At 41.1% G+C, this 115,343-nt stretch carries 96 protein-coding genes, 2 pseudogenes and 1 riboswitch (1 of these 99 cut by a window edge); of the genes and pseudogenes, 80 read left to right on the top strand and 18 right to left on the bottom strand.

The annotated features are described in order from the left end of the window. From A5886_RS10295 to A5886_RS10240, 12 genes are all read left to right on the top strand, one after another. Window positions 1-1,934, top strand: partial view of a bifunctional glycosyltransferase/CDP-glycerol:glycerophosphate glycerophosphotransferase gene (locus A5886_RS10295; protein ID WP_218776640.1) — the 3' portion only. Its footprint begins 1,552 nt before the window's first position; 1,934 of the gene's 3,486 nt are visible here — the last part of the coding sequence; its start codon lies off the left edge, out of view; the stop codon is at window positions 1,932-1,934. 86 nt (window positions 1,935-2,020) lie between these two features. Beyond that, window positions 2,021-5,053 carry a CDP-glycerol glycerophosphotransferase family protein gene (locus A5886_RS10290; RefSeq protein WP_086275054.1) on the top strand — a complete coding sequence of 1,011 codons (3,033 nt, stop codon included), beginning with the start codon at window positions 2,021-2,023 and terminating at the stop codon, window positions 5,051-5,053. A gap of 145 nt (window positions 5,054-5,198) precedes the next feature. Continuing rightward, window positions 5,199-6,035 carry a DUF6270 domain-containing protein gene (locus A5886_RS10285; RefSeq protein WP_218776639.1) on the top strand — a complete coding sequence of 279 codons (837 nt, stop codon included), beginning with the start codon at window positions 5,199-5,201 and terminating at the stop codon, window positions 6,033-6,035. Window positions 6,036-6,057: 22 nt separating this feature from the next. Next, window positions 6,058-8,742 carry a GW dipeptide domain-containing protein gene (locus tag A5886_RS10280; RefSeq protein WP_086275053.1) on the top strand — a complete coding sequence of 895 codons (2,685 nt, stop codon included), beginning with the start codon at window positions 6,058-6,060 and terminating at the stop codon, window positions 8,740-8,742. 252 nt (window positions 8,743-8,994) lie between these two features. Further along, complete coding sequence (mltG, locus tag A5886_RS10275; RefSeq protein WP_373404603.1) at window positions 8,995-10,203, top strand: endolytic transglycosylase MltG; 1,209 nt, start codon at window positions 8,995-8,997, stop codon at window positions 10,201-10,203. Between the two features lie 114 nt (window positions 10,204-10,317). Next, window positions 10,318-10,797 (top strand): transcription elongation factor GreA, encoded by a 480-nt coding sequence (gene greA / locus A5886_RS10270; RefSeq protein ID WP_086275051.1) that lies wholly within the window; start codon window positions 10,318-10,320, stop codon window positions 10,795-10,797. Window positions 10,798-10,956: 159 nt separating this feature from the next. After that, complete coding sequence (gene liaF, locus A5886_RS10265) at window positions 10,957-11,688, top strand: cell wall-active antibiotics response protein LiaF (protein ID WP_086275050.1); 732 nt, start codon at window positions 10,957-10,959, stop codon at window positions 11,686-11,688. Next, the gene (locus tag A5886_RS10260; RefSeq protein ID WP_086275049.1) at window positions 11,685-12,752 is read left to right on the top strand and encodes a sensor histidine kinase; all 1,068 of its coding nucleotides are present in this window, start codon (window positions 11,685-11,687) and stop codon (window positions 12,750-12,752) included. Before liaF ends, A5886_RS10260 begins: the two co-directional genes overlap by 4 nt. Before the next feature lie 3 nt (window positions 12,753-12,755). Next, window positions 12,756-13,385 carry a response regulator transcription factor gene (locus A5886_RS10255; protein ID WP_086275048.1) on the top strand — a complete coding sequence of 210 codons (630 nt, stop codon included), beginning with the start codon at window positions 12,756-12,758 and terminating at the stop codon, window positions 13,383-13,385. An 86-nt stretch (window positions 13,386-13,471) separates the two neighbouring features. After that, entirely contained in the window at window positions 13,472-14,137 is a 666-nt protein-coding gene (locus tag A5886_RS10250) for a potassium channel family protein (protein ID WP_086276036.1), read from the top strand. A 12-nt stretch (window positions 14,138-14,149) separates the two neighbouring features. Next, window positions 14,150-14,449: a HesB/YadR/YfhF family protein gene (locus A5886_RS10245; protein ID WP_086275047.1), complete on the top strand. Its 300-nt coding sequence runs from the start codon at window positions 14,150-14,152 to the stop codon at window positions 14,447-14,449. Between the two features lie 54 nt (window positions 14,450-14,503). Next, window positions 14,504-15,448, top strand: a complete 945-nt coding sequence (locus A5886_RS10240) for a glycosyltransferase family 2 protein (RefSeq protein WP_086275046.1) — start codon at window positions 14,504-14,506, stop codon at window positions 15,446-15,448. 44 nt (window positions 15,449-15,492) lie between these two features. Here the strand turns inward: A5886_RS10240 and A5886_RS10235 are convergent, their stop codons facing one another. Both A5886_RS10235 and A5886_RS10230 read right to left on the bottom strand, forming a co-directional pair. Then, a complete protein-coding gene (locus A5886_RS10235) occupies window positions 15,493-16,446 on the bottom strand; it encodes an NAD(P)-dependent oxidoreductase (protein WP_086275045.1) in 954 nt (317 codons plus the stop codon). A 75-nt stretch (window positions 16,447-16,521) separates the two neighbouring features. Continuing rightward, window positions 16,522-17,331 carry a DUF1189 family protein gene (locus A5886_RS10230; protein ID WP_086275044.1) on the bottom strand — a complete coding sequence of 270 codons (810 nt, stop codon included), beginning with the start codon at window positions 17,329-17,331 and terminating at the stop codon, window positions 16,522-16,524. 119 nt (window positions 17,332-17,450) lie between these two features. Here A5886_RS10230 and A5886_RS10225 point away from each other — a divergent pair, with 119 nt between their 5' ends. The 13 genes from A5886_RS10225 to A5886_RS10165 all read left to right on the top strand — a co-directional run bounded on the left by A5886_RS10225 (window position 17,451) and on the right by A5886_RS10165 (window position 31,301). Beyond that, complete coding sequence (locus tag A5886_RS10225; protein ID WP_086275043.1) at window positions 17,451-17,894, top strand: GtrA family protein; 444 nt, start codon at window positions 17,451-17,453, stop codon at window positions 17,892-17,894. Window positions 17,895-17,971: 77 nt separating this feature from the next. Further along, window positions 17,972-18,577 carry a superoxide dismutase gene (locus A5886_RS10220; protein WP_086275042.1) on the top strand — a complete coding sequence of 202 codons (606 nt, stop codon included), beginning with the start codon at window positions 17,972-17,974 and terminating at the stop codon, window positions 18,575-18,577. 118 nt (window positions 18,578-18,695) lie between these two features. Then, the gene (locus A5886_RS10215) at window positions 18,696-18,896 is read left to right on the top strand and encodes a cold-shock protein (protein WP_086275041.1); all 201 of its coding nucleotides are present in this window, start codon (window positions 18,696-18,698) and stop codon (window positions 18,894-18,896) included. A gap of 108 nt (window positions 18,897-19,004) precedes the next feature. After that, on the top strand, window positions 19,005-19,406 hold the full coding sequence (gene tagD, locus A5886_RS10210; RefSeq protein WP_054116554.1) for a glycerol-3-phosphate cytidylyltransferase: 402 nt from the start codon (window positions 19,005-19,007) through the stop codon (window positions 19,404-19,406). Between the two features lie 176 nt (window positions 19,407-19,582). Continuing rightward, the gene (locus tag A5886_RS10205; RefSeq protein WP_086275040.1) at window positions 19,583-20,638 is read left to right on the top strand and encodes an ABC transporter ATP-binding protein; all 1,056 of its coding nucleotides are present in this window, start codon (window positions 19,583-19,585) and stop codon (window positions 20,636-20,638) included. A gap of 44 nt (window positions 20,639-20,682) precedes the next feature. Next, window positions 20,683-21,492: an ABC transporter permease gene (locus A5886_RS10200; protein ID WP_086275039.1), complete on the top strand. Its 810-nt coding sequence runs from the start codon at window positions 20,683-20,685 to the stop codon at window positions 21,490-21,492. A gap of 161 nt (window positions 21,493-21,653) precedes the next feature. Further along, window positions 21,654-22,706, top strand: a complete 1,053-nt coding sequence (locus tag A5886_RS10195; protein WP_086275038.1) for an LCP family glycopolymer transferase — start codon at window positions 21,654-21,656, stop codon at window positions 22,704-22,706. A 363-nt stretch (window positions 22,707-23,069) separates the two neighbouring features. Then, a complete protein-coding gene (locus A5886_RS10190) occupies window positions 23,070-25,190 on the top strand; it encodes a peptidoglycan D,D-transpeptidase FtsI family protein (protein WP_086275037.1) in 2,121 nt (706 codons plus the stop codon). Between the two features lie 197 nt (window positions 25,191-25,387). Beyond that, window positions 25,388-25,669, top strand: coding sequence for a hypothetical protein (locus A5886_RS10185; RefSeq protein ID WP_086275036.1), 282 nt, complete (start codon window positions 25,388-25,390; stop codon window positions 25,667-25,669). 3 nt (window positions 25,670-25,672) lie between these two features. Next, window positions 25,673-27,709, top strand: coding sequence for a cation:proton antiporter (locus A5886_RS10180; RefSeq protein ID WP_086275035.1), 2,037 nt, complete (start codon window positions 25,673-25,675; stop codon window positions 27,707-27,709). A 174-nt stretch (window positions 27,710-27,883) separates the two neighbouring features. Next, window positions 27,884-29,785, top strand: coding sequence for an ABC-F family ATP-binding cassette domain-containing protein (locus A5886_RS10175; RefSeq protein ID WP_086275034.1), 1,902 nt, complete (start codon window positions 27,884-27,886; stop codon window positions 29,783-29,785). 15 nt (window positions 29,786-29,800) lie between these two features. Further along, a complete protein-coding gene (locus A5886_RS10170) occupies window positions 29,801-30,748 on the top strand; it encodes a thymidylate synthase (RefSeq protein WP_086275033.1) in 948 nt (315 codons plus the stop codon). A gap of 64 nt (window positions 30,749-30,812) precedes the next feature. Further along, on the top strand, window positions 30,813-31,301 hold the full coding sequence (locus A5886_RS10165; RefSeq protein ID WP_086275032.1) for a dihydrofolate reductase: 489 nt from the start codon (window positions 30,813-30,815) through the stop codon (window positions 31,299-31,301). Between the two features lie 60 nt (window positions 31,302-31,361). Here the strand turns inward: A5886_RS10165 and trhA are convergent, their stop codons facing one another. Then, window positions 31,362-32,015 (bottom strand): PAQR family membrane homeostasis protein TrhA, encoded by a 654-nt coding sequence (gene trhA / locus A5886_RS10160; protein ID WP_086275031.1) that lies wholly within the window; start codon window positions 32,013-32,015, stop codon window positions 31,362-31,364. Window positions 32,016-32,141: 126 nt separating this feature from the next. Between trhA and fakB the strand changes: the two genes are divergently transcribed. From fakB to lepB, 7 genes are all read left to right on the top strand, one after another. Further along, window positions 32,142-32,984, top strand: a complete 843-nt coding sequence (gene fakB / locus A5886_RS10155; protein ID WP_179190022.1) for a DegV family protein — start codon at window positions 32,142-32,144, stop codon at window positions 32,982-32,984. A 148-nt stretch (window positions 32,985-33,132) separates the two neighbouring features. After that, on the top strand, window positions 33,133-34,113 hold the full coding sequence (locus A5886_RS10150) for an SGNH/GDSL hydrolase family protein (RefSeq protein WP_179190085.1): 981 nt from the start codon (window positions 33,133-33,135) through the stop codon (window positions 34,111-34,113). Continuing rightward, a complete protein-coding gene (locus tag A5886_RS10145; protein ID WP_086275028.1) occupies window positions 34,110-34,757 on the top strand; it encodes a YpmS family protein in 648 nt (215 codons plus the stop codon). Before A5886_RS10150 ends, A5886_RS10145 begins: the two co-directional genes overlap by 4 nt. After that, entirely contained in the window at window positions 34,757-35,278 is a 522-nt protein-coding gene (gene msrA, locus A5886_RS10140) for a peptide-methionine (S)-S-oxide reductase MsrA (RefSeq protein ID WP_086275027.1), read from the top strand. Before A5886_RS10145 ends, msrA begins: the two co-directional genes overlap by 1 nt. Next, window positions 35,271-35,492: a YozE family protein gene (locus A5886_RS10135; protein ID WP_086275025.1), complete on the top strand. Its 222-nt coding sequence runs from the start codon at window positions 35,271-35,273 to the stop codon at window positions 35,490-35,492. The genes msrA and A5886_RS10135 overlap by 8 nt, the downstream gene beginning before the upstream one ends. Before the next feature lie 17 nt (window positions 35,493-35,509). Then, window positions 35,510-36,937, top strand: a complete 1,428-nt coding sequence (locus A5886_RS10130) for a S41 family peptidase (RefSeq protein ID WP_086275022.1) — start codon at window positions 35,510-35,512, stop codon at window positions 36,935-36,937. Window positions 36,938-36,960: 23 nt separating this feature from the next. Then, complete coding sequence (gene lepB, locus A5886_RS10125) at window positions 36,961-37,509, top strand: signal peptidase I (RefSeq protein WP_086275021.1); 549 nt, start codon at window positions 36,961-36,963, stop codon at window positions 37,507-37,509. An 83-nt stretch (window positions 37,510-37,592) separates the two neighbouring features. Here lepB and A5886_RS10120 read toward each other — a convergent pair whose 3' ends face one another. Further along, window positions 37,593-38,519: a LysR family transcriptional regulator gene (locus A5886_RS10120; RefSeq protein WP_086275020.1), complete on the bottom strand. Its 927-nt coding sequence runs from the start codon at window positions 38,517-38,519 to the stop codon at window positions 37,593-37,595. 136 nt (window positions 38,520-38,655) lie between these two features. Here A5886_RS10120 and metE point away from each other — a divergent pair, with 136 nt between their 5' ends. The 14 genes from metE to A5886_RS10050 all read left to right on the top strand — a co-directional run bounded on the left by metE (window position 38,656) and on the right by A5886_RS10050 (window position 54,997). Beyond that, window positions 38,656-40,908, top strand: a complete 2,253-nt coding sequence (metE, locus tag A5886_RS10115) for a 5-methyltetrahydropteroyltriglutamate--homocysteine S-methyltransferase (RefSeq protein ID WP_086275019.1) — start codon at window positions 38,656-38,658, stop codon at window positions 40,906-40,908. Beyond that, the gene (gene metF, locus A5886_RS10110) at window positions 40,898-41,758 is read left to right on the top strand and encodes a methylenetetrahydrofolate reductase [NAD(P)H] (protein WP_086275018.1); all 861 of its coding nucleotides are present in this window, start codon (window positions 40,898-40,900) and stop codon (window positions 41,756-41,758) included. The genes metE and metF overlap by 11 nt, the downstream gene beginning before the upstream one ends. Before the next feature lie 245 nt (window positions 41,759-42,003). Beyond that, complete coding sequence (ylqF, locus tag A5886_RS10105; protein WP_086275016.1) at window positions 42,004-42,870, top strand: ribosome biogenesis GTPase YlqF; 867 nt, start codon at window positions 42,004-42,006, stop codon at window positions 42,868-42,870. Continuing rightward, a complete protein-coding gene (rnhB, locus tag A5886_RS10100; protein ID WP_086275014.1) occupies window positions 42,854-43,618 on the top strand; it encodes a ribonuclease HII in 765 nt (254 codons plus the stop codon). Before ylqF ends, rnhB begins: the two co-directional genes overlap by 17 nt. A 67-nt stretch (window positions 43,619-43,685) precedes the next feature. Further along, a complete protein-coding gene (dprA, locus tag A5886_RS10095; protein WP_086275013.1) occupies window positions 43,686-44,564 on the top strand; it encodes a DNA-processing protein DprA in 879 nt (292 codons plus the stop codon). Between the two features lie 143 nt (window positions 44,565-44,707). Beyond that, window positions 44,708-46,786, top strand: coding sequence for a type I DNA topoisomerase (gene topA / locus A5886_RS10090; protein WP_086275011.1), 2,079 nt, complete (start codon window positions 44,708-44,710; stop codon window positions 46,784-46,786). 142 nt (window positions 46,787-46,928) lie between these two features. After that, window positions 46,929-48,233, top strand: a complete 1,305-nt coding sequence (trmFO, locus tag A5886_RS10085) for an FADH(2)-oxidizing methylenetetrahydrofolate--tRNA-(uracil(54)-C(5))-methyltransferase TrmFO (protein WP_086275009.1) — start codon at window positions 46,929-46,931, stop codon at window positions 48,231-48,233. A 114-nt stretch (window positions 48,234-48,347) separates the two neighbouring features. Next, entirely contained in the window at window positions 48,348-48,770 is a 423-nt protein-coding gene (locus A5886_RS10080) for a hypothetical protein (RefSeq protein ID WP_086275008.1), read from the top strand. Window positions 48,771-48,783: 13 nt separating this feature from the next. Next, complete coding sequence (locus tag A5886_RS10075) at window positions 48,784-50,217, top strand: flotillin family protein (protein WP_086275007.1); 1,434 nt, start codon at window positions 48,784-48,786, stop codon at window positions 50,215-50,217. A 214-nt stretch (window positions 50,218-50,431) separates the two neighbouring features. Next, window positions 50,432-51,331 (top strand): tyrosine recombinase XerC, encoded by a 900-nt coding sequence (xerC, locus tag A5886_RS10070; protein ID WP_086275006.1) that lies wholly within the window; start codon window positions 50,432-50,434, stop codon window positions 51,329-51,331. Between the two features lie 21 nt (window positions 51,332-51,352). Beyond that, a complete protein-coding gene (hslV, locus tag A5886_RS10065; RefSeq protein ID WP_086275005.1) occupies window positions 51,353-51,895 on the top strand; it encodes an ATP-dependent protease subunit HslV in 543 nt (180 codons plus the stop codon). Between the two features lie 12 nt (window positions 51,896-51,907). Next, complete coding sequence (gene hslU, locus A5886_RS10060; protein ID WP_086275004.1) at window positions 51,908-53,305, top strand: ATP-dependent protease ATPase subunit HslU; 1,398 nt, start codon at window positions 51,908-51,910, stop codon at window positions 53,303-53,305. 13 nt (window positions 53,306-53,318) lie between these two features. Beyond that, window positions 53,319-54,110: a GTP-sensing pleiotropic transcriptional regulator CodY gene (gene codY / locus A5886_RS10055; protein ID WP_086275003.1), complete on the top strand. Its 792-nt coding sequence runs from the start codon at window positions 53,319-53,321 to the stop codon at window positions 54,108-54,110. Between the two features lie 11 nt (window positions 54,111-54,121). Continuing rightward, window positions 54,122-54,997, top strand: a complete 876-nt coding sequence (locus A5886_RS10050) for an aldose 1-epimerase family protein (protein WP_086275002.1) — start codon at window positions 54,122-54,124, stop codon at window positions 54,995-54,997. Window positions 54,998-55,044: 47 nt separating this feature from the next. Here A5886_RS10050 and plsY read toward each other — a convergent pair whose 3' ends face one another. Next, window positions 55,045-55,671: a glycerol-3-phosphate 1-O-acyltransferase PlsY gene (plsY, locus tag A5886_RS10045; protein ID WP_086275001.1), complete on the bottom strand. Its 627-nt coding sequence runs from the start codon at window positions 55,669-55,671 to the stop codon at window positions 55,045-55,047. Window positions 55,672-55,921: 250 nt separating this feature from the next. Between plsY and parE the strand changes: the two genes are divergently transcribed. The 17 genes from parE (at window position 55,922) to efp (ending at window position 78,506) form a co-directional block, all read left to right on the top strand. Further along, on the top strand, window positions 55,922-57,946 hold the full coding sequence (gene parE, locus A5886_RS10040; protein ID WP_086274999.1) for a DNA topoisomerase IV subunit B: 2,025 nt from the start codon (window positions 55,922-55,924) through the stop codon (window positions 57,944-57,946). 11 nt (window positions 57,947-57,957) lie between these two features. Then, window positions 57,958-60,420 (top strand): DNA topoisomerase IV subunit A, encoded by a 2,463-nt coding sequence (gene parC / locus A5886_RS10035; protein ID WP_086274998.1) that lies wholly within the window; start codon window positions 57,958-57,960, stop codon window positions 60,418-60,420. A gap of 268 nt (window positions 60,421-60,688) precedes the next feature. Then, window positions 60,689-62,917: a formate C-acetyltransferase gene (gene pflB / locus A5886_RS10030; protein ID WP_086274997.1), complete on the top strand. Its 2,229-nt coding sequence runs from the start codon at window positions 60,689-60,691 to the stop codon at window positions 62,915-62,917. 87 nt (window positions 62,918-63,004) lie between these two features. Beyond that, window positions 63,005-63,763: a pyruvate formate-lyase-activating protein gene (gene pflA, locus A5886_RS10025; RefSeq protein ID WP_086274996.1), complete on the top strand. Its 759-nt coding sequence runs from the start codon at window positions 63,005-63,007 to the stop codon at window positions 63,761-63,763. Between the two features lie 146 nt (window positions 63,764-63,909). Next, window positions 63,910-64,839 (top strand): manganese-dependent inorganic pyrophosphatase, encoded by a 930-nt coding sequence (locus A5886_RS10020; protein ID WP_086274995.1) that lies wholly within the window; start codon window positions 63,910-63,912, stop codon window positions 64,837-64,839. A gap of 87 nt (window positions 64,840-64,926) precedes the next feature. Next, complete coding sequence (locus tag A5886_RS10015) at window positions 64,927-65,733, top strand: DUF1803 domain-containing protein (protein ID WP_086274993.1); 807 nt, start codon at window positions 64,927-64,929, stop codon at window positions 65,731-65,733. 207 nt (window positions 65,734-65,940) lie between these two features. Then, window positions 65,941-66,384 (top strand): hypothetical protein, encoded by a 444-nt coding sequence (locus A5886_RS10010; protein ID WP_086274992.1) that lies wholly within the window; start codon window positions 65,941-65,943, stop codon window positions 66,382-66,384. A gap of 72 nt (window positions 66,385-66,456) precedes the next feature. Beyond that, entirely contained in the window at window positions 66,457-66,864 is a 408-nt protein-coding gene (locus tag A5886_RS10005; RefSeq protein WP_086274991.1) for a hypothetical protein, read from the top strand. Window positions 66,865-67,056: 192 nt separating this feature from the next. Next, window positions 67,057-68,973 (top strand): 1,4-alpha-glucan branching protein GlgB, encoded by a 1,917-nt coding sequence (gene glgB / locus A5886_RS10000; RefSeq protein WP_086274989.1) that lies wholly within the window; start codon window positions 67,057-67,059, stop codon window positions 68,971-68,973. Between the two features lie 30 nt (window positions 68,974-69,003). Further along, the gene (locus tag A5886_RS09995) at window positions 69,004-70,146 is read left to right on the top strand and encodes a glucose-1-phosphate adenylyltransferase (RefSeq protein ID WP_086274988.1); all 1,143 of its coding nucleotides are present in this window, start codon (window positions 69,004-69,006) and stop codon (window positions 70,144-70,146) included. After that, window positions 70,136-71,287 carry a glucose-1-phosphate adenylyltransferase subunit GlgD gene (gene glgD, locus A5886_RS09990; protein WP_086274987.1) on the top strand — a complete coding sequence of 384 codons (1,152 nt, stop codon included), beginning with the start codon at window positions 70,136-70,138 and terminating at the stop codon, window positions 71,285-71,287. Before A5886_RS09995 ends, glgD begins: the two co-directional genes overlap by 11 nt. After that, window positions 71,284-72,717: a glycogen synthase GlgA gene (gene glgA, locus A5886_RS09985; RefSeq protein ID WP_086274986.1), complete on the top strand. Its 1,434-nt coding sequence runs from the start codon at window positions 71,284-71,286 to the stop codon at window positions 72,715-72,717. The genes glgD and glgA overlap by 4 nt, the downstream gene beginning before the upstream one ends. Window positions 72,718-72,832: 115 nt before the next feature. Continuing rightward, entirely contained in the window at window positions 72,833-75,268 is a 2,436-nt protein-coding gene (locus A5886_RS09980; protein WP_086274984.1) for a glycogen/starch/alpha-glucan phosphorylase, read from the top strand. A 78-nt stretch (window positions 75,269-75,346) separates the two neighbouring features. Beyond that, window positions 75,347-76,099, top strand: a complete 753-nt coding sequence (locus A5886_RS09975; RefSeq protein WP_086274982.1) for a hypothetical protein — start codon at window positions 75,347-75,349, stop codon at window positions 76,097-76,099. Window positions 76,100-76,266: 167 nt separating this feature from the next. Beyond that, on the top strand, window positions 76,267-76,836 hold the full coding sequence (locus A5886_RS09970) for a DUF2179 domain-containing protein (protein ID WP_086274980.1): 570 nt from the start codon (window positions 76,267-76,269) through the stop codon (window positions 76,834-76,836). 76 nt (window positions 76,837-76,912) lie between these two features. After that, complete coding sequence (locus tag A5886_RS09965; RefSeq protein WP_086274978.1) at window positions 76,913-77,872, top strand: cation diffusion facilitator family transporter; 960 nt, start codon at window positions 76,913-76,915, stop codon at window positions 77,870-77,872. A gap of 73 nt (window positions 77,873-77,945) precedes the next feature. Then, entirely contained in the window at window positions 77,946-78,506 is a 561-nt protein-coding gene (gene efp, locus A5886_RS09960; protein ID WP_086274976.1) for an elongation factor P, read from the top strand. A 60-nt stretch (window positions 78,507-78,566) separates the two neighbouring features. Here the strand turns inward: efp and A5886_RS09955 are convergent, their stop codons facing one another. Then, window positions 78,567-79,793, bottom strand: coding sequence for a chloride channel protein (locus A5886_RS09955; RefSeq protein WP_086274975.1), 1,227 nt, complete (start codon window positions 79,791-79,793; stop codon window positions 78,567-78,569). Between the two features lie 83 nt (window positions 79,794-79,876). Then, window positions 79,877-79,949: riboswitch (Fluoride riboswitch) on the bottom strand. A gap of 133 nt (window positions 79,950-80,082) precedes the next feature. On the opposite strand from A5886_RS09955, the gene A5886_RS09950 reads away from it, so the two are divergent. After that, window positions 80,083-80,775, top strand: coding sequence for a hypothetical protein (locus A5886_RS09950; protein WP_086274974.1), 693 nt, complete (start codon window positions 80,083-80,085; stop codon window positions 80,773-80,775). A 49-nt stretch (window positions 80,776-80,824) separates the two neighbouring features. Here A5886_RS09950 and A5886_RS09945 read toward each other — a convergent pair whose 3' ends face one another. Genes A5886_RS09945 through A5886_RS09935 form a run of 3 tightly spaced genes read right to left on the bottom strand, consistent with a single transcriptional unit; the run spans window position 80,825 to window position 84,047 of the window. Further along, on the bottom strand, window positions 80,825-83,005 hold the full coding sequence (locus A5886_RS09945) for a serine hydrolase (RefSeq protein ID WP_086274972.1): 2,181 nt from the start codon (window positions 83,003-83,005) through the stop codon (window positions 80,825-80,827). An 18-nt stretch (window positions 83,006-83,023) separates the two neighbouring features. Beyond that, window positions 83,024-83,323 carry a GIY-YIG nuclease family protein gene (locus A5886_RS09940; RefSeq protein ID WP_086274969.1) on the bottom strand — a complete coding sequence of 100 codons (300 nt, stop codon included), beginning with the start codon at window positions 83,321-83,323 and terminating at the stop codon, window positions 83,024-83,026. Further along, on the bottom strand, window positions 83,313-84,047 hold the full coding sequence (locus A5886_RS09935; RefSeq protein ID WP_086274967.1) for a tRNA1(Val) (adenine(37)-N6)-methyltransferase: 735 nt from the start codon (window positions 84,045-84,047) through the stop codon (window positions 83,313-83,315). The genes A5886_RS09940 and A5886_RS09935 overlap by 11 nt, the downstream gene beginning before the upstream one ends. Before the next feature lie 284 nt (window positions 84,048-84,331). On the opposite strand from A5886_RS09935, the gene A5886_RS09930 reads away from it, so the two are divergent. Next, window positions 84,332-84,967 (top strand): lysophospholipid acyltransferase family protein, encoded by a 636-nt coding sequence (locus A5886_RS09930; protein ID WP_086276035.1) that lies wholly within the window; start codon window positions 84,332-84,334, stop codon window positions 84,965-84,967. Between the two features lie 80 nt (window positions 84,968-85,047). Here the strand turns inward: A5886_RS09930 and A5886_RS09925 are convergent, their stop codons facing one another. Beyond that, window positions 85,048-86,343, bottom strand: coding sequence for a PTS sugar transporter subunit IIC (locus A5886_RS09925; RefSeq protein WP_086274966.1), 1,296 nt, complete (start codon window positions 86,341-86,343; stop codon window positions 85,048-85,050). A 12-nt stretch (window positions 86,344-86,355) separates the two neighbouring features. After that, window positions 86,356-87,525 (bottom strand): anhydro-N-acetylmuramic acid kinase AnmK, encoded by a 1,170-nt coding sequence (anmK, locus tag A5886_RS09920; protein ID WP_086274964.1) that lies wholly within the window; start codon window positions 87,523-87,525, stop codon window positions 86,356-86,358. Between the two features lie 260 nt (window positions 87,526-87,785). Between anmK and A5886_RS09915 the strand changes: the two genes are divergently transcribed. The 4 genes and pseudogenes from A5886_RS09915 to A5886_RS09905 all read left to right on the top strand — a co-directional run bounded on the left by A5886_RS09915 (window position 87,786) and on the right by A5886_RS09905 (window position 95,215). Beyond that, complete coding sequence (locus tag A5886_RS09915; protein WP_086274962.1) at window positions 87,786-88,910, top strand: exonuclease SbcCD subunit D; 1,125 nt, start codon at window positions 87,786-87,788, stop codon at window positions 88,908-88,910. After that, window positions 88,907-89,494, top strand: a pseudogene (locus A5886_RS16220) (AAA family ATPase); the annotation flags it as partial. The gene A5886_RS09915 and the pseudogene A5886_RS16220, both read left to right, overlap by 4 nt. Window positions 89,495-90,394: 900 nt before the next feature. Continuing rightward, a pseudogene (locus A5886_RS16215) lies at window positions 90,395-92,029 on the top strand (SbcC/MukB-like Walker B domain-containing protein); the annotation flags it as partial. 15 nt (window positions 92,030-92,044) lie between these two features. Continuing rightward, the gene (locus tag A5886_RS09905) at window positions 92,045-95,215 is read left to right on the top strand and encodes a DEAD/DEAH box helicase (protein ID WP_086274960.1); all 3,171 of its coding nucleotides are present in this window, start codon (window positions 92,045-92,047) and stop codon (window positions 95,213-95,215) included. 38 nt (window positions 95,216-95,253) lie between these two features. Here A5886_RS09905 and A5886_RS09900 read toward each other — a convergent pair whose 3' ends face one another. After that, window positions 95,254-95,988 carry an HAD family hydrolase gene (locus tag A5886_RS09900; RefSeq protein ID WP_086276034.1) on the bottom strand — a complete coding sequence of 245 codons (735 nt, stop codon included), beginning with the start codon at window positions 95,986-95,988 and terminating at the stop codon, window positions 95,254-95,256. 244 nt (window positions 95,989-96,232) lie between these two features. Here A5886_RS09900 and A5886_RS09890 point away from each other — a divergent pair, with 244 nt between their 5' ends. The 5 genes from A5886_RS09890 (at window position 96,233) to pepF (ending at window position 102,796) form a co-directional block, all read left to right on the top strand. Continuing rightward, entirely contained in the window at window positions 96,233-97,951 is a 1,719-nt protein-coding gene (locus A5886_RS09890) for an ABC transporter ATP-binding protein (protein ID WP_086274959.1), read from the top strand. A gap of 691 nt (window positions 97,952-98,642) precedes the next feature. Then, entirely contained in the window at window positions 98,643-99,041 is a 399-nt protein-coding gene (gene spxA / locus A5886_RS09885; RefSeq protein ID WP_086274958.1) for a transcriptional regulator SpxA, read from the top strand. A gap of 147 nt (window positions 99,042-99,188) precedes the next feature. Further along, window positions 99,189-99,839: an adaptor protein MecA gene (locus A5886_RS09880; RefSeq protein ID WP_086274957.1), complete on the top strand. Its 651-nt coding sequence runs from the start codon at window positions 99,189-99,191 to the stop codon at window positions 99,837-99,839. A gap of 80 nt (window positions 99,840-99,919) precedes the next feature. After that, entirely contained in the window at window positions 99,920-100,918 is a 999-nt protein-coding gene (locus A5886_RS09875) for a competence protein CoiA (protein WP_086274956.1), read from the top strand. Window positions 100,919-100,978: 60 nt separating this feature from the next. Beyond that, complete coding sequence (gene pepF / locus A5886_RS09870; RefSeq protein ID WP_086274955.1) at window positions 100,979-102,796, top strand: oligoendopeptidase F; 1,818 nt, start codon at window positions 100,979-100,981, stop codon at window positions 102,794-102,796. 111 nt (window positions 102,797-102,907) lie between these two features. On the opposite strand, the gene A5886_RS09865 is transcribed toward pepF, so the two are convergent. Continuing rightward, window positions 102,908-103,564, bottom strand: coding sequence for a DsbA family protein (locus tag A5886_RS09865; protein ID WP_086274954.1), 657 nt, complete (start codon window positions 103,562-103,564; stop codon window positions 102,908-102,910). 104 nt (window positions 103,565-103,668) lie between these two features. Then, window positions 103,669-104,241: a CYTH domain-containing protein gene (locus A5886_RS09860; RefSeq protein WP_086276033.1), complete on the bottom strand. Its 573-nt coding sequence runs from the start codon at window positions 104,239-104,241 to the stop codon at window positions 103,669-103,671. A 200-nt stretch (window positions 104,242-104,441) separates the two neighbouring features. Here A5886_RS09860 and yjbM point away from each other — a divergent pair, with 200 nt between their 5' ends. Genes yjbM through mgtE form a run of 4 tightly spaced genes read left to right on the top strand, consistent with a single transcriptional unit; the run spans window position 104,442 to window position 108,199 of the window. Then, a complete protein-coding gene (gene yjbM, locus A5886_RS09855) occupies window positions 104,442-105,110 on the top strand; it encodes a GTP diphosphokinase (RefSeq protein WP_086274953.1) in 669 nt (222 codons plus the stop codon). Beyond that, window positions 105,107-105,913 (top strand): NAD kinase, encoded by an 807-nt coding sequence (locus A5886_RS09850; RefSeq protein ID WP_086274952.1) that lies wholly within the window; start codon window positions 105,107-105,109, stop codon window positions 105,911-105,913. The genes yjbM and A5886_RS09850 overlap by 4 nt, the downstream gene beginning before the upstream one ends. 5 nt (window positions 105,914-105,918) lie before the next feature. After that, window positions 105,919-106,812, top strand: coding sequence for an RluA family pseudouridine synthase (locus A5886_RS09845; RefSeq protein WP_086274951.1), 894 nt, complete (start codon window positions 105,919-105,921; stop codon window positions 106,810-106,812). 22 nt (window positions 106,813-106,834) lie between these two features. Next, window positions 106,835-108,199, top strand: coding sequence for a magnesium transporter (gene mgtE, locus A5886_RS09840; protein WP_086274950.1), 1,365 nt, complete (start codon window positions 106,835-106,837; stop codon window positions 108,197-108,199). Window positions 108,200-108,248: 49 nt separating this feature from the next. On the opposite strand, the gene A5886_RS09835 is transcribed toward mgtE, so the two are convergent. Next, window positions 108,249-109,085, bottom strand: a complete 837-nt coding sequence (locus tag A5886_RS09835) for an AraC family transcriptional regulator (protein WP_086274949.1) — start codon at window positions 109,083-109,085, stop codon at window positions 108,249-108,251. Between the two features lie 144 nt (window positions 109,086-109,229). Here A5886_RS09835 and A5886_RS09830 point away from each other — a divergent pair, with 144 nt between their 5' ends. Continuing rightward, a complete protein-coding gene (locus tag A5886_RS09830) occupies window positions 109,230-110,987 on the top strand; it encodes an ABC transporter ATP-binding protein (RefSeq protein WP_086274948.1) in 1,758 nt (585 codons plus the stop codon). After that, window positions 110,968-112,749 (top strand): ABC transporter ATP-binding protein, encoded by a 1,782-nt coding sequence (locus A5886_RS09825; RefSeq protein WP_086274947.1) that lies wholly within the window; start codon window positions 110,968-110,970, stop codon window positions 112,747-112,749. The genes A5886_RS09830 and A5886_RS09825 overlap by 20 nt, the downstream gene beginning before the upstream one ends. Window positions 112,750-112,905: 156 nt before the next feature. Here A5886_RS09825 and A5886_RS09820 read toward each other — a convergent pair whose 3' ends face one another. From A5886_RS09820 to A5886_RS09810, 3 genes are all read right to left on the bottom strand, one after another. Further along, on the bottom strand, window positions 112,906-113,139 hold the full coding sequence (locus A5886_RS09820; RefSeq protein WP_143353785.1) for a hypothetical protein: 234 nt from the start codon (window positions 113,137-113,139) through the stop codon (window positions 112,906-112,908). Window positions 113,140-113,288: 149 nt separating this feature from the next. After that, window positions 113,289-114,011, bottom strand: coding sequence for a LytR/AlgR family response regulator transcription factor (locus tag A5886_RS09815; RefSeq protein WP_086274945.1), 723 nt, complete (start codon window positions 114,009-114,011; stop codon window positions 113,289-113,291). Between the two features lie 3 nt (window positions 114,012-114,014). Next, entirely contained in the window at window positions 114,015-115,313 is a 1,299-nt protein-coding gene (locus A5886_RS09810) for a GHKL domain-containing protein (protein ID WP_086274944.1), read from the bottom strand. Between the last annotated feature and the right edge of the window lie 30 nt (window positions 115,314-115,343).

Here is a 115,343-nt window from a genome sequence, read left to right as displayed (position 1 = left end):
CAATCCAATATAATGCCAAATGGCAATTACAATTAGTCAAGAATAATATTTATGGTTATATTTCAGATTTGGCTGTGGATACAGACACTATACGTTTGACCTTTTCAAATTTATCCCCTCAAATTTCAAATGTTGTCTTAACTAATTCTAAGACACAGCAAGAGTTGCGTGCGTCGATCCAAACGAATCAAGTTGAATTTTCAATTGATGATTTAATCGAAAGAACTGGAGAAAATTCACTTTTTATAGATGGCTTGAGTGATCAAGAAGAGAAGGTAGACCTTCATTTTGAAGAAGATACTTTTGAATCAACTATCTTATATTATGGTGACAATAGTTTGATTCTAGAAAAAACGAGAAGTGGAAAACTTAAGTTTTCATCTTATAACTATCATAAAGCCCAAGTTGAAGACTTACAGTTAGAATCGAATCATGGTTTATCCATAAAGGTAATGATTCGAACAAGCACATCTGTGAAAAACCCTCAGCTGGTTTTTGGAAATGATAGCAAAGGTGAAAAACGTAAGTTTGATCCTTCGGATAAGACAGATGACGGTCATACACTGCTTTACACCTACCAATTTAAGTTACTTGAAACGGATTTACATTTATTCGGAAATTCTAGCTGGTTCTTTAGATTAGAAGATATAAAAGAGCATCATGAATCAGCAATACTCGCGTTAAAACTACCGAATGGGAATAAATTTCACTTGGTAAAAAATACAGAATTTGCATTCAAGCGTAGTCGTTATCAAAATTTAATGTTAACGACGAGACTTAGAAAAAGTTATTTTGATAAAGGGCCGCGAAGAAAAATGTTGTTGCAAAAAAACTTGTATGCAGCATTTCGAAAATTGTCTCAAAAGAAAAAATATGTCATGTTCGAAGCTTACTGGGGAAAAAATTATTCATGTAACCCGAAAGCTATTTATGAATATATCCAAGAAAAGCATCCTGACATGGTTTGTATTTGGAGTTTGAATAATGAAAATGAGCAGATTCCCGGAAACGCGATCAAGGTAAGACGTTTCAGCTGGAAATATTATTATTATTTAGCACGTGCTACGTACTTTTACAACAACGTGAACTGGCCAGATCAATATGTAAAAAGAGCAGATAGTGTTGAAGTTCAAACTTTACATGGCACATTCTTAAAAACAATGGGTTTAGATGTATCTGATGAAGTAAATACTGTTAAAAAAATGGAGGGATTTCATAAAAGACATGGGAGATGGGATTATTTGATTTCCCCTAGTCCATTTATGACTGAAATTGCAAAACGTGTCTTCGAATTTGATGGTCAGATGCTTGAAAACGGATTTCCTCGGAATGATGTTCTTTTGAAGCATAAAGATAAGTCATCCAGTACAGAAACTGATGAATTAAAAAAATCAATCGGTATTCCGTTAGATAAAAAAGTCATTATGTATGCACCAACATATAGAACAAAAACAAATTTTGACTTGAAACTTGATTTGGCATTATTGCAAGAGAAGCTAGGGGATCAATATATCGTTTTGCTTCGGTTGCATTACTTCGTTGCACAATCCCTGGATATAAGTGAATTTGAAGGGTTTGCCTACAACTTAGCTTGGTATTCAGATATACAAGATCTATATCTTATTACAGATATTTTGATCACTGATTATTCGTCGGTGATGTTTGATTTTAATATTTTAGCGCGTCCTATGATTTTCTTTACCTACGATTTAGAATTTTATCGCGATACCTTGCGGGGGATGTATATTGATTTTGAGCAAGAAGCACCTGGACCATTAGTGAAATCAACTGAGGATATTGCTGATTATATACTGAATATTGATGAACAATATGAGGGTTATAAACAACGGCAACAAAACTTTGGTCAAAAATTCAACACTTTTGAGTGTGGACAAGCAAGTGAACGAGCAGTCGAATCTGTTATAAAAAAATAATATCTTTGGAGGTTGTGAGTGCATCGCTCACACCCTTTATTTTAATTATTAGAAACGATTTGATGAAATAGAGATGAGGAAATTCAATGGAAATCACTAGATTTTTGTCACGCGTCATGCGCAAAAGCGGTTCGTATTTGTTTTCTAAACAACAAAGAATGATGCAGTACTATGTACAAAACTATGAAAAAATTCAATTACAAGAAAATACTATTTTGTATGAAGTTCGAGATGGTCAAACCATAGTAGATTCTCCATTTTCTTTTTATAAGAAGATGATTTCAGATGAACGGTTCTTGAATTATACCCATATTTGGGTGATTGATCGGTTAGAGAATCCAGCGTTGCAAAATATCGATCGAGATAATGCCCGTGTGAAGGTTGTGGTGAGACAATCAAAACAATATTTTTATTGGTTACTCGCCGCAAAATTCTTGGTAAACAGCTCTACCTTCCCTAATTTTTTCATAAAAAAAGAAAAGCAAATTTATATCAACACTTGGCATGGGACACCTTTAAAAACAATGGGGTACAACATTCCAGGCGATCCGTCACAATCTCAAAATGTTGTTCGCAATTTTTTGATGGCCGATTATCTGCTTTCTGCTAACCCATTAATGACTAAAATGTATCAAAATGATTATAAATTAAATGGGATTTTTGCGGGAGAGATTGTTGAGGGGGGCTACCCACGAATCGATTGGACTGTTAAATATGGTAAAAATAATATTTTTAAAGATTTTGTTGAATTAAAACTTAAATTTGATCCATCCCTGCAATCCCTCCTCTACTGTCCTACATGGAAAGGGAAACAAATCACAAAAACAAATGACGATATTGAACAAATTGTTCAGGAGGCTCTTTATTTAAAAGAAACATTTTCTGGGAAATATAACTTCTTTATCAAGGTACACCCTTTTATATTTCAACAAGTAGCTAAAGATCACCGAGTGAAAGAATTCCTGATTCCTGATGCATTCGATGCCAATAAATGCCTAGCAGGAATCGATATATTGATTACAGATTATTCAAGTATTTTTTTCGATTTTCTTGTAACGAAAAAGCCCATTCTTTTTTATGTATGGGATAGTGATATATACGCCCATGAAAGAGGCTCATCCATAGAAGAAAATGAGTTGCCTGGACCAGTCGCCTACACAGTACAAGATATAATAGATTTTGTTGAAAACATCTCCAGTATAAAGGAAAAATATCAGACCCAATACGATGCACTACGGCAGACAATAACTAGTAAAGATAATGGTTACGCAACGGAGAGATATCTGGAATATATTTTTCTGGGCAAGAGTAGCCAAGAATTGGAGATCATCTATCCGAATCGAGAGAAGGAAAATATTTTATTCTTCCCAGGACGAATGAAAAACAATGGGATCACAAGTAGTTTTCTTAATCTTGTAAGCAACTTGGACTATTCAGCGTTCGATGTGTCAGTTCTAATTGCAAATCCTTTAACAAAAGAAGAATTAAAGAATGTTAAACTAATCCCTACGGAATGCCGACTGCTCTTCCGACCGGGGAAACATGCGTACACATTCTTAGAGACAATAACTGATTACTATTTTGAGTCCTTTGGCGTACATGCTTTTTCAAGTAAATTTTACCCCCAAAATGCGTATGCACGTGAGATGAAACGATTATTAGGAAACTCTTCCGTCTTTAAAGTAGCGATTGATTTCAGCGGGTACAGTTTTTTCTGGGGAAAATTTATAGCAGCTGTAAATAGTAATAAAAAAGTTGTTTTTCAGCACAACGACCTTTTAAGTGATTCGCGACGGACAGTGAACGGCAAACAACCGCATAAAACGAACTTAAAAAGTTTGTTTTCAATCTATCAACTTTTTGACCGTATTTTAAGTGTTTCTCAAGAAACAATGGAAATCAACAAAAAAAATCTAGCACAATATATTCGACCAGAACAAGTAGGTGTTGTTCGAAACAGTTTGAATATCAATAAAATTGTGAATAGCGAGGTGGATGAGACTTGCGAGGAAGATGTGATAAATATTCAAAGGGAAACTGTCCACTTGACCATTCGGAAAGACAGTGTTTTTGACTTATATCCTCAAATCAGCAGTCTCTTAAACAAAGACTATCGTGCGACCCCTATCACGCACAATGATACACTAAGGAGTGTTGCACGTTATACACACAAAGGGAAAGCATATTATAAATTAATTATCAATGATATGTATCAAGGGTGGATCGATAGCGAGAATGTAAATTTTTTAGTGAAATCAAAGGTTGACATAAGTAATGTTCAATTGATTGGGACAATCAATGTATCGAGTGATCCTGTTTTTTATGCCGATTTAAATCAAATACAAAATGGATTCGCTTTACCTATTAATAAGACTTATGTATTTTTGTCTAAAAAAACAGTGGGGCTCAATGATGACTATTTTCTGGCTGAGAATGAAAACGGGACTTTAGGATGGATAAAGTCGTCTTCTATATCGAATATTCATCATTTAGGTAAGTTTTCTGTATTGAAATGGGTATTTATATTCAGAAACCCAAAATATTCGTTAGTAAATCCAGCAGAAACACCGAATGTAATTAGAAAAGAAAAAAGTGTTCCGCTCATTTCACCTGAAAATTTCAATTTTGTAACGATGGGCAGACTTTCTCCCGAAAAAAATCAAATCAATTTAGTTCGGGCTTTTTCGACTGTTGTAACATCTTTCCCAAATGCAAGATTATTTATTTTAGGAAATGGGGAACTGAGAAAAGAATTAATCTCATTGATACAAGCATTAGATTTACAGGATCATGTATGGCTTTTAGGTCATATTGACAATCCTGGCTATGTTTTAAAACAATGTGATCTGTTTGTACTGCCATCCTACTATGAGGGACAACCTATGGTTCTTCTTGAAGGATTAACATTAGGAATGAAGATTTTAGCTTCCAATATACCTGCCAATCGTTCTGTAATAGGAAGCGACTACGGATTTTATATCAATGGCACCGATGCAGAGACAATCGCAGAATCACTAGTAGAACAAATTCAAAAAGGTTTTCCAAACGCACCAAGGAAATTTGATCCATACGCATATAATCAATCCGTTTTAGGTGAATTTTATGAAGAAATCAAGTAAGTTTACAAAAATATCCTCATTTTCAGACAAAAGTCTTCGATTTTATAGCGAAAAAATGTATACTTAAGTTAATAGATATTCGAGTACAAGCGTCTATGTTAAACTATTTTAATATAGGGCAATGTGAGGAGACAATAAATCAATAATGGGATCTAAACTAAAAAGTTGGTTTCAAAAAAAGTATAGAAACAACTTTCGAAAAACAATGCCATATAAAGTGGCTCTATTGGGTAGTTGTACGACTAGAGATATTTTTAATTCTAAGTTCAATCCAGATTACAAAAGATATTTTACGATCGTTGCTGATCAACAGCACATGAGTATAGTTTCAGTCATGTCTTCTCCTTTGAATTTGAAGGAAAGTAAAATTAATGGAGATGTTACTAACTTCTATAAAAATGTTTACCGACAAGACTTGCAAAAGGATTTTTTATCTCGATTAAAGCAAAGTCAGCCGGATATTTTAATTATAGATTTTTATACGGATGTTTTTTATGGTACTTTGGCAGTCAATGACGGTACCTATATAACCAATAAAAAATGGCAATATAAGAAGCTAGATCATTTTAAGCAAATTAACATCGAGAATGAATACTCTATATATAACAATACAGACGCGTTCCTAAAATTATGGAAAAAAAATTTTGATGATTTGATTCAGTATGTGCGATTGAATTTGCCACACTGCGAGATCATTTTGAACAAAACAAAATTTGTTAATACTGGTCTGAAAAACGGGCAACAAGTCGTTTTGAGTGAAGAATTAAATGACAAATGGGAAAACTTCCATATTGATAGATTCAATATTTTATGGGATTTATTTGATACTTATGCTGAATATAAGTTCAATTTAAGGCATCTTGATTTTGACATAAAACAGTATTACTGTCCTTCTGATCATCCGTGGGGGTGGTTTTATGTGCATTATAATCAAGAGTTCTATTCGAAAACTTTAGGAAAGTTGCGCGTGATGCTTGACTAGATTGAAAAGGGGAGTCGGAAAAATGAAAATCAAAAAGTTTGCAGTAATAGGTTTGTTGGCAACGATGGTATTAGGTGTCACAGCAGAAACAGCTACAGTTGTTTCTGCTGTGACAACAGATAGTGTCTATAACGAGAAGGAAGTAGAAAAATATCAAGTTTTAAGTAAAGTGGAACAGCCGGTTTTCTTTGAAAACTTAGCTGATTTTACACCAATCACAATGGCTATTCCAGCTGGTTCAGAAGCTGGCGTGTACCAAGAACAGAAAGTAGCGGACATTGACTATTTATACGTGAATATAGATGACCAATGGGGCTGGGTGGAAGCATCTGATTTTACTACGATCCTAGATAAGGTACCTATAGACGAAAAAATTTCGATCATTAATGAAGACGCTGCCATCTATAAGGAGCCTGAATCAAGTTCACAAGAACTGCAGCAAAATTTTAAGGTAAGTAATGGTACGTACGATGTTTTGATCAAAGGGGTCACTTCATTTGGCGAATTTTATCAAATTTATGATGAAGCGCAAGTAGAAGGTTGGATAAATTCGAGTGATGTAGAAATGGTTTCGACAGATGAGACAGATGTTCAAGATGAAAATGAAGCGGATTTGTCTGTAGTTGATGAAACGAATGAAGCTGCAGAAACGCAAGAAAATGAAAATTTCAAAAAATCGAGTACAATTACTCAGAGTAAAATTTTGTTTGAGTACGGAATCGTATCAAAAAATCAATGGGATATTTGGGAACAACCTTACGAAGCTGGTGTTCAGTCGATTGGCAAATCAAATGTTTATTTCGCCAGCGGTGAAATCATAAAAATTTCAAGCCGCGTCCAAACATCAATTGGAACATACGTGTTGATCCAAACAGATGAAGGAAAAGGTTTTGAGGATTTAGGGTGGATCAATGAGAAGGGTATTCAGTCTGCCGTCTACAATGACACTAAAGAAGTGTATCAACAATTTAGCAAAACAAATTGGGATATTTGGAATACGCCATATTCTACTCGTTCGAAATCAGTTGGTAAAACAACGAATTTAATGAACGAAAAACTGTTGATTAAAAAAGTCTCTATAACGAAGTATGGACAATATAACAACATTTGGGTGTTCAATAAGAATACTAAAACCTATGAAGATTATGGCTGGGTCAATAAAAATGGATTAAAGGACCTGTTTGAAGTTGTTATTGACAATCAATATGTTACTTTGAAAGTTGATAATTGGGATATTTGGGACAGCCCATATACGAATCAATCTCGTTCAGTTGCGAAAACCAATGCCTATAAAACGGGTGAAATATTATTAATCACTAGGTCAGCGACAACAAATGCCGGGTCTTATTATAGAATTTGGTCAGATGATGGGTCGGGATATAAAGCCATAGGCTGGGTGAGATCCACAGCTGTTCAAGCAGCCGAATATAAAGTCATTCCTAATGAATATAAAAGAATAAGCAAAGCCAATTGGACGATATGGGATACACCATATTCAAGAAAATCTTCAGCTGTTGGGAATACCAATACATTTCGAGCGCAAACTATTTTATTGACTAGACGCGCAACCACAATATATGGCACTTATGTAAAAGTTTGGGCTAGAGATGCTTCTGGGTCGTTCAAAGAATTAGGCTGGCTCAATGAAGATGGTCTTACGAGTTATGACGAAAAAGTTGTACCAAATGCTTACACAACAATTACTAAAACAAATTGGGATGTTTGGGAACAACCCTTCACTACTGGTGTGAAGAGTGTTGGGAAATCACAAAATTACAGTAATCAGACATTGTTAGTGACTAGAGAAGCAAGAGTTGGAAATACACTCTATTTGCGGATATGGTCTAGAGGCAGTGATGGAAAGTTTGTAATAAGAGGCTGGATCAATGCCAATGGCACTTCTTATAACGACCAAGTTTTTATTGAAAGAACTTTAAATGAAAATATGCAAGTCGTTTCTAAGCGTAATTGGACAATATGGGACAAACCTTATGTAACTGGGGCAAAGCAAAAGCTGAATTCGACGAGCTACCTGAATAAAAATGTAGTTTTGAAGAAGGAAGCAGTGACAAATTATGGTACTTATATCTTAATTTCGTATCAAGGCAAAGACTTAGGCTGGATAAATAAAGATGGTTTGAGTAGTACCAATAAATATATACTCGATAGCGCATATTATAGTCAGACAACTATCGGTGCTTGGTCAGGTTGTGCGGCGGTTTCATTATTTACAGCGTTGAGGATGAAAGGATATGCGACAAATGTAAATCTTACACAGATGATCAATAATTTACCGTTACATGCATCAAATACTGATTTGGGTCAAATTGGTACGCCATGGGGAGGATCAGCTACATTTAGAGCGGTAATCTCGCCTGTTGGATTAACCAATTATGCAAAAAATTACACTTCCACAGCTGCAAATATCTCTAATGCTTCGATTGATGCGGTTCAAAAAGAAATCATGTTAGGAAATCCCGTTTTATTCTGGGGAAAATGGAATATGGGGTACTCTGGCGTGAATATGACACCGACACATGTATTGATTATTCGTGGATATGAAAAAACTTCTGTCGGTGAGGTTTTCTTGGTTCAAGATGTTGGTTTTGACTCAGCAAATGCCAATGGTGCGGTTCGATGGGTATCAAAAACACATTTAAACAATTATCTTAATACTAAACAACGCAAGATGATGGTTATTCGTTAAAAGTAATCCCTATTCCTAAAAAACATTTAGGTTTGTAAAAATCGTTTTACTCCCCTAAACTTTCGTGTATAATGGTACAAGCCAGTATTACGAAAGTTAGGAGGAGTTGTTTTGAGTAAACAACATCCAGAAGAGCAATCTTTTAAAGACGAAGTACTAGGTGCTTTGAACAATTCTCGATCAAACGAAGAAACAAATGACGGTGGATTGGAGAATCAACCGATTCAAACGCAACAGGAGATTGAATCAGCGATGAATAAAGACAATACAAGTAATCAATCAAGAGGAAATAAAACGCAATCGACTGCCAGAAGGCGATCGACAGTGTCAGAAAAAGCCACTCCAACAGAAGGATCAGCCAATCGCCGAAAAATGCAACGAAAAAAAGAAGATCGAATCGTGAATCGAATCGTTCTGATTGTCGTGCTTGCCTTGTTGGTGATCGGTGGTGTATTAGGCTTTTCGGTTTACCGCTATGTGACATCTAGTTTGCAACCATTAGATGCCAGCAACAAAGATACCGTGTCTGTGGAAATTCCTAGCGGTTCTTCTAATAAAGCCATTGGTGAAATTTTGGAAGAAGATGATGTCATCAAGAGTGGCATGATTTTTAACTATTATACAAAATTTAATAATTTGACTGGTTTTCAAGCGGGTAACTATCAATTCTCGCCAAGTATGACCTTAGACGAAATCAGTGCTATGTTGCAAAATGGGGAAGGTTCAGTTACATCTGATGCCAAAGTAACGATTCCAGAAGGCTATGATGTCGATCAAATCGGGGATGCCTTAGCAGAGGCAACGAATATTTCTAAAGATGATTTCTTGGCCTTGATGGAAAGCGATGACTTCTTTGAAAAAATGGAAACAGCTTATCCAGATCTGCTTAAAAGTGCCGGGGATGCAGAAGGTGTACGTTATCGATTAGAAGGCTATCTGTTCCCAGCAACATACGATTATTATACCGGTAATACATTAGAAGACGTAGTGACACAAATGGTTGATAAATCAAATGCTGTGCTGTCGAAGTATTACGATCAAATCAAGCAAAAAGAAATGACTGTGCAACAAGTCTTGACGTTGGCTTCATTGGTTGAAAAAGAAGGTAGCAAAGAGGATGACCGCAAAAATATCGCTCAAGTATTTTTCAATCGTTTGGCAATCGATATGCCGCTACAGTCAGATATTTCGATCTTGTATGCACTAGGGGAGCACAAAGAACTGGTGACCTATGAGGACACTGCTGTAGATTCACCGTATAATCTATATTCGAATACAGGGTATGGTCCTGGTCCTTTCAACAATCCAAGTGAACAAGCGATACAAGCGGTGTTGGAACCTACGGCAAATGATTACTACTATTTCGTAGCAGACATCCAAACGCAAGAAGTGTATTTTGCTCAAACCTATGATCAACATATGCAATTGGTGGAAGAGCATGTCAATAACACATCAAATTGATTTTTCATCAGTTAATGGTTTACATTTAAAAAAAAGCATGGTAATCTTTTGTGGACTATTCGCAAAAGATTACCTTTTGCGGTTTATTAGAAGTTACTAGAAGGAGAAATAATTATGGTAGAAAAAGTATATCCAATGACCCTTGAAGGAAAAGAAAAATTAGAACAAGAATTAGAAGAATTGAAAACGGTAAAACGCGGCGAGATTATCGAACGCATCAAAATTGCCCGCAGCTTTGGCGATCTATCTGAAAACTCAGAGTATGAGTCAGCAAAAGATGAACAAGCCTTTGTTGAAGGCCGTATCACAACATTAGAAACAATGATTCGTTTTGCGGAAATCATCGACAATGAAGGGGCCGATGCTGATGAAGTTGCGATCGGTAAAACCGTGATTTTTGTTGAATTGCCTGATGGCGATGAAGAAGAATACATGATCGTTGGTAGTGCAGAAGCTGATCCGTTCTCTGGTAAAATTTCCAATGATTCCCCAATCGCTCGTGCATTGATTGGCAAGAAAGTCAATGATGAAGTGACGATCGCAACACCTGGTGGCGATATGCAAGTGAAAATCACTGAAGTCAAAAACAGCTGATGATTGATAACATAATAAATTGAAAAATTTGTGGACCCTGCTGTTCTTTCTCATGTCGGAGAAATAGAGCTGACAGGGTCTTTTTTCGGACTATAGACTGATGGATAAATGTTGTTTATCCTTTATGATAAGAGAGAACCATTAGGAGGAGGAACTTACATGAATAGTCCTTGGCGTTTTTTCTTCGTCGTCGAAGCGTTGCTTTTGTTATTTGCGATGTGGCAGATATTATCAAATCCACCACTACTCTTTTTACTGATCATGGGTATCATCTGTTTGGTACTTGTGCAGCGACGTGAACGAAAAAGTAATTTTACCAATTTTTTGATGGTTTCTGGATTGATCGCCATCTTTGTTAGTTTAGTCAACAGTCCTGCGTTATGGTTGATGCTGATTTTTGCCGTTTTGTTTATTGGCTTAAAAGGGGTTGAGTTGACAGGCGTTGATTTTACCAAACATTCATTTTGGCGCAAAAAACAGATGATCATCGTTGAGACACAAGAGCCCAAAACAAATCAGCCCAAAAGAAGAAAACAGCAATGGATCGGCAATGAACGGATAGGCAGCCAAGTGTATGAATGGGATGATATCAACTTGGATATCCTGACTGGAGATACGATCATTGACTTAGGCAATACATTATTACCTAAGAAAGAAAATGCGGTGATCGTTCGTAAAGGCTTTGGCCGAACGAGAATACTGGTCCCAGCTGGTGTAGCCATTCAATTGGAACATAGCACGTTTATCGGTAATGTGATATTTGAAGGAGAACAGACTGGTTTAAGAAATGAAAGAGTCACGATCTACAGCACTGATTATAGCGAAAACAATCGTCGCTTAAAGATTTTGACGAATACGATCGTCGGTGATTTAGAGGTGATACGTGTATGATCACTAAATTTTCTCGAGGGATGATCGCCTTTTATACTGGCTTGGCTAGCTTCTTTATGTTGAACTTCATGCTCTTTTCTTATTTATATGCCAGCGGCAAGGAAAATTGGCTCGTTGAGGTATTTCAAATCAAATTGTTCTTTGTCCCAATTGTTTTTCATGTCTTGGTGCTGTCAATGTTGATTGGTTTAGTGGTATTTATTTCGATTTCTTACTTTCGGAGTCGTCAGTATGGACCGATTGAAGAAAAACTGCGTTTGTTGGCTAGTGGAAATTTTGATAGTCCGTTATTGGACATGCCGATTCCCCATGCAGCAGAAAACCGCTTGATTGCGGATGTTGATCACGATATCAGCAGTATTCAAGAAAAAATGAAACAAACATCCCTTGAATTGCAGCAGTTGAATGCAAGACCGCAATTCGTTGATGGGCAAACCAAAGAACAGATTTTAGAAGCAGAGCGGCATCGTCTGGCAAGAGAATTGCATGATTCAGTTTCTCAGCAGTTATTTGCCGCGATGATGATGATGTCAGCTTTGAATGAGCAGGCTATCCGCAATGATGCACCAGAAAGCCAAAAGAAACAGTTGGCGCTGGTCACAGATATTATCAATGCGTCTCAATCAGAAATGCGGGCATTGTTGCTTCATTTGCGACCAGTGACCCTTGAAGGCAAGACATTAAAACAAGGTATTGAGCAATTATTAAAAGAGTTAGAAACGAAAATAAAAATTTCCTTAAAATGGGATATTGAAGAGTTTACTATGCTAAGCTCAATTGAAGATCAGTTGTTTCGAGTGATCCAAGAGTTACTGTCCAATACGTTGCGACATGCCAAAGCAGCTGAATTAGAAGTATATCTACATCGCATCGACAACAATGTCTTGTTGCGGGTCATTGATGATGGCGTTGGTTTTGATGCCGAGAATCAAAAAGCAGGCAGTTATGGGTTGATGAATATTAGAGAACGAATCAGTGCAGTAGGCGGCACATTAAAAATCATTAGTTTCAAAAATCAGGGAACAAGTATCGAAATCAAAGTGCCATTGTTGAAGGAGGCGTAAGAAATGATTCAAGTGTTGTTAGTAGATGATCATGAAATGGTTCGTTTAGGGGTATCTTCTTACTTATCGATCCAAGATGATATAGAAGTGATTGGCGAAGCAGAAAATGGTCGAATTGGGTATGAGCAGGCAATGGCGTTAAAACCAGACGTAATATTGATGGATCTTGTCATGGATGAGATGGATGGCATCGAATCAACCAAAGCGATATTGAAAGAATGGCCAGAAGCCAAAATCATCATTGTGACGAGTTTCATTGATGATGAAAAAGTCTACCCTGCCATAGAAGCCGGCGCTGCGGGGTATTTGCTTAAAACATCGACTGCTCATGAGATTGCAGAAGCTATACGGGCGACACAACGAGGGGAGCGAGTCTTAGAGCCGGAAGTAACCACGAAGATGATGGACCGCTTGACCAATCGGACGCCGATTTTACACCATGATTTGACCAATCGGGAGCAAGAGGTGCTGCTGTTGATTGCAGAAGGCCGCAGCAACCAAGAAATTGCCGATGCCTTATTCATTACACTGAAAACAGTCAAAACCCATGTGTCGAACATTTTGTCCAAATTAGAAGTGGAAGACCGTACGCAAGCGACGATTTATGCCTTTAAACATGGTCTGATCAAATAAATATCCTTTTAAACACCTCCTCATGGTCAGTCGAGGAGGTTTTTGTTATACTTATAATTGATTTGTCATGCAAAGGAGCGTTAATGGTGAAACAAAATTATGCAATTATTGGTCTAGGACGTTTTGGTGGCAGTATCTGCCGTACCTTGATAGAATCAGGTCAAGAGGTCTTGGCAATCGACAGCAACGAAGACCGAGTCAATGAATATATGAATATTGCGACGCATGCGGTCGTGGGGAATGCTCAAGATGAAATGACCTTGCGTTCATTGGGCATTCGTAATTTTGATCATGTGATCGTGGCGATCGGTGAAGATATTCAAGCAAGCATTCTGGTCACTTTGATGGTCAAAGAAATGGGCGTGCCCAATATTTTAGCCAAGGCTCAGAATGAGTATCATGCCCGGGTATTAGAAAAACTAGGCGCCGACCGCGTGGTGCATCCCGAAAGAGATATGGGGATTCGGATTGCGCACAATTTGGTCTCGAAAAATATTTTGGATTATATCGAGCTTTCTGATGAATTCTCGTTGGCAGAGATTCGCGTGTCCAATCCAAGATTCTTTAACAAAACGTTATTAGATTTAAATTTTCGTCAAAAATACGGATTGACTGTGGTGGCGATCCGTCGTGGTCCAGGACAAGTAATCGTATCCCCTGCCGCTGACGCATTGGTTCGGGAAAACGATAACTTATTGGTGATTGGCAATACAGATGATGTGGATATCCTGGATGAACATATGAATGATTAGGAGTGGTATAAAATGGAATTAACAGTGACCCCTGAAGCGTTGACGTGGTTCAAAAAAGAATTGGTTGTAGATGAAGGACGCGGTGTACGTTTTTTTGGAAAAATTTATGGTAAAACACAAGTCCATGACGGTTTTTCGGTAGGTATGTCTGTGGACAAGCCAGAACGGACGATTGTTGAAAAAAAGATTGACGATCTAGTGTTTTTTATCGATGAAACAGATGAATGGTTCTTTAAAGGGTATGACCTAGAGGTTGGTTACGATCAAACGTTAGATGAGCCAGATTATAAATTTATTGAAATAAAAGAATAAAGATTGTGTTAAAATGAGTGTATATTTGCACTCGTGTTGTCAGGAGATGAATACATGTTATCGATTATTGTCCCATGTTTTAATGAAGAAGCAAGTTTGCCTCTTTTTTTTGCAGAAACAGAAAAAGTAAGACCTTTAGTAAATATGCCATTTGAATATATTTTTGTAAATGACGGGTCTTCAGATCAAACACTTACTGTTTTACGTGAATTGTTTAAGAAGAATCCTGATCGTGTTCGTTACTTATCTTTTTCAAGAAATTTTGGTAAAGAAGCTGCTCTATATGCAGGTCTACAAGCGGCAAAAGGTGACTTTGTCACAGTGATGGATGCGGACCTTCAAGACCCACCAACATTGCTGCCAGAAATGTTTGAACGATTGTATCGAAATTCAGAATTGGATTGTATTGGTACAAGAAGAGCAGATCGTAAAGGTGAACCTAAGATTCGCAGTTTCTTCTCAAACAATTTTTATAATGTTATTAATAAGATAGCAGACACACAATTAGTTAACGGCGCTAGAGATTTTCGCTTGATGCGACGAAATATGGTGGATGCTGTTCTGCAATTATCAGAGTACAATCGGTTTTCGAAAGGGATTTTTAGCTGGGTTGGATTTGAGACGGAATATATTGCTTATGACAATATTGAACGGGTCGCGGGTGAAACATCGTGGTCTTTCTGGAAATTATTCCAGTATTCTATTGATGGAATCGTCAATTTTTCGGATACACCATTAAATATTGCCTCATTTATCGGTGCATTTTCTTGTCTTGGATCCGGCATTGCGATGATTTTTATTATCATCCGTACGTTTTTATTGGGTGATCCTACTTCAGGGTGGCCATCCATGGTGAGTATTTTCTTATTTGTCGGTGGCTTACAATTACTCTGCTTGGGAATCATTGGGAAATATATCGGTAAGATCTTTTTGGAGACCAAAAATCGTCCGTTGTATTTTTTGAAAGAAACAGAGCAAGACCAAAAAGAACACAAATAGCAAGAAGGTCTATCAGCGGTTGGTTTGATAGACCTTCTTTTGCTTTAATAGCCTTTTGATAAATCAATGTTATTCTTGTTTAATGTGCCGTCATTAACGAAAGAATTTAGATTTGTAAGGAAGATCTCCATAAAGGCGTTTTGAAAATGTGGTGTATGACCTGAAATATGAGGTGTAATCAATAGATTTTCTACAGACCATAATGGATCGTCACTTGGTAAAGGTTCTTCCTCAAAGACATCTAACGCTGCAAAGGCAAATTGTTTGGCTTTTAAAGCTGCTGCCAGCGCCTTGGTGTCGACACTTGGTCCCCGTCCAACGTTATAAAATGAGGCAGTTGATTTTAATTGGTCAAAGAAATCTTGATTGTACAAATGCGTGGTTTCGTCAGTCAATGGCAAAATATTGATGACATAATCAGCTTTGCTGGCCTGTGGAAACAAGTCTGCGAGCGGGTAAGTTTCGGTAAAACCTTCAACAGCATGGCCGCTAGTATTGATGCCGTTCGGTTGGACACCAAAGAACATCAGTGATTTGGCTAATTGCTGCCCAATCTGTCCGGTACCAACGATCAGAATCCGTTTGTCTGCTAATTTGGCATAAGGAATCGCATCCGGGGCCCATTTTTGTTGTTGTTGTAAGTGGATCGCATCGAAAATCCCGCGATTCTCCATAAAAAGCAATGCCAATAAATGGTCAGTGATTGACTGAGCGTGAATCCCGCTGCCATTCGAAACGAGGACATGTTGCTGTGCAAATGCGTCTAAGGGTAATGTATCAACTCCAGCTGAGATGGATTGAACCCAAGCCAAATGGCTATCCTTGGTCAATAAATCTTTTTCCCACGCATGTTTCCATCCAATTGTCACAGCGACCTGATCCCATTCGAAAGACGTTTGCCCGTTATCAACAACAATTTGATAGTCAGGTGCGATTGTCTTGATTTGTTGATAAAATTCTTCTCGAAATGCTCTTGTTGCTAAAATAATCTTTGTCATCCCAATCCCTCCTTATCATTAGTGTAGCAGACAAATAAAAAAATACCATGCTCAAAAGATTGAACATGGTAACGTTTAGTGATAGCTATCTACTTTAGGGGTGTGTTTGACACCTTGGGTAAACAAAAATAAAGAAGCGAATAAAATAAAGGTGGAACGATCAAAAGAAGGCAGGAATAATTGGGCGAGCACACTAATCAAACAAGGGAGTGCTGCACTGACAATCAACATCTTTAGATTTTCAAAAAACGAAAAAGGAAGCATCTTCAACTTGGTATAAATTGTCGCTATGCATGTACCCATAATCAATGTAACGACCAAACTTAGGAAAGTAGGGTATAGCGCGACGATAAAGATGACGATTTTAATGAGCCAAGGAATCGATTGATTGGCAAGAGCCTCTCTGATTGCTGTCCCGTTTAAATTTCTCAAAGCAGGTTCATTGTAGTCAAAGTCAAGTTGATTGGAATCCAGTAGAGAATCAGATAGGCCAGAAGAGGGCAGATAGATGATCAGTTGATCTTTCAATAAGCCGACCGCAATCGTGGAGCCAGTCACATCTGCAGCTACATCGTTCGGTGTTCTTTTCCCCTGAGGATCAAAGGTGAAGATGATCGAATCGGTTTGATATATAAATCCTTCAGCATCATCTGAAGCTTGCAATTGGTCATCAACAATCGTAAAATCAGGAATGGTCTGGGCAATTTCTTGACTGTCGGCTTGGACATCGCGGAAAATATCGGTCACTTGTAAAGTAGTAGGGATAGCCAATAGAACAGTCGCCCCTAGCAAAATAGCAATCACTTTAGAAAAATCCGTCTTACTAATAAACTTCAAAAGTGAAATATGCAAAAAGGCAGTTTTTAAAACTTGCTTGAATGTCATATGATGAATAACTCCTTTGTGGTATAACTAGAGTAATTGTAACGAAGGGGCCAACAGATTACAAGGCATTCACACAAAAACTTAGAAATCGAAACAATCTCAGGAGGCAGGCAGTATTTATGCAAACATATCATGAACTTAAACAGTGGCTGAAAGACAGAAAATTATGGGAGCCATTCACTTATTTGTTTTTTGGCGGTTTAACCACAGTTGTGAATATCGCCATCTATTTGCTTTGTCGAAATGTGTTTGGGTTGTATTATCAAGTAGCCAATGTTATTTCTTGGGCCATTTCCGTTTTATTTGCTTACTTTACCAATAAGATTTGGGTTTTTGAAGCCAGATCAGCCAACAGGCGGGAGGCTTGGACAGCCTTCGCCAAATTCATTTTTTTCAGGGTTCTATCTTTAGGACTAGATATGTTATGTATGTTTGTCATGATTTCATTATTGAGCAGTGGCGACTTGTCAGCAAAAACCGTGACCCAAATCGTCGTTGTTTTAGCCAACTATCTGTTTAGCAAGTTTTGGGTCTTCACTGGCAAAAAAATGGACAAAAAGTAAGCATAAGGTTTGAATAAAGGGAAATTCTCTGATAATGTTACATATGTAAACATTATCATTGAGGAGGAATATTTTTTATGACTTACACTTTACCTGATTTACCTTATGCATACGATGCACTAGAACCATATATCGATGAAGAAACGATGCATTTGCATCATGATAAACATCACAATACTTATGTAACCAATCTAAATGCAGCGATTGAAAAACATCCTGAATTAGGCGAAAAATCTGTTGAAGACTTATTAAAAGATTTTTCTTCTGTTCCTGAAGATATTCAAACAGCTGTACGTAACAATGGTGGTGGACATGCCAACCATACTTTCTTCTGGGAAATCTTAGGCCCAAATGCTGGCGGCGAGCCAACTGGCGCAATCAAAGATGCGATTGAAGAAGCGTTTGGCAGCTTTGATGATTTCAAAGAAGAATTCAAAACAGCAGCAACTGGTCGTTTCGGCTCTGGTTGGGCTTGGTTAGTTGTGAAAGACGGCAAATTGGCTGTTACATCAACTGCCAACCAAGATTCTCCATTGATGGATGGTCAAACACCAGTATTAGGTTTAGATGTTTGGGAACATGCTTATTACTTGAAATATAAAAATGTTCGCCCAGATTACATCAATGCTTTCTGGAGTGTTGTGAACTGGGATAAAGTCAACGAATATTTTGCTAAAGCATAATAGACTAAAGAAAGCTTCGGCTTTCTTTTTTTGTTCCTCGTTGCGAACGCTTCCATTATCGATTATAATGGACATGACGATTTCGTCTTAGATTAAATGCATGGAGGCTATATACGATATGGAACAAGGAAAAGTAAAATGGTTCAACAATGAAAAAGGGTTTGGGTTTATTACAACAGAAGGTGGACAAGATGTCTTTGTTCATTTTTCAGCGATCCAAGGAGATGGCTTCAAATCTCTTGAAGAAGGTCAAGATGTTTCATTCTCAATCGTTGAGGGTGTGCGGGGACCACAAGCTGCTGAAGTAAGCAAAATCTAACACTTTCAATCGAGAGCTGAGGCAACTCAGCTTTTTTGATTTGCCATTTTGTGTTTTTTTTGGTATCTTCTTTGTATTAGTAAAAAAAGGAAGTAAAGAGGTAAACAAATGAAACGAGTTATTACTTATGGTACATTTGATTTATTACATTATGGACACATCAACCTTTTACGCAGAGCGAAGGAACAAGGGGATTACTTGATTGTTGCTTTATCAACGGATGAATTCAATTGGAATGAAAAACAAAAGAAATGCTATTTTTCTTATGAAAAAAGAAAACAGCTTTTAGAAGCGATTCGCTATGTTGATTTAGTTATACCAGAAGAAGGTTGGGCTCAAAAAGTCACTGATGTGAAAGAGTATCACGTAGATACATTTGTTATGGGGGATGACTGGGCTGGAGAATTTGATTTTGTTCAAGAACAAACAGATGCCGAAGTCGTTTATTTGGCTAGAACGCCTGAAATCTCGACTACCCAAATCAAGAAAGATTTGAAGTTGAACAATTAGCTCACCTAATTGAAACAAGTTTGCAATGGGCATCTTTTCGGATGCCTTTTTGTCTGGAACAGCGGATATTTTTAAGTTTTTCTTACTTGTTTTTATGCAGGTAGATAAACCATGTTAAAAATGTGGTATGATGTTGGGTGAGTTGTAGGAATCAGCTAGAAATTCTTTAAGAATGGATGAAGATAGTGAATAATGAAATAAAAGTACGCGCAACACTCGTCACGAAAGAATACGACTTATACAAAAAAAAATCAGATAAAGTCAAAGCTTTATTTAAGTTTTATCATCGAAATGTCCCAAGATTCTGGGCATTGAAAGGTGTTAGTTTTGATGTGAAAGCTGGGGAATCAGTAGGTATCATCGGCATAAACGGTTCTGGGAAATCAACCTTGTCAAATGTTATCAGTGGAATCATTCCGCCAACTTCCGGCACAATGGAAGTTAACGGGGATACTTCGATCATTGCTATTGGTGCTGGACTAAAATTCCAATTAACTGGTTTGGAGAATATACGGTTAAAAGCATTGATGTCTGGTATGACGAATAAAGAAATTGATGAAAAGTTACCCGAAATCGTCGCTTTTGCTGACTTGGGCGATTTTATCAATCAACCTGTCAAAAGTTATTCAAGTGGGATGAAATCCAGATTAGGCTTTGCAATTGCCGTCCATAATGATCCGGATATTTTGGTCATCGATGAGGCTTTGTCAGTTGGAGATGAAACTTTTTATCAAAAATGTGTCGATAAAATCATGGAATTCAAGGCCGCTGGTAAAACAATCTTCTTTGTCAGTCATGCATTGGGTCAAGTTGAAAAATTATGTGACCGTACGATTTGGATGCATTATGGCGATTTACGAATGTTCGGTCCTACCGAAGAAGTCATGGGTGAATACCGTAAATTTATTGACTGGTTCAAGAAACAACCCAAGAAAGAACAGAAGAGCTATCAAGATAAGTTTAAAGAAGATCAAAAAACGTTTACCTTAGAAAAACTGGAAACAAAAAGTCGCAAAGATGATTTTTTACAGCAACAAAATCTCTCCAATCAAGCAATCCTCAAAAATTTGAAACGTACACCACTTGGGGAAAAAATGAGTTGGCCGACCAAAGGGTTCTTGACTTTAGTTGCAGTGACGACTATATTTTGTGCATTGGTATCCTTCAGTGATCGATCATTGACGTATGCAATCAAAAATCCGATAGAGGTCATCAGCCAAGTTTTCAAATAAAGAAATGATATCTTTATTTAGTTCAAATAAAAAGGATGAATTTTGTGAAAGAAATTGCAGCAGTTATAACAGAACAAATTAAACATGCTGGTATTGTTTTCCGCATGTCAAGATATGAGGATAAGGCAACCTATCAGAGTCATTATTTGGGTTTAGCCTGGCAGATCCTAAATCCTGCTATCCAAGTTGGCATTTATTACTTGGTATTTGGTTTGGGTGTGAATGGGAATCGAGAAATTGATGGTGTACCATTTATTATTTGGATGTTGATTGGTATCACGGCTTGGTTTTATATCAGTGCCTCGATACTTGGTGCTTCAAATAGTATCCATCGTCAAGTGGGGATGGTTGCAAAGATGAAGTTTCCAGTGAGTATTTTACCCTCTATCAATATTATCAGTAATTTATCATCATACATCCCAATGGTCGCAATAGTCATCGGGTCATTGTTCCTTGCAGGGGTGACACCGACATTGTATTGGCTTCAATTCTTTTACTATTTTGTGTCGATGGTGATTTTCTTATTTGCTTTTGGTCTGTTGAATGCAACAATCACTGTTTTGGTCAGAGATTATCATATCTTTTTGCAATCAGTCTTAAGATTACTATTTTATGTATCTGGTCCGATTTGGGATATCAATAATCGAAATATGCCGGTTTGGATGATCAAAATACTCAGACTTAATCCAATTTATTATCTAATAGAGGGATTCAGAGATAGTTTTCTCTCCCGCGGCTGGGTTTGGGAAAAGACCACCTACACCTTGATTTTCTGGTGTCTTACATTGATGTTGCTGATTCTTGGCAGTCATTTGCACATGAAGTTTCGTGCCCGTTTTGTTGACTATATTTAAAAAAGTCCTCTTTAGGGCTTTTTTTTTATAATAAAAGCCCCTTTTTGCATTTTAAATCTGTGACTGTTCTGTTAAAATTGAATGGAATCAATGAGAGCGATTGCTGTTTTTTTATACACGATGAAAAAAAGCATGAAACGATAGGTATAGTGGGGTGTAACATGCGGATTTATCAAAAAGTGATTTTGGGGATTTTAGGTGTATTCGTTTTGGGTGTTGTTGGAATGACTGTTTATGGCATGCGGGTTTATGAAGATACAAGTAAAACCTTTGATCAGATTTCTCAGTCTGTTGACCGAACAACGACAAAGCGAGAAGAAGTAGTCAGTATTGAAGATCGTGAGCCTTTTTCGATTTTATTATTAGGTATTGATACGGGTGCTTTAGGCAGGACTGAGCAAGGCCGCTCCGATAGTATGATGGTGGTAACAGTCAATCCGGAAAAGAAAGAATCAACGATTGTTAGTCTAGATCGAGATATCTATACTCAGATTGTTGGATATGGGACATTGGACAAATTGAACCACGCCTATGCCTTTGGCGGAGAAGCAATGTCCATGGACTCGGTAGAAAACTTATTGGATATTCCAATTGATCATTATGTAACGATCAATATGCAAGGCATGCGTGATTTGATTGACGCTGTTGGAGGAATTGAAGTCACCAATGAGATCGACTTCACATTAGAAGGTGTGCATGTACCTAAGGGAACCATTACTCTGGATGGGAAAACCGGCTTAGCCTATGCTCGGATGCGTAAACAAGACCCCGAGGGTGATATTGGTCGGCAAAAACGTCAGCGAGAAGTTGTTGAAAAAATCGTTCAAAAAGTGATGAGTTTGGATGGTATCAGCAACTATCAAAAAATCTTGAAAGCGGTCGAAAAAAATTCGAAAACAGATTTGACTTGGGATGATATGTTGGATATTGGCACGAATTATATTCCTGCCTTCAATACCATCAGCCAAGAACAGCTTCAAGGCGAAGGACAAATGATGAATGGTGTCTATTACCAGTTATTAGGCATCAATCAACTATTGAACACGCAAAACTTACTGAAAGAACAATTAGGCTTACCAACGAACGACATGCTGTCACAAGGAGATGCCTATACACAAGGTTACTCTGATTACCAGCTATATGATGATTCTGCCAGTTATATAGACGATACTTTAGACGATGATGTGTCCGCAGATAATAGCTTTGGCTATTAATATCATTTTGCCGCAGCGTGAATAAAACAATCGATCCAAATCGATGGATTCAGAACCATATTCTGTGTCCTTTGTTTTGGATCGATTTTTTGCAATCCGTTCTACTAGTTTTCCACAATGTTCAAAAATAAATGCTTGTTTCACGCATCTGGATTTTGAAATGATTGAAGAAAGCTTAAAATCATGATTGTTTTATTTAAAGAAAAAATTTTTGACGCGGAACTGTGAAACATTTCAGATTTTGAGAACGAATTCTTATAGTTTTTTCTAAGGATTTGGGGATATTTGAATTTTTTTCAGTTTCTCCGCGTTTTTTTTGGTAAAATAGGACGGTAGTCACTATAGATTGGAAGGATAGATGGGATGAAGAATTTAAAAGATAAAGTAGTCTACAGCATACGGAAAGGGCCAGAAGAACCAAAGGCCAAGGCGTATCGCAAATCTCATGTACCATTTCGATTAAACTTTTTATTTTTTATTATATTTGCATTATTTGTGGCATTGATCGTTCAATTGGGGTATTTGCAGATCGTCAATGGCGAGAATATTGAAAAGCAATTAAAAGCATCTTCGGTGGTTGAAGTGAAAGGAAGTTCCCCACGAGGCATGATCTATGATGCTTCAGGAAAAGCTTTGGTAGAAAATGAAGCCAATGCGGCGATTACATTTACCCGCGGCAATAAGATGACCGCGCAGGATCTTCTTGATACAGCGCAAAAATTAAGTGAATTGATCGATGTTCCAGTTGACAAGAACTTGTCAGAAAGAGATCTAAAAGATTTCTGGCTGGCGAATGAGGACAACTTGGAAGCAGCGACGGATCGTTTATCGGATGAGGAAAAAGAATTATCGACATCTGAACAATATACAGCGACTGTTGCCAAAGTAACAGAAGAGGAAATCGATTTTTCAGATGCGGAATTGGAAACAGCGACTATTTTCAAACGCATGAATAGTGCCCAATCTTTGAGTACGGTCTTTATCAAAACAGCGGATGTATCTGATGAAGAATTGGCTATCGTAGCAGAGAACATGGTCGATTTGCCGGGTATTTCTACAGGGACCGACTGGACTAGAAAAATCGTTGAAGGCAGTTCACTGGCGAGCTTGATCGGAACAGTGACCAGTGAAGAACAAGGGATCCCAGAAGAAAGCTTGGATGAATTTCTTGCCAAAGGGTATGCTAGAAATGATCGCGTCGGACGTAGTTATTTGGAACAGCAATACGAAGAAGTCTTGCAAGGAACCAAATCAATCTCTGAAATCACATTGGACAATAGCAACAATATTGAAAGTCAAAAAGAGACGTATGCTGGTGCCAAAGGGGATAATCTAGTGCTAACACTAGATGCGAAGTTCCAAAAAGAAGTCGATCAAATCTTGCAAGACAACTTTAAAGACTTGATTGATTCTGGTGCAGCGGAATACTCACCCGGTGTGTATGCTGTAGCATTGAATCCTAAAACTGGCGGCGTCTTGGCAATGTCCGGTTATCAGCATGAGACCCAATCGAATGACTTGCAGGAAAATGCCATTGGGACTTTTATCAATGCCTTCGTACCAGGATCTGTTGTCAAAGGTGGCACCTTGGCAGCTGGTTGGGAGAATGGCGTTTTGAGCGGCAATGAGGTGTTGTACGACCAACCCATCAGAATCGGATCAGATGTCAAAGCGTCGATCTTTAACCCGACAGGTACAAACAATCGGAATCTATCAGCTGTTCAAGCATTAGAAGTATCGTCCAACTCCTATATGATGCAAGTGGCTTTGCGATTGATGGGGATTGAATATCAATCTGGGATCTCGATTCCAACTGTTGATCGTCAAGGGGATGCTTACAACAAATTACGGACTGCCTTTGCTTCCTTTGGGATGGGGACTGAAACAGGGATCGATCTTCCCGGTGAAGCGACCGGTATCAGTACGTCTATCGAAAATATGGATACTGTCAGCGATGGCGGGAAAATCCTTGATTTGGCTTTTGGTCAGTTTGATACGTATACAACGTTACAGTTGGCGCAATACGCAGCCACTGTGGCCAATGGTGGTCAACGACTGCAGCCGCATATTGTATCTGGTGTTTACGGCAATGATGAAACAGGTGATCTTGGCACGCTGAAATCAGCAATCGAGCCAACGGTATTGAATGAAGTCGATATCAGTGATGCACAGATGGATATTATCCAACAAGGTTTTTATGAAGCCGTTCATGGAACGGATGCATGGGCAACAGCGACTGGTTTGGCTTCTGCCAAAATGGATGTTTCAGCTAAAACAGGTACAGCAGAAACACCAATCGTGGACAGCAATGGCAAGACGATTAGTTTGGTCAATCTGAACATTGTTGCCTATGGACCGAGTGATGATGCAGATATTGCGATTGCAATCGTGATGCCACAATTAAAATCCGGAACAAGCAGTCATCCGAATGTAAAAATTGCGAAAGAAATCATGGATGCGTACTATGATCTATATATGAAATAAACGATAAACCAAAAAATCGCAGGTCTTTCCTGCGGTTTTTTTTGAATCATTTAAGAAATCAACTATAAAACATTCATTTGATGAGAAAGACTTGCTATTTTTATATGATTGGCATAGAATACTAGCGGTTAAGAGATATTTGCAATCATTTATTTTTATCATTTAGAGTCAGAATCAAAGGAGCAAACAGGAAAACTATGAATAAAGAATGTTTAAGCAAACAAGAATTAATGGAGAAGTTAAGTCAATTCACGCCTGCGGAAAAGAAAGAAATGCGTGATTATCTGCAACGGAAAAATCCGTTATTGTTTCGTAAATTTGAACGGATGAAGCACGATCTTTATCGATTGGAATCTCGCAGAGTCCAATGTGAGATTGAGAATAATGAAAAGGAGTTACATCTTCTCAATGACAAAATCTTGCTCAGAAAAGAAGATTTTCTTGAATTATTAGTCGCTATCCGAAAGAAAAGAGGGTAATGGATGGAATTTATTGAACTCGTCATTATCATCGCAATCCTCGTTACCCTCTCTAATGTGGCAAGTAAGATCTTGCCTTCAGTACCCATTTTTTTCATTCAAATCATTTTAGGCATTCTTTTGGGGTTAACAGAAATGGGGCAAGAGATAGCCTTTGAACCTGAAATGTTTTTGGTTATGATCATCGGTCCACTGCTATTTCGAGAAGGTGAGCGCGCAGATGTACCCGAAATTCTTAAAAATAGTAAAATCATTTTATTTCTGGCCTTTGGCGGTGTACTGATGACCTTGTTTGCGGTTGGTGGTACATTGCATTGGCTGATGCCCACCATTCCACTCGCGGCCTGCTTTGCCTTTGGTGCTGCATTAGGGCCTACTGACGCAGTCGCAGTTTCTTCTTTGGCGAAGCGTTTAAAAATATCCAAACACATCATGCATGTACTTGAAGGCGAAGGTTTGCTGAACGATGCCTCTGGCGTTACTGCGTTGCAGTTCGCCATCGTTGCCTTAACAACGGGGACCTTTTCAGTTGCTAACGCGGGTTTTCAATTGTTGTTTGCTAGTATTGGTGGCGGCCTGGTTGGTTATTTGGTCGTTTGGCTCAAACGGAAGATCTTGCGTTTTATTGAAAAAATCTCGGCACAAGATGTAACCGTCTACCTTTTGATTGAATTGCTTTTGCCATTTGCGGCCTATCTGTTAGCAGAAATGATTGGTGTTTCCGGCATTATTGCAGCGGTTGTAGCTGGCGTGGCGCAAGCACAAAGAAAGCGCCGGATTTCGCTTTTTGATGCAGAACTGGCAAATATTTCAGGGAGTACTTGGTCGACGATCGTCTTTACGTTGAATGCTCTGGTCTTTTTGTTCTTGGGGATAGAACTGTCACAGGTCTTTTCACCGATTTGGGAGAGCAAAAGTTATGCCAACTGGCATTTGGTCCTTACGGTTTTGATCGTAACAGCCATGATTTTTGTGGTTCGGTTTGCTTTTTTATTGGTTTATTACCTTTTCTTACAAACAAAGAAACAAGTTTCCTTAAGAGAAACCGCCTTGTTGACATTTGGTGGAGTGAAAGGAACTGTCAGTCTGGCAGCCATTTTTATTTTGCCGGTAATGGTCAATGGCGCTAGATTTGAAGAACGCAGCCTGTTGCTGTTTCTGACCGCCTGTGTGATTTTGCTGACATTAGTGATCAGTGTTATGGTCTTGCCATATTTGGCAGATGGTGAGGCTTCTGAAAGTGTGGATTTCAATCATTTACTGATCTTAGAAGATGTGATCGAACAGTTAGAGATTGAAGAGAAAAAAGAACTATCTGATAAAGGTCGTTTGGCTATTGATGCTGTGATCAACTCCTATGAGAATCGCCGCTGGGAATTGTATCGCAATAGTTTGACTGATTCAGAAAAACAAGAAATCCAAGAAATTCAAGGGCTGATTTTATCCATCGAACAAGATGGGTTGGATGAAGCGTACCGTAATGGTCAAGTGAGTTTGAATGGGTACCGTTTCTATTCACGATTTATTTCTCAGCAACAACATTCGCTTGCCAAACAAATTCTTTCTTTCTTTAGTTTTTGGTTATTCTTTATTCAGCGTTTTTTAAGAATTATATTTCATCCCCGGTTGTTTATTCAGCGTCAGCAGCAATTTAAAGCTGCATTGAAACAGCGTGATATTTCCGAAGTGCAAAAAATCTATTTAAAAAATAGTGAGTATATTTTTCATAGTTTGAGTAACTTGGAAGATGTTTATGATTCTTCTTTGATCAATTTCTTTATTCGCCAAAGGGAAATGAGCATCAAGCGTTTTGAACATAGCAATTTTATTGAAACGATCATGATCGAAGAAGACCCGATTTTCGTGAAAAAGATTTTGTGGGGGTATTATTTAGAACGCAAAACCATTGATGAATATGAGGTCAGCGAGAAAATCTCTACCTTATCCGCCAATGAATACCGTCGGAATGTCAACCTGCTAGAATCTTATGCAATGTCTCGGGCCGATGAACAGCCCAAGCAGCAGATGTTTAGACATTGATCGCATGATCCCTCGACAAACGCCTCAACTTCAGCCTTTAGCCAAAGGTTGAAGTTGGGGCATTTTCGTGTGGTCGATTGCTGAGACGATGAATAATCTTTTAAAAGAAATCCACAAGAAAGAAATGTCAGAATGTGGTACAATGAGCGAAGAAAAAAAGCAGGAGGGTTTGCTGTGAAAGAATTGAAAGTAAGTGACTTGCGAAAAACTTACGGTGAGAAAACATTATTCGATCAGTTATCTTTTCTGATTCATGAAAAAGACCGGATTGGTTTGATTGGTGTCAATGGAACGGGAAAATCAAGTTTATTGAAAATTATTGCTGGAATCGACCGCGGAGATGGGGATCTGCCAGCTGTTTTTGCTGCACAAGATTACCGGATCGGCTTTTTATCTCAAGACGATCAACTGTCAGAAGAACTTTCCGTCGTGGATGCAGTTTTCCAAGGAACGAGCCAGCTGATTCGTGTGGTTCGCAATTATGAAAAAGCGCTGTTGGCTTTAGAAGGCAATAGTGGGGATGCCAAAATCTTGCAGCAATACCAAGCTGCTGAAGAAGCGATGAATAAAGCAGATGCTTGGCATACTGATACAACTGCCAAGATCATTTTACAAAAGTTAGGCATCAGCAATTTGGAACAACAAGTGAAACAACTGTCTGGTGGTCAAAAGAAACGGGTTGGTTTGGCACAAGTCTTGATTGATGAACCTGACTTATTGTTATTAGATGAACCTACTAACCATTTAGACTATGATGCGATCCAGTGGTTGGAAGGCTATTTGAAACAATACCGCGGTGCCTTGATGATGGTGACCCATGATCGTTATTTCTTAGATCGTGTCGTCAATCGTATTTTTGAGTTGTCCTTCGGTAAAATCCATGAATACCAAGGGAACTATGAAACCTATCTGCATGCCCGGGCAGAAAGAGAGCGGGTAGAAGAAACACAAGAAGACAAACGCAAACAGTTGTACAAACATGAGCTGGCGTGGATCCGAACGGGTGCCAAAGCCCGATCTACCAAGCAACAAGCCCGAATCGATCGTTTTGATGATTTAAAAGACAATCTGAATCAAGTCAAACGAAATGGCGATGTCGCTATTGATGTGGCTGCGACCCGCTTAGGCAAGCAAGTGCTAGAACTGAAACATGCTTCTTATGCTATTGATGATTTACAACTGCTGCAAGATTTTGACCTCTTGATCCAATCGCGAGAGCGCCTAGGGATCACTGGTGAAAATGGCGCTGGAAAGTCTACACTATTGAACATATTGGCCGGTCGGATCACGCTTGATTCCGGGCAATTGATCACGGGCAGTACAGTCAAATTGGCATACTATACCCAGACCAATGAAGCAATGGATCCGGAACAACGTATGATTGCTTACTTGCAAGAAGCAGCTGAGGAAGTACAAAAAGCTGACGGCAGCCAAGTCAGTGTGGCAGAAATGCTGGAACAATTTTTGTTTCCCCGCTCGATGCATGGCACCAAAATCGGTAAACTATCTGGTGGAGAGAAACGTCGGTTGTTTTTATTGAAATTATTGATTGGTCAACCGAATGTCTTATTATTGGATGAACCGACAAATGATTTAGATATCGACACATTGACTGTCCTTGAAAGTTATCTTGAATCATTTCCAGGCGCGGTCATTACGGTTTCTCATGATCGCTACTTTTTGGATAAAGTGGCAGAAAAACTATTGATTTTTGAAGGTCGCAGCGTGATCGAATCCTACTACGGATCGATCAATGATTATTTGGCAAAACAAACAACCAAAGGTGCTGAGGAAGCACGTATGAAGAATCCTGAAAAAGACGTACGCGTCGTCAATCAAGAGCAGCCCCCCGTTGCTGTCAAAAAGAAATTAAGTTATATGGAACAAAAGGAATGGGCAACCATTGAAGATGACATTGCTGCTTTGGAAGAGAAGGAAGAAGCCTTGACGGAAGAGATGAACCACCAAGGGGCTGACTTTACGAAGCTGCAGCAATTGCAAAATGACATTGCGGATGTACAAGCTCAGCTTTCAGAAAAAATGGATCGCTGGGAATATTTAAGTGAATTTGTCTAACGAAGGGAGTCGCTTATGGAACAAGCATATTTAGATTTAGGAAAGAAAATTTTAACCGAAGGCAATGACAAAGGAGATCGGACCGGCACAGGGACCCGCAGTATTTTTGGCCATCAGATGCGCTTCGATTTGTCAGAAGGGTTTCCTTTGCTGACAACCAAACGCGTACCCTTCGGTCTGATCAAAAGCGAGTTGCTATGGTTCTTGAAAGGCGATACCAATATTCGCTATTTACTTGCGCACAAGAACCACATCTGGGATGAATGGGCTTTTGAACGCTATGTGAAAAGCGAGGATTACACAGGTCCTGATATGACCGATTTTGGCCGCCGTTCGTTAGTAGACGAAGCTTTCAATGCACAGTATCAAGAGGAGTTGGCGGCATTTTGTTCGCTGATTTTGACAGATGATGATTTTGCCAAAAAACATGGTGATTTAGGCCACGTATATGGGTATCAATGGCGCCACTGGGAAAAAGCCAAAGGCGGCTTCATCGATCAGATTCAAGAAGTGATCGACATGATCAAAACGACCCCCGACTCTAGACGTTTGATTGTTTCAGCCTGGAATCCTGAAGATGTGCCATCCATGGCTTTACCACCCTGTCATACAATGTTTCAGTTCTATGTCCACGATGGTCGCTTGAGCTGTCAGCTGTATCAACGCAGTGCAGATGTCTTCTTGGGTGTGCCGTTCAATATTGCTAGTTATGCGTTGTTGACCCATTTGATTGCCCATGAAACAGGTTTAGCGGTAGGTGAGTTCGTCCATACACTGGGGGATGCCCATTTATACAGCAATCATTTCGAGCAAATGAAAGAACAACTGAGTCGTGACATTCGACCTGCACCGCAATTGGTATTGAATCCAGATAAACGATCAATCTTTGACTTTGAACTGGCGGATATTTCTCTAGAAGGCTATGATCCTCACCCAACGATCAAAGCACCGATCGCGGTGTAAGACATTTGCAAATCTTTTTACAGCAATAACCAAATCATTATATGAAGAAGGGGAGTAATCACTTATGTTGATCGCTTTATGGGCACAAGATAAACAAGGGCTGATTGGAGAAAATGGCACGTTGCCATGGCATCTGCCCAATGATTTGAAATTTTTTAAAGACCAAACAATCAACAATACAATCATTATGGGGCGAAAAACCTTCGAAGGTATGAATCGACGACCGTTACCGCAACGTACCACGATTGTTTTGACAAGTGATCCTGCTTATCAAGCAGAAGGTGTCTTAGTGATGCATAACCGAGAAGAAATCTTGGCGTATACCAAAGAACAAGATCATCCTGTCTTTCTCACAGGCGGAGCCGGTGTCTTTGACACGATGATCGAGGATTGCGACCAATTATATCGGACCGTGATCGATGAGACTTTCACTGGGGATGTCTTCTTCCCAGAGATTGATTGGGACAAATGGGCACTGACCAAAACAATTCCCGGAGTGGTGGATGACCGCAACAAGTATCGGCACCAATTCGAATTTTATCAGAAAAAATAAAAAAGATCCGGAAACTTCTGCTCATTGAGAAGTCTTCGGATCTTTCGTGTTATTGTTCAATCAGGTAAAAAGCAAAACGGAGAAGAACATCAAGCCAGCACCTAACATAACGAATAAGTGCCAAACAACATGCATAAACCGCACATTCTTTAAACTATAGAAAAGCGCCCCTACTGTATAAGAAACACCACCGCTGGCAAGTAGAAAGGTACCCCAGAAACCAAGATTCTCAATCAAAGGTTTGAAGGCGATCACGCATAACCAGCCCATGATGATATAGATCAATGTTGACACTTTTGAAACAGTCTCTTTTTTATGTAAGGTCAGAGACTTGTAGACGATCCCGCTGATAGCCAATAGCCAAATCAAAATGAAGAGAGACCAACCTAACCACCCTTGGATACTCAGCAAACAAAAAGGGGTATAGCTGCCAGCAATCAACAAAAAGATCGACGCATGGTCAAACACTTGAAAGACTTTTTTCGCACGAGTGAAAATCAGGCTATGAAAGAGTGTGGAAAACAAAAAAAGCAAGATCATCATTGATCCGTAGATCGCATAAGAAACCACATGAATCGGAGACCCTAGGCGCGCACCTTTGACTAATAGAAGGACCAGTCCTGCTACGCTTAAGCCAAACCCAATACCGTGGGTCACGGCGTTTAATACTTCATTGACGATCAAATATTTGCGACTAAATTTCATATGCTGCATAAGGCACCGTCCTTCTAAATCAAAATTAGATGAAAAAATTTTTTCTCTCTGTTATACTAAGTATAAATGGTCTACGGTTATTTTACCACGAAAAGAGACCTGATTTAAAGAGAGAGTGAATATATGATGGCAAATCTTAAAATTGTGACTGATTCTTCTTGCACCATGGAACCAAGTGTTCGCGATGCTTTGGGGATCCATGTCGTCCCACTATCTGTAATGATCGATGGTATCGTCTATCCTGATGATGAGACACTTCCCGGCGAGAAATTTATGCAAATGATGGGTCAAGCAAAAGAATTACCGAAAACCAGTCAACCGCCGATTGGTCATTTTGTTGAGTTGTTTGATGAACTAGGCAAAGATGGCAGTGAAGTATTGGCGATCCATATGACCAAAGGATTGAGCGGTACAGTGGAAGCTGCGCGTCAAGCCAGTCAATTATCCAAAGCAAAGGTGACGGTGATCGATAGCGACACCACTGACCAAGCATTGGCCTTTCAAGTGATACGTGCAGCGGAACTTGCCCAACAAGGAAAGTCGTTGGCCGAAGTGCTGCCTGAAGTCGAGCATGTAAGGGACAATACGACATTATTTATTGGTGTATCGACATTGGAGAATTTAGTCAAAGGTGGCCGGATCAGCCGGGCGACAGGCTTGTTGTCTAGTTTGTTGAACATGAAAGTCATCATGGACTTCCACCATTCTGAATTGATTCCTGTGGTCAAGGGTCGTGGGGTCAAAACCTTCAATAAATGGTTCGAAGAATTAAAGAACGAACTGCAGCAATTGCCGAAAGTCACCAAAATCGGAATCTCTCATGCGGAAGGCTTAGAAATCACAGAACGCTTTAAGCGTGAGTTGCAGGAAGCTTTTCCAGAATTGGATATTCCGTTATTGCATACGACACCGATCATTGCCACACATACGGGTAAAGGGGCTTTTGCCATTACTTACAGCACCGTGTAATACCTGTAGGACTTAAAAAAACGATTCGTCGACATGCGAATCGTTTTTTATTATTTTTCATTGATTCGTCTTCCGAAAAGAATGAATACTGCTAGGCAATTGATGAGAATTTTGTTAAAATAGCAAAGATTACAAGTAAGGGGTTTGGATAAAGTTGAAGTGGAAAAAAACGGGGATATATATATTGATAGTCGGTTTGATTGCTTGTGCAACAGGGACCATCTTTCATCTAGCCATTCCCAAAGCAGCACCCTTGTTATCGCCTAGCGGCCAATTGGCGGCCAGCGATGCTGCCAAAGAAACGATCGAATATGTGGCTTTGGGTGACTCGCTAACAGAAGGCGTTGGAGATGAAACCGCTCGAGGCGGATTTGTACCGATCGTAGCGGGTGATTTACAAGATCGATATGGGTTAACGAATCTGGTCACCAAAAATTATGGGGTAGCCGGTGAACGTAGCGATCAAATTTTAAAACGGGTCAAGAATGATGAAGATTTACGGACAGATTTAGGTGAGGCTGATTTGATCACCCTCACTGTTGGCGGAAATGATGTCTTGAAAGTGATTCAATCCAAATTTTTCGGACTGAGCATTGATTCTTTTACTGAACCGATGGCGGATTACTCCGAGCGAATGACAGAGATGTTCAGCCAAATTCGCTCGCTAAATGCGGACGCTCCGATTTATGTGTTGGGGATTTATAATCCTTTCTATTTAAACTTTCCAGAAATCACAGATATGCAAACGATCATAGACAATTGGAATGCCCAAACGGACAGCTTTATCAAACAGCAGACGAATGCTTATTTTATTCCAATCAATGATTTATTATATAAAGGATTAAGCGATGAAGTCGGAATTGCTGATACGGAAGATGCCGAGGATGAAGCCACTGACGAGACGACCAGCACGTCTGAAACAACAACGTCATCGTCTGAAACAACGGCAGAAAGTGCATCTTCTCAGGATAGTCAAGAAACCATCACCAATAATATCACCAACAATGTCTTGTATGAAGGGGATCGCTTTCACCCGAATAATTTAGGCTATCAACTGATGGCCAATGCGGTCAGAGATGAATTGATCAAAACACAAGACCAGTGGCTGGTACAGGAGGAATCAGAATGAAGCCGAATCAAAAGAAGCCAGAACCTACAACAAGTGTGAAAACAGAAAAGACAATTAATTATTGGAAAATTGCCTTTCTCGTTTTAGCAGGCGTGATTTTAGGAACGACCATCTTTTTTGCTTCAAGAATTTTTCAGCAAAGAGAGACTGGTTTGAATGAAAGTACTGAATTGGTCCAGCGGGAAGGTAGTCCAGTATTGACTGTCAACAGCAACAAAAGTCAGGTCAATCAGTTGATTGATTTTTACTTATCTGATTTTCAAAAAGGACAAGATGTCACGTATGATTTTGAATTGCGGAATGAAGCCCTGTTGACCGGGGAATTCCAGGTTCTAGGATTTCCAATCACTTTTTATTTGTACTTTGATCCTTACGTGACCGAAGAAGGCAATGTGCAATTAAAAGCCAAAAGCTTATCGATCGGTACACTAGATTTACCAACGAGCGAAGTCCTGAAAATGATCAAACGCAGTTTCAAATTTCCTGAATGGATCGAAGTCAATGCCGATGAACAGGTCATTTTGATACGTTTGGATCAATTTAGAATGCAAAACGGCTTGTTTATCAAAGCCAACAAAATCAATCTTGTAGATGATGAGATTCAAATGAGTCTCTATCTGCCAGCTGAATCGGAGGATGAATAATGGAAAGAGCAATATTTGCAGGCGGTTGTTTTTGGTGTATGATCCAGCCTTTTGATGAATTGGACGGGATCGAGTCCATTTTTTCTGGTTATACGGCGGGGCACACCGAAAATCCTACTTATAAGGAAGTAAAGAGCCACCAAACAGGACATACTGAAGCAGTGGAGATTATTTTTGATCCTGAGAAAATCAGTTTCGATGATTTATTAACGATTTACTGGCAACAAACGGACCCAACTGATGCCTTTGGGCAATTCGAGGACCGTGGTGATAATTACCGACCGGTGATTTTTTATTTCAATGAAGAACAGCATCAAACAGCATTGGCTAGCAAGGCGGCTTTACAAGCGACTGGGCGCTTCACTGAGCCAATCGTCACTGCAATTGAACCCGCCCAGCCATTTTATTTGGCTGAAGAGGAACATCAAGAGTATTACAAGAAAAACCCTGAGAACTTTGCTCGTAATCATGCGCGTCGTGCAGCCTTTCTTGCGGACCATTGGGATCAAGACCATGCGTAAGAGTTTTTATAGTTACTTAATGGCAGTCAAAGGGCCGAGTCACACCGATGAAGCCCAGATTTTTGCCACACATGCGAGTCATGATAGTCAATTTCCAAAACATACGGATGATTATGAAGAAATCTCTTCTTATTTGGAAATGAGCGTAGATTACTTGCCTTCAATGGATATCTTCGATCGAATCTGGGCCGATTATACTGAAAACAATCGTTAAGAAAAGGAGGCGAAAGGATGAAAGGAATCTCAACAGGCCGCTATTTCATTTCACTTGCTAGTGTCGCGATTTTGGCAGGCGGTGGCGTGTATATTTGGCAACAAGCTGAACAACAGTCCGTTGCAACAGTCGTTGAAGAATCGTCAACGGCAGACAGTGGTATTGTCAAAGTCGAACAGCTTTTTGAAGAAATCAAAGGCAATTATTACCAAGAGGTCGACGAAGATGCGTTGATCGAAGGCGCGTTGCAAGGCATGACAGATGCGTTGGATGACCCTTATACGACTTACTTGAGTGAGTCGGCAGCAGATGAATTGGATCAGTCGCTATCCGGCAGTTTTGAGGGAATCGGCGCCACATTATCATTGGTAGATGAGTATCCTGAGATTGCCCAAGCACCGATCAAAAACACACCTGCCGAAAAAAGCGGGCTACGGATAGGGGATCGGATTCTGAAAGTGGACGGCGAAGATACCAAAGGGCAATCATTGTCTGAGGTGGTCGCACAAATTCGCGGCGAGAAAGGATCAGATGTCACTTTAACACTGCAAAGAGAGGGCGAGACCTTTGACGTCACGTTAACGAGAGATACGATTCCGATTGAGACTGTCCATGGTGAGATTGTCGATACAAATGAAACGGTAGGCAAGATCGAGATTACGACATTTGGCGAGCAAACCGCCAGCGAATTAAAAGAAACAATCACTGCTTTGAGAAGTGAAGGTGCCAAATCCTTTGTGATAGATGTACGGCAAAATCCCGGCGGCTTATTGGATCAGGTACAAATCATGGCTAGTATGTTTTTAGAAGATGGTCAAACGATCGTTAAATTTGCCAGCAACCAAGGTATCATCAGCGAAACCAAGGCCAGTGAATCCTTAGATGAAGGCTTTAAAGTTACAGAACCAGTCGTCGTTTTGGTAGATGGCGGCAGTGCTTCTGCTTCTGAGATTTTTGCAGCAGCTTTGCAAGAATCTGCGGGGGTTCCGATTGTTGGTACCGAAACTTTTGGTAAAGGAACTGTACAGAATATCAAAGAATTGGGCGATGACAGTGAATTGAAAATGACGATCATGAAATGGTTGACACCGAATGAAGAATGGGTCAACGACCAAGGCGTTTTGCCTGATTATGAAGCTGATTTTCCAGCGTATGCGTATCTCGCTCCATTGCCCCGCGACAATGCGTTGAAAACTGGGCAAAGTTCGGATGCTGTCAGCAACCTCAACCAGTTTTTGGCGGCGTTAGGCTATGATACGAGTGGGGATACCTTCAATGATCAAACGGTAGAAGCCGTGACAGCTTTTCAAAAGACATCCGGTCTCTCTGAAAGTGGTGAAGTCGATGCTGAAACAGCACAAGCAATCGAACAAGCTGTCACAGACAAAATCCGGGCGGAAGATCCTGCATATCTAAAAGCATTGTCACTGTTGGCTGAAGAGTGAGTGAAAGAGGGAGGAAACCTGCATTGACGACCGATAATCAGTGGCGAGATCGTTTTTGGTTGGCTTTTAAATACGCATTGATCGCGTTGGCCTCTGCCTTTTTGATTCGGGCGTTCCTATTGATCCCTGTTCCAGTTTCTGGCAATTCAATGGAAGGCACGTTGCGACAAGGAGATATGGTGATCATTGAGAAGATTTCACCAATCCACCGATTTGATGTGGTGGTCTTTCAAATGCCAGATGGATCCACCTATATCAAGCGGGTGATTGGGATGCCAGGAGATTCTGTCAAGTATGAAGCAGATCAGCTGTATATCAATGGAGAACCTGTTGAAGAACCCTTCTTGGCCAAAAACCGCAACAATGATCATGAAACAGCGTCGTATACGAATGATTTTGATTTAGAATCACTGTTGGGTGTTGAAAAGCTGGGTAAGGATAGTTATTTTGTGATTGGCGACAATCGCAGAGCCTCAAAGGACAGTCGATCTTTTGGCCCAATTTCTGGTGATGCCATTTTAGGCAATGCACGATTGGTGTATTATCCTTTATCCCATATACGATTGATTTAATGAAGGACAGATGATCCCCCATTCAACCAGCAGACTGCTGACGTGAATGGGGGATTTTTTAGCATTGGTTCAAACAAACCAAATCATTCATTGTAGATATCAAAGCCGTATCCTTTGATATGGCTTTTTAATAAAGTTAAATACATCTTGGCAATTGGGCTGAGGAGGATTTGTTGATGTCTGACCCAGCCCAATCTGATGGTATCATCATAATCCAAAGGAATCGCAATGATTTTGTCATCATTTAAGTCGCTGCTGATAATACCAGAACTGATCGTATAGCCATTCAAGCCAACCATCAAGTTAAAAATCGTCGTTCGATCACTGACCTTGATATTTTTTTGACGACGCCAAGTGCTCAGGATCTCCTCAGAAAAATAGAGGGAGTTGGTTTCTCCTTGTTCATAGGAAAGATATGGGTAAGGCGCCAGGTCGTCTAGGGTCAATCGGTCTTTTGCCACAAGGGGATTCGAGCGACTGACAAATACATGCGGTTTGGCTTCAAAGAGCGGTGTAAAAACCAAGTTTTTCTCTTTGAACAGTTTTTCCATCACTTGCCGATTGAAGCGATTTAAGTAGAGGATACCAATTTCACTTTTGAAGGAAATCAAATCTTGAAAAATATTTTCGGTTTCTGTTTCTCTCAGTGTGAAATCATAGATATCTGCAGGAATCGTTTTGATCAGGTCGACAAACGCATGGACAACAAAGGCATAGTGCTGTGCTGATACGGAAAAGTTTTGCTTGCGAGGCGGCTCCTTTTTGAATCTTTCTTCAAGAAGATTGACTTGATCTAAGATTTGGCGACAATAAATCAAAAATTCTCTTCCTTGATCAGTAGGCACGATTCCTTGCTTGGTTCTGATCAGCAACTGGACCTTCATTTCTTCTTCCAACTCCTGCAAGGCTTTCGACAAACTAGGCTGCGTCAAATAAAGTGACTTGGCTGCTTCATTGATCGATCCATGTTCAATGATCTTCTCAAAATAGATCAATTGTTGCAATTTCATGGCTGCACCTCTTTTAGAAGCAGTATACCTAAGGTTATAGTTTTTGGCTATAAGAAGTTATGCTTTTATCCAGTTATCCAAATACCTTTCATGATGATAGTGTAATACATAACAAATTGAAAGCGAGGATCAAGCGATGCAGACAACGATACCAGGATTTCCAAGATTGGGTGAACACAGAGAATTAAAATTTGCGGTAGAAACCTATTTCAAAGACCACGATGCCCAGAAATTACAACAGACAGGCAAGGATCTGCGAGAAAAACATTGGCGGTTATTACAAGATAACGGACTGACAGAGATTCCCAGCAATGATTTTAGTTTTTATGATCAAATGTTAGATACGGCTTGCCTATTGAATATCATACCGCAACCATTGCGTAGTGCTGGCTTGTCTGACTTAGATAGTTATTTTGCTCTAGCTAGAGGGAGTCAAACAGACAAAGTAGATGTCAAAGCGCGGCCGATGAAAAAATGGTTCAATACCAATTATCATTATATCGTACCGTTGATTGACGCAGAAACCACGATCCATTGCAGTGGGACAAAAATTTTTGATGAATATCTAGAGGCAAAAAATAGTGGTATCGAAACCAGACCAGTGTTGATTGGCCCTTTTACTTTTCTGCGTTTAAGTGAGATCCAATCAGATGTCGATCAAACGAAATTACTGGAATCAATGGTTGAGAGTTACCGTCACATTCTTCAGAAACTAGCTGCTTTGGGGGCGACATGGATCCAAGTTGATGAGGCTTGTTTGGTTCAAGAATTGTCGCAAGCAGATGTTGCGTTTTTCAAAAAAATCTATCAAGCATTATTGAAAGATGCCCCATTGAAGGTCTTGCTGCAAACGTATTTTGGCGATATCAGAGAAAGTTATCAGACAGTGATCAACCTGCCATTTGACGGCATTGGATTAGACTTTGTGGAAGGCAAACAAACGTTGGCACTCGTTCAAAGTGGTTTTCCAAAAGACAAGCTGCTATACGCTGGTGTATTGAATGGTAAAAACATTTGGCGCAATGCGTATCAACAAACATTGACATTGCTTGAATCGATGAATGATTTGAACATCGTTCTCTCGACTTCTTGTTCATTGCTGCATCTGCCTTATACGGTTGCCAATGAAACGTTGGCAGAGGAAACAAAACGTTATTTCTCATTTGCAGTTGAAAAAGTCATAGAATTGACCCAGTTACGATCAATATTGGCGGGAAATACCGAACTGCTTGAAAAAAACAAAGCCTTATTTTCTGGCAACCGTTGTCAACCGAATCAAGTGATGAAAGAAAAACTCCAACAGTTGACAGAGAACGACTTTCAACGATCTGCCACTTACGAAACCCGAAAAAAAACGCAACATGCGCTATTTGGCTTTCCGCAGCTGCCTACAACGACGATTGGTTCTTTTCCGCAAACAAAGGAAGTGAAACAAACACGAGGGAAGTATCGACGAGGTACTATTGATCAACAGACATATGACCAATATATCGCGAAGCAAATCATTGAATGGATCAATTGGCAAGAAGACATTGGTTTAGATGTGTTGGTTCATGGTGAATTCGAGCGCAACGATATGGTGGAGTATTTTGGACAGCAATTATCAGGTATCCTCTTTACAACAAACGGATGGGTACAATCGTATGGGACTAGAGGGGTTAAGCCGCCTATCATCTGGGAAGATATTGAACGTTTGCAGCCGATGACTGTGAAGTGGACCCGCTTTGCGCAAGCACAGACAAGTAAACCTGTCAAAGGAATGCTGACTGGCCCTGTGACTATCTTGAATTGGTCATTTCCTCGAGAAGATATTGGGTTGAGAGAAACTGTGTATCAATTGGCATTGGCTATTCGTCAGGAAGTGTTGGATCTAGAAGCTGCGGGGATTCAAATGATTCAAATCGATGAAGCCGCCTTAAGAGAAAAATTACCGTTGCGCCGATCGGACTGGCATAAGGAGTATCTGGACTGGGCTATTCCTGCATTTCGCTTGGTGCATAGCCAAGTCAAAGAAGCGACGCAAATCCATACGCATATGTGTTATAGCGAATTCTCAGATATAGTTCCTGAAATTGCTGCCATGGATGTGGACGTTATTTCTTTTGAGTCGGCTCGATCGAACTTGACGCTTTTGGATGAACTGAGACGACAGCAATTTCAAACAGCAGTTGGACCAGGTGTTTTCGATATACATTCTCCTCGTATTCCCACAGTGGATGAATTGACAACGACAATTACCAATATTTTAGACAAGTTGCCGGCAGATCAAGTGTGGATCAATCCTGATTGTGGTTTAAAGACCAGAGGGGTGATCGAAACAAAAGAAAGCTTAGAACACATGCTTCAGGCAGTCCATCGAGTGAGGGAGGGAAGCGCAAATGGGGAGTAAATTGTCTTTTGAAGTGTTCCCAACCAAAACGCAGGCTGGCTATCAAAATCTGCAAAAAACATTACATGTATTGCAGACACTGGATCCTGCATTTGTGAGTGTGACCTGTAGCAATGTAACGAATTCAGCAGAAGCCTTTTCTATTCAAGTCACGGACTATCTGTGGCATGAACTGAAAATACCAACGATTCCTCACTTAGCGGCTCGCTATCTAAATGAACAAGCCGTCGATGCCATTCTCGATGACATTGAGGGGCTCGGGATTCAGCAAGTACTGGCTTTAAGAGGGGATGAAATCGATCATCGCCCAAGTCAAGGTGTCTTTCAATATGCCAGTGAACTCGTCGCATATATCAAAATGAAAAAACCACATTTTGAGATTTATGGTGCCTGCTATCCAGAAACGCATCCAGAGTCAATCGATCGAGTGGCAGACATCAAACAGTTAAAAGCAAAGACTGAAGCTGGTTGCAGTACATTAGTGACCCAATTGTTCTTTGACAATGACTTGTTCTATTCATTTCAAGAAGCATGTGCATTAGCTGACATTGAGGCTACACTATTGGCGGGCATCATGCCTATCGTCAATCGGCAGCAAGTCACGAGGTTGTTGCAGACGACACGCACCCATTTGCCAAGGAAATTTTTGGCGATTTTAGAAAAATATGAACATGATCCTGCGGCATTGAGAGAAGCTGGCATCGCCTATGCCATTGATCAAATCGTCGATTTATCGACCAATAATGTAGACGGGATCCATCTGTATACGTTGAATCATGCTGAAGCAGCTAAGCAGATTTATACGAATACGCGATCATTACTCAGTCCATCTGTGGAGAGCAAGGAGTGATCGGAAGCCGAAAATGAAGAAGCAGACTTGCTTGATTGAGCAAAGGTGTCATCAGATTTGTTCTCCTTTTTAAAGAATATACGGGAATCATGATTCTGTTATAGACGAATGTCTATGAAACCCGTATAATATCAACGACATGAGATTATTGGCGCAAGCCGATGATTCACTCAGTGCAGCGTAAAGATGCAGGGTACATTTCCTGCAATTTGACGAATGCTCTTGATAAAGAAGGAGGATACATCATGACCATTCAATGGTTTCCTGGTCACATGGCAAAAGCCAGACGTGAGGTCAGTGAAAAACTTAAATTTGTTGATATCGTCTTCGAATTGGTGGATGCTAGATTACCTATCTCATCACGCAATCCGATGCTTGATCAGTTATTACAACAAAAACCGCGGTTGATCTTGATCAACAAAGCCGATTTAGCGGATCCGCAACAAACAAAACAGTGGGTGTCGTATTTCAAACGGCAGGGATATTTCGCATTGGCGATCAATGCCCAAGACAATCAAGGGATCAAAGGCATCGTGCCGGCGGCCAAAGAAGTGTTGAAAGAAAAAATCGCCCGAGATAAGGCGCGGGGATTGAAACCTAGAGCAATCCGTGCCATGGTGATTGGGATCCCTAACGTTGGGAAATCAACATTGATGAACCGCTTAGTCGGGAAAAAAATCGCTCAAACAGGAAACAAACCGGGTGTCACAAAAGGGCAACAGTGGCTGCGTTTTGGAAATGAAGTTGAATTATTGGATACACCGGGGATTTTATGGCCAAAATTTGAAGACCCCGAAATCGGTAAACGGTTGGCACTTACGGGGGCAATCAAAGATCAGTTGATTCATTTGGATGATATTGCGTTGTATGGCTTAGATTTTTTTGCCCGCTATTATCCCGACAAAGTTGCCGCGCGTTACAATTTGACGGCAGAAGAAGCAGCATTGCTGGCGCCTGAACTCTTGATGAAAATCACTCAAAAAAGGGGTTATAAAGACAACTATGATCGCGGTGCAGAGCTGGTGGTCTTTGATATCCGCCAAGGGAAATTGGGACGGTATACATTAGATCGTTTAGAGGAATTAGGTGAGGCCGATGACGCAGTCGATTAAAGAAATCAAAGCCCGTTTATTGGATCCCCAGTTTCATGATCCAGCATACGTCTCCCTTTTGAGAGAAGATACCCGCAGTGGCGTAAAAAAACTGGTGGAACAATACGAAAAGCAGCAACAGAAACAACAGCTGCTAAAAGACAAATACATGGAAATGTCATTATTTGAACAGGCAGCTTATGCCAAAGGTGTGCGCTTTATTGCAGGACTGGATGAAGTCGGTCGTGGCCCTCTTGCCGGTCCAGTTGTGGCTGCAGCGGTGATTTTGCCAAAGGACTGTCAGATTTTAGGCTTAAACGATTCAAAACAATTGTCTCAGAAAAAACGAGATGACTTATTTGTTGAGATTCATAATCATGCGATCGCCATTGGGATGGGAGTTGTGACCCATGAAGAAATCGACCAGATAAACATTTATCAAGCGAGCCGTTTGGCTATGAAATTGGCTTTAGAGGATTTGGCGATCACGCCGGAGTATCTCTTAGTAGATGCCATGACGATCGATACGTCCATTCAACAGCAAAGTTTGATCAAAGGGGATGCCCGCTCAATCAGTATCGCGGCCGCAAGTATCATTGCCAAGGTTTATCGGGACAATCTGATGGCGGACTTTCACCAAACTTATCCGTATTATGGTTTTGACAAAAATGCTGGTTATGGTACGAAAGATCATTTAGATGGTATGCGCAGTCACGGAATTTGTCCCATTCATCGTAAAACATTTGCGCCAGTCAAACAATACTTGTAACATTCATTCAAATCTCTTTTTTTAGCGAATCTTATTGTAAGAATGCTTAAGAAAAGAGGTTTTTTTTGTGCAATATGACGAATGTTCCGCGTTTGAAAAACAGGTGATCAAGTTGTACTACTGTCCTGGTATTGGTCCCAAAAGTTATTGGAAAATCATGAAATACTGGCTATCGCAGCAGACAACGACTATCAACAGTCTCGCATTGCAAGGTATAGGATTTACCGCCCAAAAAGCCACTCATATCGAGACTGTTTGGCAGCAAATGACAGACGCGCAAGTACACCATAAGGTCGCCCAACAGCAGTTGCTGACTTTTTTTTCACCAAACTATCCCCCTTTGCTTAGACGCATACCTGATCCACCCTTGCTATTATTCTATCAGGGGAATGTGTCTTTACTTCAAAAAGCTTGTGTGGCGATCATTGGCGCAAGAGAGGCATCTGCCTATGCAAGAAAAGTATGTGAGAAATTCGTCCCGCCGTTACTTGCTTCAAATTATGTGATCATCAGCGGTTTAGCAAAAGGGGTGGATAGCTTTGCTCATGAATCTGCATTGCGGAATCATGGAGAAACGATCGCTGTTGTTGGTACAGGTGTGGACGTCTGTTATCCTGCAACTTCCCGGTACATTTATGAAGAAATCTGCCAAGGACATTTGGTGATCAGTGAATATCCAGCAGGAACCACGCCGCAACGCTTTCATTTCCCGATGCGCAATCGGTTGATTGCAGGCATTGCACAAGGGGTTTGTGTTGTGGAAGCCAAAGAAAAAAGTGGTTCCTTGATCACGGCACAATTGGCATTAGAAAATGGGCGTGAGGTATTTGCGGTACCAGGAGAAATCATTTCTGCACAGTCAAAAGGCTGTCATCAATTGATTCAAGACGGTGCAAAATGTACGATTGACGCGGATGATATTCTGCAAGAGTTCATCTATTTTTAATATTTGTAGTCAACCTTCCTTGACAAACCTTTTCTTGAAAGCTATGATAAGCTACGATTTGTATGTTTGCTAAACATATGATAGATTCATTTATTGAGGGTATATATATAGTAGGAAAAATCCAGGAAGGAGCCATTTTTTATATGGCATATAAATATTTAGTAATTGTGGAATCGCCAGCCAAGGCGAAAACCATTGAGAAATACCTCGGACGAAATTATAAAGTCGTGGCGAGTGTTGGACATATTCGAGATTTACCAAAAAGCAAAATGGGTATTGATGTAGAAAATGATTATGAACCGCATTATATTTCCATTCGCGGAAAAGGCGATGTTATCAAAGGGTTGCGTTCAGCAGCCAAAAAAGCGGAAAAAGTCTATCTCGCAAGTGACCCGGATAGAGAAGGAGAAGCGATTGCTTGGCATTTGGCTTTCTTATTAGGGTTGGATTTAAAGGATAAAAATCGCGTGGTTTTCAATGAAATTACGAAAGATGCTGTGAAAGCCGCATTTAAAGAACCGCGGACCATTGATGTAAATCTAGTGGATGCCCAACAAGCCCGCCGTATTTTAGACCGTTTGGTGGGCTATTCTTTGAGTCCGATTTTGTGGCGCAAAGTCAAAAAAGGGTTAAGTGCTGGTCGGGTCCAATCTGTGGCCTTAAAAATCATTATTGATCGTGAAAAAGAGATCCGTGATTTTGTGCCTGAAGAATATTGGAGTATCGATGGCAACTTCAAGAAAGCAACCAAAAAATTTAAAGCCAATTTCTGGGGATTAGATGGCAAAAAGAAAAAATTGCCAAACGCAGAAAGCATCAAAGAAGTTACGGAACGATTAGATAGCAAAGATTTTCAAGTGACCAAAGTTGAAAAGAAAGAGCGCAAACGTAACCCAGCAGCGCCTTTTACAACCAGTAGTTTGCAACAAGAAGCGGCCCGCAAGCTGAACTTCCGTACGAGAAAAACCATGATGGTCGCCCAGCAGTTGTATGAAGGGATCGCCCTTGGTAAGCAAGGTACGGTGGGCTTGATCACTTATATGCGTACTGACTCGACAAGGATCGCTGATTCCGCTAAAGCAGAAGCCGCTGACTATATCGAATCAACCTTTGGTACAGAATTTTCGGCACATGGTGGGAAAAAGCGTGCCAATGCACAAGGGGCACAAGATGCCCATGAAGCAGTCCGTCCTTCTAGTGTACTGCGGACACCGGAAAGCTTAGAAAAATTCTTGGATAAAGATCAAATGAAACTCTATCGTTTGATTTGGTCACGCTTTGTTGCCAGTCAAATGACGCCGGCAATTTTGGATACTATGAAAGTGACTTTAGACCAAAATGGTGTGATCTTTATTGCCAATGGTTCTAAGATCAAGTTCAAAGGGTTTATGCAAGTCTATGTTGAGGGCCGTGATGACGGCAAGGAAGACAAAGAGAATATTTTGCCTGAATTAGCTGAAGGAGATGTGGTTCAATCGGTTTCTATCGAACCCAAACAACACTTCACGCAACCGCCAGCCCGTTATAGCGAAGCAACCTTGATCAAAACACTTGAAGAAAATGGGGTGGGTCGTCCGTCGACGTATGCACCTACTCTTGAAACAATCCAAAGAAGATACTATGTGAAGTTGGCACAAAAACGTTTTGAGCCAACCGAATTAGGTGAAATCGTCAATTCACTGATTGAAGAGTTCTTCCCGCAAATCGTTGATACCCATTTCACAGCAGAGATGGAAAACAGCTTGGATAGTGTAGAAGCTGGCAAAGAAGAATGGGTCAAAGTCGTTGATCAATTCTACCGTCCTTTTGAAAAGGAATTGACGACCGCTGAAGAACAAATTGAGAAAATCCAGATCAAAGATGAACCGGCTGGCTTTGATTGTGATTTATGTGGGCATCCGATGGTGATCAAACTTGGCCGCTACGGAAAATTCTATGCCTGCAGCAATTTCCCAGATTGCCGCAACACTAAGCCAATCGTCAAAGAAATTGGTGTTGAATGTCCTGTTTGTCATGAAGGACAAGTCGTGGAGCGCAAATCGAAAAAAAATCGATTGTTCTATGGATGTACCCGTTACCCAGAATGCGACTTCACATCATGGGATAAACCAGTTGGACGGAATTGTCCAAAATGTGATCACTATTTGGTTGAAAAGAAAGTCAAAGGCGGCAAGCAAGTCGTTTGTACCAATGGCGATTACGAAGAACAAGTACAAAAATAATTGAATGAATCAGCAAAGAATCGGTGAACCTGTTGCAGCAAGTTGCGTTTTCATGCAGCTGCTATGCAAAGATTTGCCGGTCCTTTTGCTCACTCATTTCAGCTACATGAAAAAAACGATGGATCGTAAAAGGAGTCTGACAATGAAGAAGATAAATGTAATCGGTGCCGGATTGGCTGGAAGTGAAGCTGCTTGGCAAGCTGCGGAAGCAGGAGTGGCTGTCAATCTATATGAAATGCGTCCCAAAAAAACCACAGAGGCGCATCACACCAATAATTTTGCTGAATTGGTCTGCACAAATTCGTTAAGAGGCAATAATTTGACGAATGCTGTTGGTGTCTTAAAAGAAGAGATGCGTCGTTTGAATTCTGTGATCATCACGTCTGCAGATAAAACTGCGGTTCCCGCTGGGGGCGCTTTGGCTGTCGATCGCGATGATTTTTCCGCGCTTGTGACGCAAAGAGTCAAAGAGCATCCTTTAGTGACTGTAATTGAAGAAGAAATTACAGAGATTCCAGAAGGTATCACAGTGATTGCTACTGGACCATTGACATCGGAACCTTTGTCAAAAGCGATCCAAGCATTCAATGGATCAGAAGGCTTTTACTTTTATGATGCTGCAGCACCAATCGTCGATAAATCAACGATTAATATGGACAAAGTTTATTTAAAATCACGCTATGACAAAGGTGAAGCGGCTTACTTGAACTGTCCTATGACCAAAGAAGAATTCTATGCCTTTCGCGAAGCATTGCTAGAAGCTGAAGTGGCACCATTGAAAGCATTTGAAAAAGAAAAATTCTTTGAAGGCTGTATGCCTATCGAAGTTATGGCGGGTCGCGGACCTAAGACAATGTTGTTTGGCCCGATGAAACCAGTTGGATTGGAAGACCCTAAAACTGGCAAACGGCCTTATGCCGTGATTCAATTACGTCAAGACAATGCAGCCGCGTCTTTGTATAATATCGTTGGCTTCCAAACCCACTTAAAATGGGGTGAACAAAAACGTGTGTTCCGCATGATTCCAGGGTTAGAAGAAGCTGAATTTGTCCGCTTTGGTGTGATGCATCGTAACAGCTTTATGAACGCTCCGGAACTGCTGCAACAAACATATCAATCAAAAAAACGTGATGATTTGTTCTTTGCCGGACAAATGACGGGTGTTGAAGGGTATGTGGAAAGTGCGGCAAGCGGTTTGATTGCTGGTATCAATGCTGCCAAATTGGCCAAAGATGAAGCACCGATCATTTTTCCGCAAGAAACGGCAATTGGCAGTATGGCGTATTATATTACCCATGCGGAAGGCAAACACTTCCAACCTATGAATGCCAATTTTGGCTTGCTACCAGAATTGCCAGAACGGATTCGTGATAAAAAAACACGATACGAAACGTTGGCCAATCGTGCATTAACGGCTTTAGAGACAGCCAAATCAGACCTATTATAAGCAAACAACAGTCTTCTTACTTTAAATTAGTAAGAAGACTTTTTTTTAATTTGTCTTGAAACTTTTCTTTCGGTGACTTATGATAGTTGGTAACGATGAAAGGTGGGGAACAAGATGGCTGAAGAATGGCTCACCACGATTCAAACCTATTTGGGACAATTCCCGATAGTCATTCAATTCTTGGGTTGGTTGATTCTGATCATTGGTGGCTTATTGATCGTATTTTTGTTATTCAGTGTGATACTTGGTCCATTGATGTGGTTGTATAATCGCGTCACAGACAAAAATAGCAGCAATGTCATCGATCAGTCGGATTTTTTGATTGGAGAATTGACGGAAAAAATCGAAGGGGCCTCTATGGGTGAAGTCATGGAGATTGGTAGTCAAAGCGCACGCTCCGTTTATCCAGCTAAATTGTATCGAGAAGAAGACCGCAATAAGAAGATCCTATTACCCGTTGGCACCAAGGTTATCATTGTAGAAATTGATCACAAAGGCATTGCGTTAGTGATTGAGAGCAAACATTTTATAGAATAGGAAGTGTAGAAGGATGGTAGATTCAGGTTCAGCTTTACAAATTTTCAGTAATCCTATTTTTTGGGGCATTATCTTGTTGGTGTTATTGATTGCGTTTTTAATGATTCGCTATCGTATCGGCAAACCCGATGAAGCACTGATCGTTACTGGTTCTTTCTTAGGAAAAGAAGGTATCAAGATATTAAAGAATAGTGGGACTTTTGTGATTCCAATCGTTCAAAAAGCCCATAAATTAAGTTTATTGACCCACAAATTAGAAATCGGCACGCCCGAAGTGTATACGGAACAAGGTGTACCAATCAAAGCCAGTGCCACTGTTTTAGTCAAAGTCGGCAATAGTACCGAATCAATCAAAACAGCAGCGGAACAATATCTAGGCAAATCAACTGCAGAGTTGGAAGATGAAGCCCAAGAAGTATTGGAAGGTCATTTACGGGCTATTCTAGGAACAATGACCGTCGAAGCGATCTACAAGAATCGTGATGATTTTGCCGAACAAGTCCAAGAAGTCGCATCAACTGACTTGAAGAAAATGGGTTTGGAAATCGTTTCGTTCACAATCAAAGATGTATCTGATACCAATGGCTACCTAGACGCGTTAGGTCGGCCGCAAATCGCTGTCGTGAAGAAGAATGCTGAAGTTGCCGAATCCAACGCATTGAGAGAAACACGGATCAAACAAGCAGAAAATGAACAACTTGCGCAACATGAAGAGATTCGTCGCCAAACCGAAATTGCGGAAGCCACCAAAGAAATGGCCCTGAAACAAGCCCAATATAAACAAGAACGTGAAGTGGCTGATGCGAAAGCAGAACAAATCGCAGTCGGCGAGAAGATGAAAGTCCAACTGATCGAACAAGAAAAAAATATCGAGATCCAAGACAAACAAGCAGAATTGACCGAGAAAGAATTAAATGCGACGTTGCGTAAAAAAGCGGAAGCGGACAAATATGTCGTAGAACAAAATGCCTTGGCCGACAAAGCAAGGGAAATTGCCCATGCACAAGCTGAAGCTGAGAAAGTCAAGTTGGCTGCCCAAGCAGAAGCCGAACGAATTGAAAAATTAGGGGCGGCAGATGCGGATCGGATCGCCAAAGTCGGTCAAGCCGAAGCAGAGAGCCGCGAAAAAATGGCGATTGCCTTGACCAAATTGAATGAAGCGGGGATTTTGATGGAATTTATCAAAGTCTTGCCTGAGATCGCCAAAGAAGTCAATGCACCTTTAAGCAATATTGATAAAGTCGTCAGCTTTGGTGGCAATGATGGAATCCATGGCATGGGTGAAGCTGGATTGGCCCGAACATTTGATACGATCAAAGAAACAACCGGTTTAGATTTGGTTGGGTTGATCAATGATACAATGTCCACGAAACAAGGAAACAAAGAATTAGTCGGCGCATTGTCTGAGCACCCACAACCAAAAACAGTACAACCAATCAACGAATAACCAAGGAACGGATAGCAAACCATGCGGCTTACGTATGATGCTATCCGTTTTTGATGAATTGGGTTGAAAAAAACTGAAAAATTTATGGAAGTTTCTTAGAAAGTTTTCACAATTATGTCTAAACTTTGAAATATTGGTTAAATTCTGACAATTCGTTTGTCTTTTTGATTTGGCTGTGATACAGTTATTTTGAATCACGGAATGAGGGATTATTTTGCATGAAGAACAACTAAAAGATGAATTTTTTCGTTATCTTATTGTTGAAAGAGGCTATTCTGAGAAGACGAAGCAAGCCTATCAAGAAGATATGGAGAACTTTTTTCAGTTTTTGGCAGATTCCGGAAATAGTGCGTTCCTAACCATTGATTATCGTGATGTCAGGGTATATCTAAGTTATTTAACTGAACAGGCATACAGCCGGAACTCGATCAGCAGGAAGATGGCTAGTTTACGCTCATTTTACCAATTTCTGACGAAACATGAAGTCATTAAAGAAAATCCTTTTGCTTATATCCATATGAAAAAAAAGAATGCGAAATTGCCGCGTTTTTTTTATGAGAAAGAAATGGCCGCTTTATTCGAAAGCGTAGCAGGGGATAAACCTTTGCAGCAGCGCAATCAAGCATTGTTGGAAGTGTTGTACGGATCTGGGCTGCGGGTCAGTGAGTGCAGCAACCTGACGATACCTGATATTGATTGGGAAAGCGAAGTCTTACTGATTCACGGTAAGGGCAACAAAGACCGGTACGTGCCTTTTGGCAGCTATGCACAAACAGCTGTCAAACGATATCTTTCCGATGGACGAAAGCAATTGATGCACAAGCATCATAAAGAACATTCACTCGTTTTTGTCAATCATTTGGGTGATGGAATCACGCCGACTGGGATTGAATATGTACTTAATCAAGTGATTCAAAAAAGCAGCCTAGACAGTCAGATCCATCCGCATATGCTGCGGCATACCTTTGCCACCCATTTATTGAACCATGGGGCGGACATGCGGACAGTTCAAGAACTGTTGGGACATGCAAATCTATCTACAACACAAATCTATGCACATGTCACCAAAGACAGTTTGCAAAAAAATTATCGCCAATTTCATCCAAGGGCATAATAGATACAGGAGGAATACAAGATGAAATCAGAATTTCATTCAACCACGATCTGTGGGGTTGAAAAAGACGGCAAGTTCGCCATGGCCGGTGATGGTCAAGTCACAATGGGCGAGCAAGTGATCATGAAAGGCACCGCCAAAAAAGTGCGCCGCATCTATAATGGAGAAGTGATCGTCGGGTTTGCAGGCAGTGTGGCAGATGCCTTTACGTTAGAAGAAAAATTCGAAGGCAAATTAAATGAATATAATGGGAATTTGCAACGCGCCGCGGTAGAATTGGCTCAAGAATGGCGCACACAGCAATCCATGCAAAAGTTGGAAGCGATGCTGATCGTTATGAATGACAAAGAAATGCTGTTGGTTTCAGGCACCGGGGAAGTGATCACGCCAGATGAAGGCATCTTGGCTATCGGCTCTGGTGGGAATTATGCGTTAGCAGCGGCTCGTGCGATGAAACGCTATGGCGGCGACTTGTCAGCCAAAGAAATCGCTGAAGGGGCCTTGAATATTGCAGCAGATATCTGCGTATTTACCAATCACAACATTGTTGTTGAAGAGTTTTAAAGAGGTGGAAAAATGACAAATCAAAACAAATCACCACGTGAGATCGTGAAAGAATTAGACGAATATATCGTAGGACAAACAGCTGCCAAAAAATCTGTGGCCGTGGCGCTGCGCAATCGCTATCGCCGGTTGCAACTGGATGAAAAAATGCAGCAAGATGTGACCCCAAAAAATATCTTGATGATCGGCCCAACTGGTGTCGGCAAGACCGAGATCGCCCGTCGTTTAGCTAGGATCGTCGATGCCCCCTTTGTGAAATTAGAAGCAACCAAGTTTACTGAAGTGGGTTATGTGGGACGCGACGTGGAATCAATGGTGCGGGATTTGGTTGAAAATGCGATTCAAATCGTTAAAAAAGACCAATACAAGAACGTTCGCATCCAAGCAGAAAAGAAGGCCAACCGACGATTGGTCAAAGTATTGGTGCCAGGAATCAAGAAGGAACAAAAGAAACAAGGCAATCCATATGAACAAATGATGAATATGTTCAACGGCGCACAACAACCAGAAGAACCGAAAGAAGAATTGACCGACGAGATCCGCAGCAATCGGCAAGCCATCTATGAGCAGTTGGAAAAAGGCTTGTTAGACAATCGTGAAGTGACGATCCAAGTCGATGAACCGAAGAACCAAGCGCCAGCTATGAATAATGGTTTAGAGCAAATGGGCATTGATTTGAACGAAACGCTGGGTGCGTTGAAACCGCAAAAGAAAATCGAACGGACAGTTACGGTCAAAGAAGCACGGGAATTGCTGATTCAAGAAGAATCTTCAAAATTAGTCAATGATGCAGATATCCATAGTGAAGCATTGCGATTGGCTGAATCCAGCGGCATTATTTTCTTGGATGAAATTGACAAAGTCACCTCTAAATCGCAACAATCAGGAGAAGTGTCTAGAGAAGGTGTCCAACGAGATATTTTACCTATCGTTGAAGGGTCGCAGGTCAATACCAAATATGGCGCGTTGCAAACCGATCATATTCTCTTTATTGCCTCAGGTGCATTCCATCTGTCGAAACCAAGCGATTTGATTCCTGAATTGCAAGGTCGTTTTCCGATTCGTGTTGAACTAGATGATTTGACCAAAGAAGATTTCGTCAAAATTTTGACAGAACCAAATAATGCGCTTGTGAAACAATATGTCGCATTGCTGGCAACCGAAAATGTCAAAGTGACATTTACTTTAGAAGCCATTCAAAAAATTGCAGAAATCGCTTTTCAAGTCAATCGTGACACGGACAATATCGGGGCCCGCCGTTTACACACGATTCTCGAGAAACTTTTAGAAGATCTATTGTTTGAAGCCTCAGAGATGCAAATGGGTGAAATAACCATCACTGAAGCGTATGTGGAAGAAAAGCTTGGCACAATTGCTGAAGACAAAGACTTAAGTCGGTATATTTTATAAAGGGAGCAAACCAATGAAAACACTATTAGAAAAAACAAGACAAATCAATGAATTATTACAACAAAAAAATACTTTTAATTTAGCTTCAGATTTGCCTTATGATAAAATGGCTGTCATTTTAGGAAATATTCTTGACAGCAATGCGTACATTATTAGTAGTGACGGCAGTGTCTTAGGATTTGTTGAAAACCATGATGTCAACAATGAACGGATCAAAAAAATGTTTTTGGAAAAGCAATTTCCCAAAAACTATACAGAGTTAGTGGACCATTTAACATCGACTGAAGCCAATGTCCCAATCGCTGATGATATGACCGCATTTCCAATCGAAGTCCGTGATCTATACCCGAATGGCTTAACGACCGTTGTGCCAATCTATGGCGCTGGCGAACGTTTAGGCACCATCATTCTTTCACGGATCGATAAATCTTTCGATGACAATGATCTGGTTTTAGCTGAATATAGTGCAACAGTAGTCGGTATGCAATTCCTTTACCAAAAATCCCGCAGTATCGAGGCGGACGTGCGCAGTACAACGGCTGTCCAAATGGCCATCAACACATTGTCTTATAGTGAGTTGAAAGCTGTACAAGCGATATTTGAAGCATTAGAAGGCGATGAAGGGCGTTTGACAGCATCTAGTATTGCTGATCGTATCGGTATCACTCGTTCTGTGATCGTTAATGCCTTGCGTAAATTAGAATCAGCGGGTATTATTGAGTCACGTTCTTTAGGAATGAAGGGCACATATCTAAAAGTGCTTAACAGCCGTTTCAAAGAAGAGTTGACGAAACATCAATATTAGGAGATGAGACGATGACAGTTACCATCACGGCCGGTCACCTGCAAGCAACCATTGCAGAAAAAGGCGCAGAGCTGCAAAGCTTGTTTGACACCACTATCGAGTTAGAATACATTTGGCAAGCCGATCCCAATCATTGGGGCAAGCATGCACCGATTTTATTTCCGATCGTTGGCGCATTAAAAGATGACACCTATCTTCATGAAGGGGTCACTTATCATCTGCCTCGACATGGTTTTGCGCGAGATATGGTATTTGAAGTCGTTGACCAACGTGATGATTTTGTTTTGTTACAGTTGGAAAGTTCGGCGGAGACTAAGTCTGTTTATCCCTTCGATTTCCGATTGCAAGTGAGTTATGAACTTGGGGGAGACGGCCTCGTCGTCAGATACAACGTCAAGAACAAGGGACAAGAAGATATGTACTTTTCAATTGGCGGGCACCCAGCTTTTAATGTACCTTTAGAAAAAGGGTTGCGCTTTGAAGACTATTATTTGGCTTTTTCACCGAAAAAATCTCGGGTCAAGTTGCCGCTAAAGGGTAACTATATCGACTATCAGCAGCGAACTTTAGGGCAGACCAATACCGATCTTAGTTTGACCCACGAGATGTTTGAAAATGACGCCCTTGTTTTCGAAACAAAAGGCTTGCAGTCTTTCTCGATTCGCAGTGAACAATCACCGCATAGCGTGACCCTGAGTTACAATCAAATGCCGTATGTTGGTTTTTGGTCGACCTATCCGGTGAAATCACCGTTCTTATGCATTGAACCCTGGTGTGGGATCGCTGATACATTAGAGAGCAATGGCCTTCTGAAAGACAAAGTCGGTATCCAAACCTTGTCGGCAGATACGGATTTTGAAACCAAATATTCCATCACAGTGAAATAAAGAAAAAAGAAGCTGAGAAAAGCATATTTTGCTTTCCTCAGCTTCTGCTATTGTTTGTTTAACCCAAAAGGGACCCGGCTTTCTGTGCCGTTCTTGATTCTGGAGATATTCTCGCGATGACGGAAAAAGATGAATGCGGTCACGCCAGCAGCGATAAAGGTCAACAACCAATTTTGTTCAGGCAAGATTACGGGAGCAACCAAGGGCACCACAATTGTTGACAATGTGATCAAACAAGCGGCGATCATGCTGGTCAAGCTGACCATGCTCGTTACATAAAGACAGATCACAAAAATCAATGATGAATACAAGAAGAAAATCGGATTGAAGCCTAAGAGCATGCCGGCACTTGTAGCAACAGCTTTGCCGCCTTTGAACTTAGCGAAAATCGGGAACGTGTGACCAAGGATCGCACAGACTCCGAACCACAACGGATTGATTCCTTGGATGTCAAAAATCGCCGGTAAACAAGTGGCAAGTGTTCCTTTCAAAATATCCATCGCCAATACGGTAATTCCTGCCTTTTTGCCTAAGACGCGAAACGTATTGGTGGTACCAGTATTGCCACTGCCAAATTGGCGAATATCTTTTTTGAAAAACAATTGGCCAATCCATACACCAGATGGAATGGAACCTAATAGATAAGCAACAACGAATAACAGCATCGTTTTCATAATAACCAACTTTCTTTTTAGGACTAGGGCAATTTTAGCATGAAAATGGCGCGCCAACAATAAGAAAAACTTCAGCATGACGAAACGCTTGCTATTTTGTTCTGCATAGAAACTTGTCTAAACAAGAAAAAAAGGATAAGATGATTTAGAAAAATGTTCGCTTGAAAAAAGTGGATTTTATGTTAAGATTTTTTTTGCGGTCTTTTCTCTCGTAGGAAATAGACTGAACAAGATAAAAGGAGCGGTGGCTTTGGCAAAGAAAACCACAGAATATAATGATGCTTCCATTCAAGTCTTAGAAGGCTTGGAGGCAGTAAGAAAACGGCCAGGGATGTATATCGGCTCAACAGATGGCCGCGGTCTGCACCATCTTGTATATGAAATCGTTGATAATGCCGTCGATGAAGCACTATCTGGCTACGGCAATGAAATCGATGTCACGATCCATTCAGACAACAGTATCAGTGTACGGGACAACGGTCGGGGAATGCCAGTCGGCATGCACGCCTCAGGCATCCCAACTGTACAAGTGATATTTACGGTATTGCATGCCGGCGGAAAATTCGGTCAAGGCGGTTATAAAACCTCAGGCGGGTTGCATGGTGTTGGTGCCAGCGTGGTCAACGCTCTATCTAGCGAACTTTCAGTGACGATCGTCCGCGATGGCGTAGAGTATCAAGCCGCATTCAAAGATGGCGGACATCCAGTCGGTACATTGAAAAAAATCGGCAAGACCCGTAAGCCAACAGGGACAACTGTCACCTTTAAACCAGATGAAACGATTTTTACAGTCACTAAGTTTTCCTATGAAACATTGGCAGAACGGCTGAGAGAATCTGCCTTTTTACTCAAAGGCGTCAAAATCAGTCTGACGGATGAAAGAGCAGAAAAAACAACCGAAGTCTTTTTATACAAAGACGGAATCAAAGAATTTGTTGATTATTTGAATGAAGAAAAGGACACATTGACTTCTGTCGTTTATTTTTCAGGGACCAAAGAGGCCATTGAAGTAGAGCTGGCTTTTCAATATAATGACGGGTACTCAGAAAATGTGCTTTCATTTGTCAACAATGTGCGTACCCGTGATGGTGGAACCCACGAGGTGGGCATGAAAACATCTATGACAAAAGCCTTCAATGAATATGCCCGCAAGGTCAATTTGTTGAAAGAAAAAGACAAGAACCTAGAAGGCAGTGACTTCCGTGAGGGATTGGCAGCAGTGCTGTCTATTCGCGTGCCGGAGAATTTATTGCAATTTGAAGGACAAACCAAAGGCAAACTGGGCACACCATTGGCTAGGAATGCGGTGGATGCAGTCATCGGTGAACAACTTGGCTACTATTTGCAAGAAAATAGTGAGATGAGTCAAATGCTGGTGCGCAAAGCAATCAAAGCACGAGAAGCCCGAGAAGCTGCCCGCAAGGCCAGAGAAGAAAGCCGGACCGGCAAAAAACGCAAAAAAGGCGAATCACTGCTTTCAGGCAAACTGACACCCGCACAATCAAGAAACCCAAAGAAAAATGAATTGTATCTAGTCGAAGGGGATTCTGCCGGCGGCTCTGCAAAACAAGGCCGTGACCGTAAATTCCAAGCGATTTTGCCGTTGCGGGGGAAAGTCATCAATACAGAAAAAGCCAAAATGCAAGATATCTTAAAAAATGAAGAAATCAATACGATGATCTATACGATCGGTGCTGGTGTCGGTCCTGAATTTTCAATTGAAGATTGCAATTATGACAAAGTGATCATCATGACCGATGCGGATACTGATGGGGCCCATATCCAAGTCCTGCTCCTGACTTTCTTTTATCGGTATATGAAACCGTTGATTGAAGCTGGAAAAGTCTACATTGCTTTACCACCTTTATACAAAGTATCAAAAGGAACAGGCAAAAAAGCCATCTTGGCATATGCTTGGACAGATGAAGAACTGAGTCAATTGACCAAGAAAATCGGCAAAGGTTATATGCTGCAGCGATACAAAGGTCTGGGTGAAATGAACGCCGATCAATTATGGGAGACGACAATGGATCCTGATACGCGTACCTTGATCCGGGTGAGAATCGATGATGCTGCTCAAGCAGAACGTCGTGTGACGACCTTGATGGGTGATAAAGTTGAACCACGTCGTAAATGGATCGAGACCCATGTACAATTTAGTTTGGAAGAAGATGGCAGTATCTTAGACAAAAAAGAAGATACCGTACCGGAATTGGTGGACGAAAAGTTAAAAGATACAGAGCAAGCTGAAGTTCGTGGCTTGAAACTGGATTAGGAGGTGGTCTCTTGGAACACAAAAACAATATTCAAGAATTAACGTTAGAAGAAGTGATGGGAGATCGCTTTGGCCGCTACTCGAAATATATTATTCAAGAGCGGGCATTGCCGGATATACGTGATGGTCTAAAACCCGTTCAACGCCGTATTTTATTTGCGATGAACCAAGATGGCAATACGTATGATAAAGGCTTCCGTAAGTCAGCGAAATCTGTCGGAAATATCATGGGGAATTTCCATCCCCATGGGGACTCAAGTATCTATGAAGCGATGGTCCGGATGAGCCAAGATTGGAAACTGCGGCAAGTCTTGATCGAGATGCATGGGAACAACGGGAGTATGGATGGTGACCCACCTGCAGCTATGCGTTATACCGAAGCCCGCTTATCTGAATTAAGCGGTGAGCTGTTAAAAGATATTGAAAAAGATACAGTCGAATTGGTTTGGAACTTCGACGATACCGAAAAAGAGCCAACGGTCTTACCAGCAAAATATCCGAACTTGTTGGTCAATGGATCAACAGGGATCTCTGCTGGATATGCAACAGAGATCCCAACCCACAATCTCGGTGAAATTATCGACGGCACGATTTACTTGATTGATCATCCAAAGGCAACACTTGATCAATTGATGACATTTATTCCGGGGCCAGATTTCCCGACTGGGGGGATTTTGCAAGGGAAAGAAGAAATCAGAAAAGCCTATGAAACCGGACGTGGGAAAGTGATTCTGCGTTCTAAAACCAAGATTGAAGATATCAAAGGCGGCAAGCAGCAAATCGTGATCAATGAGATTCCCTATGAGGTCAACAAAGCAAATTTAGTCAAAAAAATGGATGAGATCCGTTTGAACAAGCGAATCGATGGGATCGCAGAAGTCCGTGATGAGACAGACCGTACCGGTTTGCAGATCGTGGTTGAATTGAAAAAAGAAGCCAATGCGCAAGGAATCTTGCATTATCTGTTCAAAAATACGGAACTGCAAATCAATTACAACTTCAATATGGTTGCTATTGATGAGATGCGTCCACAACAAGTTGGCCTTAAGCGCATTTTGGAAAGCTATGTCAAACACCGCCGTGAAGTCATCGAAAAACGCAGTCGTTTTGAATTGCAAAAGGCACAGCGTCGTCAACATATCGTCGATGGCCTGATGAAAGCTTTGTCGATCCTAGATGAAGTCATTGCGACGATTCGCGGCAGTAAAGACAAAAAGGATGCCAAAAACAATTTGGTCGTGCAACATGGTTTTACGGAAGAGCAATCTGAAGCTATCGTGAACTTGCAATTGTATCGTTTGACCAATACCGACATTACCCAATTACAAGCAGAAGCCAAAGAGTTGGCAGAAACGATTGCCCACTTGACGATGATTTTAAATCAAGAAGCAGAACTGTTGAAAGTCATCAAAAAAGAATTAAAAGAAATCAAGAAGAAATATCCCTCAGCCCGTATGACTGAGATCGAAACTGAGATCGAAGAAATCAAAATTGAGACACAAGTACTGGTGGCACAAGAAGATGTTGTCGTGACCGTAACGAAAGATGGCTATGTCAAACGCAGCAGTTTGCGTTCTTATGGTGCCTCAAAACCAGAAGAAGTAGGCATGAAAGAAGGAGATGCCCTCTTATACAGCCAGCAATTGAACACGTTGGATCACTTATTGCTGGTGACCAGCAAAGGCAATGTCATTTATCGGCCGGTCCATGAACTCGCAGATCTGAAATGGAAAGATCTTGGCGAACATATATCCCAGAATGTGTTGACCTTGGCACAAGATGAAATGATCATCGGGGTCTTCCCGTACAAAGTGCTTGACCCAATGAAAAACTTTGTCTTGATCAGCAAACAAGGCATGATCAAACAGACACGCATGACCGAATTTGACCCTTGGCGGACCTATAAGACCCGGCCATTGACCATGATGAAGTTAAAAGACGAAGCAGATGAGTTGTTGAATGTCTTCTTAGTTGACCAAAATGATCCAATGGACATCTTCTTAGTTAGCCATCGAGCATTTGCTTTACGCTACCCATTGACTGAAGTGCCAGTCGTTGGACCGAAGGCGGCAGGTGTCAAAGCGATGAATCTGAAAGATGATGACTTTGTCGTGAATGGATTGGTTGTTTATTCCGAAGGGGATACACCTGTTGTGATCATTACACAAAGAGGTGCGGCCAAACGGATGTTGGCCCAAGAAATCACGCAATTAGGCAGAGCCAAACGAGGATTGATGGTGTTGAGAGAATTGAAGAAAAATCCCCATCGCGTTGTTTATATGGGCTCTGGCGAGAACAATCTGCTCCAGATCACCGATCAAAAAGGGCAAACTGTCGAACTTGATACAGAGCACATGCCGATCAATGATCGGACATCAAACGGTTCCTTTGTGATCGATGAAAAGACTGGCGGACAAGTCTATGATGTACGCCGGGTGATCCGTCCAGCAATCGTTGAAAACACTGTATTATAAATAGATAAAAAACAGCGAAACTGTACCAATACAGTTTCGCTGTTTTTTTGACTTAATTGATCTTTCACATTTGTAAAAAAGCTACTTTAATAATAAATTCACATTAGAAAAAGGTTGTTATATCAATGGTTATCATCTATTTTTTTGTAAAAACAGATAATTTGTTAAAAAATAATCTTGAAAACACTTGCATTCGTAAGCGCTTGTGTTATACTGTTCACGTAAAGCTGTTACATAAGTGAACAGAAAATTTAAGGAGGTCCATCAGATGGAACAATGGAATGGATTTAAAGGAAAAACTTGGAAAGAAGAAGTGAATGTCCGCGACTTCATCCAAGAAAATTACACACCTTATGACGGAACAGATGAATTTTTAGCTGACGCAACAGAAGCGACAACGAAACTTTGGGATCAAGTTATGGACTTGAACAAACAAGAACGTGAAGCTGGCGGCGTTTTGGACATGGATACGAAAGTTGTTTCAACAATTACGTCTCATGGACCTGGCTATTTGAACAAAGAATTAGAAACAGTAGTTGGTTTCCAAACAGAAAAACCATTCAAACGCAGCTTACAGCCTTTCGGCGGTATTCGGATGTCAGAACAAGCAGCTGAATCATATGGCTACGAAATCGACGCTGAAGTATCTCATATCTTCCGCGATTACCGTAAAACACACAACCAAGGCGTTTTTGACGCATACACACCAGAAATCAGAGCAGCACGCCGTTCCGGTGTCATCACAGGCTTGCCTGATGCATACGGCCGCGGTCGGATCATTGGTGACTATCGTCGTGTCGCACTATACGGGATCGATTTCTTGATCAAAGAAAAACAACAAGACTTGTTGTATTGCGGCAATGGAACAATGTCAGAAGACATTATTCGCCAACGGGAAGAATTGGGCGAACAATTGCGTGCATTGACTGAGTTGAAAGAATTAGGGACTATTTATGGTTTCGATATTTCTCAACCTGCACAAACAGCCAAAGAAGCTTTCCAATGGTTATACCTTGGCTACTTAGCGGCAATCAAAGAACAAAATGGCGCAGCTATGTCATTAGGCCGTACTTCAACCTTCTTAGATATCTATGTGGAACGTGATTTGAAAAATGGCGTGATCACAGAAGTTGAAGCACAAGAAATCGTTGACCACTTTGTCATGAAATTGCGTTTGGTGAAATTTGCCCGGACACCTGATTACAATGCCTTGTTCTCTGGCGACCCAACTTGGGTAACAGAATCAATTGCTGGTATGGGTGAAGATGGTCGTCATATGGTCACGAAAAACAGCTTCCGTTTCTTGCATACATTAGCAAACTTGGGCCCGGCGCCAGAACCAAACTTGACTGTATTATGGTCAACACGTTTGCCACATAACTTCAAGACATTCTGTGCCAAAATGTCAATCCAAACATCAGCGATCCAATATGAAAATGATGATGTGATGCGCGGCCATTGGGGCGATGATTACGGTATCGCATGTTGTGTATCAGCTATGCGTATCGGGAAACAAATGCAATTCTTTGGTGCTCGTGCCAATCTTGCGAAAACATTGTTGTATGCAATCAACGGTGGGGTCGATGAAAAATCGAAAGCCCAAGTTGGTCCAAAATTACAACCAATCACTACAGAATATTTAGATTACAACGAAGTCATGGAAAAATATGACACAATGATGGATTGGATCTGTGACTTGTATGTCAATACATTGAACATCATCCATTACATGCATGACAAGTATTCATACGAAAGAATCGAAATGGCCTTGCAAGATACAGATATTTTACGCACGATGGCTACTGGTATTGCTGGATTCTCAGTTGCAGTTGATTCATTATCAGCAATCAAATATGCCAAAGTACGGACTGTACGTGATGAAAATGGCATCGTCGAAGATTATGAAATCGAAGGCGACTATCCTAAATACGGCAACAATGATGACCGCGTAGATGATATTGCGATCCACTTATTGAAGGCCTTCATGAAGAAAGTAAAACGTACGAAGACTTACCGAGATTCTAAACATACAACCTCTATTTTGACAATCACGTCAAACGTTGTATATGGTAAGAAAACAGGGAACACACCAGATGGTCGTCGTGCAGGCGCACCATTTGCACCAGGGGCGAACCCAATGCACGGACGCGACACACACGGTGCTTTGGCAAGTCTGTCATCAGTTGCTAAATTACCTTATGATTATTCATTAGATGGTATTTCAAATACCTTCTCAATCGTACCTAAAGCACTAGGCCGCGATGATGAAACACAACAAGAAAACTTAGCAACGATGTTAGATGGCTACGCAGCAAAAGGTGGTCACCACTTGAATATCAATGTATTCAATCGTGATACACTATTAGATGCACAAGCACATCCAGAAAAATATCCGCAATTAACGATCCGTGTATCTGGATACGCTGTAAACTTCATCAAGTTGACCAAAGAACAACAAGACGATGTAATCGCGCGTACCATGCACGAAGCAATGTAATAGGAAACGAAAAGGCGGCGGCAGGGAAACCTCCGCCGCTTATTGTCTCGAACGTTCAGTTCGTTTGATATAGAGAGGAAGAGCATTATGGCTGTAACAGGACAAGTACATTCAACAGAAAGTTTTGGTTCCGTCGATGGGCCTGGGATTCGCTTTATTGTATTCATGCAAGGTTGTCGGATGCGTTGTCAATTTTGTCATAATCCAGATACATGGAAAATTGGTACAGGTGTGACGCGCACGACAGATGACGTCTTGGAAGAAGCATTGAAATATCGTGAATTCTGGGGGCAAAAGGGCGGTATCACCGTGAGCGGCGGCGAACCTTTGCTGCAATTAGACTTTTTGATCGATTTGTTCCGTCAAGCGAAAGCAGCAGGCGTCAGCACGACACTAGATACTTGCGGCAAGCCATTTACCCGTGAAGAACCTTTCTTTAGTAAATTTCAAGAACTGATGACTGTGACGGATTTATTGTTGTTTGACATTAAACATATCGACAATAAAGCCCATAAAGAACTGACGACCCAATCCAATGACAACATTCTCGATATGGCCAACTACTTATCTGAAATCAACAAACCCGTTTGGATCCGCCATGTACTGGTTCCTTTCCGAAGTGATTATGACGATTTCTTGATCCGTTTGGATGCTTTCATCAAAACATTGAATAATGTCGATAAAGTGGAGATCTTGCCGTATCATACAATGGGTAAGTACAAATGGGATGAAATGGGCTTGAAATATCCTTTGGATGGCATCCAACCGCCAACTGAAGAGCGTGTGAAAAACGCCAAGGCGTTGCTGCACGTGAATGAGTACACTGGTTATCTATCCAGAGTGTAATGGCAGACACCCGAATCCTTTGCTCAGGATTCGGGTTCTTTTTTTGCGCAGAAAAACCGGATGAATCATAGATAACTATTGATTCTTTCTGTTTTTTTGCTATCATTAAACAGTGAATATCAAATGAAATAGGAGCGATGAAGACTATGTCAAAAATATTGGTTTTTGGTCACCAGAACCCGGATACAGATGCGATTGGCGCAGCAATTGCTTTTGCCGCGTTGCAAAAAGAATTAGGAAAAGATGCGGAAGCTGTTGCGCTAGGAACACCGAATGAGGAAACGCAATTTGCTTTAGACACATTCAAATTAACCGCTCCTCGAGTGATCCAAACTGCAGCCAATGAAACAGATGAAGTGATGTTGGTAGACCATAATGAAAGCCAGCAAAGTGTTGCGGATTTGAAAGATGTGACTGTTTTGGCAGTGGTTGACCACCACAGAATTGCAAATTTTGAAACGGCCAATCCGTTGTATTATCGTGCCGAACCTGTTGGGTGTACAAGTACGATTATTTTCAAATTATATAAAGAACATCAAGTCGAAGTTGCAGCGCCGATCGCCGGTATCATGCTATCAGCGATCATCTCTGACACCTTATTATTCAAATCTCCTACTTGCACAGAAGAAGACAAAGCAGCCGCGAATGAATTGGCAGCCATTGCTGGTGTTGATTTAGAGGTGTATGGATTAGACATGTTGAAAGCTGGTACCAATTTAGGTACGAAAACGGCAACTGAATTATTGACACTTGATGCGAAAAGTTTCCCGATGGCTGATAAGAATGTACGAATCGGGCAAGTCAATACAGTGGACTTGAAAGAAGTCTTCGATCGTCAAGCAGAGTTGGAAGCAGCGATGCAAGCGGCGATGCAAGTAGAAGGGTATGATTTATTCCTATTGGTTGCGACAGATATCCTAGACAGCAATTCAGAATTGCTCGTTGTCGGTGCACCAGTTGCCCCAGTTGAAGCGGCTTTCGGTGTGACATTAGAGAATCATCGTGCATTCTTGCCAGGTGTCGTTTCTCGTAAAAAACAAATCGTTCCTCAACTAACTGAGCAGTTCGGAATATAGACAGCTATCTATACAAAAAACACTGGCAAATCTCATCATTGAGAGGTTGTCAGTGTTTTTGCGACATAGGAAGAAGGAGCAGCCTAAATGAAATTTTATTACAGTAATGCCTATCAAGATAGTCACCATGATTATGATTCCCCTGCGTTCTTTGCTCTTTGTCAATATATGATGGCACAGAGTGAACCGCCAACATTGCGCCAACTTAAAGGTCAATTTCCTGAAAAGTCCTTTGAAAAGATGTTGGATCGATTGATCGCCAAAAAGGTAATAAGCAGAGGAGACAGGCGCTACCGCCTGAATTTTCCAATCTACACAACGGCTGATCAACAGACAGTAATGGAAGGCATCGATGTTGGTCAGTCAATGGCAAGTCAAGTAAGAATCAGTGCGGATAAGGTGCAGCGTCTATGCCAGTTGGAAGCTCAGATGCAGTATTTTTATGCATGTGTGTCAGAGATTCCTCAAGCTGTGATTTATGCATTGGCACATCCGGATTTCCAATGGGTGACGGTTTCGCAGAGCATGTGGCCGTCAACAGTGCCAGCTTTTTTTGCTGCCAACCAACGTCAGTTGAATCATCCTATTTTTCAAGAACTCATGAGATTGTTGGGAGATGTTAATGTAGACTATTATTTGGATCAAGTCAGTGTTATTTTCGAAAGAATGAAAAAAAACAAAAAAATCCGTTCAACGATTTTTTTGCATTCCTTGCAGATGTCAGAAATCGTGACTGCTGAGGACAGTCCAAAGTTCTTGGTCCCTTATGAAATGGCTTGTGAATCAGAAGACACTGGATTGGTAGAAACAGTTGATACGCTATTCAAGGAACGTCTGATCTTGGCTTACAGGTTGGACAAAACAGTTTCACAAAATCTACTATTTTTCAAATAAAAATGAGAAAAGCATAATATATCAATTGTTTTTGAAAAATAAATAATAACTCGAACGCTGATTAGAATTTATCTATCAGCTTTTTTTTGTCATTTGCAGAACATTAAAATAAGATTAAAAAAGATTAAAATATAACAATCGTTTCATTTGGAGATTCTTTTTTAAGGTGATATGATAGGTTTAGAAATTTTGAAAGGGGTAATTCAAATGGAAGGTTTAAAAGAGATAAATAATCAGGTTGTTGAACAAAACAAAGCGAAAGCTGAAATGATCACTTTCGTATCTATGGCAGAAATCGATCATGCGCGTCAGCTGATTCAGAATGCAGGAATCGACGAATCACGTTTTTCTGATGGAGATTTGATTTTGGCATTAAAAGAAAAAGAGGCAATCCAAGCAAACACAGTGGTGCCTATCGTGATTGACTGGTTGATCAACAAAAACTATTTGCTAAATCCAGCCCAAGCTGTTCGTTTTCTGGCAAGTAAATTGGGTGATCTTTCTGCAGTCTCATATAAAGTGCTTGGTGAGTTGGACTTTGATTGCGACGGTCAGTATTACTTAATAGGCAGTTATCGTCAACATAAAGCCACCAAAGAGATTTATAAAGTATATACCGATGGACAAGTCAAGGAGCTTTGGCAAGCATAGCAAAGTCAGTATGACAATGGCGAGATGAAAAATGAGGAGCTGGCCTGCTCTTTTTAAAGGTTGTGAGTGGGAATGAAAATACATTTACGTATCACAGTGGCAAGCAGCCACCTGTTGATCGGTTTAACAAGTATCACTGGGGCGCTGCTGGCATTGTACCAAGCGCCTGAGAATTTTGGATCGCTCCAGATCATTATCGGCGATATCTACTTTTCCGACACAGTCTTCGATCACTTCAGCCAATTATTTCTCCTCGGTATTTTTAGTTTCTATACGATGATCAGTAGTTTTTACCGCTTTCGGTTATGGCAATTGATGACCGCAGTCACAGCATGCAGCACATTGATGTTGTTCGGTAAAATCATTGATTGCTTTTCAGTTGATTACGGGGTGATTATTTTTATCCTGTGCATGTTTCAGTTGCTCGTGTCCGTCCTCTTCATTTTACAGAAGTTAAAAAGCAGAGCTGAAACAGGTTGAACGACGATGTTCAAGCTGTTTTTTTCTTTGAAGAAAACATTTTCATCAACCGTCTAGGTTATTACGTTACTTGAAATATCTTTTATGCTATGCTAAAGACAGAGTTATTTTCTATCGTAATACTACGAAAATTGTGAAAATCCAGAACGCAATATAGATGATTTTACATATAAAGGGAGGACTGGTGAAACTATGGTAACCAAACAGCAGATCATACAAGCAGAAGACACATTTCTGAGCGGTGAAAACTTTTATGTGCAGCATTTTTTAGGCGCCCATCAAACAAAGGATGGCTATGTTTTTAGAGTTTGGGCGCCACATGCCCAACAAGTATGGCTTGTGGGTGATTTCAATCAGTGGGATGACTCCCTGCCATTACAAAAGCGTCAGCAATCAGGTGTTTGGGAAATTGAAACGGACATACCCCAAGAAGGGCAGTTATATAAATTTAAAGTGAAACAAGCAGACGGTCGCACCGTGTTGAAGATTGATCCTTTTGCCATTCATTTCGAAGCGAGACCAGGAACTGCGGCAGTTTTACATACGGTTCCTGTCAAAAAATGGCGTGATGGTTTATGGCAAGGGCGCAAAAAGAGACAAAAAACATTGAATCGTCCCTTAAATATTTACGAAGTTCATGCGAGTTCATGGAAACAACATGACGATGGTACCCCTTATCATTTCTCCGATTTAAAAGATGAACTGATTCCATATGTGAAGGAAATGGGCTACACCCACATTCAATTTATGCCACTGATGGAGCATCCTTTAGGTGCGTCTTGGGGCTATCAATTGACAGGTTATTTTGCTTTAAGTGCGTACTTTGGCACACCAGAAGAATTTCAAGATTTTGTCGAAGCGTGTCATTTGGAAAATATTGGCGTTCTGGTTGATTGGGTCCCAGGCCATTTTTGTGTCAACGACGATGGTCTCGCCTATTATGATGGTACGCCGACCTTTGAATATAGCGAAGAGCAAAGAGCGAAGAATAGACGGTGGGGGGCCATCAATTTTGACTTAGGCAAACCACAAGTCCAAAGTTTTTTGATTTCTAGTGCGCTGTTTTGGATTGAGTTTTTCCATATTGACGGTATCCGTGTCGATGCGGTTTCGAACATGATTTATCGAGATATGGATGAAGGGCCATGGGAGCCAAACCATGAAGGCGGCAATCGGAACCTTGAAGGCTATTATTTCATGCAAAAACTAAATGCAGTTGTCAAATTGGCGCATCCAGCTGTTTTGATGATCGCGGAAGAAAGTACTTCTGAAACCAAGATAACCGGTATGATCGAAGAGGGTGCGTTAGGCTTTGATTATAAATGGAATATGGGTTGGATGAATGATGTCTTACGATTTTATGAAATGGATCCGATCTTCAGAAAAGACCATTTATCATTACTGTCCTTTTCCTTCATGTATCGTATGCAAGAAAATTATATCTTGCCACTATCCCACGATGAAGTCGTGCATGGCAAGAAGAGTCTGATGAACAAAATGTGGGGGGATCGCTACAAACAGTTTGCACAATTGCGTAACCTATACACCTATATGATGATGCATCCAGGCAAAAAATTGCTGTTTATGGGCAGTGAATGGGGCCAATACCTTGAGTGGAAATATGATCATGGTTTGGAATGGCGTGATTTATCAGATGATTTGAATGGAAAGATGCAAGTATTTACCCGTACGCTCAATCAATTGTATAAAGAAGAGCGGGCACTATGGGAATTGGATGACCAAGAATCTTCCTTAGCTGTGATCGATGCAGATAATTTGGATGAAACCACATTAACATTTATGCGACAAGGAAAAACCAAAAAGGATTTTGTCCTGATCGTGTTGAATCTTACGCCAGTTGAGCGGCACGATTTCGCCATCGGTGTACCTTATGCGGGGACCTATCGTGAAATTTTGAATACGGAACATGAACAGTTTGGCGGCACTTGGATCGCCAATAATGCGGACCAAGAATCTGAAGCTGTGCCTTTTAAACAATATGACCATCAGATCAAAACAATTTTGCCTGCATTAGGGGCTTTGATCATCAAACCAGAAAAAATCAAACTGACGAGAAAAAGAGCAACACCAAATAAGCAAACGATCTAAGGGGGGAATGGTGAGTAAATCACCGGATGTATGAAAACAGAAATGTTAGCAATGATCCTCGCAGGAGGACAAGGAACACGGTTAGGGAAATTGACCAAAAATATCGCCAAACCAGCAGTACCATTTGGCGGACGGTATCGTATCATTGACTTTACATTAAGCAATTGTGTCAATTCAGGAATCAAAAACGTAGGTGTTGTGACGCAATATCAACCATTGGCTTTGAACAGTCATATTGGCAATGGTGCCAGCTGGGGCTTAGATGGTATCAGTACAGGTGTGACGATTCTTCAACCATATTCCAACTCTGAAGGGGGAAAATGGTTTGAAGGAACGGCTCATGCGATTTATCAAAACATCGCCTATATCGATGAAATGGATCCGCAATATGTCTTGATTTTGTCCGGAGACCACATTTACAAAATGGATTATGAGGACATGCTGGAACAGCATAAAGAAAACGATGCTTCATTGACAGTGGCTGTCTTGGAAGTGCCGATGAAAGATGCGTCGCGTTTTGGGATCATGAATACTGACAAGAATGACCGGATCATCGAATTTGATGAAAAACCAGCTGAACCAAAAAGCAATTTGGCTTCAATGGGGATCTATATCTTCGACTGGAGCCGCCTGCGTAATATGCTGTTGAGCAATTATACCAAAGATGGCGAAATGGTCGATTTCGGTAAACATGTGATTCCTTCTTATTTGGAAAGCGGCGACAATGTCTTTGCCTATCGCTTCTCTGGCTACTGGAAAGACGTGGGTACGATCGATTCACTATGGGAAGCCAATATGGAATTTATTGATCCTGAGATGGAACTGAATATTCGCGACAAAGGCTGGCAAGTCTTTTCCAAAAATCCGATTGCACCACCGCACTTTATCACTGAAACAGGGGCAGCTAGAGATTCGTTGGTGATGGACGGCTGTTATGTGGCGGGTGAGATCGACCACAGTATTTTATCGGAAAATGTCCAAGTCAAGGAAGGATCGACCATCAAAGACAGTGTCGTGATGCCTGGGGCAGTCATTGGAAAAAATGTGAAATTGAACCGCGTGATCGTGGGAGAAAATGCAGTGATCGGGGACGACGCTGAAATTGATGGCAGTGAGGAAATCGCTGTTGTCGGCTATTCTGAAATCATAGGGGTGACGATCGATGAAAACTAATAAAATGTGTGCGATTTTAGGCAACTTGCATCGCTACCAAGAGCTGATGCCGTTAACAGAAAACCGACCATTATCAACTTTGTTATTTGATTGTAAATATCGCTTGATCGACTTCAATCTATCTAGTATTGAAAATGCCAGTATCAAACAAGTCTATATGATTTTCAATGAAGGGGAAACACAATCGGTGTTTGATCATATCGGCGGTGGCAAAGAATGGAATTTGGACGGCGTACAAAACCGTTTCTTTATCCATTTGTTCCAAGATTCATTGAAACAGCAAGCACAAGGTGAAGACTATTACTATAGTGTGATCGACTATTTAGAAAAATCTAAATCCGAAAACACCGTGTTTATGGGCAGTAAAATCTTATGCAATATCGATTTGCGGGCGTTGCTGAAAATTCATCAAGTCCAAAAAAATGAAATGACAGTCGTCTACAAACGTATCAATGGCAGCAATGTTTCAGACAGCGACTTGTTATTCAATGTCAACAGTCAAGGCCATCTTGAAGAAGCCATCCAAGCCAAAAAAGGGACGGTTGATTCATTGGTCAACTTATGCACAGATATTTTTATCATCAAAACGGATCGCTTGATCGAGGCCTTAAAAGAAGGCCAAAAAGTCGGTGCCACACCGAACCTTGGTCAATTTTTACGTGAAATGATCTCCATTGAAGATACTGGGTTATATGAATATACAGGATATTTGAGCAATATATACGATATTCCATCGTACTATCAAACCAATATGGATATGTTAGATGTCCATAAATACACTTCATTGCTGTATTCAAATCAAAAAATCTACACGAAATTAAAGAATGAAGTGCCAACGTATTACTCCGCAACATCAGATGTTCAAAACAGCCATTTTGCATCCGGGTGTATTGTTGAAGGTTCGGTGGAAGATTCACTAATAGCGCGTCGGACAACGATCCATCCCAAAGCGAAAGTCAAAGGTGCAATTATCTTTGGGAACAATGAAATCAAAGCCGGAGCAGAAGTGTCTTATGCAATCTTAGACAAAAATGTGGTGATTGCAGAAGGCATCAAGGTACAAGGCACCAAAGAAGCGCCAGTGGTGATCAAAAAGAATACCTATATCACTGAAGATATCATCGGGGGCGTAGGTGCATGAAAGTCTTGTTTGCAGCAGCTGAGTGCGCACCCTTCTTCAAAACAGGAGGATTAGGAGACGTTGCCGGGGCATTGCCCAAAGAATTAGCCCAAAAAGGCGTTGAAACGGTAGTTGTTTTGCCTTTTTATACATCGATGCCCGCGAGCTATCAGGAACGATTAGAAGACTGTTTTTCCTTTGAAGTAGCTGTTGGGTGGCGAAAACAATATTGCGGGATCAAAAAACTGCAGCTTGACCAAGTGACCTATTATTTTATTGATAATTTATATTACTTTGGACGAGAAAATATCTACGGCTATTACGATGATGGTGAACGCTTTGCTTTCTTCCAATTAGCTGTGATCGAAATGATGGAACGGGTTGATTTTATTCCAGACGTCTTGCACGTCAACGATTATCATACAGCGATGATCCCTTTCTTGCTGAAAGAAAAATATCAGTGGATCAATGCCTATCAAGGCATTCGAACGGTGTTGACCATTCATAATATTGGCTTTCAAGGTTGGTACAGTCGCGATGTTTTGCCGGATTTGTTTGGCATGGGGACAGAACGTTATGATGATGGAACAGTTCGTTTAAATGATTGTTTGAATTTTATGAAAGCCGGCATTCTTTATGCAGATCGAATCACGACGGTCAGTCCCTCTTACAGTGAAGAAATCAAAACTGAAGAATTTGGCTGCGGACTTGAAATGATCTTGCGAATGGAGACAGGAAAATTGAGTGGAATCTTGAATGGCATCGATTATCAAACCAATGATCCAGAAAATGATCCCTATCTGCCATTTGCCTTCAGCAAAACTGATCTTTCAGGAAAGCAAAAAAATAAACAAGCTTTGCAAAAAGAATTTGGTTTGCCAGAACGCAAAGATGTTCCTTTGATTTCTGTGGTCAGTCGTTTGACGACTCAAAAAGGTTTCCATTTGGTGTTAGAAGAAATGGGAAACTTACTGCAATTTGATGTCCAATTTGTCTTATTAGGCACAGGTGAACCTGACTTTGAGAATGGTTTCCGCTATTTTGCAGAACGCTATCCGGAAAAATGTGCTGCAGCCATCACATTCGATGTGGCATTGGCGCAAAAAATGTATGCTGCAGCTGATATTTTCTTGATGCCATCTGCTTTTGAACCATGCGGGTTATCTCAAATGATGGCGATGCGATATGGCACACTGCCTGTGGTTCATGAAATTGGTGGATTAAAAGATTCGGTTGTGCCATTCAATCCAATCACTTCTCGTGGTACTGGATTTGGATTCCAAGAGTTCACAGCATTCAATCTGATGCAATCTCTGAAACAAGCAATCGAACTCTATCAAGCCAATCAAACTGTTTGGCACCAATTGGTTGACCAAGCCATGGAGACAGATTTTAGTTGGGATCAAAGTTCAGATACGTACATTGATCTATACAACCAACTACGAGTGTAAATACCTATGAACAGAAGCGCGCCTTCGTCTGATACAGCTGGAACAAAGCTGGACAGCGGCAGCGAGATGCTTCTGTTTTTTTTTAAAATCATCAAGAAATCAGGAGTTGATTCAAATGACAAAAGAACAGATGCGCACATTACTAGAAACGAGTGTCAATGAGCTTTATGCCGCTTCGATCGAAGAGGCTTCTCCACAAGAACTTTTTCAGGCACTAGCCCATGTAGTCAAGCACGCCTATGCGGATGATTGGCGCCAAACTAGAACCAATATATTAGCTGAACAACAAAAGCAAACGTACTATTTCTCGATTGAATTTTTGCCAGGGAAAATGCTGAAGAGCAATTTGTTGAGTTTAGATTTGTTGACGACTGCAGAAGAAGTATTGAAAGAAGTCGGGACTTCTTTAGATGAAGTTGCAGAAACGGAAAAAGACATGGCATTAGGCAATGGCGGGCTTGGCCGACTCACTTCTTGTTTTATGGATTCGTTGGCTTCATTGGGCTTACCAGGGAACGGCAATGGGATTCGCTATAAATACGGTCTTTTCAAACAAAAATTTATTGATGGTCACCAAGTCGAGCTTCCAGATGATTGGTTGCGTTCAGGCAATGTCTGGGAAGTACGTAAAGAAAGTAAAGCTGTGCCGATCCATTTTGGCGGACATGTATATCTGAAAGAAAATGAAGCAGGTGTTTTGAAACCTGTCTATGAAGGCGGCTTTACTTGGCGAGCTGTTCCTTATGATACAGCCATGGTCGGCTATCAAAATCAACATTTGAATACGCTGCGCTTATGGAGTGTAGAAGTACCATCAGAAGAAGAAGCCAAATATGCAACCCTAGAATCTCGTCAAGCCCTTGAGAATCTGACAGCAGTGTTGTATCCTGATGACTCAAATGAAACAGGCAGAAGAACACGGTTGATGCAAGAATACTTTTTTGTGTCCGCTGGCATGCAAAGTATTGTCCGCTATTACAAGAAAATGAATCTTCCTATGGAACAGATGAGTGAGAAAATCGCGATCCACATCAACGATACGCATCCTGCTTTATGTATTCCGGAATTGATGCGGCTATTGGTGGACGAAGAAGGATTGGCTTGGGAACAAGCGTGGGCAACAACCATCAAAGTGATGAGCTATACCAACCATACGATCATGGCAGAAGCCCTTGAAAAATGGCCTGTAGACATGATCAAGGAAGTATTGCCGCGGATGTATCAAATCATTGAAGAAATCGACCGTCGTTTTATTGAAGGACTTGAAAAGGTCCATCCTTGTGATTTATTGAATAGAACACGGATCATTAGTAACGGTCAAGTGCATATGGCCAATTTAGCCATTATTGGCAGTCATAGTGTCAATGGGGTAGCAAAGCTGCATTCAGATTTATTGAAATCAGTCGTCTTACATGATTTTTATGTTATTTATCCAGCACGTTTCAATAATAAAACCAATGGTATCGCGCAGCGTAGATGGCTACAATTGGCCAATCGACCATTGACCAAAGTCTTAGACAATACGATCGGCGAGAGTTGGCATCATCAACCAGAAGACTTGACCTTGCTGAAAAATTACCAAGAGGATGAAACAGTTTTACAAGCCCTCGCTGATGCAAAAAAGACGAATAAAATCGCATTAGCCAAATATATTGACGCCCATTGCGGTATTCAAGTTGATCCAAATGCTATCTTTGATGTGCAAATCAAACGTCTTCATGCGTATAAGCGCCAGTTGCTCAACTTAATGCATATATTAAAATTATATTTCGACATCAAAGAAAATCCAAATGCGCAATACCATCCACGTGTATTTATTTTTGGTGCAAAAGCAGCACCTAGCTATCACTATGCGAAGTCTATCATTAAAGCAATCAATGAAACCGCCAGAATGATCAATCATGATCCGCAGATCAACGATAAAATCAAAATCGTTTTCTTAGAAAATTATAACGTTTCCCTTGCAGAAAGAATCATCCCGGCGGCTGATGTCAGTGAACAGATATCATTGGCCTCCAAAGAAGCTTCTGGTACAAGTAACATGAAATTGATGCTCAATGGCGCTGTGACGATTGCTACACTTGATGGTGCAAATATCGAAATTCGCGATGCGATTGGGGATGAGAACATCGCAATCTTCGGTTTGACTGAAGAAGAGGTCTATCGCTATTATGCAGAAAAAAACTATTCAGCCTACACTTATTTTGAAAACGATCATCGATTGCAGCAAATTATGAATGCCTTTATAGACGGAACCATTCCAAATATAGAATGGGAAGGCAAGGAAATCTTTGATTCATTGATCAAATACAATGATGAGTATTTTGTGCTGCGTGATTTTGACGCTTATTGCGAGGCCCAAAATCGCATAGACATTGCCTATCGCGATACCCGCAGATGGCAGAAAATCAGTCTAATGAATATTGCCAATGCTGGAAAATTTACCGCAGACAAAACTGTACAGCAATACGCGGATGATATTTGGCAGATTGAACCGTTATTCGCGCATGTCAAAGAGCCCAACGATGCAAGTTTGACCCAAAGCGTCTGATTCTGTTAGGCGACACGCGTTGATTGATGAAATTCAGCATTATTTATGGTATGATGATAAAAAATCACGTGTAAGAGGATGAGTAGAGTGGCCAATTATTTAGATGTGAAGCGTAAGCATTTTCGCTTTCCGGCATATGACGATGCAGATGGAGTCAAATTAGAATCAGAACATAAACCTGCTTTTAGTAAAGATAATGATTGGATTTTGACAGACATCAAAGATACACCAACAAGAACAAAAGTTGAAAAAGAAACCATCGACCGAAAAGTTCCATCCAGTCAACGCAATCGCGGTCATAATGTCCAGCAAAAAGAAGAGCTTGCACAACATCGTGCCAATTTGCCACGTTATGAAAAACGTCCGGTCAAAGAGCAGCAGCCAACTGGCAAAACCAACTTTTTTGGCAGTCAGGCAAAGCGTTCTTCTTATCAAGTGACCAGCAAAGAAACAAAAGCTGAACCAATGGCGTCGCCAAAAAAAGAATACAGTGGTCGCTCGTATTTTGTGCCGAAATATATTCCGGCATCCATCATTCCAGATGAGCAAAAACCTGATATTTCACACAATGATCTACTTGATTCAATGACCAAACCCAGGGAAAGCTATCTGTTGTTCGATCAAGAACCAGCAGCTTATCAAGTGAAAGAATCCAATGACCCAACAGTCAAAAAATTCAATCGCCCGCAAGGTGTCGGTATGACGCGCAGTCAATATCGGGCCGCCAGCAAAAAAACAGGTGAGAAAAAAGGCCTATTGGATCGTTCGCTGCAAGGCATGATTGAAGATGATCAAATGGATGCTGAGAAGAACGGCTATTTTCGTTCATAATCCCTGACTGAACACCTCAAAAGTAGAGATCGATCCCTATTGCGTGTATGCAATAGGGATTTTTTGTTGTCGATCCAATGGATCATTTCTCAAAAACAAAAGACCATCTGCTCAATTATTTCAACTTTCGTCCACCTTTTGATATGCTTAATACAGGAGGGATTTCAATGCAAATTGATCTGCAAATGCTAGCAATGATATTCTTTATCAATCTAGCCTATGTTACATTAAATACGCTACGTTTCTTATTAACGATGAAAGGCTATCGGGTGATCGCGCCACTTGTGAGTACAATCGAGATCACCATCTATATCTTGGGTTTGTCCTTAGTGTTGGATCGCTTAGACAATCCATTGAATCTCTTGTTTTATGCCTTGGGCTATGCCGCAGGTGTGAGTATAGGAATCAAGATCGAAGACAAATTGGCTTTGGGCTATACAATGGTAACCGTCATATTACCTAGTAATACCGACGAAGAAAAAAGTTTGCCTAAAATCCTTAGACAAGAAGGCTATGGTGTTACCCAAAGTTATGGAGAAGGCTTAGAAGGACCACGGTTGATTTTGGAAATTCTATCACAAAGAAAAAGTGAAAAGAAACTCTATCAAACAATCAAGTCCGTCGAAGAACGGGCATTTATCATTAGTTATGAGCCCAAATATATTTCTGGCGGCTTTTGGACCAAAAAAATCAGTCGGCGAGAACAAAAAATCAATCAAAAAAACAACAATCAATGAAGGAAAAGATGTTCAAATGCACATCGCAGCAGTATAATGAGTAAGTATTTTTTATCAGTGAGAGGATGCGTTGGAAATGGAAAAACAGGCCAATGGAATGATGGCGGTCTTCGCCGCACTCGTGTCGAATATATTGGTGGCCATCAGTAAATTTGTCGGCTATGCGTTAAGCGGTAGTGCTGCGATGCTGAATGAAAGCATCCATAGTGTGGTGGATTGCAGCAATCAGATATTTTTGCTGATTGGCGACAAACGATCAACAAAAGGTCAAAGTGAGTTGCATCAGTTTGGTGAAGGAAGAGCAAAGTATTTTTTTAGTACGATTGTTGCTATGATGCTGTTCTTTGGTGGTGGCGCTCTTGGCGTGATGGAAGCAGTGGAAAAACTGCTGCATCCAGCCCACGAAGTCGGCAATACATGGCTAGTGATTGCCATATTGATTTTTGGCATGATCGTCGAAGGGAGTTCGTTATGGATCGCGATCAAAGAGATTCGTGAATTGAATGTTGAAAAACAACCGATTTATCGATTCTTGAAAGAAAGCCGTCATAGTGAAATCTTGATTATTTTCACGGAAGACTTTTGTGCGATTCTTGGTTTATTGATTGCTTTGATCGGTACATTACTAACGATGGTCACCGGTAATGCCTTTTTTGATGCCTTTAGCGGCTTGCTGATTGGTTTATTGCTGATGGTCGCTGCCATCTTTTTGGCGCGAGAATTTTATAGCTTGCTGATTGGTGAAAGTGTAACGAAGCGCGATTTGGCGGTCATCAAAAAAGCCTTTGAACGTCCCGATGTCGATCGTTTGATCGATGTCAAAACGGTTCATTTGGGCCCAGCAGAAATCTTGGTTGCCGCAAAAGTGGATATCTCTGCCAAGCAAGAAGAAATCGGCTATACGATCATCAATGAGATCGAAGCGGAGATCCGCCACCAAATGTCCGACAAAAAAGTCTACATTTATATCGAAACAGATGAATACGATCCGCATTATATGGAAAAACGCCGGCAACTTGTCCGTCCAACGGAATGATTTAGCTAGAATACTGCCCATTTATTTGATACAATAGACAAGGATTATCACACAGTGAAGGAGAAATCAATTTATGATCAATGCAAGTGATTTAAAAGCAGGGATGACATTTGTCCAAGACGGCAAATTAATCAAAGTATTAGATGCAAGTCACCACAAACCAGGTAAAGGCAATACAGTGATGCGGATGAAATTAAGAGATGTTCGCTCAGGTTCAACATACGATACGACATTCCGCCCTGAAGAAAAATTTGAAAAAGCCCATATCGATACCAATGCCGTTCAATATCTATACACAATGGACGATACAGCGTTCTTCATGGACTTAGCAACCTATGAACAATATGAAATCCCTGTTGAAGTTGTAGCAGAAGAAATGAAATATATTCTTGAAAACATGGAAGTAAAAATCCAATTCTTCGGTTCTGAAGTGATCGGTGTTCAATTGCCTTCAAGTGTTGTCTTGAAAGTTGTTGAAACACAACCATCAATCAAAGGTGCAACAGTAACAGGTTCTGGTAAACCTGCAACAATGGAAACTGGCTTAGTAGTCAATGTTCCTGACTTTGTTGAAGAAGGCGAATCATTAGAAATCAATACTACTGAAGGTACGTATATCAAACGTGCAAAATAAATATGCATAATAAAAGCGATGGAAGAACAGTGACTGTTTTTCCATCGTTTTTTGATTGGTCTACTCATTTGATCGATGATACCGTAAATCCTGATTCTTCTGTAAAGCATAAATACTATTCTTGCCACTGCAGAAATAAGCGACCGAGCATACAACTGCAAAATAGGGTATCGTTTGAAAACCAAAGACTTCTCCGCCAATGAAAATTGGCGCAAACACCGTGTTGGTGGCACTGCCAAAGACACTAGCGTAACCTAGGGCGGCCACAAGTTCTATAGGCAGGCCGAAAATTGGCGCGAGGACGGCACCTAATGTAGTGCCAATGGCAAATAAAGGTGTCACTTCACCACCTAGAAAACCGATACTGATCGTGAGTACCGTCAGCAGCATCTTCAATAACCAATCATAAGTGTAGATCTGCTGATCAGCAAAAGCTGCAGCAATCAGATTGGTCCCAAGTCCAGCATATCTTCCTTGATACAAGAGGACCAATAAGATGGCCAAACCCGCACTCCCGATAAATATTCGGCGTAAAGCATTTGGGAACCACTTCTGTATTCTATGTTTTAATTGGGCTAATAGGAATGCAAAGGCCGCACCGGTCAACCCGAAAATCAATCCAAGGAGCAATAGTTTCAAAAAGACAGCTATTGTGAAATCAAAGGTTCCTGAAATCGCAATACTGAATTTTTCTAATCCTGCCCATTGCGAGACTGTACTCGCTGTAAAAGCCGCTAGCAACGCGGGGAAGAGGGCGTGATGAAATAATTTGCCAACAACTAAAACTTCTAGAGCAAAGAAGGTTGCTGCGAGGGGTGTTTCAAATAAACCGGCAAAACCAGCAGCCATCCCAATGATGATCAGTGTTTGGTTGTATTTTTCCAGTTTGAGCCACGCGCCAAAGCGATTGGCGATCGTTGCGCCTAATTGCACAGCCACGCCTTCACGTCCAGCACTGCCGCCAAATAAGTGGGTGACCCAAGTGCCAATCATGACAAATGGAATCATTCTGAGCGGGATCTCTCTTTCTTTCTCATGCCCCGCCAGAAAAACCAAATTCATTCCTTGTGTGCTTTTTTGGCCGTATTTTTGAAAATAATAAACAAAGAGCAGTCCGGCAAATGGTAAAAAAGGGATCAAGTAAAAGAAGTGTGCCATTCGAATGGAAGTCAAGAATAGTAAGATTTCTCCAAAACAAGCATCGAGCAAGCCAACGACCACACCAATAGACAGACTGATGATACTCAAAATCAAAAATTCCCGATAGTTTATCCATTGTTTTGCCATTATACGTCAAACCTTCCATGCGCAATTTTTTGTTGATAAACGATGTCTTTGCAAAAAAATAATGACTACTACGCACCAAAAAATAAGTGGTAGAAGTCATTAGCAAATTTGCGGTTTCAGTCAAAACTGAGGAAGACATTCATTTCCTTTGTCGAGGACTATTATCTATCAAATTGATGAGCTTGTCAATCATGCAGTCAGTCCCACAAGGTGTTGGATTCGTTCTTATATTTTTTGATTCGTTATGGTAAAATTATACTATCAAATGAATAGAACAAGGAGGCATCTCATGATTGGCATGATTAGTGCGGAGCGGTGGCAGCAAAGCGAATATTTTTATTATACGATTGTTCCAATAGTGATCGTAGTGGGATTGATTGCAATCTTGGGTTTAATGATCGTATTGTTATATCAAGAAAATCGTCATCCTAAGGCAATTGCTGTCCTTATTGCTTTGATACTTGTATGTGGGGTTGGCTATTTAACAGGAGATCACTTTTATCATGACTTTAAAGCCCTCAATAGACAAGTAACACCAAGTATTCGAGACCGCGAAAAACGGTTTGCTGGCTATAAATACTATGATCGTGACACCATGGCGGTCTATCAACGGATTCAAATGAAAGAAACGATTGAATCATTTGGCATCTATCAATCAGAACCAGTCTCGCAGTCCATCACATTTTTAGGCTTCGCGCATGAGTCTGTCTATTTTAAAGTTGGTGAGCAAGTGTATTATGCACGTATGTCCCCAACATTTGTGGCAGAAGATGAGGCCTTATTAAAAGGAGTCCAATACCATCTTGCGGATACTTCTTACTCAAAGATTGGCTTTCTGACTGAGACCAATAACTATCTTGAAGAGATCCAGATTCCTGAATCTCAAGCAGAGAAACGCTTTGAACCAATCGATTCAGTTATACCCCAAGAATTTGGCAAAAGCCAGTCGGTTTGGGCATTGCCACAGAAGAATGAAGAGTAACGAAAAGTAGAGAGCAGACCGTGTTTACGGCAGCTCTCTTTTTTTTAGTTTATTTCATGATGTCATAAATTTGTTTTGACAGCTTCGCAATTGTTTCATAAGAGGTATTACGAGTCATAACGGATAATACGTAGGGTTGATCTGTATAAATGATCGCAATATCATGGGCAACACTGGTCAAATCGCCTATTTTATGCGCCACTTTGACGGGGAGATATTTGGCGATCCGTTGATTGTCATAGACAGTGTTCGATAGATCGTTGATCAACTGGCCCCCTTGATTATAAATAGCTTGCATCAATAACGCATTTTCTTTGGCGTTGATTGTGAATGGACCGGTCCAGGTTCTTCCGATGATTCGGCTGATCTCATTTCTCATTTTGCTGTCGTATTGATTGGCGCCATAATAGCCTAAGAAATTGGCCCCTTGATTGTCGGAATATTTGGCAGTCATGGCTTGGATCTGTTTTAAGCTAAATTGCTGACCAAAGGATTTACCTTGTAGAATGCCTGCGCCGCCACGCATATAAGAATATGGCATTTGATTGATGGCATCTTTGTAAGTATATTTTTTGTTCGCGTCTAGTTTTTTCTCTAGGATCATTTTTTGCGTATAATACAGAGCTGGCAACTTTCCTGTTGAAGCAGGATGAATGCGCATCGTGCTGTTGCGACTGGCCGTTTCACTATCCACCAAACTCATGACATAAATACTCATATTGTTATTCTTATAAGTGCTGTTCAAGAGTTTTTGAACGTTCTTCATTTTTTCTTTCTGCGTGTTAGCTAGCTTGACACCATTTTGATTGATATAGCCAACCCATTTTCCTTTGGCGGTATATAGAGAAAGATAGGTGCTTCCATTGAAGTGCTGGTATTTCCCACGGGCAGTCAGCAATTGATTGTAGTATTGTTGGCCGTTGCTTTTCTTCTGCCAGCCAAAATTTTGCCAAAGAGAATAATCTTTAGTGACTGTGACAGTTTTGCCATAGGATTGATAGACCCCTTGTTTGCCAGAGGCCACAGCAACAGCTGTTTGGTTAAGGTAACCAAGCCAGCGATTACTTTTGTCATAGAGAGAAAGGTAAATACTGCCGTTAAAATGCTGATATCTGCCTTTGGCATAAACCGTTTGGCCAATTAGATTTTTTGATTTCTGTTTAGATTTCCACGAAAAATTTTGCCAGAGATCATAGTTTTTGCCTGTAATCGTCACATATTTCTGATAGGACTGGTAATTGCCTTGGGCTGCTTGGACGACTTTGGTTCCCGATTGTGGGATATAGCCTATCCATTTATTTTTGCTATCATACAAGGAGAGATAGGTGGTTCCATTGAAATGCGCATATTTCCCTTTTGCTAAATAAGTTTTGCCCACCAATGTTTGAGTGGTATTTTTTTTGTCCCAATTGAAATTTTGGAAAAGGATGAGGTCGTTCTTCGTGATCGTGACATAGCTGCCATATGGCTGATACAGGCCTTGGACACCATTGACGGCTTGCAATTGGTCTTGACGAACATAGCCAATGACAGTCTGGTTTTGATCAGACAATGCAGAATAAGTTGATCCATCATAGTGGTGAAAAACTTCTGCGACATGTAGTGTTTTATTGAGGTAGGCTGATATATCCGCGGTTCGAGACAAAGTTTGATCTCGATAAAGAATACTGTTTGTCATGAGCATGCCAAACGTGTTTGCTGATATGGCACCGCCCAGGGGCTGATCAGATCGTGTGATTGCATTTTCCGCCAGATAACCGATAAACACTTGCTGATTGGACCATAAGCCATAGACCAATTGCCCTGAGATTTCAATCGTTGACTGGATTTGGTAGGTCTGCTGATAAAGTGCTGACAAATCTGTAGCAATCACGTTTGCTTCTGCATCGTATAAGGAAGCCTGTTTAACTATGACGGTGGCATAGCCATAGGCAAGGGACGAGCGCTGCATCACTTCAGGTGGCGTGGTTGCCGTTTCTGCCGAATCTGCTGCTGCTTCACTAGAGGAGATGTGTGGTGTCTCTGAACTACTGCCGGTTTCTTGACTGGACGAGCGGGATTCACTAGTAGTGCTTGTTGTCATCGTTGTTTCTATGGACGACGATACTGTATCATTTGTTTCTGTTTGCGCAATAGTGCTTGCTGTTTGCTGTGCGGCTTGTGCATTGGCGATGCCATTGGTGCCCAACAGCAGGCATACCAACCCGATTCCTACTGACAGTTTTTTCATGATGATCCACCCCTTATTTTATTGCTTTGATGATAGATGACGAAGGACATTTCCTTCTTGCTGTTGCATCAGATAGCGTTCTTTTTCTCTTCTTGGTAATTTTTTGAAGGCGGCTTCGGCTTTAGTGGCCTCACTTCTAGTAGAGAAGGCTTCTGCATGGATCATGTGCAAGGGCCGGCGGCTGGCAGGTCGGGTATACTTGGCACCGATTCCTAGGTTGTGCTCTTTTTCCCGTCGGCTCAGGTCCGTTGTATAGCCGCCGTAAAAGGTCTGATCGCGGCAGCGCAATACATAGAAATAATGTTGATCAGCTGCCATATAACATGCCTCGCACTTCTGCCAAGTATTGCCCTGCTTCGTCGTAAGTCACGAGGGGGGGATCAATTTTGAAGCCTTCTGCTTTGCCATCTTTGATCCCTTCAATCAGTAAGATATTGGCTTCTTTGCCAGCTTTTGGATAAACGAATCGTACCCGTTTCGGCGCGATGCGATGTTGCCGCATGCAATCAAGAATTTCTAAGAAACGATCCGGGCGATGTACCATTGCAAAACGACCATTCATTTTTAACGCTTTACTTGCCGTAGCAACGACTTCGTCTAAATCAGTCGTGATTTCATGTCTGGCAATCGCTAAATAGGGATTTGGATTTTTGACGGCAGTGGGCAGATTTTTGAAATAAGGCGGATTGCACACCAACAAATCAACGGAATCTGGTTTGATTTGTTCAAACATCTTCTTCAAGTCGATGGGGTAAACGGTGATTTGGTCCTCGAGTTTATTTAAGGCGATGCTCCGTTGTGCCATATCGGCTAAACGTGCTTGCAGTTCGATTTGAATGATGTGGGCACTGGTTTTTCGACTTAAAAAAAGGCCGACAGCTCCATTCCCCGCACACAAGTCAACAATCAATCCCCGTTTTGGAATCGTGGGGAAATTCGCCAATAAAACAGCATCTAATGAAAATGAAAACACATCACGGCTTTGGATGATTTGGATATCGTCTGCATATAATTGGTCGATACGTTCGTTGGGTTGTAACATGTCAAGACTCCTGTTCTACACTTGATTCAGTAAAAAAGGCCAGTATCAAACGAGCCTTATACAGTAAAGCGGATCAACGCATCTGATGACTCTTTCAATGCAAGATCACGCAGTCTGCGTTGCGCTCTTATTATAGCAAATTCCTGTAATGGATACTAGAAGTGTATCGGTTCCTTCACCTTGTGAGGTCGTTGTTGAATGTTCTGTGAAGAAAGGAAAAAATACTTGTCATTTCATCATTTTTTTAGGATACTGATAAGAGGAAGAAAGAAAGGACAATGAGTATGTTTTTTAGATTTATGCGTGGTGTCGTGCGGGTCGTTCTTTTCTTGATCAACGGCAATGCCCGCTATCAGAATAAAGAAGTATTACCCAAAGATGAAAACTATATCTTGGTTGCACCGCATCGAACATGGTGGGATCCATTGTATTTAGCAGTAGCAGCCAGTCCAAAGAAATTCAGTTTTATGGCCAAAGAAGAATTGTTCAAGAATCCGATTTTGCGGTTTATCTTGATCCATGCCAATGCTTTTCCGGTCAAAAGAGACAAACCGGGTCCAAGTGCGGTCAAGACCCCCGTCAAGATTTTGAAAGATACTGATTTGAGTTTGATTATGTTTCCGAGCGGAACCAGACATGCAACAGCATTAAAAGGGGGCATGTCACTGATTGCCAAAATGGCAAAAGTCCGTATCGTCCCTTCAGTATATCAAGGACCACTGACATTAAAAGATTTATTCAAACGCAAGCGAGTGACTGTACGTTTTGGAGAACCAATTGATGTCAGTGACATCAAAAAAATGGACAAAGAAGGATTAGCCGAAGTCGAGCGCCGTATCCAAAGCGCCTTCAATCAATTAGATCAAGCCATTGACCCAACATTTGTCTATGAAATAGATGAAACAAAAAAAGAAGATTAACGCCAAAAAGACCATTCCGCGGAATGGTCTTTTTTAGGTATTGCACCCTCGTTTGATAGCAGACATTGTGAGGAAATGGATTATTCACTTACTGGTTGTTGTTCTTTTTCTAACTCATTTTTGTCATAGATTTTGACGAATGGATAATAGATCAAGACAGACAATATGATCAGCACTACATTCAAGACGATTGCTCGCCAATCACCGCCTGTTGCTAAGAAAGCGCCAATTGGGCCAGGCAATGTCCAAGGGGCATTGACCGTCACTTTGTTGACCAAGCCGATCGAGGTGGCGACCCAAGCGATGATCCCGTTCACTAATGGTGCAAGGATGAATGGAGGAATCAATATAGGATTCAAGACAATCGGTGTACCAAAAATCAGCGGTTCATTGATGTTGAAAATCGCTGGCAGTAAAGCCGTTTTGCCTAATTTAGAGCCAAATTCTGATTTTGTACGAAAAGCCAGTAAAATGGCAAGGCCGATCGTTGAGCCAGCGCCGCCGATCCAGATAAACCATTGATAAAATGGTTCTGCTGCGATATTTGGAATGATATCGCCGGAAGCCATTGCCGTTGTATTTCCTTCTAGAAGTTGCAACCAAAGAGGTCTTGCCAACGAACCGACGATCGATGCACCATGGATCCCAAATGACCAGAAGAAGGTCGTCAAGAATGTGATCAATAAGACACTTGGCAGGCTGTCAGCAGCGCTTACCAATGGGTCAACAACTTTTGCTACGATGGTGTGCCAATCAAAGCCAACATAATACGTGATAGCACCCATCCCCAAGATAATTACCAATGTCGGAGTCAAGGCTTCAAAGGAACGAGCGACTGCTGGAGGCACTTGTGCAGGCATCGTGATTTTGAACTTCGAACGATCTGTGATGCGATAAATCTCAACAGCCAGAATTGACGTGATGATTGCCACGAACATCCCCGCACTACCTAAATTGGCCATTGGCAGCACAAATCCGGCTGTTCCAGCTGCATCCAATGCTTCAGCAGGAATATTTACCGGGGTAAAAGTCAGTAAGAAAGCTGTTGTGGCCAAGATACCGCCAGATAAGCCATCAAGTTTGTATGAACGGGACAAACTATAGCCAATCCCAAATGCGGCGTACAAACTCATAATATACATCGTCATCCGGTAAGGCAGCAAAATCGTTGTGGCATTACTGGATAGAAACTGATAAATGCCCCAGTCTTGCGGCAAAGGCGGAAATGCCAAAATCATAAAAAATGAACTGACGATAATCAATGGCAATGTTGAAACGATCCCATCGCGGACAGCCCGCAAATGACGTTGATTGCCAAGAAATTCCATGGGACCTGCCAAATGTTGTTCAATAAATTGGGTAAATTTGTCTAACATATAGTCAACCTCCTAAATTTGATATGCTGTGTGCGACCAAGGATTGGGAATGATTTTGCCTAAAATGACACCTCGATCAGCGCCAGTTGCTGTAGGGGCATTATTGGAATGCCCTTGTAGTGTTTCATGTCCTAAAATCGCGAATGCAACTGCTTCTTTGGCATCGCTAGAGCCGCCGAGATCGTCTTGTGTCTGCAGCGTTACCCCATCAGGTAAATATGCTGCAATCATGCGAAGCAGCGTGTGATTGTGGGCGCCGCCTCCGGATAGGATCACCTCGATATCTGACGAACCAATAGCGGGCAAGATGAACTTCAAGTAACTGTCAGCAATCGAAAAAGCAGTGAAATCGGTCGCAGTGGCAATCAAGTCTTCTGCTTTCTCAGTTGCATACTCGGCCAGCAAGCGCTGCGTGAACGCTTTGCCAAATACTTCTCTTCCGGTACTTTTCGGCGGGGAAAGGGTCAAAAATGGATGATTTCTTAATGCTTGTTGAAGCTTTGGAATAATTTTCCCCTTTGCAGCAGTTTGACCAGAAAAATCATAAGGTTGCTTAAAAAGATCGAGCATCAATTGATCAATGATCATATTGCCAGGACCGGTATCAAAAGCCCATACATCTTGAAGCTCACCAGCTTTTGGTAAGATGGTCACATTGCCGATTCCGCCAATATTTTGCAAAAGGCGATGTTTTTGCTGCGACTGATACAAGATATATTCGGTAAATGGCACCAATGGCGCACCTTGTCCGCCAGCTGCCATATCCATTACGCGAAAATCGGCCACGACGGTTGTTTTAAGACCGTAAGCGATGATCGATGGTTCACCAATTTGCAATGTACTATTGTTCAATGGATCGGTAGCGGGCGCATGCCAAATCGTTTGCCCGTGACTTGCAACAAAGTCAATCGATGCAACAGGTACAGCGGCTTTCTCACACAGAGTGCGGCAAGCGCCTAAAAAGGCATGTCCGAGTCGAACATTCAACTGACAAATCAATGGTACAGTCGATTGTTTTGGATCACAGGCCAGTTTGATCTGTTCTTTGAGGGCATCATCTAGGGGAACAGTCACGAAATCAATCAAATGAGCAGTAGTAGTTAAACCGCTACCATTTATATCCACAAGTGCAGCATCAATGCCATCTAGACTTGTACCAGACATCAGTCCAATCGCGCGCATAAAGATTCTCCTTTCTTCAATTGAGATTGAAATCAATCAATGAATTCGATTTCATACCCATTGTAAATGATGTGTAATTAAATTTCAAGTTAGTAAATTAAATTTGAAAAATAGTTTCACCATCGCCACGTCAGATAGACATAGTGAAACGGTTAGACAACGATGATTCAAAAAGTAAGACTTTTCAACTTGTGTCATATATAAGAAGGCCACAAAGTGGTATAATGGTGGGAAGGATATTCTTAAGAAGGTGAAAACGCATGCGCATATTACATACAGCCGACTGGCATATCGGCAAAAAACTGCACGGCTATGATTTGCTTGATGACCAGCGAGCAATTATCGATCAAATCATCAAGATAGCTCTTGACCAACAAGTAGACGCGATTGTGGTTGCGGGCGATTTATATGACCGATCGGTGCCAGCAGTGGAAGCAGTCAAATTATTGAATGAAAAAATTGCGACCATCAATTTGGATCATAAGTTGCCGTTACTAGCGATTTCCGGCAATCATGATAGCCCCATCCGGTTAGAGACTGGTAAACAATGGTTTATCGGTACGCAGTTTCATCTGGCTACATCGATTGCGGATAGCTTACAGCCGGTAACGATAGCTGATACACAATTTTTCCTATTGCCTTACTTTGAACCGATCGAAGCTCGCTTGTACTTTGATGAACCGATCACAACCATTGCTCAAGGCGTTGCCAGGGTGATCGATGAAATGAAGCCACTCTTGGATCCAACCAAAAAACATGTATTGGTGACCCATTTCTTTGCAGCAGGTTCAAGCCAAACCGATTCTGAAACGAAAATCCAAGTGGGAGGGTTGGATAGTGTCCCGTTGGATGTATTCGCTCCTTTTGATCGGGTTTTGTTGGGCCACTTGCATAGTAAGCACGCTTTGCATCACCCGACGATTAAGTATAGCGGCGCCCCATTGAAATACTCTCTTTCAGAATGGCAAGATGAAAAAGGGGTTTACGTGATCGATACATCGGCAGATAGCTGCACATTTATTTCGCTAACACCCAAAAGAGACCTTTTTGCATTAGCAGCTTCTTTTGCTGAATTAACAGATCCGGCTTTTTATTTGCCTCTTGACCGCAATGCATTTTGGCACTTTACTTTGACAGATCGGGCCATTATCCCAAACATGATGAATCAACTGCGCAAAATCTATCCAACGATATTAGCGGTTGAACGTCTGGATGGGCCTATCCGAGAGAAGAAGCAACTGACGTTGAAAGAAAATGATCCCCAAACATTGATCCAGACATTTTTCCATGAGATGACGGGGGAACAGTTAATGGATGCACAACAGCAATGGATTGATCAAGGGTTGTCAGAGGTCCTGACAACAGAAAAGAGGGTGGAACCATGAAACCCAAAAAATTGATTATGAAAAATTTTGGTCCCTTTATTGAAGAATCACTCGATTTCGATCAAGTCGGGACAGCGGGCCTTTTTTTAATCAGCGGCAAGACTGGCGCTGGGAAAACCACGATTTTTGACGGAATGACCTTTGCCCTTTTTGGGGAGACTTCCGGTAATTTACGCGCCGGCAAAGAAATGCGCTCTATGTTTGCTTCGCCTGTCGAAGAAACAAGTGTTTCATTTACCTTTGCCCACCAGTCATTATTGTATGAAATCCTTCGGCGACCAGAACAAATACTGGCCAAAAAACGTGGGGACGGTGTCACCAATCAAGCGGCCAAAGTTCAGTTGACGATTTTTGATGCAGCTGGCAAAGAATTGAAACAAATCAGCAAGCGCAATGAAGTTGATCAGTTCATCAAAGAATTGCTGCAACTGGATGCCAAGCAATTTTTTCAAATCATGATGCTGCCGCAAGGGGAATTTCGCAACTTCTTGATTGCCTCCAGCAATGATAAGGAGAAGGTGTTGCGCAATCTCTTTGGGACACAGCTTTACCAATCTTTCAATGAATGGTTGAAAGGACAGCAAAAGGCGCAAAGCAAAACGTTGGAACAGCAGCAACAGCTGGCTGAACAGTTGTTGCAACGTTTTGAGTGGTTGGAAGAGCAGCCGGTTTTATCTCCAATTGAAGCGATAGATGCGTGGAATGATGATTTAAGCAAACAGTCTGCTGCTATTGACAACTTGAAAGCACAAAAAACCAAGATAGATCAAGCCTATCAACAAGCACAAACCCTGTTTTATCAAGCGAAAGAACTGGAAAATCTCCAACAAGAACAACAGGACTTGCTGCAAAAGCAACATACATTGGCAGAAGCTGCACCGCAAATCAAACAAAAAAAGCAACAGCTGGAGGCACTGATCTGGGCTGGAGACACGCAACATGTATGGCAACGGCGAATGGAGAAAAAAGCTGCCTCTGCAGACGCCCAAAGACAAGTTGACATCGCACAAAGGGACTTCATTGCAATCCAACAGCAGCAAGAAGAATGGCAGAATCAACGAGCAGCTGTCAATCAAGTGAAGGAAGAACGGGAAGCGGCATTGATGCAGCAACGTCAATTTGATGGGTTGCTGCCAATCGCTCAACAAGCCCAACAACAACAAGAAGTGATACTGGACTTGCAGCGGGATGTGCAACAGCAACAGACGCAGCGACAAGTCTTTGAAACGAAGAAAAAGCGTATCGAAGCGCAGCAAGTAGCATTAACAGCGCAGATCGCTGCGGTGGGTGATGTCCAAACAGAAAAGATCCAGTTATTGGAATGCCGAAATCTACTGGAAAAATGGCAACAGATCAAAGAGCAGCAAGTAAAAGCCGATACGCGTCATCAACAGTTAAAAGCACAAGAAGCTGATTTGACCAAAGATCAGGCGCATTTAGAAGAACAAGCTACCCGATTGGCGACCATATTAAAGGCCGAAACTAGTCAAAATGCCAAAATGCAAATCGCCCGTTTACAGCTGTTGTTAGCACCCGATGAACCATGTCCAGTCTGTGGTTCGACGGACCATCCCATCGTTCAGGAACATGCCTCTTATACAATTGAAGACATTATGGAGAGCGAAGAAACATTGATTCGCACGCAAAATGAGCTGACCACTGTCAAAGAACAGCTGTCTGCCACGCAAACCTTGTTGCAGCAATGTCAGCAACAGTTCGCTGAGGCGCAAACGGTACGGGAGGACTTGCAACAAGCCCATAAGGATGCATGGAAAATGGTCAATCAGGCATTGCAACCGCTGATCGAAAAGCAAGAGTCAGTCGACAAAGAAAACGTAGTTGTGTTTCTCAAACAACGGATGGCATACAATGAACAACAGTCCGAAGTCGTCAGAAAGGCGCAACAGCAATTACAGACACTTACGGAACAACGCGCAGAAATCAGCGGCAAAGAGCAGCGTTTGGTGGACGTTGAAACCGCAGCAGTTCAAAAGTACCAGATGGCCGAGGGCAAATTGGCAACATTGGTGGAACAACTATCTGGTTACTCGATCCAAACAATCGAAACCAAGCGTCAAGAGTTGACAAGATTGGTTCAGCAACAAACTGAGCAGATTGAATGCGATACGCAACAAGGCAATGACCTTCAAAAAAAATTGGTGCTCTATTCTGAAAAAGTCGCGAATCTGCAACATATTTGCAAAGAAAATCAAATAGCTGCAGCTGAAGCCGATGAAGAAGTGGCAGCGATACTTCAAGGCGCCGATTGTACCGAAGCCCAATTTCAGGCACTGCTCACGGCACTCTCTGACAAAGAGGTGCTTTCAAGAGAAATCAATACGTATGAACAGGATCGATATGTTGTCAAACAACGTTTGGTCACACTTGAGGAACGTTTGTCAACGGCGCAACCAGTAAATATCGACCAATTAGCAGAGCGTTCTCAGCAGTTGCAAGATGAATTGACTAGCTTGCAAGAACAAGTGATCCAAAAACAGGAAAAATTACGAAGCAATCAACAGATTTATCAAGAACTGCAAACGATATACACACAAAACCTCCAAGCATTAGATCAATTGAGTCAGTTGCAACAATTGGCAGAAACCATGAATGGTGAAAACAGCAAGAAGACCAGCTTGGAACGCTTCGTGCTGCAGCGTTATTTGACGGAGATCCTGCTTGTCGCCAATGACCGCTTGGCACGACTCACTAGAGGCCGTTATCAATTTGAATTGGCTGATAAAGTCGGAAGTTACCGCAGCTCAACAGGATTGGAAATTGACATCTATGATGACAATGCAGGACAAGTCCGCAGGGCGCACACGTTGTCCGGTGGAGAAAGCTTTATTGCTGCATTGGCCTTGGCAATCTCCTTAGCAGATGTCATTCAAGCAAAAGCTGGCGGCATCGAGATCGAAGCACTCTTCATCGATGAAGGATTTGGTTCTTTGGACGAAGAATCGTTGGAAATGGCAATGGAGGCGTTAGAAATGATCGAAAGTGAAGGGCGAATGATTGGGATTATTAGTCACGTACGAGAACTTAGAACAAGAATCACACAACAAGTATTTGTTGAAACCAATGGCGGCGGTCAAAGTCGGATCCGCATCAAAGCGTAAGAAAGGAGGGAAATAATGAAGTGGAGTATACCAGAAAAAGTCATTGAACGAGGTCGGACCTATTTAAATGAAGACCGTGTATTATCTGTCACACCGGATATTGAAGAAAATGTCTGGCATGCAGAAGTCCTAGGATCAGAATTGTATTTAGTGACCTTAGACGCAACCGCAAAAGAAGTGGATTACTGTCAATGTCCGTATTGGGAAGAACACCATTACTGCAAACACACGGTTGCAGTTGAACTGTATTTGCGCAAACAAGGCAAAACGCGCATGATCACAGAAAAACAAGCCGTCAAAAAACAGTTTTCGCCTTCCGAAATGTTCTCGAATGGATTTGCGAGATTAGGAGGGGATACTACTGAAACAATCCCGCTTCAAGTCGAATATCATGTCGATACGATTCCAACCAATCCTTATCATCAAGAACTAGATTTGCTGGGCATTTCACTGAAAATCGGCTATCGCGGTACGACTAGAAACTATGTGGTAAAAAATATTTACAAATTTTTGCAAATGTATCAAGAGAAAAAAAGTTACACCGCCAACAAACAATTTGATTTCTTGCTAACGGATGATGCCTTTGATGCGCAGAATCAAGCATTGTTGCAGCGCTTAGCAGGTATCGCGCAAACACAGCAGTTGATTGGTCAAGCAGGTCTCCAAGTCAATGGCAAGTTAGACAAAAAATATTTGCTGTTGCCTGTTGAATACGGCAAAGAGTTGCTGGAACAGATGAACGCTGTTTTCGGACTGATCACGATTGGCAGCCAGAAAGTCAAAGAAGCGGTATTTGCCACGGGCAATCCTTTGCAGTTTGATGTCCAAAAAGTCGATGACACATTTGTCTTGCGGTTGCTAGCAGATTTTGATTATTTGTTGAATCATTACAATTGGGGATTGATCGATGGTCAGTTTTTTGAGTTGACAGCAGAACAAAAAGAAATATATGTAACGATGCAGCAACTCTTCAAGCGCTTTGAAGTGCCGATCATTGAATACCCGAAAGAGGAACTATCGACGCTATTCATGAAAGTTCTTCCCCATCTGCGGAAAATTGCGACGGTCACTGTTGCGGATGCAGTCGGGGCTGAAATTGAAGAGTCAGCTTTGCATGTTGTTTTTTCTCTTCGGAAAATCAAAGGCCAAATCGATTTGCAAGTTGATTTTGGTTATGGAGATGTCGTCTTCTCCAGTGATCCTAAATATCAGCTGACACCAGACGGTCATCCAGAAATTTTGCGCGACTTTAAGCAAGAAGCGCGGATCGAACAAATGCTAGACACATTAGGTTATCAAGCAAGCAGCAAAAATCGACAAAAAGATTTGCCATTGGGAGAACACCTCTATGCCTTCTTCACGAAGGAAGTACCGATTTTGCGCCAACTGGGTGAGGTAAGAATCGGGAAGAAATTGCGGGAATTATATTTGGATGCTCAACATCATCGCCCGCAAATAGCGATTGAAGAGAATGGCTCATGGTTGGATATCAAATTTGATATCAGCGGTATTGCCGATACCGAAATCGATGCGATCTTGCGGAGTTTGTTGCAATCCGCCAAGTTCTATACAACAGAAAGCGGACAAGTGCTGTCATTAGAATCAGAAGCCTTCCAAGAAGCCAGTGCCGTACTGCAGCAATTACGGATGGCCATGTCGGTTAAAGATGGTGCGATTCAGGTGCCATTACACCAAGGACTGGTCTTGCAAGAGCAATTTACAGCACAAGCTGATTTTAGTGACGGATTCAAACAAATGACTAAAGATTTGATTCATCCTGAAGACTTTCAAGCTGTATTGCCCAAAGGCTTGAACGCCGAATTGCGTCATTACCAAGAAACAGGCTTTCGTTGGCTGAAAATGTTGAGCCATTACCATTTTGGCGGAATCTTGGCAGACGAAATGGGCTTAGGTAAAACAGTCCAAACAATCAGCTACTTACTATCTGAAAAAGAAGAGAAGGGTGAATTATCAGCATTGATCGTCGCGCCAGCCAGCTTGACCTATAACTGGCAGCAAGAATTAAAACGATTTGCGCCAAGTTTGCACGCCTGTGTGATCAGCGGCAGCAAAGAAGAGCGTGAAGCACAATTGTTGGAAACCGCCGATATTCGTATTACTTCTTATGCCAGTTTAAGGCAAGATATTGATACGTATCAAGAATTGGACTTAACCTGCTTGATCTTAGATGAAGCGCAAATGGTCAAAAACAGTGCGACCAAAACAGCGCAAGCCTTGCGTTCATTGCAAGTACCGCAACGCTTTGCATTAAGTGGCACACCAATCGAAAATAACCTGGAAGAATTGTGGTCATTGTTCCAAATGATCATGCCGGGCTTTTTCCCAAGTAAACAAGGCTTCAAAGGGTTGGAAACCCAAGAAATTGCAAAAATGATCAAACCATTTATTTTACGGCGTGATAAAAAATCCGTGCTCCATGACTTGCCGGAGAAATTAGAAACCAATTATTATAGCGTACTAACAGAAGAACAAAAGAAAATTTATCTGGCCTATCTGCGGCAAATGCGAGAAGAGATTGCCCAAATGGACTCTGCATCCTTTAGAAAAAATCGGATCAGTATTTTGGCTGGATTGACTCGTTTGCGTCAAATCTGTTGTGATCCTCGATTATTTGTTGAGGACTACGAAGGATCCTCTGGTAAGTTAGAACAGGTCAAAGATTTGTTGACAGCAGCGAAAGAAAACGGCCGCCGGGTGTTGTTGTTTTCGCAGTTTACCAGTATGTTGTCGCTGATTGAAACGGAATTGGCCGAAGAAGGGTTTGAAACCTTTTATTTACGCGGCAGTACACCGCCGCAAGATCGTTTGGCCATGGTGGACGCTTTCAACAGTGGAGAGAAAGATGTCTTCTTGATTTCATTGAAAGCAGGAGGCACTGGTTTGAACTTGACTGGTGCGGATACGGTCATCTTGTATGATCTGTGGTGGAATCCAGCCGTAGAAGAACAAGCGGCAGGACGCGCCCATAGGATCGGTCAGCAACGCGTCGTCGAAGTCTGGCGAATGATTGCTGAAGGAACGATTGAAGAGCGGATGGATGCTTTGCAGCAAGAAAAACGAGAGTTGTTCCAAAAAGTGATTCAAGGAAATGAAACGCAACTGCAGCAAATGACAGAAGAAGATATTCGTCTGATCTTGAGTATCGGCGAAGAGGCTTATGGATAAAAAAAGAACGCAGGATGCCGGCCGGCATCCTGCGTTTTTTAGGCATATTGCATTTCTGGCATCGATAACAGATCTGTGATGGCAGCAGGTAGATCTTCAAAACAATCGATGGTTCTATCTGGTAAAGAAGTCAATCCTTGCGGGGCTGTGCGTTTGCGATGATTCAACCAGATGGCTTGCCAACCAGCACGTTTGGCACCAAACACGTCATTGTCAAAATTATCCCCAATATAAAGGGTGGTTTCTGGATGCAAGTCAAAGGAACACGCTGCTAATTGGAAAATCTCTAACTCTGGTTTTTGGTAACCCGTCGCTTGTGAAATCATCATGTGTGCCGGATCGATCCAATTGGTCAGTTGCAATTGATCTAGTTTCTTTTGCTGGTGCGCAGTGGGTCCATTGGTGATAATACCAAGTTTGATAGGCAACGTGGCTAAATGATCCAATGTGTCTTTGATTGCTGGATGCAGCGTGATCGCATCCAACTGCTGTTCATATAGATGTTGGAATCGTTGGCTTTGTGGCAAAGAGACAGAAGCATAGCCGAGATCTGTCAACGCACTGCTTAGGCGATAGTGACGAAAATGATCTAATGACCATTCGTTGGCTAACACTTTGCCAAATTGTTCGTCGCTATGGACGCGAAAGCGTAGATAGAGAGGAGTCATATGTTGCCCTTGGACCTCTGGAAAATAAGTCATAATCGCTTGTCGAAATGGTTGTTGCTGGTCGTAAAGAGTATCATCCACATCAAAAAGTATACTAGAAATCAAAAAAGACACGCCTTTCAAAATTAATGAAAACTTTCATTTGTTTTTCGTATATATCATAGATGATTTTTTTGTATAAAAAAAGGGAAAAAACCTTGATAAATAAAGGTTTATTTTACTGTTTTAATCAAACCGTGTACTGACGGTCTTTCACAATAATGGTGAATTTTACCCAATTTCAGACAATTCTCATTTTGCCTTTTGGGTCATTCTTCATTATAATGAAAGAATTGGAGGAGGGGTAAATGTGTTAAAAAGGTTTTTTCGTTATTATCGACCATATCGGTCACTGTTTATACTAGACTTTACATGTGCCGTCTTTGCCGGATTATTGGAATTGGTGTTTCCAGTGGCAGTCAATCGAGTGATTGATCAAATTATGCCGCAAAATAATTTCCGGTTGATTATTTTGGCTTGTTTAGGCCTATTCTTTTTTTATGTCATTAATACGATTTTGCAATATGTAGTGGTTTTCTATGGGCATAAGTTAGGGGTCAACATTGAAACAGATATGCGCCAAGAGTTGTTTCGTCATTTGCAGACCCAGCCGTTTGAGTACTACGACAATCAAAAAACCGGCAAATTGATCAGCCGCTTGACTACTGATCTATTCGAAATCTCAGAAGTCGCACATCATGGTCCGGAGGATGTCTTTATCACGATCATGACGTTGATTGGTTCGTTTATTTTAATGCTGAATATGCATGTCCAATTAGCGGTGGCTACATTTGCGCTGATTCCGCTGATTACTGTTGCATTGGTCTTTTTTAACAAAAAAATGACCAAAGTCAATACCGAGATCTATGATAATTTAGGTGAATTCAATGCTGGCGTGGAGGCTTCTGTCAGCGGCATTCGGGTGACGCAATCCTTTGCCAATGAATCATTCGAACATCAGCGTTTTGATGGACTTAGTCAACTGTACCGTCGTTCGAAAATCAGATTTTATAAAATCATGGCCATTAGTTCTGCCTATAATTACTTTTTGATCCGTTTGATCAACTTGTTTGCGCTGATTTTTGGCGCTTACTATGTCATTCAAGGAGAATTGACCAATGGGCAGTTTGTTGGATTTATTCTTTTGTCTAATGTCTTTGTTCGACCAATCGAAAAGGTCAACACAATGATTGAAAGCTATCCAAAAGGGATCGCCGGGTTTCGTCGCTTGACTGAAGAGTTGGATAAAAAACCAGCCATTCAGGACAAAGAAAATGCTGTGACAGTCACAAAATTAAAAGGAGATATTCGTTATCAAGACGTTTCTTTTGCCTACGCAGATGCAACGAAGGTTTTGAATCATATTGATTTACAGATTTCGGCAGGAGAAACGGTGGCTTTCGTTGGTCAGAGTGGCTCTGGCAAAACGACACTATGCAACTTGCTGCCGAGATTTTATGAAGTATCTGATGGGGAAATCACCATTGATGGCATCAATATCCAAGACATGACATTGGCTTCTTTAAGAGGACAAATCGGGACTGTCCAGCAAGACGTTTTCCTTTTTCCGGGGACGATTCGTGAGAATATTGCTTACGGTAAACTGAATGCCTCCGAAGCTGACATCTTGCAAGCCGTAAAATTAGCCCATTTGGAACAAGTCATTGATCAGATGAGTGATGGACTGGATACGGTTATTGGTGAACGAGGCGTCAAACTTTCAGGCGGGCAAAAGCAACGGGTAGCGATTGCTAGGATGTTTTTGAAAAATCCGCCGATCCTGATTTTGGATGAAGCGACTTCGGCACTGGATACTGAGACCGAACAAGTCATCCAAGAGTCTTTAAATGCCTTATCAGATGGCAGAACGACACTGATCATTGCCCATCGGTTGGCAACGATCAAACATGCCACTAGAATTATTGTTGTGAGTGACCAAGGGATTTTAGAAGAAGGGACACATGATACACTGATGGCGTTGAATGGCCATTATCGCCGCTTGCATGATGCGCAGTTTGCCAAAAGTTGATTGCGATTTTCCTTCCGTCATCTTCGCTTGAACAAACGATAAATGAAAAATAGTGAATGAAAATGGCAGCTTATCATGTTAGATAGGCTGTTTTTTTATTTTGTTATAAGAAAAAAAGTGTTATTTAATTGAATTTGTACCCATGATAACGTTCTTTTGTAGGATGAAACAGAGAGTTTTTCATTAGAAGGTGATTTGCATAAAAAAAATAATCTGTTACCCTAGAGAGAGGGATCGTGTCGTTTTAAAAATAACAGTTTTTTTAAAAGTCATTGTTTTTTGTTATTTCAGTGACATTTTTCGTCTTTTTTACTTGAAAAAAAAAACCGTGAAAAATGCGCGTTATATCGCTGATAAAGAAATTACAGTTGTAAATCATTTGCAAAAAATTAAAAAACGTATCTTAATTTGAGCCCGATTATTTATCAAACTGTCATCACCTTGATACCCCTTTGACACACTGTTGTATAAAAGGGGTAATATTAAAAATAAATTTGAATTCTCTCATTTGATATTTCGAACTTGTAGAGAAACCTTTTGTTTTTGGGGTTTTTCTTTTAATATAACTTTCGACTTTTATTAAAAAATATGAGATTTAGACTGGATTTTTTTAAAGTTCTTCTGTATAATTGAAATCAAGCAAGGGAACAGGACTTGCGATCAACTTTTTTTTCAAAAGGAGAGATGCACGTTGTTGACACTTTACACTTCCCCAAGTTGCACGTCTTGTCGCAAAGCTCGTGCGTGGTTACAAGAGCATGAGATTCCTTTCGTTGAAAGAAATATTTTTTCAGAACCATTGAATATTTCTGAACTGAAAGACATCTTACAGATGACAGAAGACGGTACCGAAGAAATTATTTCTACCAGATCCAAAGTATTCCAAAAGTTGAATATGGATCTAGATGACCTGCCCCTAAAAGATTTATTGACCCTTGTTCAAGAAAATCCTGGATTATTGCGTCGTCCCATCATGATTGATGAGAAACGATTGCAAGTAGGCTTCAATGAAGATGAAATTCGCCGGTTCTTACCTAGAGATGTTCGTCAATTAGAACTTCGTCACGCACAATTGATGGCTGGCTTATAAAACAAGTTTTTGACCCGTTCCTAAGCCGAACGGGTTTTTTTGCAGGGATTTACGTTTTTCTTAAGCGAATATTCGTTTTTTCTTTACTTTTTAACTGGTTTCGCTACAATGAACCTATAGTAGTAGCAAAAGTGAGGTGTAGCTAATATGGAAATGGAACACATCAATGAGAACACTATTCGTGTATTGATCAAAAGTGAAGACTTAGCTGCGAGAGGCATCACTTTTCTTGACCTTCTAGGTAACCATAATGAAATTGAAAACTTTTTTTATAGTATTTTGGAAGAAGTTGATATCGATGAAGAATTCAAAGGAAGCGAAGCAGTCACATTCCAAGTCTTACCAAAAGGTGATGGCTTAGAGTTGTTTATCAGTAAAAATCTTCCGCCAGAAGCAATGGAAAACTTTGATGACTTGTCAGAGAATGAACATGAAGATATTACCGACATGCTGAAGAAACACGTGGTAGCCCAATTACAAGAAGCAGAGCAACCTGAAGAAATCGGTACCCGGTTTGTTTTTGAGCTGGCTCATTTTGAGGATATGATTCAATTGGCAGCGGAGGTGTACTTAGAAGCTGTTGCCTCGAATCTCTATCAAATGGGCAATCAGTACTTCATCGAACTGCGTTTTACAGATCCTGAAGTCACAGATATCGAAGTCGAGAATGCACTGTCGTATCTAATGGAATTTGCGCAGCGGACTGCTGTCACACCAGAAGTGCTTTCTGAGTATGGTCAATTGATCATGGAAAATGATGCATTGGCATTGACCCGTTATTATTTCAAAACTGAATAATGATCGATCATCAATCAACCGTCACATCTTTTAGCGATGTGGCGGTTTTTTTGCGTACTTATTTTTGAGGTGATGGGAGGATGATGTATGCATACGATAAAGAGAAACAGTTGCGCCGAGCAGATGCCGTTGAGACCACAAATGCTCCCTTTCAATGTCCAGGCTGTCAAGAACAGGTAATATGGAAGCGTGGGCCCGCTCGGCGACCGCATTTTGCTCACCGCAGCGATGGGGCATGTTGCACGTTTAGTGAAGGGGAGACCGATGAACATTTGATGGCGAAGGGGTGTTTATATGATTGGTATCAACCACTCTCGCTTCAAATCGAGTGCTTTTTGCCCGAATTGAGTCAACGTCCGGATTTAAAATATCAGCAACTGGTGATTGAGATTCAGTGCTCGCCGATCTCGTTGACAGCTTTTTCAGCCCGCACAAAAGGCTATCTGAGCGCAGGCTATCGGCCCTGGTGGATTTTGGGCAGTCGTTTACAACCAAAGCGACACTGGCATGTGATTGCCAAAGCAAGTTGTATGTTTGATGAAGAGGGTTTTCATTTGTGGGGGATTGATACAGCGCGTCAATGTCTGATTCACTATAGGGAGATTCATTGGCATTATCAATATGGTGTAGGCTATCAATGTACTTGGTTTTCCGAAGGCTGTCCTTATGATCAAGAGACGCTGCAGCCAATCCATCAGGAACAGACGTTGCCTCAGCCGCGAAGTTCGCCATGGCAACCCAGCGGCTATCAATATTGGCTCCTGCAGCAACTGATCAAAAAAGCACCCCGCATCATGGAGGTTCAAGCATTTGTCTACAGACTGCACGGTCATATTGCGCAATTGCCATATTGGTGTTACCAAGAAAGTCGGTATGGTTTTTTGTTTGAACATTGGCTATTGGCAATGCGTTTTTGTTTTCACATCGATCCAAAACAATCATTTCAAGATTGGCTGGGAAAACTCTGCTTCATCGATTGGACATGGTCTTATCCGCTCATAGACCAGGCGATGATTTTGTCGGCTATGTTCGAAGAATGTCGGTATTTGGAAGCGATGTTTAGATTTCAAAACCAATGATTTGGTTCCCGCCCAAAATGTGTTAAGATATTTCTAGAGCATATCAAAGGAGTGAAATAGATGTCAGAACCAAAACAATTACCAGCACGGGAATCGATCCCTGAGGAAAAAACATGGGATTTGACCAAAATCTATACCGATGATGCGGCATTCGAAGCTGCATATCAAGAAATCACGGCAGAAGCAAAAGAAGCCAAAGACTATCAAGGGACCTTGACAAAAGGACCTGAAGCCTTCTTAGAGGCATTAGAATATGTTTTGGCGCTTTCTCGCAAATTAGAAAAGCTATATGTATACAGTCACTTGAAAAACGACCAAGATACAGCAAATACGACCTATCAAGGGCTATATGCAAAAGCAAGCAGTTTATTGGCACAGGTCAGTGAAGCCATTGCCTGGTTTGATCCAGAGTTGTTGACAATGACCGATGAAACGATTTGGGGTTATTTTGAACAAGAACCCAAATTAGCCGTCTACCGTCATATGATCGAAAAAACGATCAATGAACGGCCACATGTTTTGCCAGCTGAACAAGAAGCATTACTCGCTGGTGCAGGAGAGATATTTGGTGCACCGGGCAATGTCTTTTCCGTGTTAAACAATGCGGATCTGACTTTCCCAATCGTTGAAGATGAAAACGGTGAAAAAGTGCAGCTTTCTCATGGGGTCTATGGCGAATTGCTGGAAAGTACCGATCGTTCTGTCCGAGAAGCCGCGTTTAAAGGCTTATACGGCGTGTATGAGCAATTTCGCAATACCTTTGCACAGACATTAAGTACCAATGTCAAAAGCCATAATTTCAAAGCCAAAGCCCGTCATTTTGATTCTGCCCGCCAAGCAGCACTCAGTGCAAACCATATTCCTGAAAGTGTCTATGATACTTTAGTTACTGTGGTCAATGATCATTTGCCATTGCTGCATCGCTATATGGCCTTGAGAAAACGTCTTTTGGCAGTCGATACGATGCACATGTACGATGTCTATACACCAATCTTAGGAGAAGCGCCGATTCGCTATACCTATGATGAAGCGGTAGTGAAAGCCAAAGAAGCATTAAAACCATTGGGTGAGGAATACTTAGCAGTGGTAGAAGAAGCCTTTGACAATCGATGGATCGATGTTGTTGAGAATAAAGGGAAACGCAGCGGTGCCTATTCATCTGGTGCCTATGATACATTGCCTTATATCTTGATGAACTGGAATGATCGTTTGGACCAATTGTTTACGCTGGTCCATGAAATGGGGCACAGTGTCCACAGTTACTTTACCCGCAACAATCAGCCGTATGCTTATGGTGATTATTCGATATTCTTAGCAGAGATCGCCTCAACGACAAACGAGAATATTTTGACTGAATATATGCTGCAGACAGAAACTGATCCTAGAGTGAAAGCCTATGTATTGAACCATTATCTGGATGGCTTCAAAGGCACGATCTTCCGTCAAACACAGTTTGCAGAGTTCGAACATTTTATGCATGTTGAAGATGCCAAAGGAACACCATTGACCAGTGAATATTTAAGCGAAAATTACGCGCAATTAAATGCCAAATATTATGGTCCAGCAGTCGCTGAAGATCCTGAGATTCGCTTAGAGTGGTCACGGATTCCACATTTTTATTACAATTACTATGTATATCAGTATTCTACAGGTTTTTCAGCAGCTTCTGCTTTAGCGAAGAAAATCCTATCAGGTGAACCTGATGCATTGACCAATTACCTGAATTATCTTAAAGCTGGTCGTTCGGATTATCCAATCGAAGTGATGAAAAAAGCGGGTGTCGATATGACACAGGCAGATTATATCAAAGATGCAATGAAGGTCTTTGCGCAACGGTTAGATGAACTTGAAGCACTAGTAGATGAGTTAGACGCTTAATCACGGCATCACAAAAGAAAACAACCCAATCGATTGTCGGTTGGGTTGTTTCGTGTGAAATAAACAAATGAGCAAAAAACCACTTCGTTTCTGGACGAAGTGGTATATCACTCATAGCAAAATCAATTTGTGGTCAACCCCTTGCAAAGATGAGAGGGTTGGCTTTTTTAAAGCATTTTTCTTCTCAAGAAACGCAAATTGATCATCGGTGGTCTCACACAATGCCGGTAAACTTTTTAATGCTTTCGCACCTTCTAAAAGCACGCCATATTCTCGTTCGCAGGCAAAGTTATAGACGACTGCTGAGGGAGTGATGGTGATCCCCATATCCTTAGCCACTGTTTGATCCGTCAAAAAATTCTTTTTGACCAAATCTGATTGACGATCTTCCATGAACATCTCTAAATCACCGCGGGTCTCAGAAAACAGCTGCTGCACCAATTCTTCACTATACATTTCTTTTGCGACACCGACATGCTGCTGTAATTTCAGCAAGAAATCACGGGCAATTTTTTTGCCTTGTAGTTGTGCGGCTTTATAATCAAGAGATGCTGTATAAATCAGTTTTGTTTGATCATTGCGTAATAGCAGATCGGTTCTATCCATAGACAAGTAATCCATGGAAACACCAACAGAGGTCAAATTGACCAAAGGCAATATTTGCAAATGGATTTTTTTACGGTATTTCGTCAAATTCTCCAAGAGTTCCGCTTCAACTTGATAGCAAATCGGACCGATGGGGTTGACAAATAAAAATATTTCAATCATTTGAATCTCTCCCCAAATAAGATTCTTTTTATGTTAAACAATCGTACATTTTATTAAATATAACAAAAGTTAGCGAAAAAAGTAAGTAAATATTCTTGAAATGATTATTTTTCTGACATTGCCCGCTCGATTTTGTTTTTTGCAGGCATATAAGGGATCTCAAAAGCGGTCAATAAAGCCAAAAAGGCATCTTTTCCGCTAATTGGATCAGTCACTTCTAGTTCGAGTTCGAAGTCTTCTTTATCTCCATACCAACTGTGATCGATGGCTAGCAAGCCTTCCTTGATTGGAAATTCAGCTCGTTTTGTGGTTAAGCTTGTGAGGGGAACAATTGCCGTTGGATCGATGGATGCAGTCAATAATCGCTTGGCGACCGCACCTGTTTGTAAAATCCTGCCTGTGCGCAAAATCTCGGCAGTTTCTTCCTTGGTCAATCGATCCGTTGTCTCCAGTAAACCATTGTCAACGGGGGTTTTTAAAGTCAATTCATCATAAAGTGCAGTAGTCCGTACCCGCAAACCATAACGTTTGTTGCGCAATTGTTGGTCAGGGGTATCAAAATAATGGTTGACTTGGGTTTTAATATCTGACGTTGTGATCTGATAGTGTGCAATCAGGTGATTGTAGTTGGTTTCAGAAAGCAACGTTTTAAATTCAATTTCGATTTGTTCACTCATGACGCCACTCGCTTTCATTAGCTATCCAATTCTACAATTGAGCCATTGTTGTGTCAAACAAAACGGCTTCTCATTCAAGAACTGATTATCTTCCCTATTTTAGCAATTTTTTCTTGTGGTTGCTACCTATGTGGTTCAGATTTGCCAACAAGGTATGGTAGAATAAGAGGGTATGTTATGGAAAGAATCGAGGTAGGAATATGATTCGAGATTGGGAAGATTTTTTGGCACCGTATGAACAAGCGGTTTCTGAATTAAAAGTGAAATTAAGAGGGATACGTAAACAGTACCGCGAACAAAGCAAACATGTCCCCATTGAATTTGTGACGGGCCGCGTCAAACCAGAGGACAGCATTGTAACCAAATGTAAATTACGCGGCATCGCGTTAGACCGACTGGAAGAGGAAATGTCAGATATCGCTGGGTTGCGTATCATGTGTCAGTTTGTGGAAGATATTCATCAAGTGGTTGAATTGTTGCGGACCCGCAAAGACATGAAAGTAATCATTGAGCGTGATTATATCACCAACAAAAAAGCCAGCGGGTATCGGTCGTATCATTTAGTGATCGAATATCCCGTTCAATTGATCGATGGGGAGAAAATCATTATGGCTGAAATTCAAATCCGCACATTGGCCATGAATTTTTGGGCCACCATCGAACATTCGTTGAATTACAAATATCAAGGAGAATTCCCTGTTGAAATCGGCGAACGACTGCGCAGATCGGCTGAGGCTGCTTATCAGCTGGATGAAGAGATGTCCAATATTCGCGAGGAGATCCAAGAAGCACAACGGCTGTTCTCCCATGGAAAAGGGCAACGCAACAAGCGGGGACGTCCGCAATCGCTAGAGGAGGACCAAAAATGAAGGGCATCCGAGTAGCGATCATCAACAACCAAGAAGAAAAATCTCTGCGGGTTACCAAACGCTTGATTGCGTTGTTAGCACAATCTGAAAATACCATTGATCAAGACAATCCTGAACTGGTGATTTCAGTGGGAGGCGATGGTACGTTGCTATCGGCTTTTCACTTGTTCAATCATAAATTGGATCAGGTCCAGTTTCTAGGTGTCCATACTGGTCATTTAGGTTTTTATACAGATTGGCGAGATTATGAGTTAGAAGAAATGGTGGCATCCCTGTGTAATGACCGCCAAAAGACGGTCAGTTATCCATTGTTAGACGTGCGAATCACGTATGCCAATGGCAAATCAGATAAGCATTTTTTGGCATTGAATGAATCTACTATCAAGCGGGGCAACCGCACGATGGTGGCGGATATTTCAATCAAAGAAGACTTGTTTGAAAAGTTTCGTGGAGATGGACTGTCGATTTCAACACCAACCGGCTCCACCGCGTATAACAAAAGTGTTGGCGGTGCAGTGCTGCATCCCAGTATCAATGCATTTCAATTGGCGGAGATTGCCTCATTGAACAATCGGGTCTTTCGTACCCTAGGTTCACCGATCGTGGTGGGGCATCATGAATGGGTCAAAGTCCAGTTGCAGCAAAGCACCGATTACTTGGTGACGATTGATCAATTTACGATTGAGCAAGAGGAAATCGACGCTATTTATTACCGTATCGCTGATGAGCGCATTCATTTTGCTTCGTATCGGCATATGCATTTCTGGAGTCGGGTCAAAGATTCCTTTATTGGAGAAGAATAAATCATATGGAATTTACGTATCACTATTTGCGACAGGAACCGCAATTGGTCAAATATTTTTTGAAAGAACAAGGGATTTCAAAAGGCCTCCTTGCCAAGATCAAATTTCAAGGAGGCGCTATTTTTGTCAATCAAGAGGAACAAAATGTCTTGTTTTCATTGAAACAAAATGATAGGGTAACTATTGTGATTCCAAATGAGGGCGAACATGAAACGATGTTGTTAGATGAGACACCCATCGAGATTGTTTACGAGGATGCTCATTTGCTGATCGTCAATAAGCCAGCGGGTGTATCATCGATCCCCGCACAGTACCATCCCAATGGCACAATGGCCAATCGCGTCAAGGCTTATTACCGTCAACAACACTATCCAAATCAAGTAATCCATGTGGTGACGCGTTTGGATCGAGATACGTCAGGTTTGATGTTGTTTGCCAAACATGGCTTTGCCCATGCCAAAATGGATGTTCAATTACGGGAAAAGAAAGTCGTCAAGAAATACCAAGCATTGGTCGCAGGAAATATCGCTGGTTTATCTGCCCATGGTGAGATCAATCAGCCAATCGCCAGAGATTTGACTTCTTTACTGAAAAGAAAAGTCGCGCCCGAAGGCAAACCGGCAAGGACTGAATACTGGCTCGCGCAGCAAAATCGCCATTGGGCATTGGTGGATATTCAACTGCATACAGGACGTACCCATCAGATACGGGTCCATTTTTCTGCAATTGGTTGTCCGCTGTTAGGCGATGATATGTATGGTGGCAACATGGATCTTGGGATCGACCGTCAAGCATTGCACTGCTGTCAGCTGCAATTTTTGCATCCTTTTACGCAAGCACCGATGGCCTTTGATTGTCCATTAGCACAAGACATGTTGGCTGTCACAACAAGTATATAAGAGATTAAATGAGGTGAAGAGATTGGATGAAAATCAAGAATTAATCGAACGGTTTGAACAACTGACCCAAGCACTGAAAGAAATGGATATCCAGAAATTCCGTGATGAATTTCTTGACTTGCATATCTATGAGCAAGGGCAATTCTACCAATCTCTGGAAGCTAGTGATCGTCACATCGTGTATACCTATCTTTCACCTAAAGAATTGGCAGATATGTTCGACGTGATCGAAGAAGATGATGAACATATGGTGGACTACTTAACAGAGATGCGCCCAAGCTACGCTGCAGAAATGCTGGCGCAGATGTATACCGATAATGCGGTGGATCTGTTGAATACGTTAGACAAAAAACAAACGGCCAAATATTTAAGTTTGATGACCACGGATGCAGCAAGTGAAATCAAAGAGTTGCTGCACTATGAAGATGAAACGGCAGGCTCATTGATGACGACTGAGTTCGTCTCGATCGTGGCCAATCAAACAGTACGCTCGGCGATGTACGTCTTGAAAAATGCGGCAGATGTCGCAGAAACAATCTATTATATCTATGTCGTTGATACCGATGGAAAATTGGTCGGTGTTATTTCTTTAAGAGATTTGATCATCAACGATGATGATACAATGATCGCCGATATTTTGAATGAACGGGTCATGTCGGTCCATGTTGGAGATGACCAAGAGGATGTGGCGCAAACCTTTAGGGATTATGATTTCCTCGCACTACCCGTTACAGATTATGATGATCATCTTCTAGGAATCGTGACAGTCGATGATATCATCGACGTGATCGATGACGAAGCTGCCAGCGATTACTCAGGTTTGGCTGGGGTCAACGTGGAAGAAGTCAGCGAAAACCCGATCAAAGCATCAAGTCGCAGATTGCCATGGTTGATTACATTGTTGTTCTTAGGGATGGCGACTGCAAGTCTGATCAGCCATTATGAAGAATTAGTCAGTGAAGCAAGTATTTTAGCTGTGTTTATTTCCTTGATCACCGGTACAGCCGGCAACGCTGGAACCCAATCATTGGCTGTCGCCGTTAGACGGTTGGCCATCAATGATGACAAAGAAAAAAGTTTCCTCAAAACTGTAACTGGTGAAGTTTTGACTGGTTTATTTACAGGTGCCATTACGGGTTTGACGATTTTTGCAATCGTCGCTGTTTGGAAACAAAATCCGATACTTGGCTTTGTGATCGGGATGGCGATGATGTGTGCCATCACTGTCGCAAACTTAGCTGGGAGTCTGATTCCTATGTTGATGGACAAACTAGGCTTTGATCCAGCGGTTGCCAGTGGGCCATTTATCACGACACTCAGTGATTTGACCAGTGTCTTGATCTATTTCAATATTGCCAGTCTATTTATGAGCTATTTTATGCAATGAAACAAAAGGCAGCAGTACGATCCACAAGGGATGCGTGCTGCTGCCTTTTTTAGTGTTTGAATTTCGGCAAAATTCCAGAAGGAGAGATGCCATACAGTTTTTTAAACGACTTGCTGAAATGATAGGCATCTTGATACCCTACAGCTGAGGCCACTTCTTTGATCGTCAGCTGGTCATTTTTCAGCATATCCTTGGCCCGTTTCAAACGAATCTCAATTAAATAATTGATAGGACTCATCTCAGTCGCCTCTTTAAAAATCTTTGATAAATAAGTAGGACTCAAAAATTGATCTTGTGCCAACTTTTCCAGTGTGATTTCTTCCTTATAATGATTTTCCAAATAGTAGATCGTATAGTTCACGATTTTTTGCTGCCGTTGCTGACTTTTCGATAAGTATGGCACAACATTGCTGTCTTCATCATTCAGCCCTCTCAAGATATAGACCAGCATTTCAATCAACAACGCTTTTTGGATCAGCTGGAATTCATCGCGTTCTTCGTTGCTTTCTTTCACGAGCTGCCACGCTTTGTCTAGCACTTGATGATGATACTGACCTAAGTCCAACAACGGGTGTTTATTGGGGAAAACATTGCGTTTGAAACCTTCTAGAGAGATGTTTTTCAACCCAATATGCAATTGATGGGAACGGGTACCAGGCAGTTGGAATTCACAGTGATCGATACCTGGGTTAAAGAGCATAATACTGCCTGCACGAATCTTTTTGGCAGGTTCATCGTTGAAATAATAATTGCTTTCGCCTTCTAATAATATACTGATCTCCAAGAAATCATGATGGTGTTTCTCACCATGACTTTCTGATTGTGTCCAAGGATCAAATAGGTAGATGATTTCCGGATTGAACGTCCGAGGGTTGACTAAATTCATGGCTGCTTCACTCCAATTCAGGTTGCACGACCTGATGAAATCAGGCGTGGCGCTTCTTAGTAATATTTTACATCAAAATGAGTAAGAAAAACCATTTTATTCGCTTCTCAAACCGCTATTCTTAACAACGAGAGGGGGAATTCGATGAGTAACACACAATGGATCTGGCGCTATGCAAAAAAGAACCGTGGCAAACTTCTATTGGCAACATTATTTTTGGTGATCAACGCAGCGCTGATCGTTGTTAATCCGTATTTAGGAGGTATGGTGATCGACGATGTCATCAATCAGCAAAAAACTGAACTTTTACTGCCATTATTATTGATCATGATCGCAACCACCGTGATTCGGACGATCGTTCGTTACACCTACCAATTGCTTTTTGAACGTGTCGGTCAAAATACACTGTATGATCTAAGAGAAGATATGTACCAAAAATTACAGGAATTGGACTTTGACTTTTTCAACCATACTCGAGTTGGTGATATCATGGCCCGGATGACAGGAGATACCGATGCGATCCGTCACTTTGTTTCATGGGTCACCTACAATATCGCAGAATGTGTCTTGTGGTTCTTCTCGGCTATCGTCGTGATGAGTTTCATTGATTGGAAACTCATGTTGGCCCTAGTGGTGATCACGCCCTTTATTTTCATTCTAACCAATCAAATGTCCAAGAAAGCCCACCCTTTGTTCTTCAATATTCGAGAAAGCTTTTCCAGACTGAATTCGATGGTGGAAGAAAATATTGGTGGTAACCGTGTCGTCAAAGCTTTTGCTCGAGAAGAATTTGAAATCGAGAAATTCGTGGCGTATAACGAAGATTTCAAGGCTAAGAATATGGCCTCTGCTGAAGTGTCTCGTACGTATTTACCATGGTTAGACGGTTTGGCAGGCAGTTTATCGATCATTGCTTTGGTATTGGGCGGCATTTTCGTCATCAATGGGGAGATGACCCTAGGGGATTTGGTCGCCTTCAATGGCTATTTGTGGATGTTGAACAATCCGATGCGGATGAGTGGTTGGCTGATCAATGACGCCCAACGTTTTTCGGCGGCCTGCATCAAGATTCGTCAAATGCTGGCACAAGAATCAAAAATTCCTGTCCACCACCAAGAACAATTGACACCAATCAAAGGGCACGTCACTTTCAAAGATGTCTCGTTTCACTTTTCTGATGATCCCAATCAAAATGTGCTCTCCAACATCAATTTCAACATTGGACCAGGGCAGACCTTAGGCATCTTAGGGGAAACGGGATCGGGAAAAACAACGCTGGTCAATTTGGTTGGCCGTTTTTATGATCCAACGGAAGGAACAGTCTTGATCGACGGCAAAGATGCCAAAAGCTATCCGGTCCGGCAATTAAGAGAAAATATTTCAATGGTGATGCAAGATGTCTTCTTATTTTCCAATACGATCTCGGACAATATTGCCTTTGGGAATCCATTGGCAGATGAAGGCTATATTCGGCAAATGGCTGTAGTGGCTGATGCAGATACCTTTATTTCCCGTATGCCGCAAGGGTATGAAACGGTGATCGGTGAACGTGGTGTTGGTCTATCAGGGGGACAGAAACAACGGATCTCCCTCGCACGCGCCCTAGCCAAAGACCCTTCGATTTTGATTTTGGATGATACGACCTCAGCTGTTGACATGGAAACAGAATCAAAGATCCAACAAGAATTGACGAAGTTAACAGGCGAAAAAACCACCTTTATTATTGCCCATCGTATCTCATCAGTCAGAGAGGCTAATTTGATTTTGATGATGGAAAAAGGGCATGTCGTTGAACAAGGTACCCATGAAGAATTGGTCGCCAAGCGAGGTAAGTATTACGAAGTCTATCAAAAACAATTAGGTTTATCAGGAGGTGAAGACGATGGCCAGAAACACATTTGATGTGGATGAGGAATTAGAACAGGAATTTAGTTGGCAAGATTTTAAACGACTGTCACGATATGTTGTGCCATACAAAAAAAGTATCATCAGCGTATTGGCAACCATCATTCTAGCCAATCTTGCCGGTATGCTGGCGCCAGTTTTCACCAAGATTGCCATAGATTCATCGATCCCTGATGGAAATATCAGCCAATTGCTCTTGATTGGTGTCGCCTTCTTGGCAACGTTAATCATTATCGGACTGTGTATGCGTTATCGAATCTATCATATCACCCGCATCGGCCAAGATGTGCTGAAAGATATGCGTTATGACATTTTTGAACATTTGCAACGATTGCCGTTTTCTTACTTCGACACTCGTCCGCATGGGAAAATCTTGATCCGGATCGTCAATTATATCAACACATTAAGTGATCTCCTTAGCAACGGGCTGATCAATTTGATATCAGATGTGTTCAATGTGGTGATCACCTTGATCTTCATGTTTGTGATTGACTTCAAATTGACTTTGTATTCATTGGCGTTGCTGCCGATTTTGTTTGTTATGGTGATGGTAATCAAAAACAAACAACGCAAGGCCTACCAAACATTAAGCAACAAACAATCCAATTTGAATGCCTATATCCATGAAAGTATTGCCGGCATCAAAATCACACAGTCTTTTGCCAGAGAAGAAGAGAATGCGTCGATTTTCGAGGAAGTCAGCAGTGATTATCGAACATCATGGATGAAAGCTGTGCGGATCCAATTCTTGATGTGGCCTGGCGTCCAAAATATCTCTGTTATTACGACCTGTCTGATTTATTTTGTCGGCATCCGACAAATTGGCGTAGACGTAAGTACCGGGACATTGATTGCCTTTATTAGTTACATCAATAACTTTTGGAACCCAGTGATCAATATTGGTAATTTTTATAACTCTTTGATCACGGCAACAGCCTATTTGGAACGAATCTTTGAAACAATGGATGAAGTACCTGATATCGAAGACAAACCAGATGCCAAAGTCTTGCCTGAAATGAAGGGCGCAGTGGCTTTTGAAGATGTCACGTTCCGCTATGAAGAAGGCAAGAATATCTTGTCAGATGTCAACTTTACGATTACACCAGGGGAAAGTATTGCTTTGGTGGGACCAACCGGCGCTGGGAAAACAACGATCATCAACTTATTGAGCCGCTTTTATGATGTCAATGAAGGCAGTGTCAAAGTTGATGGCATGGACGTCCGCGATGTGACACTGTCCTCCTTGCGTTCGCAAATGGGTGTCATGCTGCAAGATACCTTTATCTTTTCGGGAACTATTATTGAGAACATTCGCTATGGGAAACTTGATGCAACCGAAGAAGAAATCATTGAAGCAGCGAAAATCGTTCGCGCCCATGATTTTATCAAAGAATTGAAAGATGGCTATCATACTGTCGTTGAAGAACGTGGCAGTACGTTATCTGCCGGACAACGGCAATTGATTTCTTTTGCCCGTGCATTATTGGCAGATCCGAAGATTCTGATATTGGATGAAGCGACATCAAGTATTGATACCAAAACAGAAGAACTGCTGCAAGAAGGCTTGCTTAAATTGTTGGAGGGACGTACGTCCTTTATCATCGCCCATCGGCTATCCACGATCAAGAACTCTGATCGGATATTCTATGTTGCAGGCGGAACAATCGCAGAATCAGGCAATCATGACCAATTGATGGCCCAAAGAGGGTTGTATCATCATTTGTATCAATCGCAATATGATTTGTTGCAGGCGATATGAGATAAGTGAAAATAATTTAATCGAGAAGAAGGCGCACCTTGTGATGAGGTGCGCCTTTTTGGCATACAAGATAACTCTATACAGGACTTTTATATGTAGTCATCCTTTGTAAGGGAGCAAATCAAACACGCGTGTTTGATTTGCTTTTTTTTAGATTTAATTTTTGTAATAGCCAACGTAATAATTACTCTTTTTTTCAACGCGAAACCGTACTTGTCCTCTGTAAGTTGCAGGAGGATAAGAAGAAAATTTATAGGAGGCAATGAGAATACCTCTTTCAGAAATTTGATTATCCAGAATGAATCCTTCACTCGAGGTTTGTGCATGAGCAATTCCAGCATCACTAAACATCATCAACACGATCAGAAGAGTTAAATACATTTTTTTCATTTTGCCACACCTTTCTGTATAAGCTAAATAATTGCTAATGCAAGCATATCATTAGCTTTGGAGAAAAAGTGTGAGTAGTCCTAAATAGCTGCTTAGGTGGATATCCGATTTAACGGGAGTGTGGATTGACAAATAAGAAGTCCTAACTGCTAAAATAAATTTTTTATCAAGCGAACTGAACCGAAAGCTGTTAATCCATTTGTCATCATTATTTCTCGGGTAGACTTATCTAAACGCAGTACATGTTTTTTATTTACGAGAAAAGCGTGATGCACACGGATAAAATTATTCGAAAGCTTTTCTATATCTGTTAAGTTCCCATATATCTCAAGTTGTCCTTCTTCATGATGAAGGATCAAACGATGCTTTGCAGTTGATGTTTCTAGATAAATGACTTGATCAATAGGCAAAAATCGGGATTGATTGCCAACTTTAAAGGGAAGAATTTCTGTATCCTTCGACTGGCTAGTTGTATAGAAGTTTTGTGTTTCAATCAAAGCCGAACGAACGCGATCACGTATGATACTCCTATCATCTTTACTAATATAATCTAGCGCTTCAAGCTTATATTTGAAGGTTAAAGGCATTTTTTCATCGTGGGTAGTTAAGAAAACAAGTTTACAATTGCGGTCTTTTTGTTTGATTTTCGAACCAAGGAAAATTCCGTCGATCGACGTTCGCAAATCAATGTCTAAGAAAAAAATACCATAGTAGGCATCTTTTTCTTTGATATATGTCCATAATTCATGGGGATCTTTTGTCGCTAATGTCACTTCCATATCAAGTTCCTCAATCATGATGTATGACTGAACAAAATGGGTCAACATGTCTAATTGCTTTGGATCATCTTCACAGATATATACAGATAACATATATTATTCCTCCTGATGGATGGTAATCATTTGTGTGTAATAGCGATCGGTGATTTGTGTTTCAAGAAACAGACTATGTTCTTGTTTGACGATTGCTGCTGCATTTTGCAAACCTAATCCTCTGTCAGGCCCCTTAGTTGACAGGCTATTTTTCTTCAGCAAATCTTCTTTAGGAAGAGAAGCTGAATACGTGTTTCTTATAATGATCACCTCATCTCCTTCTTGCTTGAACACAGCAATTGAGAGATCGGGGGTCGTGCTTTCTTGCGCAGCTTCAATCGCATTATCCAAAAGAATACCTAGCAGACGAACGAGCTGAATTGTGTCGAATATTGATTCCATTAGTACCTCATAAGGAATTTCAAGTGTGATAGTTATCTTTGCAACCTGAGCATAGTTTAATTTATGCAAAAGAATGCTGCGAATTTCTGACAGTCCAATGTTTTGAATATCGTCTAAACGAAAGAAAGAGGTGGTAACTAGATTTTGTGTTGATTTGAGATGGCTATGATAGTAATCCCTCAAACCAGTTAGATCACCTTCATTGATGTATTCTTGGATCGAAAGCAAGATATTATTGTAATCATGCCTAAACGCGCGTAAATCTTGATAGCTGGTTTCTAATACATGACTATATATCTGAATTTCTTCATAAGCGGTTTGCGTTTGTTGCTGCGCTTGTTGCAGCTTTTTTTTACTGTATAGGGAATAAATCATCAGCATCATGACAATCAGAACAAATAGCAAAATTGCTGCTAAAGTACTGAATAATGATTGTATTTGAAAATTTTGCGGATAGAAATATAAATAATTATATAATTGATAACCTTGCGTTAGAAACCAAACAATAGCCAGAAAGTAGATAGTTTTTCTCAAAAGGAAATATTTTTGAAGGACAGGCGTTAGGTAAGGTCGAATTATATATCCCAAACAGCCATAAAGGAGTATTCCTGCTACTAAATAGAATAGATAATACAGCGTGTTTTCTGAGAGGATTATGGTAAATATCAACGATGAGAACAAACTTGTTAGCAACCAATGTAAGTAATAAGCAACCAATACTTTAGCAAGCGGATTCAAAAAGGATTGGTTTGAATGCGAAGAATACGTGATGATCAGCAATCCAATGATGAAAATAAAAAGTCCCAGCCAGTTGATATGCATTTCAATAAAACAACAGATAAGCAGAAGAAAAAAGATACAGGTAAGCAACGATTTATCTTTTATGATGTTTGGTTCCAGCATCATAAAAACACTTAATATAAAAAATAATTCCGAAAAAATGATTAAGTTAAAGATCATGAGAATCTCCTGTTGTTTTTTGATTATATT

The sequence above is a fragment of the Candidatus Enterococcus testudinis genome (assembly GCF_002140915.1).
GTDB lineage: Bacteria > Bacillota > Bacilli > Lactobacillales > Enterococcaceae > Enterococcus_D > Enterococcus_D testudinis.
This window is presented reverse-complemented; position numbering and strand designations above follow the sequence as displayed.

What these genes read in the sequence shown, in the direction of transcription:
- A5886_RS09955 (WP_086274975.1), bottom strand. Translation starts at nt 79,793, where the DNA reads ATGGCAAAACAATGGATAAACTATCGGGAATTTTTGATTTTGAGTATC.
- A5886_RS10010 (WP_086274992.1), top strand. Translation starts at nt 65,941, where the DNA reads ATGGAAGGTTTAAAAGAGATAAATAATCAGGTTGTTGAACAAAACAAA.
- A5886_RS09925 (WP_086274966.1), bottom strand. Translation starts at nt 86,343, where the DNA reads ATGTTAGACAAATTTACCCAATTTATTGAACAACATTTGGCAGGTCCC.
- A5886_RS10180 (WP_086275035.1), top strand. Translation starts at nt 25,673, where the DNA reads ATGGAATTTATTGAACTCGTCATTATCATCGCAATCCTCGTTACCCTC.
- A5886_RS09860 (WP_086276033.1), bottom strand. Translation starts at nt 104,241, where the DNA reads ATGAGTGAACAAATCGAAATTGAATTTAAAACGTTGCTTTCTGAAACC.
- liaF (WP_086275050.1), top strand. Translation starts at nt 10,957, where the DNA reads ATGAATAGTCCTTGGCGTTTTTTCTTCGTCGTCGAAGCGTTGCTTTTG.
- A5886_RS09945 (WP_086274972.1), bottom strand. Translation starts at nt 83,005, where the DNA reads ATGAAAAAACTGTCAGTAGGAATCGGGTTGGTATGCCTGCTGTTGGGC.
- A5886_RS09940 (WP_086274969.1), bottom strand. Translation starts at nt 83,323, where the DNA reads ATGGCAGCTGATCAACATTATTTCTATGTATTGCGCTGCCGCGATCAG.
- A5886_RS10230 (WP_086275044.1), bottom strand. Translation starts at nt 17,331, where the DNA reads ATGACATTCAAGCAAGTTTTAAAAACTGCCTTTTTGCATATTTCACTT.
- A5886_RS10245 (WP_086275047.1), top strand. Translation starts at nt 14,150, where the DNA reads ATGGAATTAACAGTGACCCCTGAAGCGTTGACGTGGTTCAAAAAAGAA.
- rnhB (WP_086275014.1), top strand. Translation starts at nt 42,854, where the DNA reads ATGACGCAGTCGATTAAAGAAATCAAAGCCCGTTTATTGGATCCCCAG.
- A5886_RS10215 (WP_086275041.1), top strand. Translation starts at nt 18,696, where the DNA reads ATGGAACAAGGAAAAGTAAAATGGTTCAACAATGAAAAAGGGTTTGGG.
- metE (WP_086275019.1), top strand. Translation starts at nt 38,656, where the DNA reads ATGCAGACAACGATACCAGGATTTCCAAGATTGGGTGAACACAGAGAA.
- topA (WP_086275011.1), top strand. Translation starts at nt 44,708, where the DNA reads ATGGCATATAAATATTTAGTAATTGTGGAATCGCCAGCCAAGGCGAAA.
- pflA (WP_086274996.1), top strand. Translation starts at nt 63,005, where the DNA reads ATGGCTGTAACAGGACAAGTACATTCAACAGAAAGTTTTGGTTCCGTC.
- A5886_RS10020 (WP_086274995.1), top strand. Translation starts at nt 63,910, where the DNA reads ATGTCAAAAATATTGGTTTTTGGTCACCAGAACCCGGATACAGATGCG.
- A5886_RS10290 (WP_086275054.1), top strand. Translation starts at nt 2,021, where the DNA reads ATGGAAATCACTAGATTTTTGTCACGCGTCATGCGCAAAAGCGGTTCG.
- A5886_RS09905 (WP_086274960.1), top strand. Translation starts at nt 92,045, where the DNA reads ATGAAGTGGAGTATACCAGAAAAAGTCATTGAACGAGGTCGGACCTAT.
- A5886_RS10080 (WP_086275008.1), top strand. Translation starts at nt 48,348, where the DNA reads ATGGCTGAAGAATGGCTCACCACGATTCAAACCTATTTGGGACAATTC.
- A5886_RS09995 (WP_086274988.1), top strand. Translation starts at nt 69,004, where the DNA reads ATGAAAACAGAAATGTTAGCAATGATCCTCGCAGGAGGACAAGGAACA.
- glgD (WP_086274987.1), top strand. Translation starts at nt 70,136, where the DNA reads ATGAAAACTAATAAAATGTGTGCGATTTTAGGCAACTTGCATCGCTAC.
- A5886_RS09825 (WP_086274947.1), top strand. Translation starts at nt 110,968, where the DNA reads ATGGCCAGAAACACATTTGATGTGGATGAGGAATTAGAACAGGAATTT.
- mltG (WP_373404603.1), top strand. Translation starts at nt 8,995, where the DNA reads ATGAATAAAGACAATACAAGTAATCAATCAAGAGGAAATAAAACGCAA.
- A5886_RS09845 (WP_086274951.1), top strand. Translation starts at nt 105,919, where the DNA reads ATGGAATTTACGTATCACTATTTGCGACAGGAACCGCAATTGGTCAAA.
- A5886_RS09865 (WP_086274954.1), bottom strand. Translation starts at nt 103,564, where the DNA reads ATGATTGAAATATTTTTATTTGTCAACCCCATCGGTCCGATTTGCTAT.
- A5886_RS10075 (WP_086275007.1), top strand. Translation starts at nt 48,784, where the DNA reads ATGGTAGATTCAGGTTCAGCTTTACAAATTTTCAGTAATCCTATTTTT.
- A5886_RS10235 (WP_086275045.1), bottom strand. Translation starts at nt 16,446, where the DNA reads ATGACAAAGATTATTTTAGCAACAAGAGCATTTCGAGAAGAATTTTAT.
- ylqF (WP_086275016.1), top strand. Translation starts at nt 42,004, where the DNA reads ATGACCATTCAATGGTTTCCTGGTCACATGGCAAAAGCCAGACGTGAG.
- yjbM (WP_086274953.1), top strand. Translation starts at nt 104,442, where the DNA reads ATGATTCGAGATTGGGAAGATTTTTTGGCACCGTATGAACAAGCGGTT.
- A5886_RS09875 (WP_086274956.1), top strand. Translation starts at nt 99,920, where the DNA reads ATGATGTATGCATACGATAAAGAGAAACAGTTGCGCCGAGCAGATGCC.
- A5886_RS10130 (WP_086275022.1), top strand. Translation starts at nt 35,510, where the DNA reads ATGAAAGGAATCTCAACAGGCCGCTATTTCATTTCACTTGCTAGTGTC.
- A5886_RS09820 (WP_143353785.1), bottom strand. Translation starts at nt 113,139, where the DNA reads ATGAAAAAAATGTATTTAACTCTTCTGATCGTGTTGATGATGTTTAGT.
- A5886_RS10190 (WP_086275037.1), top strand. Translation starts at nt 23,070, where the DNA reads ATGAAGAATTTAAAAGATAAAGTAGTCTACAGCATACGGAAAGGGCCA.
- hslV (WP_086275005.1), top strand. Translation starts at nt 51,353, where the DNA reads ATGAAATCAGAATTTCATTCAACCACGATCTGTGGGGTTGAAAAAGAC.
- A5886_RS10225 (WP_086275043.1), top strand. Translation starts at nt 17,451, where the DNA reads ATGCAAACATATCATGAACTTAAACAGTGGCTGAAAGACAGAAAATTA.
- A5886_RS10220 (WP_086275042.1), top strand. Translation starts at nt 17,972, where the DNA reads ATGACTTACACTTTACCTGATTTACCTTATGCATACGATGCACTAGAA.
- glgB (WP_086274989.1), top strand. Translation starts at nt 67,057, where the DNA reads ATGGTAACCAAACAGCAGATCATACAAGCAGAAGACACATTTCTGAGC.
- pepF (WP_086274955.1), top strand. Translation starts at nt 100,979, where the DNA reads ATGTCAGAACCAAAACAATTACCAGCACGGGAATCGATCCCTGAGGAA.
- pflB (WP_086274997.1), top strand. Translation starts at nt 60,689, where the DNA reads ATGGAACAATGGAATGGATTTAAAGGAAAAACTTGGAAAGAAGAAGTG.
- A5886_RS09935 (WP_086274967.1), bottom strand. Translation starts at nt 84,047, where the DNA reads ATGTTACAACCCAACGAACGTATCGACCAATTATATGCAGACGATATC.
- A5886_RS09880 (WP_086274957.1), top strand. Translation starts at nt 99,189, where the DNA reads ATGGAAATGGAACACATCAATGAGAACACTATTCGTGTATTGATCAAA.
- A5886_RS09850 (WP_086274952.1), top strand. Translation starts at nt 105,107, where the DNA reads ATGAAGGGCATCCGAGTAGCGATCATCAACAACCAAGAAGAAAAATCT.
- A5886_RS10260 (WP_086275049.1), top strand. Translation starts at nt 11,685, where the DNA reads ATGATCACTAAATTTTCTCGAGGGATGATCGCCTTTTATACTGGCTTG.
- A5886_RS10195 (WP_086275038.1), top strand. Translation starts at nt 21,654, where the DNA reads ATGCGGATTTATCAAAAAGTGATTTTGGGGATTTTAGGTGTATTCGTT.
- A5886_RS09830 (WP_086274948.1), top strand. Translation starts at nt 109,230, where the DNA reads ATGAGTAACACACAATGGATCTGGCGCTATGCAAAAAAGAACCGTGGC.
- glgA (WP_086274986.1), top strand. Translation starts at nt 71,284, where the DNA reads ATGAAAGTCTTGTTTGCAGCAGCTGAGTGCGCACCCTTCTTCAAAACA.
- A5886_RS10185 (WP_086275036.1), top strand. Translation starts at nt 25,388, where the DNA reads ATGAATAAAGAATGTTTAAGCAAACAAGAATTAATGGAGAAGTTAAGT.
- A5886_RS09915 (WP_086274962.1), top strand. Translation starts at nt 87,786, where the DNA reads ATGCGCATATTACATACAGCCGACTGGCATATCGGCAAAAAACTGCAC.
- plsY (WP_086275001.1), bottom strand. Translation starts at nt 55,671, where the DNA reads ATGAAAACGATGCTGTTATTCGTTGTTGCTTATCTATTAGGTTCCATT.
- metF (WP_086275018.1), top strand. Translation starts at nt 40,898, where the DNA reads ATGGGGAGTAAATTGTCTTTTGAAGTGTTCCCAACCAAAACGCAGGCT.
- A5886_RS10145 (WP_086275028.1), top strand. Translation starts at nt 34,110, where the DNA reads ATGAAGCCGAATCAAAAGAAGCCAGAACCTACAACAAGTGTGAAAACA.
- A5886_RS09930 (WP_086276035.1), top strand. Translation starts at nt 84,332, where the DNA reads ATGTTTTTTAGATTTATGCGTGGTGTCGTGCGGGTCGTTCTTTTCTTG.
- tagD (WP_054116554.1), top strand. Translation starts at nt 19,005, where the DNA reads ATGAAACGAGTTATTACTTATGGTACATTTGATTTATTACATTATGGA.
- A5886_RS10165 (WP_086275032.1), top strand. Translation starts at nt 30,813, where the DNA reads ATGTTGATCGCTTTATGGGCACAAGATAAACAAGGGCTGATTGGAGAA.
- efp (WP_086274976.1), top strand. Translation starts at nt 77,946, where the DNA reads ATGATCAATGCAAGTGATTTAAAAGCAGGGATGACATTTGTCCAAGAC.
- trhA (WP_086275031.1), bottom strand. Translation starts at nt 32,015, where the DNA reads ATGCAGCATATGAAATTTAGTCGCAAATATTTGATCGTCAATGAAGTA.
- A5886_RS09950 (WP_086274974.1), top strand. Translation starts at nt 80,083, where the DNA reads ATGATTGGCATGATTAGTGCGGAGCGGTGGCAGCAAAGCGAATATTTT.
- A5886_RS10240 (WP_086275046.1), top strand. Translation starts at nt 14,504, where the DNA reads ATGTTATCGATTATTGTCCCATGTTTTAATGAAGAAGCAAGTTTGCCT.
- A5886_RS10205 (WP_086275040.1), top strand. Translation starts at nt 19,583, where the DNA reads ATGAAGATAGTGAATAATGAAATAAAAGTACGCGCAACACTCGTCACG.
- A5886_RS10050 (WP_086275002.1), top strand. Translation starts at nt 54,122, where the DNA reads ATGACAGTTACCATCACGGCCGGTCACCTGCAAGCAACCATTGCAGAA.
- A5886_RS10255 (WP_086275048.1), top strand. Translation starts at nt 12,756, where the DNA reads ATGATTCAAGTGTTGTTAGTAGATGATCATGAAATGGTTCGTTTAGGG.
- A5886_RS09810 (WP_086274944.1), bottom strand. Translation starts at nt 115,313, where the DNA reads ATGATCTTTAACTTAATCATTTTTTCGGAATTATTTTTTATATTAAGT.
- A5886_RS09815 (WP_086274945.1), bottom strand. Translation starts at nt 114,011, where the DNA reads ATGTTATCTGTATATATCTGTGAAGATGATCCAAAGCAATTAGACATG.
- fakB (WP_179190022.1), top strand. Translation starts at nt 32,142, where the DNA reads ATGGCAAATCTTAAAATTGTGACTGATTCTTCTTGCACCATGGAACCA.
- A5886_RS09970 (WP_086274980.1), top strand. Translation starts at nt 76,267, where the DNA reads ATGCAAATTGATCTGCAAATGCTAGCAATGATATTCTTTATCAATCTA.
- A5886_RS09835 (WP_086274949.1), bottom strand. Translation starts at nt 109,085, where the DNA reads ATGAATTTAGTCAACCCTCGGACGTTCAATCCGGAAATCATCTACCTA.
- A5886_RS09980 (WP_086274984.1), top strand. Translation starts at nt 72,833, where the DNA reads ATGACAAAAGAACAGATGCGCACATTACTAGAAACGAGTGTCAATGAG.
- greA (WP_086275051.1), top strand. Translation starts at nt 10,318, where the DNA reads ATGGTAGAAAAAGTATATCCAATGACCCTTGAAGGAAAAGAAAAATTA.
- A5886_RS10135 (WP_086275025.1), top strand. Translation starts at nt 35,271, where the DNA reads ATGCGTAAGAGTTTTTATAGTTACTTAATGGCAGTCAAAGGGCCGAGT.
- A5886_RS10285 (WP_218776639.1), top strand. Translation starts at nt 5,199, where the DNA reads ATGGGATCTAAACTAAAAAGTTGGTTTCAAAAAAAGTATAGAAACAAC.
- A5886_RS10005 (WP_086274991.1), top strand. Translation starts at nt 66,457, where the DNA reads ATGAAAATACATTTACGTATCACAGTGGCAAGCAGCCACCTGTTGATC.
- codY (WP_086275003.1), top strand. Translation starts at nt 53,319, where the DNA reads ATGAAAACACTATTAGAAAAAACAAGACAAATCAATGAATTATTACAA.
- A5886_RS10120 (WP_086275020.1), bottom strand. Translation starts at nt 38,519, where the DNA reads ATGAAATTGCAACAATTGATCTATTTTGAGAAGATCATTGAACATGGA.
- hslU (WP_086275004.1), top strand. Translation starts at nt 51,908, where the DNA reads ATGACAAATCAAAACAAATCACCACGTGAGATCGTGAAAGAATTAGAC.
- anmK (WP_086274964.1), bottom strand. Translation starts at nt 87,525, where the DNA reads ATGCGCGCGATTGGACTGATGTCTGGTACAAGTCTAGATGGCATTGAT.
- A5886_RS10170 (WP_086275033.1), top strand. Translation starts at nt 29,801, where the DNA reads ATGGAACAAGCATATTTAGATTTAGGAAAGAAAATTTTAACCGAAGGC.
- A5886_RS09965 (WP_086274978.1), top strand. Translation starts at nt 76,913, where the DNA reads ATGGAAAAACAGGCCAATGGAATGATGGCGGTCTTCGCCGCACTCGTG.
- A5886_RS10280 (WP_086275053.1), top strand. Translation starts at nt 6,058, where the DNA reads ATGAAAATCAAAAAGTTTGCAGTAATAGGTTTGTTGGCAACGATGGTA.
- A5886_RS10015 (WP_086274993.1), top strand. Translation starts at nt 64,927, where the DNA reads ATGAAATTTTATTACAGTAATGCCTATCAAGATAGTCACCATGATTAT.
- trmFO (WP_086275009.1), top strand. Translation starts at nt 46,929, where the DNA reads ATGAAGAAGATAAATGTAATCGGTGCCGGATTGGCTGGAAGTGAAGCT.
- msrA (WP_086275027.1), top strand. Translation starts at nt 34,757, where the DNA reads ATGGAAAGAGCAATATTTGCAGGCGGTTGTTTTTGGTGTATGATCCAG.
- A5886_RS09975 (WP_086274982.1), top strand. Translation starts at nt 75,347, where the DNA reads ATGAGTAGAGTGGCCAATTATTTAGATGTGAAGCGTAAGCATTTTCGC.